The organism is Streptomyces sp. STR69 (genome assembly GCF_024519455.1).
GTDB lineage: Bacteria > Actinomycetota > Actinomycetes > Streptomycetales > Streptomycetaceae > Streptomyces.
Genome location: NZ_JALJRY010000011.1, coordinates 56,116 through 168,798, shown reverse-complemented (window position 1 = coordinate 168,798; position 112,683 = coordinate 56,116). Strand labels below are relative to the sequence as shown.

113 protein-coding genes and 1 pseudogene (1 of these 114 only partly in view) are annotated in these 112,683 nt (G+C 69.7%); 71 read left to right on the top strand and 43 right to left on the bottom strand.

Annotated elements, in window-relative coordinates; all coding sequences use genetic code 11:
• The 32 genes from OC490_RS21965 to OC490_RS21810 form a co-directional block, all read left to right on the top strand.
• Window positions 1-217, top strand: partial view of a hypothetical protein gene (locus tag OC490_RS21965; protein WP_262059683.1) — the final stretch only. The gene continues 533 nt to the left of window position 1, outside the view; the window shows 217 of its 750 coding nt (coding positions 534-750); its start codon lies beyond the left edge, outside the window; its stop codon occupies window positions 215-217.
• Between the two features lie 8 nt (window positions 218-225).
• On the top strand, window positions 226-1,248 hold the full coding sequence (locus tag OC490_RS21960) for a pentapeptide repeat-containing protein (protein ID WP_262059682.1): 1,023 nt from the start codon (window positions 226-228) through the stop codon (window positions 1,246-1,248).
• A gap of 362 nt (window positions 1,249-1,610) precedes the next feature.
• A complete protein-coding gene (locus tag OC490_RS21955) occupies window positions 1,611-1,907 on the top strand; it encodes a hypothetical protein (RefSeq protein WP_262059681.1) in 297 nt (98 codons plus the stop codon).
• Window positions 1,891-2,217: an HNH endonuclease gene (locus OC490_RS21950; protein ID WP_262059680.1), complete on the top strand. Its 327-nt coding sequence runs from the start codon at window positions 1,891-1,893 to the stop codon at window positions 2,215-2,217. The genes OC490_RS21955 and OC490_RS21950 overlap by 17 nt, the downstream gene beginning before the upstream one ends.
• 109 nt (window positions 2,218-2,326) lie before the next feature.
• Window positions 2,327-2,719, top strand: coding sequence for a hypothetical protein (locus OC490_RS21945; RefSeq protein ID WP_262059679.1), 393 nt, complete (start codon window positions 2,327-2,329; stop codon window positions 2,717-2,719).
• Window positions 2,670-4,187: a hypothetical protein gene (locus OC490_RS21940; RefSeq protein ID WP_262059678.1), complete on the top strand. Its 1,518-nt coding sequence runs from the start codon at window positions 2,670-2,672 to the stop codon at window positions 4,185-4,187. Before OC490_RS21945 ends, OC490_RS21940 begins: the two co-directional genes overlap by 50 nt.
• Before the next feature lie 53 nt (window positions 4,188-4,240).
• Window positions 4,241-4,480, top strand: a complete 240-nt coding sequence (locus tag OC490_RS21935; protein ID WP_262059677.1) for a hypothetical protein — start codon at window positions 4,241-4,243, stop codon at window positions 4,478-4,480.
• A gap of 8 nt (window positions 4,481-4,488) precedes the next feature.
• Complete coding sequence (locus OC490_RS21930) at window positions 4,489-5,901, top strand: phage portal protein (RefSeq protein WP_262059676.1); 1,413 nt, start codon at window positions 4,489-4,491, stop codon at window positions 5,899-5,901.
• Window positions 5,894-6,607 (top strand): HK97 family phage prohead protease, encoded by a 714-nt coding sequence (locus tag OC490_RS21925; protein ID WP_262059675.1) that lies wholly within the window; start codon window positions 5,894-5,896, stop codon window positions 6,605-6,607. Before OC490_RS21930 ends, OC490_RS21925 begins: the two co-directional genes overlap by 8 nt.
• A gap of 280 nt (window positions 6,608-6,887) precedes the next feature.
• Window positions 6,888-8,162, top strand: coding sequence for a phage major capsid protein (locus OC490_RS21920; protein WP_262059674.1), 1,275 nt, complete (start codon window positions 6,888-6,890; stop codon window positions 8,160-8,162).
• A 61-nt stretch (window positions 8,163-8,223) separates the two neighbouring features.
• Window positions 8,224-8,721 carry a hypothetical protein gene (locus tag OC490_RS21915; RefSeq protein ID WP_262059673.1) on the top strand — a complete coding sequence of 166 codons (498 nt, stop codon included), beginning with the start codon at window positions 8,224-8,226 and terminating at the stop codon, window positions 8,719-8,721.
• Window positions 8,718-9,146: a hypothetical protein gene (locus OC490_RS21910; RefSeq protein WP_262059672.1), complete on the top strand. Its 429-nt coding sequence runs from the start codon at window positions 8,718-8,720 to the stop codon at window positions 9,144-9,146. Before OC490_RS21915 ends, OC490_RS21910 begins: the two co-directional genes overlap by 4 nt.
• Window positions 9,147-9,254: 108 nt before the next feature.
• Window positions 9,255-9,650: a hypothetical protein gene (locus OC490_RS21905; RefSeq protein ID WP_262059671.1), complete on the top strand. Its 396-nt coding sequence runs from the start codon at window positions 9,255-9,257 to the stop codon at window positions 9,648-9,650.
• 36 nt (window positions 9,651-9,686) lie between these two features.
• The gene (locus tag OC490_RS21900) at window positions 9,687-10,703 is read left to right on the top strand and encodes a hypothetical protein (protein WP_262059670.1); all 1,017 of its coding nucleotides are present in this window, start codon (window positions 9,687-9,689) and stop codon (window positions 10,701-10,703) included.
• Window positions 10,700-11,506: a hypothetical protein gene (locus OC490_RS21895; RefSeq protein ID WP_262059669.1), complete on the top strand. Its 807-nt coding sequence runs from the start codon at window positions 10,700-10,702 to the stop codon at window positions 11,504-11,506. The genes OC490_RS21900 and OC490_RS21895 overlap by 4 nt, the downstream gene beginning before the upstream one ends.
• Window positions 11,503-11,964 (top strand): hypothetical protein, encoded by a 462-nt coding sequence (locus OC490_RS21890; RefSeq protein WP_262059668.1) that lies wholly within the window; start codon window positions 11,503-11,505, stop codon window positions 11,962-11,964. Before OC490_RS21895 ends, OC490_RS21890 begins: the two co-directional genes overlap by 4 nt.
• A gap of 57 nt (window positions 11,965-12,021) precedes the next feature.
• Window positions 12,022-12,360 carry a hypothetical protein gene (locus tag OC490_RS21885; protein WP_262059667.1) on the top strand — a complete coding sequence of 113 codons (339 nt, stop codon included), beginning with the start codon at window positions 12,022-12,024 and terminating at the stop codon, window positions 12,358-12,360.
• Window positions 12,357-12,695 (top strand): hypothetical protein, encoded by a 339-nt coding sequence (locus OC490_RS21880; RefSeq protein ID WP_262059666.1) that lies wholly within the window; start codon window positions 12,357-12,359, stop codon window positions 12,693-12,695. Before OC490_RS21885 ends, OC490_RS21880 begins: the two co-directional genes overlap by 4 nt.
• A gap of 1 nt (window position 12,696) precedes the next feature.
• A complete protein-coding gene (locus tag OC490_RS21875; protein WP_262059665.1) occupies window positions 12,697-13,176 on the top strand; it encodes a hypothetical protein in 480 nt (159 codons plus the stop codon).
• A 216-nt stretch (window positions 13,177-13,392) separates the two neighbouring features.
• Window positions 13,393-13,866: a hypothetical protein gene (locus OC490_RS21870; protein WP_262059664.1), complete on the top strand. Its 474-nt coding sequence runs from the start codon at window positions 13,393-13,395 to the stop codon at window positions 13,864-13,866.
• A 7-nt stretch (window positions 13,867-13,873) separates the two neighbouring features.
• Window positions 13,874-14,344 carry a phage tail assembly chaperone gene (locus OC490_RS21865; RefSeq protein ID WP_262059663.1) on the top strand — a complete coding sequence of 157 codons (471 nt, stop codon included), beginning with the start codon at window positions 13,874-13,876 and terminating at the stop codon, window positions 14,342-14,344.
• 115 nt (window positions 14,345-14,459) lie between these two features.
• Complete coding sequence (locus OC490_RS21860) at window positions 14,460-19,034, top strand: phage tail tape measure protein (protein ID WP_262059662.1); 4,575 nt, start codon at window positions 14,460-14,462, stop codon at window positions 19,032-19,034.
• Complete coding sequence (locus OC490_RS21855) at window positions 19,031-20,494, top strand: hypothetical protein (protein WP_262059661.1); 1,464 nt, start codon at window positions 19,031-19,033, stop codon at window positions 20,492-20,494. Before OC490_RS21860 ends, OC490_RS21855 begins: the two co-directional genes overlap by 4 nt.
• Before the next feature lie 10 nt (window positions 20,495-20,504).
• Window positions 20,505-21,584: a DUF5047 domain-containing protein gene (locus tag OC490_RS21850; RefSeq protein ID WP_262059660.1), complete on the top strand. Its 1,080-nt coding sequence runs from the start codon at window positions 20,505-20,507 to the stop codon at window positions 21,582-21,584.
• A gap of 9 nt (window positions 21,585-21,593) precedes the next feature.
• Entirely contained in the window at window positions 21,594-22,406 is an 813-nt protein-coding gene (locus OC490_RS21845; RefSeq protein WP_262059659.1) for a hypothetical protein, read from the top strand.
• A complete protein-coding gene (locus tag OC490_RS21840; protein ID WP_262059658.1) occupies window positions 22,403-23,164 on the top strand; it encodes a glycine-rich domain-containing protein in 762 nt (253 codons plus the stop codon). Before OC490_RS21845 ends, OC490_RS21840 begins: the two co-directional genes overlap by 4 nt.
• 8 nt (window positions 23,165-23,172) lie before the next feature.
• Window positions 23,173-23,418: a hypothetical protein gene (locus OC490_RS21835; RefSeq protein WP_262059657.1), complete on the top strand. Its 246-nt coding sequence runs from the start codon at window positions 23,173-23,175 to the stop codon at window positions 23,416-23,418.
• A gap of 15 nt (window positions 23,419-23,433) precedes the next feature.
• Entirely contained in the window at window positions 23,434-24,105 is a 672-nt protein-coding gene (locus tag OC490_RS21830) for a hypothetical protein (RefSeq protein ID WP_262059656.1), read from the top strand.
• Window positions 24,106-24,115: 10 nt separating this feature from the next.
• The gene (locus OC490_RS21825) at window positions 24,116-25,060 is read left to right on the top strand and encodes a glycoside hydrolase family 25 protein (protein ID WP_262059655.1); all 945 of its coding nucleotides are present in this window, start codon (window positions 24,116-24,118) and stop codon (window positions 25,058-25,060) included.
• A gap of 3 nt (window positions 25,061-25,063) precedes the next feature.
• Complete coding sequence (locus tag OC490_RS21820) at window positions 25,064-25,273, top strand: hypothetical protein (protein ID WP_262059654.1); 210 nt, start codon at window positions 25,064-25,066, stop codon at window positions 25,271-25,273.
• A gap of 12 nt (window positions 25,274-25,285) precedes the next feature.
• Window positions 25,286-25,636 carry a hypothetical protein gene (locus OC490_RS21815; RefSeq protein ID WP_262059653.1) on the top strand — a complete coding sequence of 117 codons (351 nt, stop codon included), beginning with the start codon at window positions 25,286-25,288 and terminating at the stop codon, window positions 25,634-25,636.
• Window positions 25,633-26,274, top strand: coding sequence for a collagen-like protein (locus OC490_RS21810; protein WP_262059652.1), 642 nt, complete (start codon window positions 25,633-25,635; stop codon window positions 26,272-26,274). The genes OC490_RS21815 and OC490_RS21810 overlap by 4 nt, the downstream gene beginning before the upstream one ends.
• A gap of 54 nt (window positions 26,275-26,328) precedes the next feature.
• Here the strand turns inward: OC490_RS21810 and OC490_RS21805 are convergent, their stop codons facing one another.
• Genes OC490_RS21805 through OC490_RS21795 form a run of 3 tightly spaced genes read right to left on the bottom strand, consistent with a single transcriptional unit; the run spans window position 26,329 to window position 28,188 of the window.
• A complete protein-coding gene (locus OC490_RS21805) occupies window positions 26,329-26,523 on the bottom strand; it encodes a hypothetical protein (protein ID WP_262059651.1) in 195 nt (64 codons plus the stop codon).
• Between the two features lie 42 nt (window positions 26,524-26,565).
• The gene (locus OC490_RS21800; RefSeq protein ID WP_262059650.1) at window positions 26,566-27,417 is read right to left on the bottom strand and encodes a helix-turn-helix domain-containing protein; all 852 of its coding nucleotides are present in this window, start codon (window positions 27,415-27,417) and stop codon (window positions 26,566-26,568) included.
• Window positions 27,418-27,432: 15 nt separating this feature from the next.
• On the bottom strand, window positions 27,433-28,188 hold the full coding sequence (locus tag OC490_RS21795) for a DUF6879 family protein (protein WP_262059822.1): 756 nt from the start codon (window positions 28,186-28,188) through the stop codon (window positions 27,433-27,435).
• Between the two features lie 174 nt (window positions 28,189-28,362).
• Here OC490_RS21795 and OC490_RS21790 point away from each other — a divergent pair, with 174 nt between their 5' ends.
• The 3 genes from OC490_RS21790 to OC490_RS21780 all read left to right on the top strand — a co-directional run bounded on the left by OC490_RS21790 (window position 28,363) and on the right by OC490_RS21780 (window position 29,621).
• Window positions 28,363-28,569: a hypothetical protein gene (locus OC490_RS21790; RefSeq protein WP_262059649.1), complete on the top strand. Its 207-nt coding sequence runs from the start codon at window positions 28,363-28,365 to the stop codon at window positions 28,567-28,569.
• A gap of 73 nt (window positions 28,570-28,642) precedes the next feature.
• Window positions 28,643-29,140, top strand: coding sequence for a DUF6415 family natural product biosynthesis protein (locus OC490_RS21785; RefSeq protein ID WP_262059648.1), 498 nt, complete (start codon window positions 28,643-28,645; stop codon window positions 29,138-29,140).
• A gap of 169 nt (window positions 29,141-29,309) precedes the next feature.
• Window positions 29,310-29,621 (top strand): hypothetical protein, encoded by a 312-nt coding sequence (locus OC490_RS21780; protein WP_262059647.1) that lies wholly within the window; start codon window positions 29,310-29,312, stop codon window positions 29,619-29,621.
• 7 nt (window positions 29,622-29,628) lie between these two features.
• On the opposite strand, the gene OC490_RS21775 is transcribed toward OC490_RS21780, so the two are convergent.
• Window positions 29,629-29,886: a GntR family transcriptional regulator gene (locus OC490_RS21775; protein ID WP_262059646.1), complete on the bottom strand. Its 258-nt coding sequence runs from the start codon at window positions 29,884-29,886 to the stop codon at window positions 29,629-29,631.
• A gap of 544 nt (window positions 29,887-30,430) precedes the next feature.
• Between OC490_RS21775 and OC490_RS21770 the strand changes: the two genes are divergently transcribed.
• The 8 genes from OC490_RS21770 to OC490_RS21735 all read left to right on the top strand — a co-directional run bounded on the left by OC490_RS21770 (window position 30,431) and on the right by OC490_RS21735 (window position 37,385).
• The gene (locus OC490_RS21770; protein WP_262059645.1) at window positions 30,431-30,718 is read left to right on the top strand and encodes a type II toxin-antitoxin system Phd/YefM family antitoxin; all 288 of its coding nucleotides are present in this window, start codon (window positions 30,431-30,433) and stop codon (window positions 30,716-30,718) included.
• Window positions 30,719-31,015: 297 nt separating this feature from the next.
• Entirely contained in the window at window positions 31,016-31,318 is a 303-nt protein-coding gene (locus OC490_RS21765) for an urease subunit gamma (protein WP_262059644.1), read from the top strand.
• A gap of 9 nt (window positions 31,319-31,327) precedes the next feature.
• On the top strand, window positions 31,328-31,639 hold the full coding sequence (locus OC490_RS21760; protein ID WP_262059643.1) for an urease subunit beta: 312 nt from the start codon (window positions 31,328-31,330) through the stop codon (window positions 31,637-31,639).
• Window positions 31,632-33,353, top strand: coding sequence for an urease subunit alpha (locus OC490_RS21755; RefSeq protein ID WP_262059642.1), 1,722 nt, complete (start codon window positions 31,632-31,634; stop codon window positions 33,351-33,353). Before OC490_RS21760 ends, OC490_RS21755 begins: the two co-directional genes overlap by 8 nt.
• A 13-nt stretch (window positions 33,354-33,366) precedes the next feature.
• A complete protein-coding gene (locus tag OC490_RS21750; RefSeq protein WP_262059641.1) occupies window positions 33,367-34,041 on the top strand; it encodes an urease accessory protein UreF in 675 nt (224 codons plus the stop codon).
• A 169-nt stretch (window positions 34,042-34,210) separates the two neighbouring features.
• Complete coding sequence (ureG, locus tag OC490_RS21745) at window positions 34,211-34,888, top strand: urease accessory protein UreG (protein WP_262059640.1); 678 nt, start codon at window positions 34,211-34,213, stop codon at window positions 34,886-34,888.
• A complete protein-coding gene (locus tag OC490_RS21740) occupies window positions 34,876-35,643 on the top strand; it encodes an urease accessory protein UreD (RefSeq protein WP_262059639.1) in 768 nt (255 codons plus the stop codon). Before ureG ends, OC490_RS21740 begins: the two co-directional genes overlap by 13 nt.
• Window positions 35,644-35,777: 134 nt before the next feature.
• Complete coding sequence (locus tag OC490_RS21735; protein WP_262059638.1) at window positions 35,778-37,385, top strand: alpha/beta hydrolase; 1,608 nt, start codon at window positions 35,778-35,780, stop codon at window positions 37,383-37,385.
• Between the two features lie 78 nt (window positions 37,386-37,463).
• Here the strand turns inward: OC490_RS21735 and OC490_RS21730 are convergent, their stop codons facing one another.
• The 4 genes from OC490_RS21730 to OC490_RS21715 all read right to left on the bottom strand — a co-directional run bounded on the left by OC490_RS21730 (window position 37,464) and on the right by OC490_RS21715 (window position 42,921).
• Entirely contained in the window at window positions 37,464-38,183 is a 720-nt protein-coding gene (locus tag OC490_RS21730; protein WP_262059637.1) for a lysophospholipid acyltransferase family protein, read from the bottom strand.
• A gap of 204 nt (window positions 38,184-38,387) precedes the next feature.
• Complete coding sequence (locus OC490_RS21725; RefSeq protein ID WP_262059636.1) at window positions 38,388-40,265, bottom strand: phospholipase C; 1,878 nt, start codon at window positions 40,263-40,265, stop codon at window positions 38,388-38,390.
• 173 nt (window positions 40,266-40,438) lie between these two features.
• Complete coding sequence (gene efeB / locus OC490_RS21720; protein ID WP_262059635.1) at window positions 40,439-41,659, bottom strand: iron uptake transporter deferrochelatase/peroxidase subunit; 1,221 nt, start codon at window positions 41,657-41,659, stop codon at window positions 40,439-40,441.
• Window positions 41,656-42,921, bottom strand: a complete 1,266-nt coding sequence (locus OC490_RS21715; RefSeq protein ID WP_262059634.1) for an EfeM/EfeO family lipoprotein — start codon at window positions 42,919-42,921, stop codon at window positions 41,656-41,658. The genes efeB and OC490_RS21715 overlap by 4 nt, the downstream gene beginning before the upstream one ends.
• Before the next feature lie 272 nt (window positions 42,922-43,193).
• On the opposite strand from OC490_RS21715, the gene OC490_RS21710 reads away from it, so the two are divergent.
• Window positions 43,194-43,451: a hypothetical protein gene (locus OC490_RS21710; protein ID WP_262059821.1), complete on the top strand. Its 258-nt coding sequence runs from the start codon at window positions 43,194-43,196 to the stop codon at window positions 43,449-43,451.
• A 57-nt stretch (window positions 43,452-43,508) separates the two neighbouring features.
• Here OC490_RS21710 and rocD read toward each other — a convergent pair whose 3' ends face one another.
• The 3 genes from rocD to OC490_RS21695 all read right to left on the bottom strand — a co-directional run bounded on the left by rocD (window position 43,509) and on the right by OC490_RS21695 (window position 46,172).
• The gene (gene rocD / locus OC490_RS21705) at window positions 43,509-44,735 is read right to left on the bottom strand and encodes an ornithine--oxo-acid transaminase (protein WP_262059633.1); all 1,227 of its coding nucleotides are present in this window, start codon (window positions 44,733-44,735) and stop codon (window positions 43,509-43,511) included.
• Entirely contained in the window at window positions 44,732-45,544 is an 813-nt protein-coding gene (gene ddaH, locus OC490_RS21700) for a dimethylargininase (RefSeq protein ID WP_262059632.1), read from the bottom strand. The genes rocD and ddaH overlap by 4 nt, the downstream gene beginning before the upstream one ends.
• Window positions 45,545-45,668: 124 nt before the next feature.
• Window positions 45,669-46,172, bottom strand: coding sequence for an Lrp/AsnC family transcriptional regulator (locus OC490_RS21695; protein ID WP_262059631.1), 504 nt, complete (start codon window positions 46,170-46,172; stop codon window positions 45,669-45,671).
• A 77-nt stretch (window positions 46,173-46,249) separates the two neighbouring features.
• Between OC490_RS21695 and OC490_RS21690 the strand changes: the two genes are divergently transcribed.
• From OC490_RS21690 to OC490_RS21675, 4 genes are read left to right on the top strand one after another with little or no spacing between them, the layout of a single operon-like run.
• Window positions 46,250-46,999, top strand: a complete 750-nt coding sequence (locus OC490_RS21690) for a LytR/AlgR family response regulator transcription factor (protein WP_262059630.1) — start codon at window positions 46,250-46,252, stop codon at window positions 46,997-46,999.
• Between the two features lie 2 nt (window positions 47,000-47,001).
• On the top strand, window positions 47,002-47,361 hold the full coding sequence (locus OC490_RS21685; RefSeq protein WP_262059629.1) for a hypothetical protein: 360 nt from the start codon (window positions 47,002-47,004) through the stop codon (window positions 47,359-47,361).
• A gap of 10 nt (window positions 47,362-47,371) precedes the next feature.
• A complete protein-coding gene (locus OC490_RS21680) occupies window positions 47,372-49,084 on the top strand; it encodes a cation acetate symporter (RefSeq protein WP_262059628.1) in 1,713 nt (570 codons plus the stop codon).
• Between the two features lie 28 nt (window positions 49,085-49,112).
• The gene (locus OC490_RS21675; RefSeq protein WP_262059627.1) at window positions 49,113-50,330 is read left to right on the top strand and encodes a sensor histidine kinase; all 1,218 of its coding nucleotides are present in this window, start codon (window positions 49,113-49,115) and stop codon (window positions 50,328-50,330) included.
• 30 nt (window positions 50,331-50,360) lie between these two features.
• Here OC490_RS21675 and OC490_RS21670 read toward each other — a convergent pair whose 3' ends face one another.
• The 7 genes from OC490_RS21670 to OC490_RS21640 all read right to left on the bottom strand — a co-directional run bounded on the left by OC490_RS21670 (window position 50,361) and on the right by OC490_RS21640 (window position 58,169).
• On the bottom strand, window positions 50,361-50,519 hold the full coding sequence (locus OC490_RS21670) for a hypothetical protein (RefSeq protein WP_019070924.1): 159 nt from the start codon (window positions 50,517-50,519) through the stop codon (window positions 50,361-50,363).
• A gap of 13 nt (window positions 50,520-50,532) precedes the next feature.
• Complete coding sequence (locus tag OC490_RS21665; protein ID WP_262059626.1) at window positions 50,533-52,389, bottom strand: serine/threonine-protein kinase; 1,857 nt, start codon at window positions 52,387-52,389, stop codon at window positions 50,533-50,535.
• Window positions 52,390-52,414: 25 nt separating this feature from the next.
• A complete protein-coding gene (locus OC490_RS21660; protein WP_262059625.1) occupies window positions 52,415-53,734 on the bottom strand; it encodes a PASTA domain-containing protein in 1,320 nt (439 codons plus the stop codon).
• A 118-nt stretch (window positions 53,735-53,852) separates the two neighbouring features.
• Entirely contained in the window at window positions 53,853-54,803 is a 951-nt protein-coding gene (locus OC490_RS21655) for a cytochrome c oxidase assembly protein (protein WP_262059624.1), read from the bottom strand.
• Window positions 54,804-54,965: 162 nt separating this feature from the next.
• Complete coding sequence (locus tag OC490_RS21650; RefSeq protein WP_262059623.1) at window positions 54,966-55,991, bottom strand: 6-phosphofructokinase; 1,026 nt, start codon at window positions 55,989-55,991, stop codon at window positions 54,966-54,968.
• Window positions 55,992-56,180: 189 nt separating this feature from the next.
• Window positions 56,181-56,909 (bottom strand): type 1 glutamine amidotransferase, encoded by a 729-nt coding sequence (locus tag OC490_RS21645; RefSeq protein WP_019070919.1) that lies wholly within the window; start codon window positions 56,907-56,909, stop codon window positions 56,181-56,183.
• A gap of 21 nt (window positions 56,910-56,930) precedes the next feature.
• On the bottom strand, window positions 56,931-58,169 hold the full coding sequence (locus OC490_RS21640; RefSeq protein WP_262059622.1) for a Mur ligase family protein: 1,239 nt from the start codon (window positions 58,167-58,169) through the stop codon (window positions 56,931-56,933).
• 154 nt (window positions 58,170-58,323) lie between these two features.
• Between OC490_RS21640 and def the strand changes: the two genes are divergently transcribed.
• Window positions 58,324-58,863 (top strand): peptide deformylase, encoded by a 540-nt coding sequence (gene def, locus OC490_RS21635; RefSeq protein ID WP_262059621.1) that lies wholly within the window; start codon window positions 58,324-58,326, stop codon window positions 58,861-58,863.
• Between the two features lie 70 nt (window positions 58,864-58,933).
• Here def and OC490_RS21630 read toward each other — a convergent pair whose 3' ends face one another.
• Window positions 58,934-59,578 (bottom strand): TetR/AcrR family transcriptional regulator, encoded by a 645-nt coding sequence (locus tag OC490_RS21630; RefSeq protein ID WP_262059620.1) that lies wholly within the window; start codon window positions 59,576-59,578, stop codon window positions 58,934-58,936.
• Between the two features lie 171 nt (window positions 59,579-59,749).
• Here OC490_RS21630 and OC490_RS21625 point away from each other — a divergent pair, with 171 nt between their 5' ends.
• A complete protein-coding gene (locus OC490_RS21625) occupies window positions 59,750-60,979 on the top strand; it encodes an acyl-CoA dehydrogenase family protein (protein ID WP_262059619.1) in 1,230 nt (409 codons plus the stop codon).
• A 130-nt stretch (window positions 60,980-61,109) separates the two neighbouring features.
• On the opposite strand, the gene OC490_RS21620 is transcribed toward OC490_RS21625, so the two are convergent.
• From OC490_RS21620 to OC490_RS21610, 3 genes are read right to left on the bottom strand one after another with little or no spacing between them, the layout of a single operon-like run.
• Entirely contained in the window at window positions 61,110-61,631 is a 522-nt protein-coding gene (locus OC490_RS21620) for a cupin domain-containing protein (protein ID WP_019070914.1), read from the bottom strand.
• Window positions 61,632-61,638: 7 nt separating this feature from the next.
• Window positions 61,639-62,853, bottom strand: coding sequence for a cytochrome P450 (locus tag OC490_RS21615; protein WP_262059618.1), 1,215 nt, complete (start codon window positions 62,851-62,853; stop codon window positions 61,639-61,641).
• A 7-nt stretch (window positions 62,854-62,860) separates the two neighbouring features.
• Window positions 62,861-63,925 carry a type III polyketide synthase gene (locus OC490_RS21610; protein ID WP_262059617.1) on the bottom strand — a complete coding sequence of 355 codons (1,065 nt, stop codon included), beginning with the start codon at window positions 63,923-63,925 and terminating at the stop codon, window positions 62,861-62,863.
• A 182-nt stretch (window positions 63,926-64,107) separates the two neighbouring features.
• On the opposite strand from OC490_RS21610, the gene OC490_RS21605 reads away from it, so the two are divergent.
• Window positions 64,108-64,701 carry a transcriptional regulator gene (locus OC490_RS21605; protein ID WP_262059616.1) on the top strand — a complete coding sequence of 198 codons (594 nt, stop codon included), beginning with the start codon at window positions 64,108-64,110 and terminating at the stop codon, window positions 64,699-64,701.
• A 49-nt stretch (window positions 64,702-64,750) separates the two neighbouring features.
• Here OC490_RS21605 and OC490_RS21600 read toward each other — a convergent pair whose 3' ends face one another.
• The 5 genes from OC490_RS21600 to OC490_RS21580 form a co-directional block, all read right to left on the bottom strand.
• Window positions 64,751-64,987: a DUF6213 family protein gene (locus tag OC490_RS21600; RefSeq protein WP_059198358.1), complete on the bottom strand. Its 237-nt coding sequence runs from the start codon at window positions 64,985-64,987 to the stop codon at window positions 64,751-64,753.
• A gap of 25 nt (window positions 64,988-65,012) precedes the next feature.
• Window positions 65,013-66,398, bottom strand: a complete 1,386-nt coding sequence (locus tag OC490_RS21595) for an NADP-dependent succinic semialdehyde dehydrogenase (RefSeq protein WP_262059615.1) — start codon at window positions 66,396-66,398, stop codon at window positions 65,013-65,015.
• A gap of 74 nt (window positions 66,399-66,472) precedes the next feature.
• Window positions 66,473-66,943, bottom strand: coding sequence for an NUDIX domain-containing protein (locus tag OC490_RS21590; protein WP_262059614.1), 471 nt, complete (start codon window positions 66,941-66,943; stop codon window positions 66,473-66,475).
• Window positions 66,940-68,478, bottom strand: coding sequence for an ATP-dependent DNA ligase (locus OC490_RS21585; RefSeq protein ID WP_262059613.1), 1,539 nt, complete (start codon window positions 68,476-68,478; stop codon window positions 66,940-66,942). Before OC490_RS21585 ends, OC490_RS21590 begins: the two co-directional genes overlap by 4 nt.
• Before the next feature lie 60 nt (window positions 68,479-68,538).
• On the bottom strand, window positions 68,539-69,486 hold the full coding sequence (locus OC490_RS21580; protein WP_262059612.1) for an NAD(P)/FAD-dependent oxidoreductase: 948 nt from the start codon (window positions 69,484-69,486) through the stop codon (window positions 68,539-68,541).
• A gap of 79 nt (window positions 69,487-69,565) precedes the next feature.
• Here OC490_RS21580 and OC490_RS21575 point away from each other — a divergent pair, with 79 nt between their 5' ends.
• The 6 genes from OC490_RS21575 (at window position 69,566) to OC490_RS21550 (ending at window position 74,865) form a co-directional block, all read left to right on the top strand.
• Window positions 69,566-70,144 (top strand): helix-turn-helix domain-containing protein, encoded by a 579-nt coding sequence (locus OC490_RS21575; protein ID WP_200714071.1) that lies wholly within the window; start codon window positions 69,566-69,568, stop codon window positions 70,142-70,144.
• Window positions 70,145-70,249: 105 nt separating this feature from the next.
• A complete protein-coding gene (locus OC490_RS21570; RefSeq protein WP_262059611.1) occupies window positions 70,250-71,227 on the top strand; it encodes an NADPH:quinone oxidoreductase family protein in 978 nt (325 codons plus the stop codon).
• Window positions 71,224-72,417: an acyl-CoA dehydrogenase family protein gene (locus OC490_RS21565; RefSeq protein ID WP_262059610.1), complete on the top strand. Its 1,194-nt coding sequence runs from the start codon at window positions 71,224-71,226 to the stop codon at window positions 72,415-72,417. Before OC490_RS21570 ends, OC490_RS21565 begins: the two co-directional genes overlap by 4 nt.
• Window positions 72,414-73,487, top strand: coding sequence for an acyl-CoA dehydrogenase family protein (locus OC490_RS21560; RefSeq protein WP_262059609.1), 1,074 nt, complete (start codon window positions 72,414-72,416; stop codon window positions 73,485-73,487). Before OC490_RS21565 ends, OC490_RS21560 begins: the two co-directional genes overlap by 4 nt.
• A 179-nt stretch (window positions 73,488-73,666) precedes the next feature.
• The gene (locus tag OC490_RS21555; protein WP_262059608.1) at window positions 73,667-74,530 is read left to right on the top strand and encodes a phosphatidylinositol-specific phospholipase C/glycerophosphodiester phosphodiesterase family protein; all 864 of its coding nucleotides are present in this window, start codon (window positions 73,667-73,669) and stop codon (window positions 74,528-74,530) included.
• A 140-nt stretch (window positions 74,531-74,670) separates the two neighbouring features.
• The gene (locus OC490_RS21550) at window positions 74,671-74,865 is read left to right on the top strand and encodes a hypothetical protein (protein ID WP_026150825.1); all 195 of its coding nucleotides are present in this window, start codon (window positions 74,671-74,673) and stop codon (window positions 74,863-74,865) included.
• Between the two features lie 2 nt (window positions 74,866-74,867).
• Here the strand turns inward: OC490_RS21550 and OC490_RS21545 are convergent, their stop codons facing one another.
• The 4 genes from OC490_RS21545 to OC490_RS21530 form a co-directional block, all read right to left on the bottom strand.
• Window positions 74,868-76,019 carry a phosphodiester glycosidase family protein gene (locus OC490_RS21545; RefSeq protein WP_262059820.1) on the bottom strand — a complete coding sequence of 384 codons (1,152 nt, stop codon included), beginning with the start codon at window positions 76,017-76,019 and terminating at the stop codon, window positions 74,868-74,870.
• Window positions 76,020-76,226: 207 nt separating this feature from the next.
• Window positions 76,227-76,586 (bottom strand): DUF779 domain-containing protein, encoded by a 360-nt coding sequence (locus OC490_RS21540; RefSeq protein WP_019070898.1) that lies wholly within the window; start codon window positions 76,584-76,586, stop codon window positions 76,227-76,229.
• Between the two features lie 106 nt (window positions 76,587-76,692).
• Entirely contained in the window at window positions 76,693-77,118 is a 426-nt protein-coding gene (locus OC490_RS21535) for a hypothetical protein (protein WP_262059607.1), read from the bottom strand.
• Between the two features lie 73 nt (window positions 77,119-77,191).
• Window positions 77,192-78,082 (bottom strand): aminoglycoside phosphotransferase family protein, encoded by an 891-nt coding sequence (locus tag OC490_RS21530; protein WP_262059606.1) that lies wholly within the window; start codon window positions 78,080-78,082, stop codon window positions 77,192-77,194.
• An 842-nt stretch (window positions 78,083-78,924) separates the two neighbouring features.
• Between OC490_RS21530 and betA the strand changes: the two genes are divergently transcribed.
• Complete coding sequence (gene betA, locus OC490_RS21525) at window positions 78,925-80,592, top strand: choline dehydrogenase (RefSeq protein WP_262059605.1); 1,668 nt, start codon at window positions 78,925-78,927, stop codon at window positions 80,590-80,592.
• A gap of 2 nt (window positions 80,593-80,594) precedes the next feature.
• Window positions 80,595-80,932, top strand: a pseudogene (locus tag OC490_RS21520) (5,10-methylenetetrahydrofolate reductase); the annotation flags it as partial.
• 232 nt (window positions 80,933-81,164) lie between these two features.
• Here OC490_RS21520 and purU read toward each other — a convergent pair.
• Window positions 81,165-82,037, bottom strand: coding sequence for a formyltetrahydrofolate deformylase (gene purU / locus OC490_RS21515; RefSeq protein WP_262059604.1), 873 nt, complete (start codon window positions 82,035-82,037; stop codon window positions 81,165-81,167).
• Window positions 82,038-82,257: 220 nt separating this feature from the next.
• On the opposite strand from purU, the gene OC490_RS21510 reads away from it, so the two are divergent.
• The 9 genes from OC490_RS21510 (at window position 82,258) to OC490_RS21470 (ending at window position 96,872) form a co-directional block, all read left to right on the top strand.
• Window positions 82,258-83,727 carry an aldehyde dehydrogenase family protein gene (locus tag OC490_RS21510; protein ID WP_262059603.1) on the top strand — a complete coding sequence of 490 codons (1,470 nt, stop codon included), beginning with the start codon at window positions 82,258-82,260 and terminating at the stop codon, window positions 83,725-83,727.
• Window positions 83,728-83,747: 20 nt separating this feature from the next.
• Complete coding sequence (locus OC490_RS21505; RefSeq protein ID WP_262059602.1) at window positions 83,748-84,836, top strand: glycine betaine/L-proline ABC transporter ATP-binding protein; 1,089 nt, start codon at window positions 83,748-83,750, stop codon at window positions 84,834-84,836.
• On the top strand, window positions 84,836-86,842 hold the full coding sequence (locus OC490_RS21500; protein WP_262059601.1) for an ABC transporter permease: 2,007 nt from the start codon (window positions 84,836-84,838) through the stop codon (window positions 86,840-86,842). Before OC490_RS21505 ends, OC490_RS21500 begins: the two co-directional genes overlap by 1 nt.
• 14 nt (window positions 86,843-86,856) lie before the next feature.
• Window positions 86,857-87,834 carry an ABC transporter substrate-binding protein gene (locus tag OC490_RS21495; RefSeq protein ID WP_262059600.1) on the top strand — a complete coding sequence of 326 codons (978 nt, stop codon included), beginning with the start codon at window positions 86,857-86,859 and terminating at the stop codon, window positions 87,832-87,834.
• 216 nt (window positions 87,835-88,050) lie between these two features.
• On the top strand, window positions 88,051-90,489 hold the full coding sequence (locus tag OC490_RS21490; protein ID WP_262059599.1) for an FAD-dependent oxidoreductase: 2,439 nt from the start codon (window positions 88,051-88,053) through the stop codon (window positions 90,487-90,489).
• A 21-nt stretch (window positions 90,490-90,510) separates the two neighbouring features.
• Window positions 90,511-91,794 carry a serine hydroxymethyltransferase gene (gene glyA / locus OC490_RS21485; protein WP_262059598.1) on the top strand — a complete coding sequence of 428 codons (1,284 nt, stop codon included), beginning with the start codon at window positions 90,511-90,513 and terminating at the stop codon, window positions 91,792-91,794.
• Complete coding sequence (locus OC490_RS21480; protein ID WP_262059597.1) at window positions 91,791-93,023, top strand: sarcosine oxidase subunit beta family protein; 1,233 nt, start codon at window positions 91,791-91,793, stop codon at window positions 93,021-93,023. The genes glyA and OC490_RS21480 overlap by 4 nt, the downstream gene beginning before the upstream one ends.
• An 11-nt stretch (window positions 93,024-93,034) precedes the next feature.
• Window positions 93,035-96,268, top strand: a complete 3,234-nt coding sequence (locus OC490_RS21475) for a sarcosine oxidase subunit alpha family protein (RefSeq protein ID WP_262059596.1) — start codon at window positions 93,035-93,037, stop codon at window positions 96,266-96,268.
• Window positions 96,261-96,872, top strand: coding sequence for a sarcosine oxidase subunit gamma (locus OC490_RS21470; RefSeq protein WP_262059595.1), 612 nt, complete (start codon window positions 96,261-96,263; stop codon window positions 96,870-96,872). Before OC490_RS21475 ends, OC490_RS21470 begins: the two co-directional genes overlap by 8 nt.
• Before the next feature lie 77 nt (window positions 96,873-96,949).
• On the opposite strand, the gene OC490_RS21465 is transcribed toward OC490_RS21470, so the two are convergent.
• Window positions 96,950-98,410 (bottom strand): MFS transporter, encoded by a 1,461-nt coding sequence (locus OC490_RS21465; protein ID WP_262059594.1) that lies wholly within the window; start codon window positions 98,408-98,410, stop codon window positions 96,950-96,952.
• A gap of 267 nt (window positions 98,411-98,677) precedes the next feature.
• On the opposite strand from OC490_RS21465, the gene OC490_RS21460 reads away from it, so the two are divergent.
• Both OC490_RS21460 and OC490_RS21455 read left to right on the top strand, forming a co-directional pair.
• On the top strand, window positions 98,678-100,453 hold the full coding sequence (locus OC490_RS21460; RefSeq protein ID WP_262059593.1) for a tannase/feruloyl esterase family alpha/beta hydrolase: 1,776 nt from the start codon (window positions 98,678-98,680) through the stop codon (window positions 100,451-100,453).
• Window positions 100,454-100,590: 137 nt separating this feature from the next.
• Entirely contained in the window at window positions 100,591-100,923 is a 333-nt protein-coding gene (locus OC490_RS21455) for a DUF2218 domain-containing protein (protein ID WP_200711347.1), read from the top strand.
• 19 nt (window positions 100,924-100,942) lie between these two features.
• Here the strand turns inward: OC490_RS21455 and OC490_RS21450 are convergent, their stop codons facing one another.
• The 6 genes from OC490_RS21450 to OC490_RS21425 form a co-directional block, all read right to left on the bottom strand.
• Window positions 100,943-101,479 (bottom strand): NUDIX hydrolase family protein, encoded by a 537-nt coding sequence (locus OC490_RS21450; RefSeq protein ID WP_200711346.1) that lies wholly within the window; start codon window positions 101,477-101,479, stop codon window positions 100,943-100,945.
• A gap of 15 nt (window positions 101,480-101,494) precedes the next feature.
• Window positions 101,495-102,634, bottom strand: coding sequence for an amidohydrolase family protein (locus OC490_RS21445; protein WP_262059592.1), 1,140 nt, complete (start codon window positions 102,632-102,634; stop codon window positions 101,495-101,497).
• Window positions 102,635-102,636: 2 nt separating this feature from the next.
• Window positions 102,637-104,040 (bottom strand): glutamine synthetase family protein, encoded by a 1,404-nt coding sequence (locus tag OC490_RS21440; protein WP_262059591.1) that lies wholly within the window; start codon window positions 104,038-104,040, stop codon window positions 102,637-102,639.
• 40 nt (window positions 104,041-104,080) lie between these two features.
• A complete protein-coding gene (locus OC490_RS21435; protein ID WP_262059590.1) occupies window positions 104,081-104,893 on the bottom strand; it encodes an SAM-dependent methyltransferase in 813 nt (270 codons plus the stop codon).
• 112 nt (window positions 104,894-105,005) lie between these two features.
• Complete coding sequence (locus OC490_RS21430) at window positions 105,006-105,860, bottom strand: hypothetical protein (RefSeq protein ID WP_262059589.1); 855 nt, start codon at window positions 105,858-105,860, stop codon at window positions 105,006-105,008.
• Window positions 105,861-105,957: 97 nt separating this feature from the next.
• Window positions 105,958-106,305: a hypothetical protein gene (locus OC490_RS21425; protein ID WP_262059588.1), complete on the bottom strand. Its 348-nt coding sequence runs from the start codon at window positions 106,303-106,305 to the stop codon at window positions 105,958-105,960.
• 165 nt (window positions 106,306-106,470) lie between these two features.
• Here OC490_RS21425 and OC490_RS21420 point away from each other — a divergent pair, with 165 nt between their 5' ends.
• Entirely contained in the window at window positions 106,471-106,938 is a 468-nt protein-coding gene (locus OC490_RS21420) for a potassium channel family protein (protein ID WP_262059587.1), read from the top strand.
• Between the two features lie 19 nt (window positions 106,939-106,957).
• Here OC490_RS21420 and OC490_RS21415 read toward each other — a convergent pair whose 3' ends face one another.
• From OC490_RS21415 to OC490_RS21400, 4 genes are all read right to left on the bottom strand, one after another.
• Window positions 106,958-108,511, bottom strand: a complete 1,554-nt coding sequence (locus tag OC490_RS21415; RefSeq protein WP_262059586.1) for a carboxylesterase/lipase family protein — start codon at window positions 108,509-108,511, stop codon at window positions 106,958-106,960.
• A 114-nt stretch (window positions 108,512-108,625) separates the two neighbouring features.
• The gene (locus OC490_RS21410) at window positions 108,626-110,107 is read right to left on the bottom strand and encodes an MFS transporter (protein ID WP_262059585.1); all 1,482 of its coding nucleotides are present in this window, start codon (window positions 110,105-110,107) and stop codon (window positions 108,626-108,628) included.
• A gap of 86 nt (window positions 110,108-110,193) precedes the next feature.
• A complete protein-coding gene (locus OC490_RS21405; protein ID WP_262059584.1) occupies window positions 110,194-111,405 on the bottom strand; it encodes a sensor histidine kinase in 1,212 nt (403 codons plus the stop codon).
• An 84-nt stretch (window positions 111,406-111,489) separates the two neighbouring features.
• Window positions 111,490-112,527: a zinc-dependent alcohol dehydrogenase gene (locus OC490_RS21400; protein WP_262059583.1), complete on the bottom strand. Its 1,038-nt coding sequence runs from the start codon at window positions 112,525-112,527 to the stop codon at window positions 111,490-111,492.
• Window positions 112,528-112,683: the final 156 nt, after the last annotated feature.

Here is a 112,683-nt window from a genome sequence, read left to right as displayed (position 1 = left end):
GAAGGTCACCAACAGCACCAAGGGCACCGTCGCCGGCGGCGTCACCCAGCAGGTCGTCCTGTACGACGCGAAAGGGAACGTAGTGGGCGGCGACACCGGGTCCTCCGACAACGTCCCCGACAACCTCCCGACCGGCATGAGCTACCGCGAGGAGTGGACCGGGATTCCCGCCGTGGCCAAGGCCGTTCGCGCCGTCTACACCGTCTGGCAAGGCTGAGCGCTGCCATGAAGCCGAAGATGAAGCGAACACTGAAGTGGAGCGCGGGTATCGCCGGGGGCACCTTGTTCCTCGCCGCACTGATCTGGGGGCCGTGGCTGTTCGAAGGCGATCACGTGCGCGACAACAAGCTTGCGCCGTCGGCCGGGATCATTATCACCGGTTTCCGAACCATGCTGATTGCTGTCGTGGCTGGAATCATCGGCGGTACTGGGCTTTGGTATACACACAAGAACCACAAGCAGACCGAAGCATTGTTCGAGCACACTCGCGAGAAAGACCGTGAACAGGCCCAACTTACCCGTGAAGGTCAGGTAACCGAAAGATTCGTTGAAGCGATCAAGCTGTTGTCCTCGGAAAACCCCACCCAACAACTGGGGGCTATCTACTCACTCGAACGCATCATGTGGGACTCCGAAAGGGATCACAACACCATCCTGGAAGTCCTTGCAGCCTTCGTGCGGCAGGAGGCTAAGAAGAAAAGCGAGCAAGAAAGTGAGGCTGCGGAGCGTGACTTCGTAGCGAAGACGTCAGTACAGGCAGCAGTCTCCGTCATCGGACGAAGGGCCAGGCATCCAGAACGGAACCAAGTGAATCTGGCAGGTGTGCAACTTCGTGTTGCAGAACTTGCTGGACTTAACCTGTCCTTCGCATGTCTGGACTTTGTAGATCTATCCGCCGCCAACCTGCAGAAAACCAGTCTTGCGAGCGCGAGTATGCATAGGGCGGTACTGAGCGGTGTGGACATGCGGGATGCACATCTCGATGGTGCAAGCCTAGTAAGTGCACGTCTGGACAAAACACGGATGGACCGGGTCACTCTTGGGGGTGCCGACCTGAGGGGTGCAAATCTTCGCGATGCCAGAGGATTGGACATCGGTCAGTTGTTCATGGCCCGATTGAACTCGGAAACCGTACTTCCTGATGATCTCAAAGATAATGTCCAAATCAGGGCTCACGTCAAGCACTGTGCGACGTGGGTGGAACGGGCGGCACAATCAACCTGTGAATATTGCACGCACCGGACGTGACGGTCGGCCCCTCGTCACCACCGAGATGGCCGCCTACTCCCTCGGTAAGACGCCCAGGCAGTTCCGTGACTGGGCGCGCCGCCGCGGCATAGCCCCGGCCGGCTCCCGGCCTAACCCTGTACGTGGCCAAGCGCTCGCACTTTGGGACCTGGCCGACATTGCCCAAGTCCTCCGCCCTTCACAGTCGCAGTCTGCCATCTGTCAAGAGGCCTGACCTGCAAGTGCTTGACATGAGAAGATCGCGCGCTCATTCTGTGAGACGTTGGCATCGCTGTCCCGCAGGTCTCACCGCCCAACCTGCACAGTGCGCCCTATCCGAGCCCGGCCATAGCGCCGGGCTCCGGCATGTGGGGGTGGTGGCGATGCCTATCAAGGTCGCGGTGAGCACCGAACTGGCCGACGCATTCGAGGCCCACGCCCACCTCCTGGACCCCGCCACCATCGTGGGCAAGGACACCAGTAGCAACCCCCTCTGGTGCACGTACTACCTGCACCACCCCACTGCACCGCCTGGTGCAGCCAGGGTCTGCCCTGTCTGGCAGTGCAGTTGGCAAGACGGAGAGAGCACCGTCTCCCTGCTCTACCTGGAGTGGTACGACGAGGCGGGGCACCCTCTGCCTGCACCTGCTACTGCTCCTGCTCATGGCACAGCTCACTGAGCAGGACATCGAGCGCAGGACCAAGCAGGCGCGAAGCGGCCGGCCATGGCGACGACTTCAGAGCAAGGTCTTCGCCGAGGAGACCCACTGCTGGTGGTGCCACGCATGGGTCGACCAGTCCCTGCCCGGCACCACGCACCCCATGGGACGCACCGTCGACCACGTCCTCCCGCTCTGGCTCGGAGGAGCTCCCCTCGACCGGACGAACTGCAGGCTGGCCCACCGGAGATGCAACACCATCCGAAACAACCAGGTCAGGGCCGCGCAGCGGCCACGCCCGACGTTCACGATCGACGCCGCAAGCCTCTGACCTGCGGAAACGTGGAAGTTGATCATGAACCGGTTTTTTTGATCATGTGGTGACTGACCCCGCCCCCACCTGACCCTCCCTCTCCCCCCGCTGTTTTTCACAGGGGTCGATGATCATGGAGGGGCTCACATTGGGAGCGGAAGTTCCGGACGGTCTGGGCGGGCGCGGTGCGCGGCTCTGGCGGGAGACCGTCGAGGTCTGGCAACTCACTCCGGCGCACCTGGTGCTGCTGGAGGAGGCCTGCCGGATCAGTGACCGGCTCGATGTCCTCAACTCGATGATCCTGCGTGGATCTCCGCAGGTCAAGGGTGACGGAGAAGAACTCCCAGATATTTCGGGGGTATTGGCGGAGGCGCGACAGCAACAGGGCGCTCTTCGTACGGTGATCGCGGAGATTCGACAGGGTCAGGTCGGTTTCCCGCCCGCTCCGAGCGCCGAGGGGGAGGGATCGGGTGTCTCCGACCTCACTGCCCGTATCGCGCGCAAGCAAGCCGAGAGTTGAGCTGCACCCGCCGTACGCGTACACGTTCGGGCCGGAAGCGCGCGACCTCGCCGCCCGGGCTGGCCTGAATCTGGATCCGTGGCAGTGCGACGCAATCGATTTGCTGCTGGCGTGCAAGGCCGACAGGAAGTGGGCGTGCTTCGAGTACGCCGAGCTGGTGGCGCGCCAGAACGGCAAGGGCGCGATCCTCGAAGCCCGGGTGCTCGCCGGGTTCCTGCTCCTCGGCGAGCAGCTGATCCTGTGGTCGGCGCACGAGTACAAGACCGCGATGGAGGCGTTCCGGCGCTTCCGTACTCTGCTGCGGCGGCTCGGCAAGCAGGTCGGCAACAACGAGAACTTGATCGAGTACGACGGTATTCGGATCAAGATCAGCAACACCAACGGGGAAGAGTCCTTCGAGCGGCTCGACACCGGCGCCCGGGTCAAGTTCGTGGCCAGGTCGAAAGGATCGGGCCGTGGGTTCTCCGGCGACCTGGTCATCATCGACGAGGCGTTCGCGTACACCCTGCTGCAGCAGGAAGCGCTCATGCCGACGATGCGGGCCCGCCCCAACCCGCAGATCATCTACACGAGTTCGCCTCCGCTCGACGGCGACAGCGGCGAGCCGATGTTCATGCTCCGCAAGCGAGCCGATACCGGAGGGGACGACTCGCTCGGATACCGGGACTGGGGCGCCGAAGGCGACCTTGACCACCTGGACGACATCGATCTGGACGACCGTGTGCTGTGGGCGGCGACCAACCCCGCGTACGGCATCCGCGTCACCGAGCAGGCCACACTCCGCGACCGCCGCGGCATGTCGGACCGCGGCTTCGCGCGCGAGATCCTCGGCGTCTGGCCGCGGCAGACACAGGGCAACGTCGTCATCGACCCCGCACTGTGGGCTGTCCTCGCGGACCCGAACTCGCGGCGCAAGGGCGGCATCGCCCTCGGCATCGACCTCTCGCCCCTGCGGGACTACGGCGCGATCGTCGTCTACGGCCTCCGGGAGGACGGCCTCGGCCACGCCCAGCTCGCCGACTACCGGCCCGGCTCGAAGTGGGTCATCCCGCGCCTGGTCGAACTCCGCGAAGCACTGGAACCCGTCGCCGTCGGAATGGGCCGCGGCACCTTCGCGTACCTGGAGACCGAACTCGACAAGGCCGGGTTCGCGAAGCCGGAAGATCCGGAGGCCCCGCAGCGGGGCGACCTGGCCGTCACGAACGCGATCGACATGGCGGCGGCTGCCGGGCAGATCCTCGACGGCGTACGCGAGGCCGCCTTCCGGGTCGTGCCCGCGCGGCACCTCGACGTCGCGGTCGCCGGCGCGAGGACCAAGACGTCCGGCGACACCATCGCGTGGACGGCCAACGGCGCCGACTGCGACATCAGCCCGCTCGTCGCCCTGTCCGTCGCCCGGTGGTCGTTCGAGACTCGCTCCCACCTCCTGTCAGAAGCCGAATACGACCTCCTCGGCTCCGTCTTCTGACAGCCACAGACCCCCACAGACGGCCCCACTGACACCTGAGAGGGGGCACGCGCGTGGACGACCAGCAGCTCACGGCGAAGAAGCTCGGCGCCTATGTACCGGTCAGCGCGGAGCAGTTGCTCGACGCCGGTCTCCCGCTGCCGCCCGGCATGGAACCGCCGCCGCCGTACACGCCGACACCGCTGCCGTGGCGCACCCGCTGGCGCATCGCCCGCGCCGAGCGCATCGACAGGATGCGCCGCCGGATCGGCTTCTGGATCGCCAACTACGAACCCGACGACGAGGATTGGTAGGCGATCGCGTGAAGCTGCGGCCCCGGCGCAAGCCGTCCCGGTCCTCGGACGACGGCGGCCCCGTCCTCGTCGGCGACACCTGGATGGACGCGCGCGGCCACGCGCCGCGGACCTGGCGCGCGACAGCGCGCGCCACCTGGGGGCGCCGTCTCGGCCTCGCAGTGCGCGGCTTCCGCGATGCCGGCGCATGGCTCGTCGGTGTCGAGTCGCGGTCCGCGATCGAGAAGCGCGCCATCACCTCGGTGCCCTGGAACCAGGGCGGCCCCTCCGGCTCGTCGTCCGTCAGCATCGAGCGCGTTCTGCGCCTGGCGCCCGTGTACGCGGCCGGCCGGCTGCTGGCGAGCAACCTGGCGGCGGCGCCGCTGCGCCAGTTCCGGGAAACCGGCGACACGGTCCAGCGCTTGCCGCTCAGTTCCCTGTTCGCGAGCCCGTCGACGCAGGGCAACCTCAACGACTGGATCTGGCGGGCCGTCCTGTCGATGGTCTACCGGGGCAATGCCGTCGGCTACGTGACCGCCCGGGACTACTACGAGTACCCGACGCAGGTCGAGTGGCTGCCGATGGACTGGGTCCAGGTCGTCGACTCGATGCCGTACGGCGAGGGCAGCTTCGTCAACCCGATCTGGTACGTCCTGGGCAACAGGGTCGACCCCGACGACATCGTGCACATCCCCTGGTTCACGCTCCCCGGAAAGATCCTCGGCCTGTCGCCCATCGGCGCGTTCGCCTCGATGGCGAACACCAACCTGGCCGCCCAGGAGTACATGGAGGCCTGGCACGCCACCGGTGGCGTGCCGCCAGGGACCTTCAAGAACAACAGCAAGACGGTCGACCAGAAGGACGCTGCCGTCATCAAGGCGCGACTGGTCGATGCGATCCGGTCCCGGCAGCCGATCGTGCACGGCGCTGACTGGGACTACACGGCCATCACCGTGCCCGCGTACGAGGCGCAGTTCATCGCCACGCTGAAGCTCGGCGCGACCCAGCTCGGCGCGATCTACGGCGTCCCGCCGGAGCTGATCGGCGGCGAGACCGGCGGTTCGATGTCCTACAGCAGCCCGGAGCAGCGCGAGATCGAGCTGATCCAGCTGACCCTGCTGCCGTGGATGAGCAAGGTCGAATCGCATCTGTCGATGCTCACCCCGCGCGGCCAGTGCGTGCGCTTCGACGCCGACGCACTGATCCGCCTGGACCCGCTGACCCGGTGGGGGATCTACGAGAAGGCGCGTCTCATCGGCGGCATGAACGTCGACGAGATCCGCAACAGGGAGAACCTGGCGCCGCTGCCCGACGGCCAGGGCCAGGACTACACGCCGCTGCCGATCGCGGCTGGCGTCAAGATCGCCCCGCCGACGATCCGCAGCGACGACCAAGATCCCCGGCTGCGGCTCGTCCCGGGGAGAGGACAGCAGCATGGCTGACCAGGACACATCCACCCCGCTGGAGGGCACTGTGGAGATCGAACGCCGGTACACCTCCGGCGATACCGGAAAGGCCGAACTGCGCGCCGACAACGGCGAGAAGCGCATCGGCGGCTACGCGGCCAGCTTCAACCGGCAGTCCAAGAACCTCGGCGGCTTCATCGAGGTCGTCGACCCGATCGCGTTCAACCAGAGCCGCGGCGACGGCTGGCCGGACGTCATCGCCCGCTACAACCACGACGACAACCAGCTGCTCGGCACCACCGCGGCCGGCACCCTGCGCATGTCCCTCGACCAGTACGGGCTGGCGTACGACGTGCTTCCGCCCAAGGCGATGGGCTACGTCGTCGAGCTCGTCGAGCGCGGCGACGTCCGCAAGAGCTCGTTCGCGTTCCGCACCGTCAGCGACGACTGGACGACCACCGACCAGGGCTACCCGCTGCGGCGCCTCACCGGCGTCCAGCTCGTCGACGTCGCCCCGGTCAACACCCCCGCCTACAACGACACCTCAGCCGGACTGCGGTCGCTGGCCTCCCGGTTCGAGGTCGAGTTCGAAGAGGTCCGCTCGATGGCGCAGGCCGACGAGCTGCGTAAGTTCTTCGTCCGCACGGACGACCGAGGCAAGCCGAAGCCCGTGAAGAAGGGCATGTTCGGCCCGGCCGCCGCAGCACAGCTGCTGGCGCGCAAGGAAGACCCGTACGCCTGACCCGTCCGGTCCGCGTACGCACCTGCACCACCAAGACCCCCGCCAAGGGGGCGGCACGACCGTCCTGGACCGCGTAACCGCGCCGCCACGGCACCGACTTGGGCAATCCCGGTCGGCGTCCGCGCTGGGTGCGGCCAAGCACACAACGGACCGCGTGTGACACGGAGAGGGATCAGCGGACCGCCGGTTGCGCACAGGCGCCGGCCGCCGGCACCCCACAGGGGTGCGGGACCGCGAGGGCTCCCGGTCGAGATCGATTCGATCGGACGGGAGTCCATCCATGTCGGACATGATCCAGCGGCTGCGCGAGCGCCGCGGCAACGTGTGGGAGCAGGCCAAGGGCCTCGCGGACAAGGCGGCCGAGGAGAACCGCGCCTTCTCCGCCGAAGAGCAGGGCACGTGGGATGCCCTGAACGAGGAGCTCGACAAGCTCGACGCGCGCATCAAGAGCGCGATCGACACCGCGCAGCGGTCCAAGGACGCGGACGCAGCCTTCGACCGGCTGTCCGGGGGCCAGGGCGGAAGTTCCGGTGCGGGCGGCCAGGGCGGCGGTCAGCGTCAGGGCGGCGGCCAGGCCGGGCAGGCGCCGCAGGACCAGGGCGAGCTGCGCGCGTGGATGCGCGGCGAGTCCGGCGGCCGGTTCTTCGACGTCAAGCCGGCGGGGCCGATCGACTTCCGTAGCCTCACCAAGGGTTCGGCCACGGCAGGCGGAAACACGGTCCCGACGTCGTTCTACGACCGGCTGATCGCGCACCTGATCCAGACCAGCGCGATCCTCCAGTCCGGGGCGACCGTCCTGAACACCGACTCTGGCGAGACCATCCAGGTCCCGAAGACCACCGCGCACAGCTCGGGCGCGATCGTCACCGAGGGCGGCACGATCGGCACCTCGGAGCCGACCTTCGGCCAGATCTCCCTCGGCGCCTACAAGTACGGCGCACTCATCCAGGTCTCCCGCGAGCTCCTGGACGACACGGGGGTCGACCTGGAGGGCTACCTCGCCATGCAGGCCGGCCGCGCGCTGGGCAACGCGTTCGGCGCGCACGCCATCACCGGCACCGGCACCGGCCAGCCCCGCGGTGTCGTCACCGACGCGACCACGGGCGTGACCGGCGGTACGGGCGTGACCGGCGCGTTCACGTCGGACAACGTCATCGACCTGTTCTTCAGCGTGATCGCCCCGTACCGGCGCTCCACGGCCGCGGTGTGGATGATGGCGGACTCCTCCATCGCCGCCCTGCGGAAGCTGAAGGACTCGACAGGCCAGTACCTGTGGCAGCCGGGCCTCCAGGCGGGCGCCCCGGACATGATCCTCGGCAAGCCCGTGCTGATGGATCCCAACGTCGCGGCGGTCGCGCTCAGCGCCAAGGCCCTGATCTTCGGCGACATGTCGCAGTACTTCGTCCGCCTGGCGGGCGGCGGCATCCGCTTCGAGCGCTCCGACGAGTTCGCGTTCAACAGCGACATGGTCACCTTCCGGGCGCTGATGCGCGCGGACGGTGCCCTCGTCGACCTCACCGGCGCCGTGAAGACGTTCGTCGGCGGCGCGAGCTGACGACCGCGGACAGGGGCCGCGCCGTCCGCACGGTGCGGCCCCTCATCCGAAGGAGACCAAGATGCCTCAGCCGAAGCAGCTCAACCAGGCGACCGGCCAGTGGGTGCACGGTGCGGCCGTCACCGACCCGTCCGGGGGTGCCACGGCCGACACGCAGGCCCGGGCCGCGGCCGTCTCACTCCTCGCCGCGCTCCGCGCCGCAGGCGTCCTGGGCGGCGGGACGGGCCTGAACGTCGGCCACTCGTTCAACGCGGCCACCGCGCAGATCACTCTGCAGCCGGCCATCGCCGACCCCACGGGCGGAGTCACGATCGACGACGTTGCCCGGCCGACGATCATCTCCATCCTCGGCGTGCTGCGCCGGGTGGGCATCATCGCCGGCGGCACGGCTGGCCCGCAGTTCACGCTCAACGGGCCCACCAACCAGCTCTGCCAGGGCCCCGCCATCGCCGACCCGTCCGGCGGATCCACCATCGACACCCAGGTCCGTACGGCGCTCACCAGCGCGCTCGCCGCAATGCGGGACGCCGCGCTGATCACAGGAGGGACAGGACAGTGAAGGTCCGAATCACGGGAGACATCTCCGGCTCCCGCAACGGCGTTCCGTGGCCCAAGCGCGGCGAGACCATCGAGCTGCCCGACGACGAAGGGGCCCAGCTCTGCGCGTCAGGGCTCGCCTCGCCGGTCAAGGACTCCGAGAAGGACGTCGAGAAGGCCGTGCCCGACGACTCGGGCATCGAGTCACGGAGTGGGCTGACCAAAGAGACGGCTGGCGCCGTGGCACCCGGGGCGGAATCGGAAGGTCCCACTGGCGACGCCACGCCCGAGCCCGAGGCGGCCGGAGGTGACGAGCCGTCTGCGGACGGCGAGGCGACGGAGGGCGACGAGTCGGCCGAGGTGTCGGAGACGAAGGCGCCAGCTCCGGCGGCCAAGAGGACTGCCGCCAAGCGAGCGTCCGCGAAGCCGCAGGGCGAGAGCAAGTAGCCGTGGAAGAGCAGGTGTTCGTGTTCACGCTGGAGGCCTCCGGTGAGGTCACCCCGGCAGCCGAGCAGCCGGAGAGTGACGCCTCCGACGACGAGGCGGAGGTGACCGATGGCTGAGGGCCTGAGCGCGACGCTGGTCTCCAACCTGCTGAACACGCTCCGCTCGGCTGGCGCCGCCTTCGGGCCGGTTGCCACATTCGTGCAGCTGCACACGGCGAGCCCGGGTGCTGCCGGGACGACCGCGGTGGCCGCCGGGTCGTCGACCCGTATCGCGGCCACCCTCAGCGCCTCGTCGGGCGGTTCAGCGCTCGCGCTCAGCGCCGACGTCGGTCCGTGGACGAACGGCGGCACCTCCGAGACGCTCACTCACATCTCGGTGTGGACCGCGTCCAGCGGCGGCACCTTCGAGCTCTCCATCGCCCTGTCCCTGTCGAAGCCGTGGGCGTCCGGTGACACCTTCACGCTGAAGACCCTGGGCGTCGGCCTGACGCCACAGGCCGCGTAACGCGCATCGGCCCCGTCGGCAAGGGCGGGAGGTGACGTGACGACCTTCACCGACAACTTCAACCGCGGCGACGGTGCCCCCGGCGCCAACTGGGTTGATTCGTCCGGTCTCTGGACGATCGTCTCCCAGCAGCTCTCATCAGGCACTGCGGGCGGCACGATCATCATCCGTGCCGCCACCGCGATGGCCACCAACGACAACAGCGCCCAGGTGGCCATCGCGGCCACCGGGGCCGTCTCCCACGGCGTGTTCTGCCGCGCCAACACTGGTTCCGGCTTCACCAGCGGTTATCTGTGGCGCAACGACGGCACCTCGTGGGTGCTCTTCTCGAACGTCGGTAGCTCGTTCACCTCCCTGGGCTCCTTTGCCGGGGCAGCCGTGGCGGGAGACGTCGCCAAGATCACGGCTGTCGGCAGCACCATCACGGGCTACGTCAACGGCGTCGCACGCGTCACCGTCACCAACACGGCCGTCACCACCGGAACCGGCGTAGGCCTTCGCGCCGAGTCGTCGAACGTGCTCAGGTTCGACGACTTTGCTGCGGCGGACGTCACGTCCGGCACCACGGGCGACGCGTCACTGACCGCCACCGCCACACTGTCCGCATCCGGCCTGCGCTCCACTTCAGGTGATGCCGCACTCACCGCGACCGCAGTGCTGACCGCGTCAGGACTGCGGGCCACAACCGGCGACGCGTCACTGACCGCCACGGCCTCACTGGCCGCGAGCGGAGTACGAGGCACCGCGGGCGATACGGCACTCACCGCAACTGCGGCCCTGACCGCGGCAGGTGCGGTCGGCCGCCGCCTCGACACGGCACTGGCCGCGACGGCCGCCCTTACCGCATCCGGAGCGACCGGGACCGCATCCGGCGGCCAAATCATCATCACCGTCGGACTGCACGCATCCGGCCAGGTCGACGGCGCAGTGGTGCGCGGCACGGCACATGCGGCAGCAGGAGCCACCCCCCGGGCACAGCGCGGAGACCCGCGCGGCCCCCAGGCACACCGCGGAGAGCCCACCGCGCCGACAGCGAGGGGAGGAGCCCAGTGATCGACCTCGGAGCCGTCTACCAGGTAGCCGTCGATGTCGCCGACGCCTCGGGCGCCCCCGCAAACCCGGACGGCGCGACGCTCACGATCATCCTGCCGGACGGTTCGACGGTCAGCCCCAGCGTGCCGACGCCGACGACCACCGGGCAGGTCCGCGTCGATTACGTGACCGTCCAGGCCGGCCGGCACGTGTGGCGGCTCGTCACCACCGGGCCGACGACCGCGTATGCGGACGTCTTCGACGTCCAGGCCGCAACCGCCGAAGGCATCGTGTCCCTCGCCGACGCCCGCAAGCAGGTGAACATGGGCCCGACGGAGACCGGTGACGACGACGAGCTGCGCATCTTCATCGCGGCTGCGACCCGGGCCGTCGAGCGAGCGCTCGGCCGTACGGTGGTCCGCCGCACGTACACCGACCGGTTCTACCTGTCCGGAGCGGTCGACCAGCTGCTGATGAGGCACGTTCCCCTGCTGGACCTGGTCTCGGTCGTCTCGGCCGACGGCCTCACGACCTGGAACACAGCAGCCCTGGAAGCGGACACGGACACCGGCTACGTCACGGTCGTCTCGGGCCCGGCCCTCACTGACGTCGTCGACGTGACCTACGAGGCAGGGCTCACGATCATCCCGGAGGACTACCGGCTGGCCGGGCTCATCATCCTCCAGCACCTGTGGGAGACACAGCGCGGCACCATGGGCGTCCGGCTCGGCGGCGATGGCGAGGTTCTCGCGCCGGGCCGCGGCTATGCCATCCCGCACCGTGCCCTGGAGCTGCTCGACACCCAGCTCCCGGGGATCGCATGACGGCCCCGGTCTGGCAGTCGAAGGTCCCGGCTGCGCTCGACGCCCTGGTCGCCACGTTCACGACGGCCGACGGCCTCCAGGACGTGACGGTCCGCGACGGGCCGTCCGTCTCCCAGGCGCGCGTCCTGGAAGTCGTGTCCGTCGGTTACACCGGCACCGACGGCGAAGCCGACGTCGATGCGGTCACCGCCACCGAAGGCCTCGGCCCGGACCGCGAGCAGTTCTCCATCCGTTGCGTGGTTGCCGTCACCCGCGGCAGTACCGACATGCCCGCCGCGAGGGCACGGGCGTACGAGCTGTTCGGCGCGGCGGCAGTCGCGATCGCAGCGAACCGGACCCTGAACGGATCCGTGATGCGGGCCCTGGTCGGCTCGCACTCGCTGACGCAGTACCAGACCGACCAGGGCGCCCAGGCCGCCGTCACGTTCACCGTCGACTGCGACTCCTACACCCGCTAAGCGCGGACGGCCCCCTCTTCTCCGCCCGTTGGGTCAATCCAGAACAGGAGTATGCGGATGACCGCGCTCGCAGCCAACGTCGTGCCCAACGTGGGGCTCGACATCGGAGCCCTCCCGGTGGCCGCCACGAATGGCGACACCGCTCCATGCGGTTCCGGGACCTTCCTCTACGTCAAGAACACCAACGCCGCAGCGTGCGTGGTCACCCTGGCGACGCCCGGGCAGATCGACGGCCGCCTCGCCATCGCCGACAGCACGTTCAGTGTCGGCGCCAATACCGGCATCGGCCTCATCCCGCTGATCGCCTCCCTGTACGCGGACCCGACCACCGGCCTGGCCACGGCCACCTACTCCGTCACCTCCGGCGTGACGGTCGCGGTGGTGAGGGTCCCGTGAGCGAAACCGTCGCCATGCGGCACCCGACGCTGCCGGCCGACCAGGAGATCGAGGTCCCCAAGGACTCCGTTCCGCACTACACGGGCGCGGGCTGGCAGATGGTGCCCGCCGAGGAACTGGAGCACCGGGCCGAGCTGAAGGCGCAGGCCGAAGCCGCCGCAGCCGAGGAAGCCGCCCGGCAGGAGGCCGGAACCGCGGCCGAGCCGGAAGACGCCACCGCTGCCGAGGCAGCCGAGCAGCAGGCCGCGACCGAGCCGGAGCAGTCGGAGCCGGCGGATATGCCCACCAAGCCGTCGCGCACCCGCGCGAAGCCCAAGTCGACGGAGGAGAACTGACATGGTGGCCACGCCGATCACCCCGACCTCGCGGTACATCCCGCCCGGCACCACGCGCTACTACTGGGTGCCGTCCATCGCGAACAAGGCCGCGCCGACCCGCTCCGAGCTGAACGCCGGCTCCGACCTGACGGCGGAGATCTCGGCCGTGTCCGGCTTCGCGACGAGCTCCGACCAGCAGGACACCCCGGACCTCGGCTCGCGCTTCGTGTCCAAGATCCCGGGCCGCATCACCGCGGACGACAGCTCCCTGACGCTGTACATGTCGTCGACATCGGCCGACGTGCGCACGCTGCTTCCGCGCGACACCGCAGGCTTCATCACAATCTTCCCCGAGGGCGACACCGCGGGTCTGAAGTACGACGTTTTCCCCGTCAAAGTCACGGGCCAGCCGAAGAGCCGGGACGTCGAGAACCCGGCCACGATCATGATCCAGTTCTCGGTCACGAGCATCCCGGTCGAGAACATCACCGTCCCGTGAGCGTGCCCGACGTTCCCGAGTCGATCCCGCGTCCAGTCGCCTGGGCCATATGCCATTCCCTTGGCCTGGAGCCGAGTTCCGTGCGGGGACTGGAGTTCGGGACCTACGGCCTGTACGTCACATTCCTCGCGACGGACAGCGACGGACAGCGACTGTCCGACGGCCGCGGCCCTGCGACGCACCGGATCTTCGTCCGATTCGGCGAGGAGGCAGGGGATGTCGATCCAACTGCGCCACGGTGACGACTTGCGGCGCATCAGCCGCGAGCTGCGCCGCATGGACAGCCCGGAGATCAAGAAGCGGTTCCGCAAGGAACTGCGATCCGCAGCCCGTCCGCTCGTGCCGAAGGTCCGGACGGCGATCCGCGCCATCCCGTCCGGCCGCAGCTACAGCGCCGACGGCCTGCGCGGCCAGCTGTCCAAGGCGACCCGCCTGGAGATCAAGACAGCGGGCAAGGAAGCCGGAGTCGCGCTCCGCGTCGACGGCCGCAAGATGCCCGCCCACATGAAGTCGCTGCCCGCGATGGTCGAGGGCACCAAGCGCTGGCGCCACCCCGTCTACGGCAACCGCGAGAACTGGGTCAACCAGGGCCGGGAGCCCTACTTCTACAAGACCGTCCGCGTTGCCGGCCCACTGTCCCGTCAGGCCGTGAGCCGCGTCCTGACCGGCATCACCAGAGACATCAGCTAGGAGCACCATGACCCTGTCCCGGGACGGCATCCTCGCCGTCGACGACGTCCAGCTGGAGAAGGTCCCTGTTCCCGAGTGGGGCGACGAGGTCATCATCCGCGGCCTCACGGGCGAGGAGCTCGACGCTTACCAGGCGAGCCGCCGCCAGTTCCGCCACGCCGGAACGCCCCAGCAGGAGCTGATCTTCGTCCAGGACAACGCGCGCGCCAGCCTGCTGGTGAAGTGCCTCGTCGACGAGCACGGCGCGCGCCTGTTCACCGACCAGGACGCCGGCGATCTCGGCAGGAAGAACGGCAAGGTCCTCGACCGGCTGTACGACGTTGCCGCGCGCCTGTCCGGCCTCAGCAACGAGGAGCAGGAGGCGATGGAGGGAAACTCCGAGACGCCGGCAGCGGACGGCGATTCCAGTTCATCCTCGCCCGAGCCCTCGGCTGCACCCGAGCCGAGCTCCTCCGACGGATCAGCGCCCACGAGCTGACCGAGTGGGAGATCTTCTACCGCATCGAGGCTGAAGACCGCGAGGCAGCAGACAGGGAAGCCGCCGAGTCCGGACGCAACTGACGTGACCCACCCAGCAGTTGAGGGGAGGCGTCATGGGGATGTCGTCCACGGGCATCATCTACACCCTCATTGCCCGCGATGCGGCCTCCCGCACCTTCAACACAGTTGGCCGGGCCGCCGGCGGTACGGACAAGATCCTCGGCAAGCTCGCCAAGACCGCCGCCATCGCGGGCGGCGCGATGGCGGCCGGGCTCGCCGTTTCGATCAAGGACGCGAGCCGCTTCCAGTCGGAGATGACCCGCATCTCGACCCAGGCGGGCGGCACCCAGAAGGACGTCAAGGACCTCTCTGACCAGGTCCTGAAGCTGGGCACGACGACGCAGCAGGGCCCGGACCAGCTCGCCGCGTCCTTGTACCACCTCAAGTCGGTGGGCATGGACAACGTCCAGGCGATGAAGGCGGAGAAGGAGGCCGCCGACCTCGCAGCGGTCGGTCATGCGAATCTCGAAGAGACGACCAACGCCTTGGCCGGTGCCTGGCGCACCGGGATCAAGGGCGCCACCTCGTTCCACGAGGCCGTGAGCACGGTGAACGCCATCATCGGCGCCGGCAACATGTCGATGGATCAGTTCAACGCGGCCATCGGCACCGGGATCCTCCCCAGCGCGAAGACCTTCGGCCTGACGATGAAGCAGGTCGGTGCCGCGCTGGCGCTGATGACCGATGAGGGCATCGACAGCGCCAGCGCCGCGACCCGCCTGCGGATGTCGTTCAGCCTCCTCGGCGCCCCGTCCAAGGCCGCCGAGAAGCAGCTCGGAAAGATCGGGCTGACCGGCCTCCAGCTCGCGGACGCGATGCGCGGCAAGGACGGCCTCATCGGCGCACTGACGCTGCTGAAGGACCACCTCGACAAGAGCGGCATGTCCGCCTCTCAGCAGTCGCAGATCCTCTCCCGGGCGTTCGGCGGCGGCCGGTCCAGCTCCGGTATCCTCCTGATGCTCAACAACCTCGACGTCCTGGAGAAAAAGCAAGAGCAGATCAACAAGTCGACGGGCCGCTTCGACGACGCGGTCAAGCTGCAGCGGAAGACCGCCGAGGCCCAATGGCACCTGCTCACCTCGAACCTGGAGGTCATGGGCGTCCGGGTGGGCACCAAGGTGCTCCCGTACGTCACGGACTTCGTGCATTTCCTGGCCGCCGACGCCATGCCCGCGGCGCAGCACTTCGGCCAGGTCATGGGGGACATCGTCCCCGTCGACAAGATCAGTTCGGGGCTCTCGACCGTCAAGGGGATGGTCAGCGACTTCTTCACGGGCCTGGACGGAGGTTCGAAGAAGGCACAGAAGACGGCGGTGCTGCCCGCTCCGGTACTGAAGCCACTGCCGGCATCGGCGAGCCTGCTGCCCGCGAGGGGCGGCACAGTGCTGCCGTCGCCGATGCTGAAGGCGCCGGCGGTGCCGAAGGGCCTGCTGCCCGGTGCGCCGAAGAAGTCGGAGGCTGCGCAGCTGGGAAGCCAGATCCACTCGGCCATCCAGGGCGGCATCGACGGCATCAAGTGGGACAAGCTCGGGGACCGCCTGGGGAAGGGCCTCGCAGACGCCATCGGGTGGGTCGGGAAGCACACGGCGGACTTCACCAAGAAGATCGCCAAGATCTTCGCGGACCTCGACTTCGTCGAGATCGGAAAGAGCTTCGGCGCCTCCGCGATCCCCCTCGCGATCGGCTTCATCACCAGCCTGTTCGACCCCTTGTTCAGCCTCGACTTCTGGAAGAAGCACTGGCTGGACACGATCATCGCGGTCGTCTCGATCATCCCGATCGGACGGCTCGCGGGCGGCCTCGCGAAGGTCTTCGAGCACATCCCCTTCCTGAAGGTCTTCGAGCCGCTGCTCAAGGGCCTGGGGAAGGCCGGCGGCTGGATCGAGAAGGGCCTCGGGAAGGTCTTCGGGCCGATCGGGCGCGGCATCGCCAAGGGCTTCCGGGAGGCGCTGCCGGCCGCCGAGGGCATCGCCCGCGATCTCGTGGAGCGCTTCATCATGGGCCCGGCGCGTCGGCTGCGTACGACCGCCGGACTCATCCCGCGGGCCGTCGGATCCGGCATCGAATCGGCTTCGGCGTGGCTGACGAAGAAGGTCATCGATCTCACGAAGATCATCGTTCGGCCCTTCGCGAAGGCCGGCGGCTGGCTCCTCGACAAGGGTGCCGACCTGGCGAAAGGATTCGGCAGCGGTGTCGCCCGTGGCGGTCGGGCCGTCGGGTCCTTCGGCAAGAAATGGGTCATCGATCCGGTCGTCAACGCCTTCTCGAAGGCCGGGTCGTGGCTGCTGTCCAAGGGCAGCGCCCTCGTGGGCGGCTTCAAGAGCGGGGTGAGCAGCGGAGCCAAGGCGATCGGCGGCTGGATCTTCAACCGCATCCTGGTACCCGTCGCCAGCGGCATGTTCAAAGCCAACACGTGGCTGCTGTCCAAGGGCAGTGCGCTGGTGTCGGGCTTCAAGTCGGGTGTCGTGGGCGCCGCCAGGGGCATCGCGACGTGGATGGGCTCGCACGTCGTCGGCCCGGTCAGGTCCGGGTTCTCGAAGGCCGGGTCGTGGCTGCTGTCCAAGGGCTCCGCGCTGATCTCCGGCTTCAAGTCCGGGATCGTCGGCACGATGAAGGGCATCGGCTCCTGGATCAAGAACACGATCATCGATCCGGTCGTCAACGCCGTGAAGCACTTCTTCGGCATCCGGTCGCCCAGCCGGGTTTTCATGAGCATCGGCGGCCACCTCGTCGCCGGCCTCATCAAGGGCATGGCCAAGACCAGCGGGTCGGCCATCGCGAAGAAGGTCTTCGGCTCCCTGCCGAAGGCGCTCGGGTCGATCGTCAAGAAGGGCCTCGTCAGCGTCGCCGCGCTGCCCGGGAAGGCCCTCAAGGCGCTCGGAGGCCTGGGCGGCGATGTCCTCGGCCTGCTCGGTCTGGGCGGCAGCGGAGGCGGGTCCTCGGCGAACCAGAAGATCGGCGCGACCCTGGCGGCGGCACGGGGCTGGACCGGCGCCCAGTGGGCCGCGCTGAAGAGCCTGTGGAACGGTGAGAGCGGCTGGAACGAGCGCGCCCTCAACAAGTCCAGTGGCGCGTACGGCATCCCTCAGTCGCTGCCGGCCAGCAAGATGGGGTCGGCCGGCTCGGACTGGAAGACGAACGCTGCCACCCAGATCAAGTGGGGCCTCTCGTACATCAAGTCGGTGTACGGCAACCCGCTGAACGCCTACTCCAAGTGGCTGTCGCGGTCTCCGCACTGGTACGCGGAGGGCACGCGCGGCGCGGCCAAGGGCCTCGCCTGGGTGGGCGAAAAGGGCGCGGAGCTGGTGAACTTCGGCGGCGGCGAGGACGTGCTGTCGCACAAGGACTCGCTGGCGTTCGCGAAGACGCACGGCATCAAGATCCCCGGCTACGCGTCCGGCACCATCAGCAACGCGGCCGACCGCGCACGCCGCGCCAAGGAGAAGGTCGAGGACGACAAGGACGCGGTGGCGCGTGCCAAGCGCCGTCACAAGGGCGTCGCGGCGGCCGAGAAGCGGCTCAAGGCCGCGGAGGCGGAGCTCAAGGCGGCGAACATCTCGCTCGCCAACGCCCGGCGTTCCGCGAAGACTTCGATCTCGAACACGATCGCCACCGGCCTGCTGAAGACCCTAGAGACGGGTACCTCGGCGGCGATCGCGTCGGCCGTGAAGAGCCTCGCGACGAAGCTCCTGAACGCCGGCTACGACAAGACGGCCGCCTCCATCCAGAAGAAGGGCAGCACGCTCCAGTCGCTGGCCGACAAGCGCGCTGCCGTCCAGGCACAGATCTCCGCGGCCAACTCGTACGCCGCCGACCAGGCCTCCAACATCACGGACTTCCTGTCGATCAGCGGCACCGGTGCGACCGACATCGGTTCGCTCCTTTCCCAGATGGGCAGCCAGCAGAAGACCGCGTCGGGCTTCGTGGCCCTGACGAAATCCCTCAAGGCGCGCGGCGCGTCGAAGGCCCTTCTCCAGCAGCTCAGCGATGCCGGTCCGGGCAGTCAGCTTGCTGCCGTCCTCGGGGCGAAGAACGTCACGACCGGCGACATCTCCAAGCTGAACAGCCTGGTGGCGTCCGGCGGGAAGCTGGCGACGAGTTTCGGCAAGGACATGGCCGATCTCATGTTCGATACCGGCAAGCACGCCGGAGAGGGCTTCCTCGCAGGTCTGAAGGCCACGGAGAAGGATCTCCAGAAGCAGATCGACAAGCTGGCCACCGACCTGGTCAAGTCGATCAAGAAGGCTCTGAAGATCAAGTCGCCGTCCGTGGTGTTCCGTGACGAGGTCGGCAAGCAGGTCGTCCTCGGCATGGTCCACGGCATGGACATGCACGGCCACCTCGTCGGCGCCTCCGCGCAACGCCTGGCCGACACCGCGACCGGCATCTCCGTACGCCGCCGCTACGTGCCGACCGCAGCGACCAGCAGCAGTGCTGCCCGCCAGCAGGACGCCCTGTGGGAACGGTTCGCGACCGCGCTGGAGAACCAGCAGGGCACCGAGGTCCACGTCCACTTCAACGACGACCGGCTGAAGGACCTCGTAGACGTCCAGGTCAAGCCGAAGATCAAGGCCTCCGAGAACAACCAGGCCTTCCGGGCGAGGGTGGGGAGGCGTAGCGGCACATGACGATCTCCTTCGGCTCGACCGGCGCGCAGTCGACCCACACCGACACGATCACTCCGGCGGTGGCCGGGTCGGCCGGGCAACTGGCCGTCCTGCAGGTAGTGTCCGGGCATCCCAGCGACTCGGTTCCGTCCACCCCGTCCGGGTGGACTCTGGTGGGCAGCGCTTCGGGCGGCGGCGGCACCTTCGGGGCGTCCGCCGGCCCCCGGCGGCTGACGTTCTTCGCGCGCGTCCTGCTGGGTGGCGACGCCAACCCCACCACGGCGATCCCGTCAGGGTCGTCCGGATCGCTCATCATCGGCCGCGTCGTCAGCGTGGCCCGTACAGCAGGCACCGGCTGGCGGTGGGCCGCGAGCTTCGGCGACGACCAGACGAGCGGCACGGCTTTCTCCGTGACCGGCACCACGGCGCTCACCTGGAAGAGCGGCGACTTCGCGCTGATCGGGTACGGCGTCGCCTCCAACGCGGACAGCTACACCGCCGAGGCGATCGCCGTCAGCGGTGTCACGTTCGGCGCGGTCACCGAGCGCGCCGACAACGCGGTCACCACCGGGAACGGTGCGACCGTCGCGACAGCCTCCGGTGTGGTGTCCTCCGGCACCGCCACACTGGCGCCCACCATCACGGCCACTCTGGCGAGCGCATCCACCGGCATCGCCGGTGTGATGCGTATCCGCGAGGCCAGCAGCGACGTCAACGCCACGGCGCAATCCGTGTTCCCGCCCCGCAACCTGGTCTCCGCGACCGGGCTGACGGGGGACGACATCACGACCATCACCCTGTACCGGCAGGTCGGCAGCGATCTGGCCGCGGTGAGGGCGGCCAGCGGCGTCGACGTCACCGGCCAGTCGTCCTTCCTGCGTGTGGATGCGGAGCAGCCGTTCGGGATCGCCCTGAACTACGCGGCGGTCCTGACCGATGTCCAGGGTGCCCAGTGGACGGTCTTCTCCGGCCCCATCACGTCGACCGTGGACAGCGACGTCGTCTCCGATGCGATCCGCGGCGTCGGCGCCGCAGTGAAGATCGAATCGCCACTGGAGTGGAAGCGTGATCGCGACGCCACGACCTTCAACATCAACGGCCGGATCGTGGTGCAGGGAAAGCCACGCTCGGCCAGGTCCGGGACGCTCACCGTCCGCACGGAGACCGACGACGACGGCGACTCCCTGAACGATCTGCTCGACAATGCGACCGAGGGCACCATCCTCGTGCGCAAGCAGGTCAGCCTCTCGCGCCTCGACGGCACGTACGCGTTCACCGACGACACCGAATCACCCAACTGGTACGACGAACTCCGGTGGTTCGCGCTCTCCATCGTCAAGTCCGACGACTGGCCCGACGTCATGGAAGCCGCCGGGTTCACGCTGCAGGACATCGCCAACAACTTCTCGACCCTGTCGGACATCGCGGCGTTCTTCCCCACGAACCTGCTGGCCATCGCTCAGTACGACTTCGGGCCCTGACGTGCTGGACATGTCCGCCACCGCGCTCGCCGTCGTCCAGGGCAGCTACACCATGGACATCCGGGCCGAGTCCTGGCTCGGCGGTGTCCTGCTCGCCGACAACATCCCCATCGGCGACGGCAGCGAGTCCCGCGACCGCTCCCTGGCCGTTCCCGAACAGGTCAGCCTCACCATCTCCCGCCGCGACCAGGGATTCGACTGGGACCCCGGCACCGACCCGGCCCACCCGCTCGCGGCGTACGGGCAGATGCTGCGTATCGACTACGGCGTCGATATCGGCGGCGGCCAGATGGAGTGGATCAACCGCGGCTGGTTCCTCATCACGTCCAGCGAAACCGACGGAGACACCGTCACGGTGAACTGCGCCGGGATGCTCACCCTCATCGATGAGGCAAGCCTCGTCGCACCCTTCCAGCCCAGCAGCACGGACACCCTCGCCTCCGTCGTGCGCGCCCTGGTCGAACCCGCACTCACCGTCAGCTTCGCCGGCACCCTCGTGGACCGGGCGGTCCCGCTCGGCATGCAGTGGGACACCGACCGGCTCGGTGCCGTCACCGAGGTCCTCGACGCATGGGGAGCGGCTGAACGCGTCACCGAGGACGGCTACTTGCTGATCGAGCCCGTCAGCGATGCGGGCTCGCCGGTCCTGTCCATCAGTGACGACCGGGAGAACGGGACGGTCGTGCGCTGGCAGGGATCCACCACCCGCGACGGCGCGTACAACTGCGTGGTCGCCCAGGGCGAGGACGCGTCCGGCAACCAGATCCAGGGCGTCGCCTACGACAGTTCCGGGACTTCTCCGTTCCAGTACGGCGGCCCCTTCAACCCGCTCCCCGTGCCGTTCCCCTACCAGTCGTCGCTTCTGACGACGGTGGCCCAGTGCCGTACGGCTGCCGCTGCCCAGCTCACGCTGCTGAGGCGGCAGGCCTTCAGGAAGCTGGCCGTCACGATGGTGCCCCACCCCGGGCTCGTCACCGGCGACATCCTGTCCGTCACCGGCGCCGGCCTCACCGCTGCCCGATGCGCCGTCGAGTCCCTGTCGCTGCCCTACTCGCCCGGCGAGCAGAGCCTCACCGTGCGCGTGCTGTAGGGGGGCGAGATGGCCGACTTCGCAGACTCACGCGTCTCGACTGCCGGTATGGGCGCCGTGCGCGGCACGGCTCAGACCGCTGCGGCCTCCGGCGCCTGCCTGGTGAAGGTCGGCGGCATCGTCGTGACCGCCCGCGTGGCAACCGGTCTGACGGTCGCCATCGGCAACATCCTGCTTCTCGCGAGGCTGGGCAGCACCTACTACGTCACCAACGTGATCCCCGCGGCGCCGACGTCGACTCCCGCAACGCCGCCGCCCGCCGACACAACTCCGCCCGACACCGGAGATGCACCACCGGCCCCGAAGCCCGTCGTCACGACCGGCACCCTGACGTGCGTTCCGACGTCCACCGCCTGCTACCGCGACGGCAGCTGGCGCTCCGACGGAGACCCCACCAACTCGTTCGATCTCTACCAGGGCCGGTACGGGGGCTCGTCGTACGGCCGCAACACGGGCGCGGCCTTCTACGGCTCCAAACCACACACGCTGAACGGCGCCACCTGCACCAAGGCCACCGTGAAGATCAAGCGGCTGAGCGCAGGCGACTTCTCCGCCCGCTCCGCCACCCTGCGCCTCATCTCGCAGACGAGCCGTCCGGGCGGCGCGCCCTCCCTCAACGAGTCCACCTCCGGCCCCAGCCTCACGATCGGCTCGTCGACGACGTTCACGCTGCCCACCTCGTGGGGGCAGGCCTTGATCGACGGCACCCGTGGAGGCATCGGCATCAGCGTCAGCAGCGACGACCCGTACATCCACCTCGCAGGCCGCGGCAGTTGGTCCGCGGCCTTCACCGTCTCGCTCTCCTGGAGGCGCACGTCATGACCGCCAACACCTCCAAGGGCATCACTTATCCGCAGTCCACAGACCACACCAGACTCTGGGAGCACTACCAGGCCCTGGCCACGACCGCCGACGCCATCATCATCGGCAACAAGGACGTGCAGGTCTTCACGGCCAGCGGGACCTGGACCCGGCCCGCGAACGCGATCCTCGTCGACGTCCAGGTGCAGGGTGCGGGTGGGGGCAGCGGCGGCATCGCGTCCACCGGCGCCGGGCAGGCCGCTTGCGCGCCCGGCGGCGGGGGTGGGGAGTACGCACGCGGCCTGTTCCTGCCGGCGACAACGGGCTCCAGCGTGGCCGTGACCGTCGGCACCGGTGGCGCCGGCGGCACCGCGGGCGCCAACGCGGGCGCCAACGGCGGCACTTCATCCTTCGGTGCGCTGATCACCGCGCTTGGCGGCACCGGCGCCAACGGTGCCGCCGCCACCTCGACGAACGTGTCCAACGGCGGCGCGAACGGCGGTACCGGCGGTACCGGCGGCGACACCCGGATACCCGGCGGAGACGGCGGCAACGGCCAGGTCATCTCTGCGATCGCGCTGAAGTTCAACAACGGCGGCTCGGCGGCCCTCGCGAACATGCGCCGGGCTTCCGGTGTCGCCGCTACCACCACCACCGGCTTCGACGGCAACGCGTACGGCGGCGGCGCCTCCGGGCCCGCCAACGGAGCCTCGCAGTCCGCTGTCGCCGGATCGAACGGTGCGGCCGGCGTCGTCATCGTCACCACCTACACGGCATAGGAGCAGGCATGCCCCTCGACACCCCGCAGACCAGCCAGTCCGACGTCACCTGGACAGCATCCGGCCGGTACAGCGCGCAGAGCGCGACCACCTTCCAGCTGCACATCACGACAGAGGGGACAGCGGAGACCGAAGCGGAGGGCGACGCGCTCCTCCAGGCCCTCGTCGACCTCCTGTCCGCCCGCTTCCCCGGCGTCACCGGCACCAAGGGCTACACGGCCTACACGACGCGCGCCATGACCCTGTCCTCCTGACCCGGAGCGTGCGGAATGACCTATCCCGAAGCGCGCACGTTCTGGCTGGAGCCCACCGACCGCATCGCAACCGGGCTGCGCCGCTACGCCGATCGTCACACCGGCTCAGGCTGCGCAGAGTTCACCTGCGCGGCCGGCTACCACTCGGCCCTCGTCTTCACCGGCGAGGACGACGCCGTCTTCGACGAGCGGGACGGCTATCGCGTACTCGCCGCACGGCCGCTCGTCAGACCGGACGACCCGCAGTGGCCTGCCCACTGCGCCTGCGGATACGCCTTCACCGATGACGACCACCGGCAGGAGTGGCAGGAGCTCATCTACCAGCGGCCCGACACCGGCGAGCGCTACACGCTCCGGAAACGGCAGGCCAGCGACGTCGGCGCACCGTCTGCGGCGCCCCCCGGCGCCATGTGGGACGCATGGTGGATGCCCCCGTCATGGGCAGGCCTCGACGGCATCCATCTGATGGTGCGTCTCCCCAACGGCCGTGACTGGCAGGTCGACTCCCAGGCCTCCAACTGCACCCGGCCCGGGCAACCGCATCAGTGCTGGGTGCGCCACGGCAATCCCCGCGAATGCCGGATCACCGTCGACAAGAACGGCGACACCTGCTCTGCCGGAGCCGGATCCATCCAGGCGGCCGACTACCACGGCTTCCTGCGCGACGGCGTGCTCACCGCAGGCTGAAAGGACCGACGTGACGATCAAGGGCATCGATGTCTCGAACTACCAGAGCGCGACATACGACCTGACCGGACACGACTTCGTGATCGTGAAGGCCACGCAGGCCACGAACTACGTCAACCCCCGCCACACCGCACAGGTACAGCGAGGCCGGGACAACGGACGGGTCGTCGGCCACTACCACTTCCTCGTCTCAGGCAGCATCCAGGCTCAGGCGGAGTACTTCGTTGCCCACGCGGCACCGAAGGCCGGCGACCTGCTGGCCTGCGACTGGGAGACCAATCCGGCCGACGGCACTCTGCCGAGCACCGCGGAGAAGGACTCCTTCATCCGCGCGGTGAAGAGGCTCCGGCCGTCCAACAGGGTGCTCCTGTACACGGGCCAGAACCTGTGGCTCTCGAAGGACACCAGCGGCTACGCGGGCGACGGGCTGTGGATCGCCCAGTACAACGGCAAGCCCGGGCAGCCCGACATCAAAGCCGCATGGCTGATCCACCAGTACACCTCCACCCCCCTGGACACGAACGTGGCCGCATTCGCGAGCCGCGCCGAGATGGCCGCCTGGGCGGCAGAAGAGGACACCGACGTGGCACTGACCACTGACGACATCAGCAAGGTCGCCGACGCCGTAGTAGCCAAACTGCTTGCGGGCGGTGGGGCTCTGGAGGGCACCGATCTGGCCCGGATCTGGGCAGCAGACGTTATCCCCGCCGCCCGGCCGCCCTACAACAACCCGGACTATTACGGGCCGGACGGCAAGACCGTCGCCAACGCGACATGGTCGGCCGGGTACACCCAGCAGACCCAGGTCGAGGGCATCCGCGAGACCCTCGCCCGCGTCAAGGACCTCCAGGCCGCGCTTGCCGCGCTGGACCCGGCTGCCCTTGAAGCCGTGCTCGTGGCCAAGCTGGACGGCCTCAAAGTCGAGGTCACCGTCACCAACCCCACGGAGGGCTGAGCGATGAAGGTGTCCCGGTACTGGAAGGCGGTCGTCGCCGCAGTGGTCGCGGGAGCAGCGTCCGCGGGCACCGCTCTGCAGGACGGCAAGGTCACCGGCCCCGAGGCGGTCGCCATGGTGCTCGCGGTCCTGGGAGGACTCGGCTTCACGTGGGCCGTCCCGAACCGGCCGGCAACAACGTCGGCTGCTGCTCAGCCGCCGCAGGTTCTCTGACCGGGCGCAGCCGTGGCTGAGGAGCCGTCGAACGGCGAGCTGGGCAGGCAGATCGGCGCCCTCCAAGCCACGCTCTCCAGCCGCTTCTCCGAGCTGAACCAGCGGCTCGACAGGATGGTGTCGCTGGACGTCTACACGGTCCAGACGACCTACGTGGATCAGCGCCTGGCGCAGCTCCAGGCCGACATTCAGCGGTGCGCGAGTGAGAACGCGAAGCTGGAAGACGACTTCGAGCAGTACCAGCGCGAAGAGGCGAAACGCCGTGAGGCCGAGCGGCAGGCCCGCCTCTACCAGCTGATCGTGCCCGTCGCGATGTGCATCATCTCCAGTGTCATCGCGATCTGGGCGGTGGTGGCCAAGTGAGCGACGCCAAGCACAGCACGAAGCCGACACGGCACCTCAGCCTGCCGCGGGCGGAAGTCGTCATCGCCGGAATGGTCGTCGTCCTGTTCGCGGGCCTGGCGCTCCTCGTCGTCCAATTCGTCGGCCTGCACCAGGAACTGGAGACCGCCAACGCTGCCCGCGACGCGCTCGCGGCACAGGTCGAGCGCCTCGGCGCGTCCCCCGTCGCCGGACCGCCCGGCAGTCGCGGCGAGTCCGGCAAGTCGATCGTCGGACCCCGGGGTCCCGCCGGGCCGTCCGGACCCCCCGGGACATCAGGCTCCCCTGGCCGGGACGGGAGAAACGGGTCCACCGTCACGGGAAGCCCCGGAGCGACGGGCCCCGTCGGCGCGAGCGGGGCGGCCGGAGTTGTCGGTCCCAGCGGGCCGCCCGGACCGTCGGGTCCTGCCGGGCCAGCCGGACCTGCTGGGCAAGACGGAAAGGACGGCCAGGACGGGACGGACGGCCAGACCTGCCCCGACGGCTACTCCTTCCAGAGCCCCGACTACGACCCCGACGCCCTGGTCTGCCGCAAGGACGGAGCACCTCAGCCCGGCGGCGGCGACAGCCCGTCCCCGTCCTCGCTCGCCCTCGACCCCCACCGCCGCCAGTACATCTGACGCACAGAGCCCCCGCCGCCTTCGGGCGACGGGGGCTCATTCGCATGCCCGTAGCTACACCGTCTCGACAATCTCGCCGCGCCGGTGCTCGATCGCGACCGCCTCGGTCCACTCCGTGACGAGCAGCACGTACCGCTGCCGGGACTCGCCGTACAGCCAGCCGCCCGCCGCCTTGACCAGAGCCCTGATCTCCTCATTCACGACGGCAGCAGGCCGCACGGGGCCCAAGGCCTGAGGGGTGGGGGACATGGGGACAGCCTAGGATCCGGCGCCGACATCCCCGGCGGCAGGTCAGTGGGGGAGTAGGGCCTGCCGGGCGCGGCTGATCATGCCGTGGGCGTCGGCGCCGTACACCGCCGACTCGCGCAGAGTCGTCCAGGTCCGCATGTAGGTGTCCACGCTCGCCTCGTCGTCGATCCACAGCTCGGCGTGCCAGTTCTCGACGATCACCTGCCGATCGTCGTAGACCCAGAAGGCCGTGGCTGGAGGGATCTTCAGGGATGCGGACAGGGGGATGATGCCCAGCTCCACTGTGTCGAGCCCGATGGTTCCGGCCAGGCGATCCAGTTGAGCCGCCAGCACCGAGGGCGGACAGATCAGGGCGTGAAGAGCGGCTTCCCAGAGGATCAGGTGGAACCGCTTCGAGGAGTCGTACAGCGCCTCCTGGCGCCTCATGCGCGAGCGGACTGCTTCCTCGGTGTCGCGCGGCGAGCGCTGGAGCTCCGCGTACCTCCTGAAGATGGACCGGGCGTAGTCCGCAGTCTGGAGGATTCCGAAGATCATGGCGGGCTCCCAGCCCCGGAACACATGGGCGTCAACGTGTGCACCCAGGTGGGTGTCCTGCACCGCCTTGTGCCCCGAGGCCAGCTGGCGCCGCCACGAGCGGATGTGGGACTCGAAGCCGCGGAGTCTGGCGAGCAGCTCGTCGTAGACCTCCGGCTGGCCTGTTGCCTCAGCCCAGCCGCGCAGATCTTCAGGCGTGGGGGTCTGGCGGCCGTTTTCCAGTCGGCTGACCTTGGACTTGTTCCACCCGAACGTGTCGGCAAGCTGCGTACCGGTGAGCCGGCCACCGGGGGCCGAGAACCGAAGTTCGCGAAGCCGCCCTCCGAGCGCTTCCCGCGCCTGCTGGTAGTCCGTGCTCACCGGTGTGCACCTGCCCTACTCCTGTGCGGCCAGTTGTGCCGCGAACTCTTCGTACGGGACGGCATCATGCATCGCCGCATCGCGGGCCATCGCGTACCGCTGCACGGCTGCGGGCTCGGTGATCAGCTCCACGCTGACCAGGTTGTCGGAGTCATCGAAGTTGAGGAGCGCCACGAGCCGGGAGTCGAAGAGCCAGAAATCCTCGGCGGGCAGCTCGTGCCGATCGGCGTCTGCACGCCACAGGTTGCGGATCGTTTCGCCGACGGAGCTGTTGCGGCGTGCGTTGTCGAGGAGGTAGAGCTGCCCGGGCGTGGGCGGGTTGTCGACGATGCGGACTCGCTCGAACCGCTTGCCCAAGGCGGTCTGCTGGCGGCGCTCGGCGCACCACTCGGCGTCGATCCCCTCCCAGGTGACAGGCTCTCCGCCAATGAACTGGGCGTAGGTCGAGGTGTCTTCGTCCGAGGCGTACCGTCGCCGCGTCTCCAGACGCCACGCCGTGTGCTTGAACTGGGTGAACAGCCGGTCGAACTCGTCCGGGCCGATGATGTCCGGCACGCGGGTGACCTCCTTGGGGCCGAAGTCGACGAGCAGTTCACGCGGCACGACGATGGGGATCTCGCCGTCGTTCAGGTGCCGCAGCTGGGCGAGGTCGCCGGGTTCCGTGAGAGCCGGGCCGTGCACGATCACCTCGCCGGTGTCCAGGTCTTCGTGCACGGCCGGGCAGCCGTTTACTCCGCTGCCTGTGCCGTTGAAGCGCAGTCGACGCGTCATCATCCATTCCTTTCGCCGAAGGACCGAATCACCTCAGCGTCTCCGAGGTCAAAGCCCTCCGTACTCGATTCCCTGACGCTCAATTGGCAACTTGCCGCAACTTCGCGGAACGGTCAAGCAACTTTGTGCAACTGTCGTGGCGGCGCACAACTCCCTTCTCCTACCGTCCTGTTCATGGTCAAAGCACCCGAGTCGCAAGACGTAGATCCCCACACGGCGATGGAATCACTGAGGGAAGCCCTGGGCGAGAACGGGATCGTGTTCCCGTCACTTCGAGTCGACCCTGCCTCGCCGGGCCTCCGGCTCGTCGAGCTGGGGCGTGTACGCGCGGACGTGGCGCTGCGACTGGCGTACGCACTCCGAGGGGACCCAGCAGCATGAGCAAACAGCAGGCAGGAATCCAGCAGTGTGGCCATACCGCCCCTGACGCGGCAGGACACAGGGCGGGAGCGGCATGGTGAACGCGGCCGGCGTAGAAGGGAAGACCGCATCCGTTGACACCGAGAAGCTGCGCGCCAGCGCGAAGAGCTTCCTCAACTCGCATCAGACGCTGCCGCGCTACGAGACGGTGCAGCACGCTGCGCACGTGTTCTACGGCGACCTGTGCCGGCTGATTCCGGAGGTCGAGAAGCTCGCGGAGCGCTGCGACAAGGACGACGTGCGTGGGCAGGTGGCGCTGGTCGCCGCCGAGGAGGCTCGTCGACGGAGCACCGAGATAGAACGGTCGGGCCTGACGCGCGAGTTCGAGCGTGTCCAGCGGCTGGCCCGGTTGGTCGTGGCCCTGTGCGACCACTACGAGACCCTCGCGGGGACCGCGATGTGTCTGGTCTGCGACAGGCCTCTGGGAGCTGACGAGGACACGATGCCGTACGACCGGGTCAGTCCCTCCGGGAACTCGACCAGGTCCGGCCGGATCCATTCCCTCTGCGCCGAGGCCGTCCGCCGCGACTGATCGCGGCCCGCTGCCCCTGGAATGGGGCCCCATGGCGACCGCAGGGTAAGGGTCGCGCCCACGAACTCCCATCGCGTCGAGGAATCGGAAGCCTCGGCGTGATGGGTCGGCCCGCCCCGCCGAGGAACTCGGAAGTCTCCGGCAGGGGCGGGCTCATCGAGAGGGACTGATGGACGACTTCACTGACGACAAGGTGCTCCCGCCTCCGGCACCGTTCATGTTCGGGTGCGAGGAGTGCGTGCAGCTGCTCCGTGCCTTCAGCGAGAAGGTCGCCGCGGACGCCGACTGCTTCGGTGAGCAAATGGCCGTTGCCCGGCACATCGTCGAGGGCCACGCCGACCAGGTGCCACGCCCACACGCGCGCAACTGTGACATCTGCCCCCACTACGCTGCCCGCGACGACGGCGACCCCGGCGGCCTGTGGGCCGAGCACCGAGCCCGCGAGCTGTTTCTGCCGTCGGAGGTGGCGAGGCTCCTGTAGGCGCAGCTCAATCCCCGGGAGCGGAGTCCTCGCGCTGCGCCTGAGCCACGAAACTCCCAAGACCGGGCTCGGTGTAGATCAGACCGTCCTCCCGAAGCTGCCGGTGGACCTTCTGTCCGGTGTTCCCGGCGATTCCGAACTCCTGCTGCAACTGGAGGACGGAGGGGACGCGCGTGCGGGGCGCGTAGGTGCCGTCGGCGATGCGCTGACGGATCACCTCGTATACCTGGCGCCATCGCGGTTGGTCGGGGACGAAGTCGATCACCGGGACAAGCTAGGGGTGTCATGGCACGTCAGGCGAGATACAGCATGCCTAGTACGCCATAGCACGCTACATGTAATGTGAACGTTGGCCAGCTCCCGACGGCATTCGGCCACCCCGGGAACCGGCCCTCTCTATGCCAGGAGAGCGAGGCGCCCACCAGACGCCCGCCCCGCCGGAGGTCTCGGAAGGACTACGGCGGGGCGGGTTCACTCGCCCCGTCCGTCCACCGCCCGCTGGTGGACGGACGGGGTTTTTCACACCCCGTGCGATGCGGACACACGCGCATATGCCTCGTGCACGGTGCCGATCAAGGCGGCAAAGTAGAAGCCTTATGCACGTACCAACGAGCCCCGCCACGCGGAGGAAGTCGGAAGCTTCCTGCGTGGCGGGGCTTGGTGTGCGATTGGGGCCGGTGCGCGCTCCGGAATCTCTCACGCACATCTCACAGACCCTGTGTGAGGCGACGGTCGCAACGCCTCTGACCTTGGCTTTCCTGGATTTGCTGTATCTCACGGACACTGAGAACGCACCGTAAGCTAGGGGTATGGCCTACGAGATTCCGGTGACGCAAGCCAGGGCTGAGCTCGCCGACCTGATCAACCGGGTGGTGTACGGCGGGGAGCGCGTCGTCGTGACACGGCACGGCAAGCCCCTGGTCGCGCTGGTCTCCGCCGCCGACCTGGAGCGACTCGATGAACTCGACAAGCTGGACGCGAACGCCGACGAGCAGGTGATCAGTGCCGTCTCGCACGTCCGCGAGGTCGCGTCCGCTCCCCGCGAACACCATCGGTTCGGCATCGCCGCCGAGCACCGGGGGCCGAACCCCTCTTAGCCGCGTGGTCGAGAGGGCGGCTCTACGGGCGTAGATGTGATTGTCCTGATCACAGCTCGGTTAACTTGCTTGAAACTCGGTCCAACTAGCCTGCCGATCCACGCCACCAGGGATTTTTCCCTGGGGGCTGAGCGGGTCCGGCGAAGTCCGCTGCGGTTCGGCAGCGCCCCGAAGGGGCGCGGGGAACTGCGCGACCAGCCACGACGGGCCTTCGGATGACGTCCCGCACTCCGAGCGGAGCGTTTAAGCGGCAGCCGGACCCCGCACGGTCCGGAGCGAGGACTGTGAGGTGGGAGCGTGCAACTGACCCCGCACGAGCAAGAGAGGCTGCTGATCCATGTGGCGGCCGACGTGGCCGAGAAGCGCCGGGCCCGTGGACTGAAGCTCAACCACCCCGAGACGGTCGCCCTCATCACGTCGCACATCCTCGAAGGCGCCCGTGACGGCCGGACCGTCGCCGAGCTGATGGCCTCCGGACGCAAGCTGCTCACCAGGGACGACGTCATGGAGGGCATCCCCGAGATGATCCACGACGTACAGGTCGAGGCGACCTTCCCGGACGGCACCAAACTCGTCACCGTCCACGACCCGATCGTGTAGGAGGCCTCGATGATTCCCGGCGAGATCCTGTTCGCGGACGACCCGATCGTCTACAACGCGGGCCGCGAGGTCACACGGATGACCGTCCTCAACGCCGCCGACCGGCCCGTCCAGGTCGGCTCCCACTACCACTTCGCCGAAGCCAACCCCGGGCTCGCGTTCGACCGCGCTGCCGCACGCGGCAAGCGGCTCAACGTCGCCGCCGGTACGGCCGTGCGCTTCGAGCCGGGGATCCCCGTCGACGTCGAACTCGTCCCGCTGGCCGGCGCCCGTGTCGTGCCCGGACTGCGCGGGGAGACCGGAGGTGCCCTCGATGCCTGAGATCTCCCGCGCCGCGTACGCGGACCTGTTCGGACCGACCACCGGCGACCGCATCCGGCTCGCCGACACCGACCTCCTGATCGAGATCGAGGAGGACCGCTCCGGCGGTCCCGGACTCGCCGGTGACGAGGCCGTGTTCGGTGGTGGCAAGGTCATCCGCGAGTCGATGGGCCAGGCGCGTGCCACGCGCGCAGAAGGCACCCCCGACACCGTCATCACCGGCGCCGTCATCATCGACCACTGGGGCATCGTCAAGGCCGACGTCGGCATCCGCGACGGCCGGATCACCGGCATCGGCAAGGCCGGCAACCCCGACACCATGGACGGCATCCACCCCGACCTGGTGATCGGCCCCGAGACCGAGGTCATCGCCGGCAACGGCCGCATCCTCACGGCCGGTGCCGTCGACGCGCACGTCCACTTCATCTGCCCGCAGATCGCCGACGAGGCGCTCTCCGCCGGAGTCACCACACTGGTCGGCGGCGGCACCGGACCGGCCGAGGGCTCCAAGGCGACCACGGTCACCCCCGGGCCCTGGCATCTCGCCCGCATGATGGCCGCGATGGAGCAGTACCCGCTCAACATCGGCTTCCTCGGCAAGGGCAACACCGTCTCGCACGACGCGATGATGTCCCAGATCCGCGGGGGCGCGCTCGGACTGAAGCTGCACGAGGACTGGGGCTCGACCCCCGCCGTCATCGACGCCTCGCTGACCGTCGCCGACCGCACGGGTGTCCAAGTCGCCATCCACACCGATACGTTGAACGAGGCCGGGTTCGTCGGCGACACCCTCGCCGCCATCGCCGGACGCGGCATCCACGCGTACCACACCGAAGGTGCGGGCGGCGGGCACGCGCCGGACATCATGACGGTGGTCTCCGAGCCGCACGTGCTGCCCAGCTCCACCAACCCGACCCGGCCCTACACCGTCAACACGGCCGAGGAACACCTCGACATGCTGATGGTCTGCCACCACCTCAACCCGGCCGTCCCCGAGGACCTGGCCTTCGCCGAGTCCCGCATCCGCCCCTCGACGATCGGCGCGGAGGACATCCTCCACGACCTCGGCGCCATCTCGATCATCTCCTCCGACGCACAGGCGATGGGACGCGTGGGCGAGGTGATCCTGCGGACCTGGCAGACGGCCCATGTGATGAAGCGGCGGCGGGGAGCGCTGCCCGGTGACGGCCGTGCCGACAACCATCGCGTACGGCGCTATGTCGCCAAGTACACGATCAACCCCGCCCTCGCACAGGGCCTCGCCCGCGAGATCGGCTCCGTCGAGAGCGGCAAACTCGCCGACCTCGTGCTGTGGGAACCGGCGTTCTTCGGCGTCAAGCCGCACCTCGTCATCAAGGGCGGCCAGATCGCGTACGCGCAGATGGGCGACGCCAACGCGTCCATCCCGACCCCGCAACCGATCCTGCCGCGCCCGATGTTCGGGGCGATCGGACGGGCCCCGGCCGCCAACTCCTTCAACTTCGTGGCGCAGTTGGCTATCGAGGACGGGCTGCCCGAACGGCTCGACCTCGGCAAGAAGTTCGTCGCCATCGAGTCCACCCGTGGGGTGACCAAGGCCGACATGCGGGAGAACGACGCCCGGCCGCGCGTCCAGGTCGACCCCGACAGCTTCGCCGTGCACATCGACGGGGAACTCGTCGAGGCGACTCCGGCGGCCGAACTGCCCATGGCCCAGCGGTACTTCCTCTTCTGATGGCAGGGCCGCGATGAGCAGGGGAGCACTGCTGGTCCTCGCCGACGGGCGCTTTCCCGCCGGTGGGCACGCGCACTCCGGCGGGGCGGAAGCGGCCGTCAAGGCCGGGCGGGTCACCGGGGCGGCGAGCCTCGGGGAGTTCTGCCGGGGGCGGCTGCATACGGCCGGGGTCGTGTCCGCCTCGCTGGCCGCGGCGGCCGTACTCGGCGTCGATCCGGGGGAGTTGGACGCGGCGGCCGATGCGCGGACGCCGTCACCCGCGTTGCGGACCGCTGCGCGGAAGCTCGGGCGGCAGCTGATGCGGGCCGCTCGCGCGACCTGGCCGTCCGCCGAACTCGACGCGCTGGCGCGGGAGTTCCCAAAGGGTGCCCATCAGCCGGTCGTGCTGGGGCTGGTCGCTCGGGCGGCCGGTCTCGGGGCCGAGGACGCGGCGTACTGCGCGGCCTACGAGAGTGTGAGCGGGCCCGCGTCCGCGACGGTGCGGTTGCTGAGTCTCGATCCCTTCGACGCTACGGCCGTACTGGCGCGGTTGGCGCCGGAGTTGGACCTTGTCGCGGATCGGGCGGTGGAGGCGGCCGGGCGTGTGGTGGACCACGGTGTCGATGAACTGCCTTGTGCGTCCGCGCCGTTGCTGGAGATCGGGGCGGAGGCGCATGCGGCCTGGGCTGTGCGGTTGTTCGCGTCGTAGGGGTTTTCCCGCCCCCGCCGCCCCTACCCGTCCCGTCCTCCAGGGGCTCTGCCCCTTCGACCCCGCCAGGGGGCTCCGCCCCCTGGACCCCCGATCGGCCTGAACGGCCTCGTCCTCAAACGCCGGACGGGCTGGTTGTTGCCGGCCCAGCACAAAAAGGAGCCGCCTTATGCACCTCGACCACGACCACCACGGCCCCGCCGCCGTCAGTGCCGACGCCCGTCGGCCGGACGGCACCCGTCGTGCCCTCCGTATCGGCCTCGGCGGTCCCGTCGGCTCCGGGAAGACCGCCACCGTCGCCGCGCTCTGCCGGGCCTTGCGCGACGAACTCTCGCTCGCCGTCGTCACCAACGACATCTACACCCGTGAGGACGCCGAATTCCTGCTGCGGGAGGCCGTGTTGCCGCCCGAGCGGATCACCGCCGTGGAGACGGGAGCCTGTCCGCACACGGCGATCCGGGACGACATCTCCGCCAACCTCGAAGCGGTCGAGGACCTGGAGGACGAGGTGGGGCCGCTGGATCTGATCCTCGTGGAGTCCGGTGGGGACAATCTCACCGCGACCTTCTCGAAGGGGCTCGTCGACGCGCAGATCTTCGTGATCGATGTCGCCGGCGGGGACGACATCCCGCGCAAGGGCGGGCCCGGGGTCACGACCGCCGATCTGCTCGTCGTCAACAAGACCGACCTCGCGCCGTACGTGGGATCCGATCTCGGGCGGATGGCCGCCGATGCGAAGGCTCAGCGGGCCGAACTGCCCGTTGTCTTCCAGTCGTTGAGGACTGAGGCAGGGGTCGGCGATGTCGCCCACTGGGTGCGGAAGCAACTCGCCGAGTGGGCGGCGTGATCGCTACCGGCGTTCGGGCCACCGCGCGGATCGTGGCCCGGGACGACGGGCGTGGTGGTACCGCGCTGCCCGTGCTGGAGGGGGACGGGCCGCTCGCGCTGCGGCGGATCCGGGGGAGTGGCGCGGAGGCCCGGGTCATGCTCGTCGGGGCGATGAGCGGGCCGCTGGGAGGGGATCACTTCGCCGTCGTGGCCGATGTGGAGACCGGGGCGCGGTTGCGGGTCGGGTCGGCCGCGGCGACCATCGCGCTGCCGGGGCAGGCGAAGGGCGAGTCGCGGTACGACGTGCGGATCGGTGTGGCCGAGGGCGGTGAACTGGAGTGGCTGCCCGAGCAGTTGATCTCCGTGTGCGGCAGCGACCTTCGTGTCACCACGCGCGTCGACCTCGCCGGCTCCGCGCGGCTCGTGCTGCGCGAGGAGCAGGTGCTCGGGCGGGTCGGTGAGGAAGCCGGGCGGCTCACCAGCCGTCTCACGCTGCGGATCGCCGGACGGACCGTGCTGGACCAGGAGTTGGCCTGCGGTCCCGGAGCACCGGGCGGCTGGGACGGGCCCGCCGTCCTCGCGGGACATCGCGCGGTGGGTCAACTCGTCGTCGTACGGCCGGAGTTCACCCAGGAGCCGCCTGTGGCGCGGATGCTGGGGGAGTGCGCGGCGCTGGCGCCGCTGGCCGGGCCCGCCGTGGTGGTGACGGCTGTCGCGGCCGACGGGCTGCGGTTGCGGCGGGTGCTGGACGAGGCGTTGGCGTCGCTCGCATGAGTATCCGCTGAGCGGTACGTGAGTTTCCGCTTATCGGATTGGTAAAGAAGGTCAACAGCCCCTGTCCTCAGACACCTCACAGCCGGGAGGATCCCCCGAGACCATTTCGCAACTATGTACGGGGAGGGGCCCACTTGAGGTTCATCAGACCGAGGAGCCGCGTCACGGCGTTCGGCTCGGCCGGGTTCGCCGCGGCGGCTCTGTTAGCCGGTGCCGTGGCGGCGCCCACGGCCAACGCGCAGCCCAACCAGGCGGCAAGCCACGGACAGGACAGTGCGGCCAAGGGTGCCGCGCTCACCGCCGCCCGCGCCGCGAAGGCCGGGATCGACTGGCAGGACTGTCCCACCGCCTGGGGCTTCGCGAAGCCGGTCCAGTGCGGCTGGGTGACCGTGCCGATCGACTACACCAAGCCCAACGGCAAGAAGATCAAGCTCGCCGTCGACCGCGCGGTCAGCACCGGCACCGCGGCGGAGCGCCAGGGCGCGCTCGTCTACAACCCCGGCGGTCCTGGCGCCTCCGGGATGCGCTTCCCGCTCCGGGTCACCACCAAGAACCCGCTGTGGGTCAACACGTCCAAGGCGTACGACTTCGTGGGCTTTGACCCGCGCGGCGTCGGCCACTCGGCGCCCATCTCCTGCATCGACCCGCAGGAGTTCGTGAAGGCGCCCAAGGCGGACCCGGTACCGGACTCCACGGCCGACAAGAACGCGCAGCGCAAGCTGGCCCGCGAGTACGCGGACGGCTGCGCCGAGCGCACCGGCACCGCCATGCTCGCGCAGATGACCACGCCGAACACCGCGCGCGACCTGGACGTCATCCGCGCCGCCCTCGGCGAGAAGAAGCTCAACTACCTGGGCGTCTCCTACGGCACCTACCTCGGCGCCGTCTACGGCACCCTGTTCCCGAGCCACGTCCGCCGGATGATCGTCGACAGCGTCGTCAACCCGGCGCGCGACAACATCTGGTACGAGGCCAACCTGGGCCAGGACGTCGCGTTCGAGGGCCGTTGGAAGGACTGGGAGGACTGGGTCGCGAAGAACGACGCGGCCTTCCACCTCGGCACCACGCGCGACGCCGTCCAGGCCAAGTGGCTGCAGCTGCGCGCCACCGCCAAGAAGAGCCCGCTCGGCGGGGTCGTCGGTCCGGCCGAGCTGCTCGGCTTCTTCCAGGGCGCCCCGTACTACGACTCCTCGTGGGTGCCGGTCGCCACCGCGTTCAGCAAGTACTTCGCCGGTGACCCCCAGCCGCTGATCGACGCGGCCTCGCCCGACATGGCGGACACCGCGGGCAACATCACCTCGGAGAACGGCAACGCCGTCTACACGGCCGTCGAGTGCACCGACGCCAAGTGGCCCACCAGCTGGGCGAAGTGGGACAAGGACAACACGGCGCTGAACAAGAAGTACCCGTTCCTGACCTGGGCCAACGCCTGGATGAACCTGCCGTGCGCCACCTGGCCCGTCAAGCAGCAGTCCCCGGTCGAGGTCAAGACCGGCAAGGGTCTGCCGCCGGTTCTCATCGTGCAGTCGCAGCGTGACGCCGCGACGCCGTACGAGGGTGCCGTCGTACTGCACCAGCGCTTCAAGGGCTCCCGTCTGATCACCGAGAAGGACGCGGGCTCCCACGGTGTGACCGGTCTGGTCAACCCGTGCATCAACAGCCGGGTGGACGCCTACTTCCTCACCGGCAAGGTGGACGCCTCCGACGTGACGTGCACCCCGCACGCGACGCCGGTGCCGTAACGAGCAGCAGTCGTACGTGACTTGGGGCGGCCGGTTCCGAACCGGCCGCCCCTCGGCATGTCTTCTGCGTGCGCAGCCTCAACTCAGCGGCAGGCGCGGGAACTTGCGTTCCTTCGCCTCGGCGGCCTCGGCGGCCTTGGCGACGGCCGCGTACTGGTCGACGTACTCCTGCTCGGAGAGCATCAGGATCGCGTACATGATCTCGTCGGTGATGGCACGCAGGATCGCCTTCTCGTTCTCCATGCCGGCGTAGCGGGAGAAGTCGAGGGGCTTGCCGAAGCGGATGGTCACCGGGTGGATGTTCGGGATGACCTTGCCGGGCGGCTGGGCCTCGAAGGTGCCGATCATCGCGCAGGGGATGACGGGCACCTGGGCCTTCAGGGCCATGACCGCGACGCCGACCTTGCCCTTGTAGAGGCGGCCGTCGTGGGAGCGGGTGCCCTCCGGGTAGATGCCGAGCAGCTCGCCCTTGCTCAGGACGCCGAGGCCCTCGCGGATCGCGGCCTGGCCCGCCTCCTTGCCGGAGCGGTCGACCGGGATCTGGCCCGCGCTGCGGAAGAAGGTCGCCGTGAGGCGGCCCCGGATGCCGGGCCCGGTGAAGTACTCGGCCTTGGCGAGGAAGGTGATCCGGCGCTTCAGCACCGCGGGCATCAGGAAGTGGTCCGAGAACGAGAGATGGTTGCCGGCGACGATCGCTGGGCCCGACTCCGGTATGTGGTCGAGGCCCTCGATACGGGGCCGGAAGACGAGTCTGAGCAAGGGACCCAGAATGACGTATTTAAGGAGGTAGTAGAACAAAGGGGGGTCGCTCCTCACTCCGGCGGGTCGGCTCGACCGATCTGTTCTCGCAGGTCACCCGGTATCTCGTGGCTGCCAGTGTAGAGGCAGGTGCCGTCGCGCGGAACCGGTCGCGATCAGCCCGCCGCCGACACGGCCGAGGGCGGCGAGCAGGATCTCCTCGCCGCCCTCGGGACGGAACAACTACCCCAGGTCCGCCGGGAGTTACACGGACGCGGTGCGCGCCCTGCGGCGGTACAGCGCGAACGCGGTGGTCGCGCCCGCGGCGGTGACGAGCCCCGCGCCTATCGCGATCGCCGGCGTGTCGGAGGCGGTGCCGCTGGCGGCGACGTTCTGCGCCTTCAGGTCCTGGACGTACGCCGGGTACGGCGCCGTGGTGGCCGTCGACGACGTCTGGGAGTATTGCGGGATCCGCTTGACCGACTGCACCGAGCCGTTCGTGTTCAGCAGCACCTGCTTGTCGTTCGGGTGCTTGAAGTCGAACATGCCGCCCAGGGTGCCCGCCCGCTGGTCGAAGGACGCGTCACCGATCCGGCCGGTGTGCCAGTTGTCCTCGATGAACTGCGTGATCGACGCCTGCTCGGTGGGCGTGTGGTCGATCTTGTTGACCTTGCTGTAGGGCGAAATGACGAGCAGCGGCTGCCGGGTGCCGGGACCGCAGCGGTCGGCGTAGCCGCCCTTCGCGGCCGGACCGGACTGGCAGGCCGGGCTGTCGGTGGCCTTGCCGTTGGAGCCGACCGTGGAGTCCTTGGAGCCGTTGAGCACCTTGGAGGTCACGTGGTCGTACCAGCCGTCGGAGTCGTCGTAGGCGATGACGACCGCCGTCGACTTCCATTCGGGCGACTTCTGGATCGCGTTGATCTCCTTGATCAGGAAGTTCTGCTCGTCCGTCGGGTCGGAGTAACCGGCGTGCCCGTCCTGGTACTCGGCCGCCTTCAGGAAGCTCACCGCGGGAAGGTGGTTGGCCTTCAGCGCCGCGTCGAAGTCCGTCAGGTCGTAGTTGTGGTTCGCCCGGCCGTTGTGGCCGATCTCGGCGACGGACTTCGGCGCCAGGTGGTGCGGGTTGGACGTCGACTTGTAGTACTCGAACGGCGAGTGGTGGGGGCTGTAGTCCTCGGAAGCGGCGCCGCCGACGTTGGTGTGGGTGGTGCCGGCGCACTTCGCGTAGTCGCCGCTCTTGCCGTCCCACGCGGTGCTGGGCCGGAAGCCGCCCTGGAACCAGCCCCAGCTCACGCCCTTGTTGTTGAGCAGGTCACCGATGTTCTTGCCCTGCATCGCCGCGAGCGCGCTGGTCGAGGAGTGGTCCTTGTCCGAGCAGTCGTCGAAGGCCGGGTCGGGGTCGTTGATGACCGTGCCGACGCCCTTGGCGTTCGGGGAGACCACGGTGTAGGAGTCCGGGGTCGTGGTCTGCTTGGGGTTCTCGGTGCCGGAGGCCGGGTCGACCGAGATCACGCCGTGCGTCTGGCCGGAGATCAGGTTCAGGGCGCCGGGCGTGGAAGGACCGAAGGTCGAGCTGAACGACTTGTCGTTGAGGGCGTACTGCTGGGCGTAGTTCCACAGGCCCGTGACGGTATTGCCGTCGTAGTAGTCCATCACCAGACCGGGCTCACCGAAGAGGCCACTGCACTTGTTGACCTCGGTGTTCTCGACGTACTTGTCGGCCTTGCCGCCGTCGGCCGCGTACTGCTCGGGGCCGTAGGAGTGGTTCTGGTCGCAGGTCATGGCCTGCGAACTGCTCAGCCGGGTGGGCGTGTAGAGGTTCGGGTTCTTCTTCAGCAGCCCGGCGCTGAGCAGGTTGTCGGCCTTCGGCGTGTGGGCCGCGGCCTTGAACTTCGTGCCGTCCGTGTTGGCGGCCTGCGGGTAGGTGGCGAAGTAGTGGTCGAACGAGATGTTCTCGTCGTAGAGCACCACCACATGCTTGATCGGGGTGGCCGTGTGCGTGCTGCCGGAGGGCTGGTGGCCGCCGGAGTTCGCCGCCGCCGGGACGACCCCGCCCGCCGTGGCCAGCGCCGCCGCGCCGAGCAGGGCACCCACGCGGGTCAACCCGCGCCGCGCGCCTGGGATTCTTCCTGTGCCGATCATGCTGTCTCGCCTTCCGGGAGCACTGTTCTCACTGCCGCGCCACCCATGACCGTGACGCCTACGGCCGTAGCCTGGGCAATGGTGACGGCGGGGCGGGGGAGCGGCAATGACGTGGGAGCGAACGCCCGGTCAGGAATTCCTCATGGTCTGTTGGCCCGTTCTTGACCCTGCTCTCAGGTCAGCAGGGTCCGGCCCAGCCAGTCGGCGCTGTCGCGGACCCCGGGCAGCGCGAAGAAGTAGCCGCCGCCGTACGGCGAGACGTAGTCGACCAGCGGTTCACCGGCCAGCCGTTTCTGCACGGTCTCGAACTGCCGGGCCAGGTCCTGCTGGTAGCAGCAGAACAGCAGCCCCATGTCGAGGTTGCCGTTGCTGTCCATGCCCCGGTCGTAGTTGTAGCCCCGGCGCAGGATCCGCTGGTCGGCGCTCTGCGTGGTGCGCGGGTTGGCGAGCCGGATGTGGCTGTCGAGCGGGATGACATCGCCCTGCGGGTCCTGGGCGAAGTTCGGGGTGTCCTTCTCGTGCCGTCCGTCCAGCGGGGCGCCGGTGTCCCGGGCTCGGCCGAACATCCGCTCCTGCTCGGTGAGGGAGACCCGGTCCCAGAACTCCACCAACATCCGGATCAGCCGTACGACTTGATAGCTGCCACCGGTCGTCCAGGCTGGTTCGCCGCTGTCGGCTCCCACCCACACGAGGTCGTTCATCGCGCGGGCGTCGGTCACTGCCGGGTTGGCGATGCCGTCCTTGAAGCCCAGGTGGTTGCGCGGGGTGCCCGAGGGGCGCGGCGGGCTGATGAACCCGTCCGTCCGCCAGCGCACCTGCATGCCGCCACGGGTGTGCCGGGTGACATCGCGCAGGGCGTGCAGCACGGTGTCGGAGGTGTCGGCGCAGAACTGCACGCTCAGATCGCCGTGGCACCAGGCGGAGTCGAGATCGTCGTCGGGGAAGGCGGGCATCGCGGTCAGCCGGCGGGGCACGCGCTTCGCGAGCCCGTAGCGGTCGTCGAAGAGCGAGGCCCCGGCACCGACCGTGACGCTCAGCCGGTCGGCGGGAAGGTCCGGACCCAGGGTGCCGGAGTCGGCGGGCGGGGCGGTGATGCCCAGGTCCTCCGGGCTTCCGCCGGAGGTCAGGAAACGCACCCGGTCGGTCAACGTCCGCAGCAGCTCGGTCAGTTCGGCCCGGTTCTCGGCGGTCGTGTCGAAGGAGACGAACGCCGTGGCGCGCTGCGCCGGGGTGATGATCCCGGCCTGGTGGAGACCGTGGAAGGGCACGCGAGCACTGGTTTCGGCCGCGGCGGCCGAGGCCGTACCCCGGTCGGCGGCCACCAGACCGGCACCGGCCACGGCCGCCGCGCTCGCCAGGAAACCCCGGCGGCCCACTTCGTGTCCGCGCTTCACGCGGTCCTCCGTACGTCCGTGAGGGCGGCCACGTCGGCCAGCCGCTCGACCAGTCCGCCGAGGTCGGAGTCGACCTTCTCCCTTTGCGGACGGGTGAGTTGAGCCAAGGGGGTCCACTTCCCGGAGTGGTCGAGGCCGTCCAGGGTGTGCTGGGCCCGGTCCATCCAGTCGCCGAGCTCGGCGTAGTCCGAGTCCCGGGTCTTCAGCAGCGGGCCCAGGTATCCGAGCAGTACCCGGGTGCCGTCGAGGTTGGCGAGGGCGGTGGCCAGGTTGGTGCCGCTGCCGTAGTCGGTGCGGCCGGTCAGCTCGAACTGCACGGTGTTCTCCAGGATCTCGTGCGCGCGCAGCCCGGTGTCGGCCGGATCCATCCGCTGGGTGGGCCAGCTGCTCTCCAACGCGTGGACGTCCTTGGCGAGTTGGTCCGCCGGACCACGCAGCCCGCTCGCCGACTCGCCGTGCCACAGCCCGTACTCGACCCGGTGGAACCCGGTGAACCCGGCGTCGCGCACTCCGCCGGAGAGCCCGGCAGTCGTGCCGTTGATCGCCCCGTCGGAGTCACCGAACGTGCCGTAGGCGGCGCCCATCCGCTCGTAGACGAGATGAGCGGGCAGCCACGCCTTGCGGGCCGCGGCGAGATCACCGCGATCGACGGCGGCCTTCAACACGTCGGTCTTCTGCGCCAGTTCGACGGTCCGGGCCTGAATCCACTTCTGGTAGGCCAACGTCGGCGGGATCAGCTCCTGCTGGGTGATCGGCACGGCCGCCGGTCCGCTCTGCACCTTCGAGCCGGTGATGCGGACGGTGGGCCCGGTCACGGCGTCGGCGTCGTCGGGCAGGCACTTGAAGGCGTACGACCCGTTCCCGAGCGTCACGCCCAACGGCCGGACCGTGCCCGGTGCGAGCCCCTCGACCTCGCCGTAGACCGCGCCGGTCGTCGCGTCGGTCAGGTACACCTCGGCGGCCGTGCTGGACGTGTTGTGCAGCTCGAAGACCTGGTGCCCCGCCTGCGGATGCGTCCAGCCGCTGCCGCAGCCGGAGGTCGCGACCTCGACGGAGGTGTGCGGCAGCCCGTCGGCGGCGGCAGCGGCCTTGCCGCCCGAGCCGGACCCCCGGGCGGCCAGCACACCGGCTGTCACGGCCGCCACGGCGACCAGGGCACCGGCCGCGAGCAGGGCGCTGCGGCGGCGGGTGGTGGGGGCCGACGAGGGTGACGGCGGACCGGGCTCGGTCTCGGGTTCGGAGCCGCGCGCGGTTTCGGGCACGCCGGGCCTCCAGGGGGAGTCGTACGAAAGGTGGCGGTACCAGCGATCTTATGAGGACGCCACGGCCCCCACCGCGTCCCTTGACCCGGTCCTGACCGGAGGGCGGGCGAGAATTCGCCCGGGGTTCACCCGGGGGTTCGGGAGCACCACGGTCCGCCGCAGGACCGCATACGCTGCGCTACGGCCGCCTCACCCGGGTCGGGAACAACCCAGCCCCGTCCGGCGCTGCTCCTGATACCTCGCCGGGTATTCAGAGAAGGGTCGTGGACGAGATGATTCGGTCAGGGCAGGAGCCGCTCCCGCCGTCGGGTGAAGCGCCGTTGGTGACCACCTGCGGTCGGCAGGTCGCGGTGAAGCGGCTGCTGCTGGCGCTCCCGGAACGGCCGATCACCCGGGTCACCCTGGACGTGGGCCCGGTCGTGCGCGGCGAGCCCGGGCTCTGGGCTTCGCTGACCGTGGACGAGGCCCGTGACCTGGCGCGTCGACTGCTTGCGCAGGCGGCCCTGGCCGACACCCCCACGGACACGTAGTGGTCGGGGGACGGTGGTCGGACCGACGTCCCCGCGCCGGTCCAACCACCCGTCACCTCACGCCCCTTGCGTCAGCACCCTCTCCAACGCGCCCACGGCAGCGCGGAGTTCGTCCGCCGTGATGGTCAGCGGCGGGGCCAGCCGGATCGTGGAGCCGTGGGTGTCCTTGGCCAACACGCCCTCCCGCATGAGGCGTTCGCTGATCTCGCGGCCGGTGCCGATGGCCGGGTCGACATCGACGCCCGCCCAGAGGCCGCGTGAGCGGAAACCGACCACGCCCTTGCCGACCAGCTCGGTCAGACCGTCCCGCAGCACCACACCCAACTCCGTGGCCCTGCGCTGGAATTCGCCGGTCTCCAGCAGCTCGACGACCGCCGTGCCGACCGCCGCGGCGAGCGGGTTTCCGCCGAACGTCGACCCGTGCTCGCCCGGGTGCAGCACCCCCAGCACCTCGCGCCTCGCGACCACCGCCGACACGGGCACGATGCCGCCGCCGAGCGCCTTGCCGAGCAGCAGTACGTCCGGGACGACACCCTCGTGCTCGACGGCGAGCGTGCGGCCGGTGCGGCCGAGCCCCGACTGGATCTCGTCCGCGATGAACAAGCAGCCCTTGCGGCTGGTGAGTTCACGTACACCGGCCAGATAGCCGGCGTCCGGGATGATCACGCCGGCCTCGCCCTGGATGGGTTCGAGCAGTACCGCCGCCGTCGTCTCGTCGACCGCCGCCTCCAGCGCCGCGAGGTCGTTGTACGGCACGATCCGGAAGCCCGGTGTGAAGGGACCGAAGCCCGCCCGCGCCGTCTCGTCGGTGGAGAAGCTGACGATCGTCGTCGTGCGGCCGTGGAAGTTCTCCGCCGCGACGACGATGGTCGCCCGGTCGGCGGGGACGCCCTTCACGTCGTAGGCCCATTTGCGGGCCACCTTGATGCCGCTCTCGACCGCCTCCGCGCCCGTGTTCATCGGGAGCACCATGTCGAGCCCGGTCAACTCCGCGAGCCGTTCGGCGAATTCGGCCAGCTTGTCGTTGTGGAAGGCGCGGGAGGTGAGCGTCAGCTGGTCGAGCTGGCGGTGGGCCGCCTCGATCAACGCCGGGTGGCGGTGGCCGAAGTTGAGAGCCGAGTAGCCCGCGAGCATGTCGAGGTAGCGGCGGCCCTCGACATCTTCCACCCAGGTGCCCTCGGCACGGGCCACGACCACGGGCAGCGGGTGGTAGTTGTGCGCGAGGACCGGCTCCTCGGCGCGGATGAGGTCGGCGGATGTACGAGCACTGGCGGGTGCGGTCATGAGCGGATCTCCTGGGTGCAGCACTTGATGCCGCCGCCGGCCTTGTGGAACTCCGACAGGTCGACGGGGACAGGGATGTAGCCGCGTTCGGCGAGGCGCGCGGCCAGCGCCTCGGCCTGGGGCGCGATGAAGACGTGCAGGCCGTCCGAGACGGAGTTGAGGCCGAACGTCATCGCGTCCTCGCGGGTCGCGAGCACCGCGTCCGGGAACAGCCGGGCGAGCACCTCACGACTGCCCGGCGAGAACGCCTCCGGGTAGTAGCAGATATTGTCCTCGTCGAGGACGAACAGCGCCGTGTCCAGGTGGTAGAAGTACGGGTCCACCAGCGTCAGGCTGATCACCGGGACGCCGAAGAACTCCTGCACCTCGCGATGGGCCTCGCGGGTCGTACGGAACCCGGTGCCGGCCAGGACGTAACGGCCGGTCGGGATCAGGTCGCCCTCGCCCTCGCTCACCGACTCGGGGCGATGGACGTCGTAGCCCGCGGCCTTGAACCACATGTCGTAGTGGTCGGACTCGGGACGCCGCTCGGGTGCGTGGAAGAGGGAGCCGAAGACGCGGCCGTCGACGACGACCGCCGAGTTCGCGGCGAAGACCATGTCCGGGAGGCCGGGGGCCGGGGGCACGGTGTCGACTTCGTGGCCGTGCTCGCGGTAGGTGTCGATCAGCGTCCGCCACTGCTCCTGGGCGAGATCGACGTCCACCTGGGTGTCGGGATGCATCCAGGGGTTGATCGCGTACTGCACGGCGAAGTGTCTGGGTTCGCAGACGAGAAAGCGCCGCCGGCGCCGCACACGGGTCTCGGGCACAGAGGGGTTCCTCCGCTTCCTGTGATGTCGACTGGGGGTTGACACCAAGGTAGGAAGAGACCAATACGCGCGACAAGCGATGAAGGCTGCGTGTCTGCGCAGGAATGCTGCGTCTTTGGCGGTGTCAGCGCAGGTCTGATGCGTCGCCTGGCGCGGGGTGGGTGGCGCCCGCTTCCGGGCTTTCCGGGAGGAGATGGGACAGCACCATCACGCTGATCGTCTTCCGGATGAACGGCTCCTGCCGGATCCGCTCCAGCACCTCCTCGAAATGATCCACATCGGTGGCCCGCACGTGCAGCAGCGCGTCCGCGCCGCCGGTCACCGTCATCGCCGCGGTGATCTCCGGATGGTTGCGCACGACCTCGGCGAGCCGCCTGGGGGGCGCGGCGCCCTCGCAGTACACCTCCACGTACGCCTCCGTGCGCCAGCCCAGCGCGGACGGCTGCACGGTCGCCGTGAACCCGGTGATCACACCCGTCTCCCGCAGTCGGTCCACCCGCCGCTTCACGGCCGTCGCGGACAGCCCGATCGCCGTGCCGATCTCGGCGAAGCTGGTCCTGGCGTTCGCCATCAGCGCGTTGATGATCTTCCGGTCGAGCTCGTCGAACGGCGTGGTCCTGCTGCTCATGTCCGCACTGTATCCAGCGGCAACGTCCACGCCCGGCACATGTCCAGGCGTACGAATTCCTCCTACACTCCACCTTCATGCTGCGCGCCCTCGCCGTCGACGACGAACGCCCCTCGCTGGAGGAGTTGCTCTATCTGCTGAACGCCGATCCACGCATCGGCAGCGCGGAGGGCGCGGGCGACGCGACCGAGGCGCTGCGCCGGATCAACCGTGCCCTGGAGTCCGGCCCGGCCGGACCGGAAGCGATCGACGTCGTGTTCCTCGACATCCAGATGCCCGGCCTGGACGGGCTCGACCTGGCACGGCTGTTGACGGGATTCGCGCAGCCGCCGCTCGTCGTGTTCGTCACCGCGCACGAGGACTTCGCCGTACAGGCCTTCGATCTCAAGGCAGTTGACTACGTGCTGAAGCCCGTCCGCAAGGAACGGCTCGCGGAGGCCGTGCGCCGGGCCGCCGAACTCGGCGGCGCCGCACCGCGGATACCCGTGCACGAACCCGACCCCGACCACATCGCCGTCGAACTCGGCGGTGTCACCCGCTTCGTGGCCGTCGACGACATCACCCACGTCGAGGCCCAGGGCGACTACGCCCGCCTCCACACCGACCGAGGCAGCCACCTCGTCCGCATCCCGGTCTCCACCCTGGAGGACCGCTGGCGCTCCCGCGGCTTCGTCCGCATCCACCGCCGCCATCTCGTCGCCCTGCGCCACATCGGCGAACTCCGCCTGGACGCAGGGACGGTGAGCGTCCTGGTCGGCGGCGAGGAACTCCAGGTCAGCCGCCGCCACACCCGCGAACTGCGGGACCTGCTGATGCGGAGGTCCTGACGGTGCCTCAAGAACCCACCGAACGCCGGGTCGTTGTCACCGGCCCGGCGCGCCGCACCCGGCGCGCCTCCGGCTACTCCCGCCCCCGCACCGAGATCGACGAACAGACCACCCTCGGCCACACCTACGTCCGCTCCCTCATGCGCACCCAACTCCGCGCCGCCCTCACGGTGTTCGCAGTCCTCGTCCTCCTGGTCGGCCCCCTGCCCCTGGTGTTCGCGGCGACCCCGGACTCCCGCCGCCTCGAATGGCTGGTCCTCGGCTTCTGCCTCTACGCCCCGCTCGTCCTGCTCGCGCTCTGGTACGTGCGCCGCGCCGAACGCAACGAACGCGACTTCGTCCGTCTCGTCGAGGACCGATGAACGAGGTCCGATGAACTCCGGTTACGCCGTACCGGCGGTCGCCCTCGTCGTCGTGGCGACCGTCCTCGTGGGCGCGTTCGGCCTGCGCATCTCCCGCACCACCTCCGACTTCTACGTCGCCTCCCGCACCGTCGGCCCCCGCCTCAACGCCGCCGCCATCAGCGGCGAATACCTCTCCGCCGCCTCCTTCCTGGGCATCGCCGGACTGGTCCTCGTACAGGGCCCCGACATGCTCTGGTACCCGGTCGGCTACACCGCCGGATACCTGGTCCTGCTCCTGTTCGTCGCCGCCCCGCTCCGCCGCTCCGGCGCCTACACGCTCCCCGACTTCGCCGAGGCCCGGCTCGCCTCGCACGCCGTACGACGCCTCGCGGGGGCCTTCGTCGTCGGGGTGGGCTGGCTGTATCTGCTGCCCCAACTCCAGGGCGCGGGACTGACGTTGACGGTCCTCACCGGCGCGCCCGACTCGCTCGGCGGGCTGATCGTCGCCGTCGTGGTCGTCGCGACCGTCGCCGCGGGTGGCATGCGCAGCATCACCTTCGTACAGGCCTTCCAGTACTGGCTGAAACTCACCGCGCTGCTCGTCCCCGTCCTCTTCCTGGTCCTCGCCTGGCAGAGCGACGGAGCACCGCGGCACGCCTTCGAGGAACCGGCCACCTTCCGCGAACAGCGCGTCGTCCGCGTCGACGACACCCTCGACCTGAAACTCGCTCACCCCCTGACCGCCACGGTGAACGGCACCGTCGACGGCCGGCGCTACAGCGCGGTGAGGCTCCAACTCCCCAGCGGCACCCACCACATCGCGGGCGGCACCCGTCTCACCTTCGCCAAGGGCGCCGCCGTCCCGGTCGCCGACCGCGGCACCAACGGCGGTATGTCGACGTCCCTGGCCGCGAGCCGCGAGGAACGCCCGCTGTACGCCACGTACGGCCTCATCCTCGCCACCTTCCTCGGCACCATGGGCCTGCCGCACGTCGTCGTCCGCTTCTACACCAGCCCGCACGGCGTCGCCGCCCGCCGCACCACGGTCGCCGTCCTCGGCCTGATCGGCGCCTTCTACCTCCTGCCGCCCGTCTACGGCGCCCTCGGCCGCCTCTACACCCCCGAACTCACCATCACCGGCGACGCCGACGCGGCCGTACTCCTGCTGCCCGACCGCATGATCGGCGGCGTCGGCGGAGATCTGCTCGGCGCGCTGGTCGCGGGCGGGGCCTTCGCCGCGTTCCTGTCCACCGCGTCCGGGCTGACCATGGCGGTCGCGGGCGTCCTCACCCAGGACGTCCTCCCGTCGCGCGGGGTACGGCACTTCAGGCTCGGTACGGTCCTCGCCATGGTCGTCCCCTTAGGGGCGAGCGTCCTGGTCGGCGGGCTGCCCGTCGCCGACGCCGTGGGACTCGCGTTCGCCGTATCGGCCTCCTCCTTCTGCCCGTTGCTGGTCCTCGGGATCTGGTGGACCCGGCTCACCCCGCCCGGTGCGGCGGCCGGGATGCTGGTCGGCGGCGGCTCGGCGTTCGTCGCGGTGGCAGCGACCATGGCGGGCTTCCCCGGCACCGGCCCGCTGCACGCCCTGCTCGCCTGGCCCGCGCTCTGGTCGGTACCGCTGGGCTTCCTCACCATGGTGCTGGTGTCCCTGTCCACCCCGGGCCGGGTGCCGACGGGGACGGCGGCGATCCTGGCGCGCTTCCATCTGCCGGAGGAGCTGCGGGCGGAGGTGAAGGCGTGAACACCCTTTATGGGGCGGAGGCGGGCGCATGAGCGGATTCCTGGCCGGCCTCTGTGTCGCCGTACTCCCGCTGCTGGCCGCCGGTTTCTGGCTCGGGCGCCGCACCGCACGCCCCGAGAGCCTCGGCGGACTCGGCACCCCCGTCGAGCACGCCACCTTCCAGACCCTGCACACCGCCTCCCTCGCCGCACCCCCGCTGCGGGCCGGCCTCACCGGGGAGACGGCCCGCCGTTCGGCCCGCAGACTGCGCACGCTGCTCGGCACCGACGCGCTCTGTCTGACCGACCAGAAGCAGGTACTCGCGTGGGACGGCGTCGGTGACCATCACCGGGCCGAGATCATGGAGCGCCTCGCGGGCCCGCTGGAGACCGGCCGCGGCGAGGCGTTCCGGCTCGACTGCGATGCTCCCGACTGTCCGTTGCGCTGGGCGGTGGTCGCCCCGCTCACCGTGGACGACCGCGTCCACGGCGCGCTGGTCGCCTGCGCGCCGCGCGAGTCCGCCGTCCTCGTCCGGGCCGCCGGAGAGGTCGCCCGCTGGGTCTCCGTCCAACTGGAGTTGGCGGACCTGGACCAGTCCCGCACCCGGCTGATCGAGGCCGAGATCAAGGCACTTCGGGCCCAGATCTCCCCGCACTTCATCTTCAACTCGCTCGCGGTGATCGCTTCGTTCGTCCGCACCGACCCCGAGCGCGCCCGCGAACTGCTTCTCGAATTCGCCGACTTCACCCGCTACTCGTTCCGCAGGCACGGCGACTTCACCACCCTCGCCGACGAACTCCACGCCATCGACCACTACTTGGCCCTCGTCCGGGCCCGCTTCGGCGAACGGCTCTCCGTCACCCTGCAGATCGCTCCCGAGGTACTTCCGGTCGCGCTCCCGTTCCTGTGCCTGCAACCCCTCGTCGAGAACGCCGTCAAACACGGTCTCGAAGGCAAGGCCGCGTCTGCCACGGGGAAGAGCCGTATCAGCATCACCGCGCAGGACGCTGGCGCCGAGGCGCTCGTCGTCATCGAGGACGACGGCACCGGCATGGACCCCGACCTGCTGCGCCGCATCCTGGCGGGCGAGGTCAGCCCCTCCGGCGGCATCGGCCTGTCCAACGTCGACGACCGGCTCCGCCAGGTCTACGGCGACGACTACGGCCTCGTCATCGAGACCGCCGTAGGAGCGGGCATGAAGATCACCGCCCGGCTGCCGAAGTACCAGCCGGGCGTGCACTCGGCGAGCCGCCGCAGTGAGCAGTAGCGGCACGCGCACAGTGAGCAGCGACGCGCGTCAGGTGCTGCGCGTGGCCACCATCCCCAGGGTGATCAGCCCCAGCACGACCCAGCCGAACCACAGCCAGCCGTTGCTGCCGAGCGCCACCGTGTAGGCCGTCACCACCACCAGACCGCCGACGGTGATCACCCCCATGGTCTTCGTGGAACCGGGCATCGCGACACCCTCCTCATGGTTCGTCCCCCTCCATGGTGCCCCCGTTCTGCTTCCGCACGGCGCACACGACGAAATGAGTGCCCGACTTCCACGGACCCTCACTGGTCCAGGAGGCGGCCTCGTAGACCGACGGATCGAATCCGTAGTCGGCCGGCGGCACGTCCCGCGCGCACGCCGCGTCCGACCGCGTGCGGGCCTGGGCCAGCGTGACGTCCGCGCCCAACCGGGTGAACCCGACCACTTCCTGATCGTGCTCACCCGCGCAGGAGACCAGACTCGCCGCCCGGTTCGAGGGCACGTCCAGACAGTCCCGCTTCTGCATGGTCGACGTGTCCGCGAACGCCGAACCGAGGGCACGACGGCTGCCGAGCGGCCCGTAGACCGGCCCGTGCGCGCCCAGCACCAGACAGGCGGTGCGGTGTCCGACCGCGTCGAAGCCGGCGTCGGTCGGTACGACGGCGTAGCCCCGCACGTCCGCGAGCTTCTCCCGGATCTCCTGAGTCCGCTGCGCACACCGGTCCGCACCGGTCTTCCGCGCCTCGTCGGCGGACGCGGTGGACACGAACGCCATCACCTGCCCGTCCGGCACCGTGTTCCGGCAACCGGCGTCGACGGCGAGCCGTGGCGTCCCCTGGAAGAGGCGCCCGCCCGGCCAGTCGGCGGTGACACAGTCACCGTCCTTGAGCGGCGCGGACAGCCCGACGGCCGTGCCGTACGGCGGACTCTTCTTGCCGGTGTCCTTGGCGGGCGGCTGGTGGGCCATCGCGTACCAGACACCGCCCAGGGCGAGCGCGAGCCCGAGAAGGCCCGCCAGGACGGACTGGAGGACCCGGGGGCGAGGCCGCCGACGCCGACCGGCGGGGGAGGGCTGGGACGCCGGGACCCCGTATCCGTACGGCGGCGAGGTCTGCGTCGGCACCGCCATCGGCCCGGCCAGGCCCTCCCAGGGCGACTGCGAACCGAGGTCCGTCTGCGTCCGGGCGTATGCCTCCGCCTCCGTCTGCGGCGTCACGATCCGTGACAGCGCCGCCTCCGCCTCCGCCGCCGGAATCCGCCGTAGCGGATCCTTCTCCAGCATCGCGTGGAGCACCGGTGCCAGGGCGCCCGCGCGGGCCGGTGGCAGTGGGTCCTCCATGACTACGGCGGTGACCTCCGCGAGCGGCGATTCGCGGGTGAAGGGACCGTGGCCCTCGACGGCGTGGTAGAGCGTGCAGCCCAGTGAGAACAGGTCGGCGGCGGCCGTCGGCGGGCCGCCCGTGGCGCGCTCCGGCGCCAGATAGCCCGCCGTGCCGACGAGCACGGACGTCAGCGTGTACCGCGTCTCCCCGGCGTCCGGCTGCACCGAGATGCCGTAGTCGGTGAGCAGGACCCGGGCGTACGGCGAACCCGTGCGGTCCGGTGCGAGCAGGATGTTCGCCGGTTTCACGTCCCGGTGCATCACGCCCCGTTCGTGTCCGGCGGTCAGCGCGTCGAGCACGGCGAGTCCGACGCGGGCGCACTCCGCCGGGGCGAGCGGGCCCTGCCGGCCGACCAGGTCGCGCAGGTCGACGGCGTCCGCCACGTACTCCATGACGATCCACGGCAGTCCGTCGTGCTCCAACACGTCGTGGACGGTCACCACATGGGGGTGGCCACGCAGCCCCGCCGCGTGCCGGGCCTCGGCCTGGGCGCGGGCGACCCGGGCTTCGCGCTCGGCGTCGGCGAAGGCCGGGTTGCTGAACACGATCTCCTTGAGCGCGACTTCACAGGCCAGCCGCTGGTCATGTGCGAGCCACACATGTCCCATACCGCCACTGCCCAGCCGGTTCAGCAGGAGATAACGGCCGGCGATGACCCGGCCCACGCCCGAAGTCGGCGATCCCTGTGGCATCCGGACTCCCCCTCCCGGGTCCGCGTCATGTCTCGGTCGTGGTGGGGGTGCCGGTCACGGGGTCTCTGCTGACCGGTTCGGTGGTGACCGGCGCACTGCTCGTCGCGGGCGCCGCGCTGGTGGTGACCGGTGGGCTTGTCACGGGCGCCGCGCTGCTGGTGACCGGTGCGCTTGTCACGGGCGAACTGCTCACCACCGAGGGCGAACCGGTCGTGAGGGAACTGCTGGACGGTGAACTGCTCGACGGCGGCGGCTCGCTCGTGGGCGAGGACGGAGGCGGCGACGAGGGCGGTGAGGCGGGCGGCGAGGAGGACGTGGGCGGTGCCTTCGTGGACGTGGAGGGCAGTGCCGTGGATGTCGGCGGGCCGACGGTCGGTTCTGAAGTCGTCGGAGCCGGGGGAGTGGACGTCGCCTCTCCGCTCGTCCCGCCGGACAAGGTCAGCGTCACGTACTGCCCGAACCGCAGCTCGGTCCCCGCCGGCGGATCGGACGCGGTGACCCGCGCGTCGTCGGACGGCGCCGCGCTCCCTCCGTACCCGACGGCCAGCCCGCTGCTCACCAGTTCCCGCCGCGCCTCACCGAACGTCGACCCCGTGAGGTTCGGCACCGCGTGCTGCTGCCGGGTGTCGAAGGTGGTGTCGCGCCGGCCCGTCGTACCGATCGGACGCGTGATGCCGACATTGGGATCGTCGACGTCCACGAGAGCGAGCCCTTCCATCTTCCCGGGCGCCGGACGCACGGCCATCACCGAGGACGGCTCATATCCGTGCCACTTCCTGTTGCCGTCCGCGAACTTGACGGAAATCCTCCCCGCGTCGCCCTTGAACGGGCGCAGTGGATTTCCGCACGAGCACTTCGCGGCGGGTTCCCCCTGCTCGTCGACGAGAATCGCGATTCCCGCCTGGAGAAGGGAGTTGTAGGGCGTGGCCTTTCCCTTTTTGTAGTCGTGGTTCTGTACGAGAGTGTCGTGACGCAGGAGTACGGGTGTGAGCCGGTCGAGGTAGCCCGGGATCTCGTCCGTGGTGATACCGAGCACGGACGACCACGCCACCGCCTTCTGGTGGTTCGCGGGATCGGTCAGGAACCTCTTGAGCTTTGCCACGTCACAGATGGTCGGCTGCCTGGTGCCCCCGTACAGGCCGGGTGTGTCGCCCTGCTGCAAGGTGCCCCGCACCGGCAGCGAACGGACCTGGGCGTCGTGACCCAGCCCCTGTTTCTCGTCGAAGAAAGGCGCGAGCGACGGAACTCCGACGGCGACCGCCTGCACGGCGAACAAATGTGCGCCCCCGCTGCATCCACTCACCGCCAGCACACAGACGAGCAGCACGGCGATCCTGCGGATCACCGAAATTCCGGTCCTTTGCACAATCGCGCGAAATGTCATTACCGCACCCCCCGGTCGCGGTTCCCCCATCGCGCTTTATGCTACTGAACGAAATTTCCGTTCAGTGAGCCGCGTGCGTTCAATTGCCTCGTGTGTTCAATGAGGCCAAATAGGCGTTGTACGCCTCAAGTTCCTTGTCGCCGTCCCGGTCGGCGGCCCGGTCCTGCCGCTTGGCCTGCCGCTGCTCCGAGCCGTACCACTGGAACAGCAGGGCGATCAGCACCAGCACGGACGGGATCTCGCTGAACGCCCAGGCGATACCGCCGGCCGCGTTCTGGTCGGAGAGCGCGTCGATGCCGAGCGAGGCGGGCGGGTGCTTGAACGTCTCGACCATCGGCTCCGACGCCATCATCAACGCGATGCCGAAGAACGCGTGGAACGGCATCCCGGCGAACAACTCCAGCATCCGCATCAGATAACCGGGCCGACTGGGCCCCGGGTCCACGCCCATGATCGGCCAGAAGAACACCACGCCCACGGCGAGGAAGTGCACCATCATCGCGATGTGCCCGGTCTTCGAGCCCATCAGGAAGTCGAAGATCGGCGTGAAGTACAGGGCGTACAGGCTCGCGATGAACAGCGGGATCGTGAACGCGGGATGCGTGATGACCTTCATGTAGCGGCTGTGCAGGAACATCAGCAGCAGCTCGCGCGGCCCCTTGCGACCCCTGGCCGCCGGCGGCAGCGCCCGCAGCGCGAGCGTGACCGGGGCGCCGAGCAGCAGCAGGATCGGCGACAGCATGCTGATGATCATGTGCTGCACCATGTGCACGCTGAACATGACCATGCCGTAGTCGTTCAGCTTGGTGCACATCACGAGCCCGACGGTCAGCACACCGATGACGTACGAGATCGTCCGCCCCACGGGCCACGAGTCCCCGCGCCGCCGCAGCCGCACGACCCCCCAGCCGTACAGCCCGAGCCCCACCAGACAGGCCGTGAGGAAGAACGGGTCGGCCGACCACTCAAGCCCCCGCCCCAACGTGAACGGCGGCAGATCCATGGTCATGCCGTGCCCGCCGTGATCCATCGGACGGCTCCTGATTCGTGGGGGTTGTGCAAGTCTGTCCGCACCAGACTAGGACTGTCCCCACCCGAGCTTGTGACCGGGTCCAGCGCGGCCACCCAGGGGCGCGGGGAACTGCGCGACCAGCCACAGCGCACCCGCACCCGACGAACTACCTCACGACGCTCAGAGCACGCACTCGGCCTCTTCATACCGATCAGCAGGCACCGTCTTCAACGTCTCCACCGCATCGGCCAACGGCACCATCAAGATGTCCGTCCCCTGGAGCGCGGTCATCTTCCCGAACTCCCCCCGATGCGCGGCCTCCACCGCATGCCACCCGAACCGGGTCGCAAGAACACGGTCGTAGGCGGTCGGCGTACCACCGCGCTGCACATGCCCGAGGATCACCGGCCGTGCTTCCTTGCCGAGCCGTTCCTCCAGCTCGATCGACAGCTGCCGCGCGATCCCCGCGAAGCGCTCATGGCCGTAGACGTCCTTCTTGCCCTCGTCGAACTCCATGGAGCCCGCGCGCGGCTTCGCGCCCTCGGCCGCGACGACGATCGCGAAGCGCTTGCCCGCCTCGAATCGTTGGCCGACGCGTGCGGCCAACTCCTCGATGTCGAAGGGGCGTTCAGGTACGACGATGGCGTGCGCGCCGGCCGCCATGCCGGAGTGCAGCGCGATCCAGCCGGTGTGGCGGCCCATGACCTCGACGACGAGCACGCGCTGGTGGGACTCGGCGGTCGTCTTGAGCCGGTCGAGCGCCTCGGTCGCGACACCGACGGCCGTGTCGAAGCCGAAGGTGACGTCCGTGACGGCGATGTCGTTGTCGATGGTCTTGGGGACGCCGACGATCGGCAGCCCGGCGTCGTACATCAGCTTGGCGGCCTTGAGGGTGCCCTCGCCGCCTATCGGGATGATCGCGTCAAGGCCGAGCTCCTCGACATGGCCCCGGGCCCGCTCCACGCCGTCCCGCAGATGGGAGGGCTGGACACGGGAGGAGCCGAGGATGGTGCCGCCGCGAGCAAGGATGCCGCTCACCGCGTCGAGGTCGAGCTTGAGGTAGTCGCACTCCAGGAGGCCCTTCCAGCCGTCCCGGAAGCCGATGACCTCGTCGCCGTGGTCCACGACGGCGCGGTGCACGACGGACCGGATGACGGCGTTCAGGCCGGGGCAGTCGCCGCCGGACGTGAGCACACCAATGCGCATAGCCCGAAAGAACCTTCTCAACGTGGGCGGGACCGGACCACTTTGTCCGGCACGATCCCCGCCACCCTAACGGCAGGAGGGGGCGGGGTCGTAGCGTGCGTCCGCCTGCTGGACGACCCCGCTCACCTGCGCGGACCAGCCGTCAGACGGGCTGGTTGCCCGCACCCGAAGACCAGGTGTACGCGCCGCTTACGCGGGCTGTTGAGCTGCGGCGATGCGCTCGTTGCGGAGCGCCTCGTACCAGCGGTCGTCGATCGGCGGCAGCGCGTTGACGTCGAGGGCCAGCTTCAGCAGCAGGTCCGCGATCAGCGGGTTGCGGGCGAGCACGGGCCCGTGCATGTACGTGCCGAACACCGTGTCGTTGTACGCGCCCTCGGTGCCGTCGCCCGTGCCGTTGCCCTTGCCGAGCCGCACCTGCGCGAACGGGCGCGCGGAGGGGCCGAGATGGGTGACGCCCTGGTGGTTCTCGAAACCGGTCAGCGGGGGCAGGCCCAGGCGCGGGTCGATGTCGCCGAGGACGTCTCCGACGCAGCGCTCGCCCTCGCCGCGCACCGACACCACGTCGAGCAGACCGAGGCCGGGCTCGCGCTGGCCGAGGTCGTTGATGAACTCGTGGCCGAGGATCTGGTAACCGGCACATACCGAGAAGACGATCGCGCCGTTGCCGATCGCCCGGTGCAGGCCGCCGTCCCGGCGCAGCCGCTCGGCCGCGAGCCGCTGCGGGCGGTCCTCGCCGCCGCCGATGAGATAGATGTCGCCCGAGGTCGGGATCGGCTGGTCGCTGCGCACGTCCAGCCGGGCCACGTCGAGGCCGCGCTGCCGCGCCCGTCGTTCCACGACAAGGGCGTTGCCCTGGTCGCCGTAGGTGCTCAGCAGGTCCGGGTAGATCCACACCAGACGCAGCTGGTTGTCGCTCATGGTCAATTCGTCCTCTGAGTCTCAGTTGCCGACGCGGCGGCGCAGGTCCTGGAACGCGGTGTAGTTCGCGATGACCTCGATCCGGCCGGGCGGGGCCTGCTGCACGGCCTGGTCGAGGTTGTCGCAGACCTGGAAGTGCTGGTTGGCCACTTCCAGTCGGACCGCGAGGTCCAGCTTGCGGTCGCCCACGACGAAGATGGGGTGGCCGGTCAGTCGGGTGTAGTCGACGTCCCAGAGCCACGAGGTGTCGGTGCCGTCGGCGCCGCGCGCGTTCACCGAGAGGATCACCGGGGTCGGCGGCGGATCGATCAGGCTGAACGTTTCGAGCCAGCCCGCCGGGTTCTTCGCCAGCAGCAGTCGCAGGTCGCGCTGCATGAACTGGACGACGTCATAGCGCCCGGCGACGGCCTGCACCTTGTACATGCGCTCCAGCGCGACCTGCGGCGGCACCCCGAAGACGGCGGCGACGGCGGCGGAGGACGCGGCGTTGGCCTTGTTGGCGCGGCCCGGCAGCTGGAGGTGGATCGGCCAGGCGGACCCGTGCGGATCAAGCACGTGGTCCCCGGACAGCGACCAGCTCGGCGTCGGCCGACGGAACCCGCACTCACCGCAGAACCAGTCGTCACCGGGACGCTGCATCACGCCACCGCACGAGGGGCAGGACCAGGCGTCGTCCTTCCACATCTGCCCGGCGGCGACCCAGATCACGTTGGGGGAGGAGGACGCGGCCCACACGACCAGCGGGTCGTCCGCGTTGGCGACGACGACGGCCTTCGAACCGGCAAGCCCCTCACGCCAGGCCTCCGCGAGCATGCGGGTCTCGGCCGCGCGGTCCAGTTGGTCGCGGGAGAGGTTGAGCAGCGCGATGCACTTGGGGTCGGTGTCCCGGGCGACACCGGCGAGGTACTTCTCGTCGACCTCGATGACACCGAACTTGGCGTCCGAGCCGCCGGCCAGCGCCGAGGTGATACCGGCAGGCATGTTGGCACCGAGCGCGTTCGAGACGACGGGCCCGGCGGCCCCCAGCGCCTCGGCGATGAGCCGCGTCGTGGTCGTCTTGCCATTGGTCGCCGAGACCAGGGTCACATCAAGGCTCTGCGCGAGCCGGGCGAGGAGGTCGGGGTCGAGTTTGAGTGCTACTCGGCCGCCGATCACCGATCCGCTGCCCCGCCCCGCGGCACGCGATGCCGCCGCGACCGCCTTGCCCGCCGTCACGGCGAGCTTGGCCCGCGGCGTGAGCGGGTCCGAGTTGCCTGCCATCAGTTCTCGATCCTCCTTGCGTACGCGCCGCGCCTCTGCCTCCGGCAACGTGGTGTGGACCTCAGCCTATCGAGATCCTTATCAGTGCCCGAACCGCGGCACCGCGAACGCCTCGCGGCGGGCGTGCGCCGTAGAGAACCGTACCCTTGCGCCCATGCGATACGGCTCCATCCCGGGCGCCCGCGGGCGAGTCCGTCCCCTCACTCTGCTCGGCGACCCATTGCTTCACACATCCTGCGCGGAAGTAACAGACTTCGGCCCGGAACTCGCCCGCCTCGTCGAGGACTTGTTCGCGACGATGTACGCGGCGGGGGGCGTGGGCCTCGCCGCGAACCAAGTAGGCGAGTCCTTGCGGGTGTTCGTCTACGACTGCCCCGACGACGAGGAGACCCGCCACCTCGGCCATGTGGTGAACCCACGTCTCGTCGAGGCGGACGGGCTGGTGCTTCGTGGCCCGGAGGGCTGTCTGTCATTGCCGGGCCTTGAGGCGGGGACGGAGCGCTACGACCACGCGGTCGTCGAGGGCTTCACGGCAACCGGTGAGCCGATCACCGTGGAGGGCACGGGTTTCTTCGCGAGGTGCTTGCAGCACGAGCACGACCACGTGGAGGGACGGGTGTACGCGGACCATCTGACGGGCTGGCGCCACAGACGACTGATGAGACAAGTAGGCCGAACTTCATGGCACCGGTGAGGTGAGTTACCTAGGGGCGCGGGGAACTGCGCGACCAGCCCCCACCGGCCCGCAGCCAAAACTCAACCCCCTAAAACCCAGGCCCACCAACCCTGTCCCCGGCGGCAGCCAACCGCCCCCACAACAGATCAGCCAAACTCCGCACCAACTCCGCCCGAGAACAAGGCCGTTCCCCCAACCACCAGTCCCCGGCCGCATGCATCATCCCGACAATCCCATGCCCCCACACCCGAGCCAACTGCTGACTGTTGGGCCCGAGATCCACCCGCTCCTCGATGACCTGAGCGAGTTCCTCCCCCATCCGCCGAAGCAGCGGAACCGAGTGATTCCCCGTGTCGAACCCGTGGTCCGCGGTCTGCCCACCCTCAACGGGATGCATCAGGAACCGGTACACCTGAGGCAGTGCCTCGATCGCGGCGAGGTACGTGTCAAGCGTGGCCTCAACCCGCTCCCGACGCTCGGCGGGAGCGTCGAGCGCGGCCCGCAGCGAGGACAGCAGTGCGTCCGTGTGCCGCTTGGCGAGCGCCGCGTACAGTCCGCCCTTGTCACCGAAGTGCCGGTACAGGATCGGCTTGGTGATGCCCGCCTCCGCCGCGATCGCGTTCATCGAGGCCTGCGGGCCGTCACGCAGCACCACTCTGTCCGCGGCCTCCAACAGCTCGCGCCGTCGGCGGTCGGCGGACCGCTGTTGATCGGTCCGCTGCGTGGTGTCCATGGTCTCTCCCCACCCGTGCTGAATCGGTAACGCCTGCGCAAACTAACACTCAACGTGCCACACACCTCGAACGGGCTGCCGAGAGGTCATTGGGAGTTGACTTTTCCTACCCGTCGGTAACAGACTCTGTCGTTACCGCAAGTAACATGCTAGTGCGCTGTTGGAGGAGTCATGGCCGAGTTCACCATGGAACTCAACGACGAACAGAAGGAGGTGCGGGACTGGCTGCACGGCTTCGCCGCCGATGTCATCCGCCCCGCCGCCGCCGAATGGGACGAGCGTGAGGAGACTCCCTGGCCGGTCATCCAGGAAGCCGCGAAGGTCGGCATCTATTCCCTGGACTTCTACGCCCAGCAGTACTTCGACCCCACCGGCCTCGGTATCCCCATGGCCATGGAGGAGCTGTTCTGGGGCGACGCGGGCATAGCCCTCTCCATAGTCGGCACCGGCCTGGCCGCCGTCGGCGTCCTCGCCAACGGCACCGAGGAGCAGATCGGCACCTGGATCCCCCAGATGTACGGCGATGCCAACGACGTCAAGGTCGCCGCCTTCTGCTCCTCCGAGCCCGACGCCGGTTCCGACGTGGCCTCCATGCGTACGCGTGCCGTCTACGACGAGGCCAAGGACGAGTGGATCCTCAACGGCACCAAGACCTGGGCGACCAACGGCGGTATCGCCAACGTCCATGTCGTCGTCGCGGTCGTCGACTCGGACCTCGGCTCCAAGGGCCACGCCTCCTTCATCGTCCCGTCCGGCACGCCGGGCCTGTCCCAGGGGCAGAAGTTCAAGAAGCACGGCATCCGGGCCTCGCACACCGCCGAGGTGGTCCTGGAGAACGCGCGCGTCCCCGGCTCCTGCCTCCTCGGCGGCAAGGAGAAGCTGGACGAGCGCCTCGCCCGCGCCCGTGAGCGCGCCAAGGCGGGCGGCGGCGAGCGCGTGAAGAACGCCGCGATGGCCACGTTCGAGGCGAGCCGCCCCGCGGTGGGCGCCATGGCGGTCGGTACCGCGCGGGCCGCCTACGAGGTCGCCCTCGACTACGCGAAGACGCGTGAGCAGTTCGGCCGCCCGATCATCGACAACCAGGGCGTCGCCTTCCAGATCGCCGACATGCGTACGTCCATCGACGCGGCCCGGCTGCTGGTCTGGCGCGCGTCCTGGATGGCCGTCAACGGCAAGCAGTTCACCGCGGCCGAGGGCTCGATGTCGAAGCTGTTCGCCAGCGAGACGGCGAAGAAGGTCACGGGCCAGGCCATTCAGATCCTGGGCGGCAACGGCTACACCCGTGAGTATCCGGTCGAGCGCATGCACCGTGACGCGGCGATCTACACGATCTTCGAGGGTACGAGTGAGATCCAACGTCTGGTGATTGCGCGGACGTTGTCGGGGATGCCGATTCGTTGAGTCTCGGGTGCGGCCCGGTGGGGGCTGGTCGCGCAGTTCCCCGCGCCCCTGAAAACCGGCCTGCGTTTCAGGGGCGCGGGGAACTGCGCGCTCAGCCCCCACCGGGCCGCAGACAAAGAACCGACGAAACTCACCGGTGTTTGAGCGGCGTCAACTGCTCGATGTCATAACGCGCCCGCAACTCCTCGATCGCCGCATGATCCGGTGGCCCCCCACCCCCGAGGATCTCCAACAGCTCCTCGAAATACCGCTCGTGATCGGGCGGCGGAGACGCCTGGAAGAACATCTTCGCGGGCGTCTCCGTAGGGTTGGCGAACGCGTGCGGACAACCGGGCGGTACGACGATCACCGTGCCCGGTGTCGCCCGTACCACCCGGGTGCCCGAACTCGACTCCCAGCGCTGCCAGTTGTCCGGGGTCCGGATGCGCGGCTCGAAGGCGAGCACGTCCAGCTCGCCTTCGAGGACGTAGAACAACTCCTCGCTGCGCGTGTGCACATGCGCTCCGACGTCGAATCCCGGCGGTACGACCACCTCGAAGGTGGACGCCGTCCGCGAGTGCGAGCCGGTCACCTTGAACGTCACGTGCTGCGCGGGTGTCTGTACGATCCGGCCGTGCCCCGGCGGCACGAGCAGCCCCTCCGTCGCCGTCATCGGCGCCTCACCACGTCACGGGCAGTGCCTCGGGACCGCGGATCAACGCGCCCTTCTTGAACGGCACTTGATCGGCCGGAACCGCGAGCCGCAGCCCCGGCAACCGGTCGAGCAGCGCGTCCACCAGCAGCTCGGACTCCATCCTCGCCAGCATGTTGCCGGGACAGAAGTGCGGGCCGAAACCGAAGGACACATGCGGGTTCGGGCTGCGCGAGAAGTCGATCTTCTCGGGGTCGGGGAAGACGTCCGGGTCGCGGTTGGCGGCCAGGTACGACACGTACACCGGGTCGCCCGCCCGCATCCGGACCCCACGGATCTCCACGTCCTCCATGGTGATCCGGGACAGCCCGACCGCGTTGCGGTGCGGGATGTAGCGCAGCAGCTCGTCGATGGCCTGGGGCCTCAACTCCGGCTCGGCACGCAGCCGTTCGACGAGATCGGGGCGGGTCAGCAGGAGGTAGAACATCTGCCCGCTGTTGTTGGTGACCGCCTCGCCGCCGATCTGCAGCAGCACCGCGAGCCCGACGGCCTCCTCCAGGGTGATCTCCTTCCGGCCCACGGCGGCACCGAGCAGCGAGGCGGCGTCCTCGCCGTCGCTGCCCTCCCGAAGGCCGATGAGATCGGCGAAGTAGGCGCCCATCTCCTGCTTGGCCTGCTCGCTGACCTTGGCGCCGTGCGAGGAGGACAGGATGAGCTGGGTCCAGGTGTGCATGCCGTGCCGGTCGACCGCCGGCACGCCCATCAGCTCGCAGATCACCGCGATCGGGAACGGACTCAGCACGGTCTCGGTGAGATCGGCCGGCGGTCCGTCCTGGAGCAGCTCGTCGATCAACTCGTCGAGCAGCAGCCGGGATTGCTCCCGGATCCGCTCCACCCCGCGCGCCGTGAACGCCGGCGCGACCGAGCGCCGTAGCCGGGTGTGGTCCGGCGGGTCGAGGAACCCGACCGCGCCACGGGCCGGGATGAAGTGCGGGGCGAGCCGGGTCACCGGCTGGTCCATCACCGCCTCGCGGCTGAACCGGGGGTCGTTGGTGACCATCCGCACGTCGTCGTGCCGGGTGACCAGCCACGCCCAGCCCTCGCCGTTGGGCAGTTTGATCCGGTTGACCGGACCCTCCCGCATCAGCTTGGTGAGGACCGGGTCGAAGTCCACCCCGGTCAGGTCGAGGGCCGGCCAGGGCCGGACCGGGGGCAGGGTCTCGGTGAGCGTCTCTTCAGTCATGCCGTACTCAAGCCGTCTCTCGGTCGTCGCGGTGCCAGCGGCCCAGGGCCATCTCGGCGGTGATACCGGGTCCGAACCCGGCGAGCAGTCCACGCGCCCGGTGCTCGGCGCCGCCCTCGTCGAAGAGCCGGCGCAGCGCGTCCAGGACGACGGCGCTGGCGATGTTGCCGTACTCGGTGAGGGTGGCCCGGCTGAACCGGAACGCGTGCGGGTCGACCTGCAGGAACTTGCTCAGGTCGTCGAGTATTCGGGGCCCGCCCGCGTGGACTATGTAGAAGTCCAGGTCGGCCGCGTCCCAGCCGTGCAGTCCCGCGAGGTCCTGGAGCGCCGGTGCGAGGGGCTCCATGGTGGCCGGCACCCGCTTGTCCAGCAGGAAGTGGAAGCCGGTGGCCCGGACGTCGTACATGATCCACTCTTCGGTCTTGGGGATCAGGTACGACCCGTTGCGTTCGAGCTGGATGCCCGTGCCGCCCCGCCCGCGCACCACGGCCGCGGCGATGCCGTCGCCGAACAGCCCGTTGGAGAGCAGGGAGCCGATGCCGAGGTCGGTCGGCTGGTAGCACAGCGAGCAGAACTCGCAGGCCACGATGAGCGCGTTGGCGTCCGGGTACGCCGTGCAGAAGTCGTGCGCCCGGTTGATCGCCGCCCCGCCGGCCGCGCAGCCCAGCTGGGCGATCGGGATCTGGCGGGTGGTGGACTCGAAGGCCATCTCGTTGATCAGCCAGGCCGTGAGCGAGGGCATCATGAAGCCCGTGCACGAGACGTAGATGATCACGTCGATGTCGGTGGTGAGCAGCTCCGCCTCGTCGAGCGCGCGCTGCACGACCGCCGGGACCCGGGCCTTCGCCTCGGCCGTGTAGATCTTGTTGCGGTCCTCGAACCCGGGGTGCTTGAGGGTCTCCTCGATGGGCTGCACGATGTGCCGGGTGCGCACACCGGTGTTCTCGATCAGCCGGAGGGCCAGCGGCAGGTTGGGGTGGTCCGCGTGGCGGGAGCGCGCCAGCTCGAGCGTCTCCTCCATCGTGATCACGTGCTCCGGAACCGACACCGAGGGTTTGCACAAAGTCGCCATGAACCGTCCCTGCTTTCGCCTTCCGGAAGGCCTTCGCCCGCCGGTCAGAAGGTGGTTCACCTCAGAGGGTGGTGCACCCACGATCACCCTTGAGGGCGACGATCTCTCGGTGGACTACTCCAATTCAGGGACCCTGTGTAAAGGTCGGATCAGTATCCGGACCCCCACCGACGGAGCACGCGATGACCACGAACCCCCTCGTAGCCCGCATCGCGACCGGCACCGCTCCCTTGGAAACCCTCGCCACCCTGGCCCTGGAACAACACCGGGTGATCCCGGCAGACCGCCGCGCCTTCCTGCATCTGGCGCAACGCACGGACGCCACCCCGGAGGCGTCGGAGTTCTTCGAGTTCCTGGCGGAGGGCGAGACAATGGCGGGGGAGCGGCTGACCGCCTTCGCGGAGGCATGCGGTGTGGACGAGGTTCGGCTGCGAACCTATCAGCCGTTGCCGGGCTGCCAGGCCTATCCGGCATACGTCGCCTGGCTGGCCCTCAACGCGGAACCGACGGACGTGGTAGCGGCGTTGACGTCCAACTTCGCGGAATGGGGCGGCTATTGCGCCACGATCGCCGCTGCGCTGCGCGAGCGCTACGGCTTCACGGAGGAGGCCTGCGGCTTCTTCGACTTCTTCGCGGAGCCGTCTCCGGAACTGGAGCCGGGGGCGACGGCAGCGATGCAGGCGAGCAAGGTGAATGAGGGTTCGGTGAACACATACAGCACCTTGCTCAGGACATACGAGGCGAGCTTCTGGTCAACGCTCAGTGACCTCACCTAGGGGCGCGGGGAACTGCGCGACCAGCCACGACGGACCCGCACCCGCGAAACTACGAAGCGCCCCCACTGCTGTGCGCAATACACGCAACGTCAATCCGATCAGCCAGCTTCGCGAGCTCGATCGTCAGGGCAGCCACCGTGTCCTCATCAAGCCCCTCCTCCCCGGCCTCGACAAGATGCAGCCACCGCCCACCCACGGTACGCAAAAGCTTGCTGACATCCGCCGCAGCCACCTGCAAGGTCCCGCGGTCGTCGACGATCAGAGGCAGAGTCACTTCGCGGTTCACACAGGGGATCGTAGCCGCGGAACGCTCACGCTCCGTGCCATACCGTGGTGATGTTGCAGAACTCCCGGATTCCGTGCCCCGACAACTCCCGCCCGTACCCGGACCGTTTCACCCCGCCGAACGGGAACGCCGGATGGGACGCGGTCATGCCGTTGAAGAACACCCCGCCGGCCTCCAGATCCCGTACGAACCGGTCGACCTCGCCCTCGTCCCGCGTCCATACGTTGGAACTCAGCCCGAACGGCGTGTTGTTGGCGACGAGGACCGCCTCTTCGAGGTCGGCCACCCGGTACAGCGTGGCGACGGGCCCGAACGTCTCCTCGCGGTGGATGCGCATCTTGCGGGTGATGTCGCCGAGGACGGTCGGCGGGTAGTACCAGCCGGGCCCGTCGGGCCGCCGCCCGCCGCACAGCACGGTCGCGCCGCTCCGCACGGCGTCGTCGACGAGTTCTTCCAGGTCGTTCCGCCCCTGTTCGCTCGCGAGCGGTCCCACCTCGGTGTCCTCCGCCAGTGGATCACCGACAGTGAGCGCCTTCATGCCGGCCACGAACCGTTCGGCGAACGCGTCGAAGACGTCCGTGTGCACGATGAACCGCTTGGCGGCGATGCACGACTGCCCGTTGTTCTGCACCCGGGCCGTCACCGCGATCTTCGCGGCCCGGTCGATGTCGGCGGACGGCATGACGACGTACGGGTCGCTGCCGCCCAGCTCCAGCACCGTCTTCTTGACCATGTCCCCGGCGACGGACGCGACGGCCCGCCCGGCGGGTTCGCTGCCGGTGAGGGTGGCCGCCTTCACCCGCTCGTCGCGCAGGATCTCCCCGACCGCGCCGGAGCCGATGAGAAGCGTCTGGAAGGCGCCCTCGGGGAAGCCCGCGCGGTGGAACAGGTCCTCCAGGTAGAGCGCGGTCTGCGGGACGTTCGAGGCGTGTTTGAGCAGTCCGACGTTGCCCGCCATCAGCGCGGGTGCCGCGAAGCGGATGACCTGCCACAGCGGGAAGTTCCACGGCATCACCGCGAGCACCGGGCCGAGCGGCCGGTAGCGGACCAGCGCTCGCGAGGCACCGGAGTCCTTCACGTCGGCGGCGGCGGGTTCCTCGTCGGCGAGCAACTCCTGTGCGTGGTCGGCGTACCAGCGCATCGACCTGGCGCACTTGGCGGCCTCCGCGCGGGCCTGCTTGACCGGCTTGCCCATCTCGGTGGTCATGATCCGGCCGATGTCCCGCTGGTCCTCGTCGAGCAGATCGGCGGCCCGGTGCATGAGCCGGGCGCGCTCGGCGAAGGCGGACGTCCGGTAGGTGCGGAAGGTGGCCGCCGCGAGCCGGAGCCGGCGCTCGATCTCCTCGTCACCCATGGCCTCGTACGTCTTGAGCGTCTCACCGTTGGCCGGGTTGACCGTCGCGATGGGCATGGCTGACCTCCTGGAGCGGACTGTGCTTCGACCTTCCCGCGTGGTGGGGACGGCCGCAACGCGTACGGGCCTGCTCAGTCCGAGTGCTCCGCCAGCCGGTCGAGAAACGTGGCCTGTGCCTGGACGATGACGGCCCGCGCCCGTTCGAGGCCCATCCACTCGACCCGGTCCAGCTCGGGGAACTCCTGCAGCTGCCCGGACTTCGGCGGCCACTCCATCCGGAAGGTGCCGGGCACCATGGTCGCCGGGTCGAGGTCGGCCTCGATCGCCCACGCGGTGACGACCTTCCCGTTGGTCTGCCGCACCTCGCCGAGCCCGATCGCCGTACCCTCGGGCGGTGCGAGCCCCAGCTCCTCCTGGAACTCGCGCCGGGCCGCGTCCCATGCGGTCTCGTCGGGCTCGTACTCACCCTTGGGCACACTCCACGCCCCCGCGTCCCGGCGCGCGAAGAACGGGCCGCCCATATGCCCGAGCAGCACCTCCAGACCGTGATCGGTGTGCCGGAACAACAGCAGCCCGGCGCTCCTCTTCCCCTTGCCACTCACGGCTTCACCTCCGGATGCGCGGCCAGCAACGTCTCCACCGTGTCAGCCTCCTCCGGCCGCTTGTCCTCGCGATAGCGCACGACCCGCGCGAAGCGGAGCGTGACACCGGCCGGGTACCGCGTGGACTTCTGCAGCCCGTCGTACGCGATTTCTACGACGAGTTCGGGCCGTACGGTCACCACGTGACCGTCGCTCTCCACAGCCAGCCCCTGGAGGCGCTCGGTCTGCCAGGTCAGCACGGCGTCGGTCATGCCCTTGAAGGTCTTGCCGAGCATCGCGAAGGAGCCGTCGGGGTTGCGGGCGCCCAGGTGGAGATTCGAGAGCTTGCCGGTACGGCGGCCGTGGCCCCACTCGGCGGCCAGCACGACCAGGTCGAGGGTGTGGACGGGCTTCACCTTCAGCCAGGAGGCGCCCCGGCGGCCCGCGCTGTAGGGGGCGTCGAGGCCTTTGACGACGACTCCCTCGTGGCCGCGTTTCAGGGTCTCGGTGAGGAAGGCCTCGGCGGCGGGGATGTCCTCGGGACCGGAGACGAGCGTGCGGCGGACGCGCATCGGTTCCGGCACCAACTGGGCCAGTTCCGCGTGCCGTTCGGCGAACGGCAGGTCCAGCAGGTCGCGGCCGTCGACGGACAGCGCGTCGAAGAACACCGGGGACACGGGCACGGTCTCGGCGGCCGTGCCCACGTCCACCCGGGAGCCGACCCGGCCCGCCGTCTCCTGGAAGGAACGGGGTCGCCCGTCCTCGTCGAAGGAGATGACCTCGCCGTCCAGGATGAACCGCTCGCCTCTCAACTCCAGGGCAGCGGCGGTGAGTTCGGGGAGGCGGTTGGTGATGTCGTCGAGGGTGCGGGTGTAGAGCCGTACGGTCCCGCCGTCGCGGTGGACCTGGACTCGGATGCCGTCGAGCTTCTCCTCGACCGCGCACTCGCCCAGTTTCTCGACCGCTTCGGCGACCGAGGAGGCGGTGTGCGCGAGCATCGGCAGGACCGGGCGGCCGACGGTGAGTCGGAAGCGGTCTAGGGAAGCGGGGCCCTCGGCGAGCAGGGCCTCGGCCACCGTCTGGAGCGAACCGGCCAGCATGACCGCCCGCCGTACGTCCGCCGGAGGTGTGCCGGTCGCCTCCGCCAGGCCCTCCACGGCGACCGCGTCCAGTGCGCCCTGCCGGACCTCGCCGGTGATCAGACCGAACAGGAAGCGCTGCTCGTCGGCGGTGGCCGCGCCCATCAACTCGCCGACCAGGCGCGCCCGTTCGGCCTGGGAGCCGGCGCCCGACACCTTGCCGAGAGCGGTGAGGCGGGCGTCCACCTCGCGCACGGTCAGGGTGGGTTCGGGGGCCGGGGCGACCTCCTGGCTCAGCACTTTCCAGCCGATGCCGAGCCGGCCCTGCGGCAGGCGGCCCGCCAGATACGGGATGACGATCGGGACGTCGTCCGCCTCCGCGTCCCGGAAGAGCTCCGCGAGCAGGGCGATCTTCCGGGACCGCGCCGAGGTGGCGGCGACTTCCTGGGACACATGCGCGAGCCGGGTCAGCAGCATGCAGCCATCGTGCAACGGAGGCGCGCGGTCTACACCCGGACGACCGCACCCGGATGTCGGCTACACCCGGACGCCGGCGTCGAGGTCGGCCATGAGGAGTTCCCCGTTGATGGTGGCGCCAGCGCGGTAGCCGGCGGAGGCCGCGTTCACGACCTGCTCGCCGAAGCCCATCGCGTTGCCGACCGCCCACACCCCGGGCACGGTCGTCAGGCCCGTCGGGTCGACCACGGGGTACGTGCCCAACGGTGTCTCCTGGAGTTCCGCGCCCAGCTGCTCCAGCAGGCCGGTCCGCGGGATCGGGCGGGGTGCGACGAACAGGGCCTCGCGGGGGTGTGTGGTGCCGTTCTTGAGGCGGACGCCGGTGAGCCGGTCGTCGGCGACGACGAGTTCCGCGACCTCGCCCGGCACCACGGCGACCCCGGCCGCCGCGAGCCTGCGCAGGTCGTCGTCCGTCAGCTCGGACTCGGCGACCGTGTGCAGGAACAGGGTCACGTCCTTGGACCACTGCGAGACCATCAGCGCCTGGTGCACACTCATCGGCGTCGTCGCGAGCACGCCGAATGCCTGGTCGCGGACCTCCCAGCCGTGGCAGTACGGGCAGTGGATCACGTCACGGCCGAAGCGCTCGGCGACTCCGGGGACGGTGGGCAGCTCGTCCTTGAGACCGGTCGCGATCACGATCCGCCGTGCCCGGACGGTCCTCCCGCCGGCCAGCGTGACCGCGAAGCCACTGGCGATGTCGACCACCCGGTCCCGGACCAGCTCGACGCCGTAGCGCGCGATCTCCTCGCGGCCCCGGGCCAGGAACTCGGCGGGGGACATGCCGTCCCGGGTCAGATAGCCCTGCATGTGCGCGGCGGGCGCGTTGCGCGGCTCGCCCGCGTCGACGACCAGCGTGCGGCGCCGGGACCGGCCCAGGACCAGTGCGGCGGACAGACCGGCCGCGCCGCCGCCGACGACGACCACTTCGTAGGTCCCGGTAGGTGTCCCGGTGTGTGTCTCGGTCATGGTGACCACCTCCACCCCCGAAGGTCGCCCCATCCCTGCCGTATTGACAAACGTGTTTGCCGAAACTGCAATATCGGTCATGAGCGACGACACGGACGAGGTCCTGGCGGAGGTCGGCCCGCGGCTGCGGCGGATCCGGAAGGAGCGGGGGGCGACCCTCGCGGGGCTGTCGGAGACGACCGGTATCTCGGTGAGCACGCTGTCCCGGCTGGAGTCCGGGCTGCGCAAGCCCAGCCTGGAGCTGTTGCTGCCGATCGCGCGGGCCCACCAGGTGCCGTTGGACGAACTGGTGGGGACACCGCCGGTCAGCGATCCCCGGGTGCGATCCGAGCCGATCCAGCGGCACGGGCGCACGTACTGGCCCCTCACCCGTCAGCCGGGCGGGCTCCAGGCCTTCAAGGTGCTGGTGCCGCAGCGCCAGGAGGAACCCGATCTGCGGACGCACGAGGGCTACGAGTGGCTGTACGTGATGTCCGGTCGGCTGCGGCTCGTGCTCGCCGAGCACGACGTGGTGCTCGCGACGGGCGAGGCCGTCGAGTTCGACACGCGGGTGCCGCACTGGTTCGGGTCCACGGGGGAGGGGCCCGCGGAGTTCCTCAGTCTGTTCGGGCCGCAGGGGGAGCGGATGCATGTGCGGGCGAAGCCCCGGCGGGCGTGAGGTGTCGCTACGGTTCGTGACGCACGCGACTGTTCCCTGATCGGCAAGCGACCGCTTAGTATGCGATCGAGCCGGATAGACGAAGCAGTCCCGTGGAGGCCCCGCATGCAGGCATGGCAAGTGCACCAGAACGGTGAGCCGAGTGAGGCGATGCGCCTGGAGGAGGTGCAGCAGCCGACACCCGGTGACGGCCAGGTCCTGCTGAAGGTGCGTGCCGCGAACATCAACTTCCCGGACGTGCTGATGTGTCGCGGCCACTACCAGGTCAGGCCGCCGCTGCCGTTCACGCCGGGCGTGGAGATCTGCGGCGAGACCGAGGACGGTCGCCGCGTGATCGCCAACCCCGCGCTGCCGTACGGCGGTTTCGCCGAGTACGCCGTCGCGGACGCCGCCGGACTGCTGCCCGCGCCCGAGTCGCTGGACGACGCGGAGACCGCCGCGCTCCACATCGGCTACCAGACGGGCTGGTTCGGCCTCCACCGGCGCGCCCACCTGGAGGCCGGCGAGACCCTGCTCGTGCACGCCGCCGCCGGCGGGGTCGGCAGCGCGGCCGTACAGCTCGGCAAGGCCGCCGGTGCCACCGTCATCGGTGTCGTCGGCGGCGCCGACAAGGCCGCCGTGGCACGGGAGTTGGGCTGCGACGTCGTGATCGACCGGCGCACCGAGGACGTGGTCGCGGCTGTCAAGGAGGCCACCGGCGGGCGCGGCGCCGACGTGATCTACGACCCGGTCGGCGGCGACGCCTACACACAGTCCACGAAGGTGGTCGCCTTCGAGGGCCGGATCGTGGTCGTCGGCTTCGCGAGCGGCACCATCCCGAGCCCGTCGCTCAACCACGCCCTGGTGAAGAACTACTCGATCCTGGGCCTGCATTGGGGCCTGTACGCCACCAAGAACCCGAAGCTGATCCTCCACTGCCACGAGCAGCTCACCGACCTGGCCGCCCGGGGTGTCATCAAGCCCCTGGTGAGCGAGCGCGTACCGCTGAGCGGCGCCGCAGCCGCCGTGCAGCGGGTCGCCGACGGTGTCACGACCGGCCGGGTCACCATCCTGCCGTCGTTGGAGAACGGAGCCGCCGCATGAGTGAAAAGACCCTGGACGCAGCCGAACTCAGGCGTCTCACGGCCGAGTTGCTGACCGCGCACCCACCCCTGGAGACCGACCGCCTCGACTTCCTCAAGGCCCGCTTCGACGCGGGACTCGCCTGGGTCCACTACCCCGAGGGCCTCGGCGGCCTCGGTGCCCCACGCGCTCTCCAGGCCGTCGTGGACGCCGAGTTGGCGGTCGCGGGCGCCCCCGACAACGACCCGCGCCGGATCGGCATCGGCCTCGGCATGGCCGCCCCGACGATCCTGAAGTACGGCACGGAGGAGCAGAAGCAACAGCTCCTGCGGCCCCTCTGGGTCGGCGAGGAGGTCTGGTGCCAGCTCTTCAGTGAGCCGGGCGCCGGGTCCGACCTGGCCGCGCTCGGCACGCGCGCCGTCCGTGAGGGCGACGGTTGGATCGTCAACGGCCAGAAGGTGTGGACGTCCAGCGCCCACCTCGCCCGCTGGGCCATCCTCATCGCGCGCACCGACCCGGACGTGCCCAAGCACGCGGGCATCACCTACTTCGTCTGCGACATGACCGACCCCGGAGTCGACGTCCGGCCGCTGCGCCAGATCACCGGCGAGGCCGAGTTCAACGAGGTCTTCCTCACCGACGTCCGCATCCCCGACGCCCACCGCCTCGGCGAGGTCGGCGACGGCTGGCGGGTCGCGCAGACCACGCTGATGAACGAGCGCGTCTCCATCGGCGGCATGCGCATCCCCCGCGAGGGCGGCATGATCGGCCCGATCAGCCAAACCTGGCGCGCACGACCGGAGTTGCGTACCCACGACCTCCACCAGCGCCTCCTCAAGCTCTGGGTCGAGGCCGAGGTCGCCCGGCTCTCCGGCGAGCGGCTGCGCCAGCAGCTCGTGGCGGGCCAGCCCGGTCACGAGGGCGCCGGCATGAAGCTCTCCTTCGCCCGCCTCAACCAGGAGATCAGCGGCCTGGAGGTCGAACTCCGGGGCGAGGAAGGCCTGTTGTACGACGACTGGACCATGCGCCGCCCGGAACTCGTGGACTTCACCGGCCGCGACGCCGGATACCGCTACCTCCGCTCCAAGGGCAACAGCATCGAGGGCGGGACCAGTGAGGTCCTGCTGAACATCGTCGCCGAACGCGTCCTGGGCCTGCCGGCCGAGCCGCGCACCGACAAGGACGTCGCCTGGAAGGACCTGGCCCGATGACAGATCTTCTCTACTCGGAGGAGGAAGAGGCGCTGCGCGCCGTCGTCCGGGACCTGCTCACCGACCACTGCGACGCGGCGAGCGTCATCGCCCGCACCGAGTCGGACGCCCCGCACGACCTGTCCCTGTGGAAGTCCCTCGCCGACGGCATCGGCCTCGCCGGCCTCCTGGTGCCCGAGGCACAGGGTGGCCAGGGCGCCACCCATCGTGAAGTCGCCGTCGTGCTGGAGGAGTTGGGTCGCGCGGTCGCCCCCGTCCCGTACCTCACGAGCGCGGTCGTGGCCACCGAGGCACTGCTGGAGTGCGGGGCCGATGACCTCCTCGCGGAGCTGGCGTCCGGCCGCAGCATCGGCGTCCTCGCCGTCTCCCTGAGCGTCGCTCCGGGCGCCGCCCACAAGGCCGTACGGCTCGAAAACGGCTCCCTGCACGGGGAGTTGACCGGGATCGCCGACGCGGGCGCCGCCGACGTGCTGCTGGTGCCGGGTGAGGACGGCGGGCTGTACGCCGTCGACGCGGGCGCCGTGACCGTCGTACCGCAGGTGTCCCTGGACCTGACCCGGCCGTTGGCGCGCGTGGTGTTCGACGGGGCCGCGGGGCGCCGGATCGGGGAGGCGGCGCCTGCCGTACGGCGTGCGCTGCGGGCCGGGGCCGGGCTGCTCGCGTCCGAGCAACTGGGCGTCGCCGACTGGACGTTGACGGAGACGGTTCGTTACCTCAAGGAGCGCAAGCAGTTCAACCGGCCGGTCGGCGGGTTCCAGGCGCTCAAGCACCGGCTCGCGCAGCTGTGGCTGGAGGTCGTCAGCCTGCGGGCCGCCGCACGGAACGCCGCCGACGCCCTCACGACCGGCGAGGACACCGAGGTGGCGGTCGCCGTCGCGCAGGCCTACGCGGCGTCCGTCGCCGTCCACGCCGCTGAGGAGGCCGTCCAGTTGCACGGCGGCATCGGCATGACGTGGGAGCACCCCGCCCACCTCTACCTGAAGCGGGCCAAGGCCGACTCCCTCGCCTACGGCACGGCGGGTGCCCATCGCGAGGCGCTGGCGGAACTGGTCGATCTGCGCGCCCCCTGACCGCCGGCCGACCGTCCGGTGAAGCCCGTCCCACCTGGGGCGGGCTTTTCCGTGCGCTCCCGCCGAAGGAGTGAACAAGCAAGGACGGTCCGGCCAACTCCTGGCATGTACAGGTTCATTGGGGGCCGTACAGCCCCATACTCCCTGTGGTTCGAACCCGCCCCACAGGGAGGAACACCATGGCCCTCATCACCCGTCGCAGAGCCCTCACCGCGTTCGGCGCCACCCTCGCGGTCGTCCTGGCTCCGCCCGCAGGCAGCGCGTTCGCCGCCGAACACGGGCACCGCCGACGCCCGTTGTGGCGCGCCCACGCCCACAACGACTACGAGCACCCGCGACCCCTCTTCGACGCCCTCGACCATCGTTTCGGCAGCGTCGAGGCCGACATCTTCCTCGTCGGCGACCAACTCCTCATCGGACACGACGCATCCGAACTCGACCCGAGCCGCACCCTCGAATCCCTCTACCTCGACCCGCTCTCCGCCCTCGTGAAGGCCAACCACGGCTCCGTGTACCGGGGTTGGCGCAAGCCGCTCCAACTCCTGATCGACATCAAGACCGAGGGCTCCTCTACGTACCTCGAACTCGACCGTCATCTCCAGCGCTACAAGCACCTGTTCACCACCTACGCCCACGGACGCGTCCACCAGGGCGCGGTCACCAACGTCATCTCGGGCGACCGTGCGGCCCGCGTCCCCATGGAGGCGCAGACCGTGCGCCGCGCGTTCTACGACGGCCGGCTCACCGACCTCGGCAGCTCGGCGCCCGCCTCCTTCATCTCGCTCATCAGCGACAACTGGCAGACCAACTTCACCTGGCTCGGCGACGGCGTCTTCCCCGACGGCGAGCGGCAGAAGCTGCGCGACATCGTGCGGCAGGCGCACACGGCCGGGCAGACCGTGCGGTTCTGGAACACCCCGGACCTGGCGGGCCCCGCCCGTGACGCGCTGTGGGAGGAGCTGTTCGCCGCCGGTGTGGACTTCCTCAACACCGACGACCTCGCCGGCCTGGAAGCCTTCCTGGACGCCCACCGCACCACGTGACACCCCACGTGGTTACACCCCATGGGGTGACACCACACGTTCGGGGGACACGTCGGCAGCCCGGATGAACCCTCCGCTACGCCACACTTGCGGCCGAACGCCGCGAACCAGACACGGCGGCGTGGCGGAGGAGGGTGACGATGGCCATTTCCATCTCTGTGGTGCTGCTGCTCCTGATCCTTGCGGTGATCTTCATGCGCAGCGGCGGGCTGAAGCTCTCCCATGCGCTGGTCTGCGCACTGCTCGGGTTCTTCATGGCGAGTACCAGCATGGCGCCCACGATCCACAGTGGCCTCACGGCCACCGCGGATCTGGTGAGCGGACTGCATCCATGAGGTCAGCGGGTTGAGAAGATCCCGACGCCGTTCGGTACGGGCCGTTCGGCGCCGCCGCTGGGGTGGTTCCGTACCGTGACGGCGCTCGCGCCGGGTGCGCGGGCGACCAGGGTCGTCGAGCCGCCGCCGTCCAGGCTGAAGGCGTCGGCCGAGCCCAACTTCCGCATCGCGGCGGCGACTTCGGCGATCGTCAGCCCGCTGCGGTAGGCGACCGCGCCGTCCGTCGCGAACAGCAGCAGGCGATGGCCGTGGTTCGCGATCCCGACGGCCGTGCGCACGGCCGAGGTCGTGTTGTCGAGGCCGGCCAGCGGCCGGCCGCCCCGCAGGACCGGGTAGCCGCCCAGGGCGAAGCGGTACGGAACCCCGGACCTCGACGCCACCAGCCGGTGCAGCACCTGCGCCCGCTCGCCGACGGACAGCTTCCGCAGCTGCTGCGCACCCGCCTCACGGCCGACGAGGACGGTGGTGCCCGCGGCGATGGCACCACTGCCGGGAGTGGTGGACACCGACACGACCCGTGCGTGGCGAATGGTGACTTCGTAGGTGTCCGTGCTGCACGCGGCGGCCCGGTTGGTGTCCGTGCCACATGTGGCACGCACCCGGGAGACGCTGCCCCATCGTGTGGTGAACGCACCGATGGAGTTCACCGGCAGCGCGTACTGATTGAACCCGCCGAGCGGCATCCGGCCCTGCGGGGTACCGACCGTCCCCTTGAGGGTGAGGCTGTCCAGCCGGGCCACGCGGTCGACACCCACGCCGAGCACGTTCCGCGTGTTGGTGCCGGGCGGCAGGGCGGGTCCGAAGCGCTGGCCGTCCGGCACCGCCCCCTTGAGCGCGACACCGCTTGCGACGGCCGGTCCGTCGGTGGAACCCGTGGCCGCGACGCCCGGGTGCTGGGTCTCGGTGATGTTGAAGAAGTCGCCGTTGACGCCCGCGACGGCGCCCGCCGAGTCGGCCAGCTCGGAGACGGGCTCCCGGGCCGCCACCGCGCCCGGGTACAGCAGGTTGACGCGCGCATGGGTGTTGCGCAGGTCCACCACGACCACATGGGCGTGGGTCACGCCCCGGGCCGCCGTGATGTCGAACTGCTGGTAGGTGACACCCGGTGCGAGCCGTGTGGTGCCCGGCACGGCGCCGGCCGGTGCCGCGCCCACCAGGGCCGCACCGGCCAGCGCACCGAATGCCGCGAGAAACGCGACTACCGATCTGCCTGTTCTCAAACGTTCGGCTCTGGAACGCTCAGCTCTGAAACGTGCTGCTCTGGAACGCTTTTGACAGTGCGTCACAGTGCTCCCTGATGTCTCGTCAACTCTCCCAGGACTCAGGGGAAGTGCATCAGAAGACGGTGACCGGCGGGGCTCCTAGGCGCCGACTACACGGGAACGGGTGAGAAAACGCACCCCCTCGGGTGCTTCCAGCGAGAAACCGCTGCCGCGACCCGCTACGACGTCCACGATCAGCCGCGTGTGGCTCCAGACCTCGTACTGGCTGCGCGAGATCCAGAACGTCACGGGCTCCGGCACGCCCTCGACCGCCAGTTCGGCGAGCAGCACGTCCGAGCCGCCGGTCCGGAACTCGCCCTCCGGGTAGCACATGGGCGCACTGCCGTCGCAGCAGCCGCCGGACTGATGGAACATCAGCGGGCCGTGCTGGGCGTGCAGTTGGCGCAGCAGGTCCTCCGCGGCGGGGGTGAGTTCGACGCGCGGGGTGTTGTCGTCCATGTCTGCCGTCCCCAGTAGCCGGATGCGATGGCCCATCGCAGCACACGCAAGGTTGCGAGAGGGTTGCGTGTCCGTTCGGTTCGTCCACTCGTACGACCCGGGCGGGTCATCGGTCGGTCGACAGGGCCAGGAGGTCGGCGAACAGGCCTCCTCCGGCGGCCAGTTGGTCGTAGCTTCCCTGTTCCGCGATCCGGCCGTGGTCCATGACGAGGATCCGGTCGGGCACCGGGCCGGTGCCGAAGACCGCCCGCATCGCGTGCGCGGTGGCCGTCAGCTGGACCGCGGCACCGGCGCCCACGGCCGACTGGCAGCCGACCAGCAGCAGTACGGCCTGCCGGTCGATGGCCCAGGCCATCCGCGCGGTCCGCGACAGCACGGCCGGCAGCCGCCGCACCATCGCCGCGAACGCGGCCTCCTCCAGCGGGTTCTTGCTGTACTTGCCGCCGCAGCGCAGTTCGGCGGGTGGTGGAGGCGCAACTCGCCCCGCCCCCACCACCCTTGGGGGCGCAGGAGACCGGGGAGCGGGGCTCACGAGATCCCTCCCCGTACGTCGCCCGGTCAGCGAACGGACGGTCCGCCGGACAGGACGGTGTTCACGCGGGACCTCACACGCCCACCTCGCTCTTGAGCCGGTCCAGTACCGTCCGGGCGCTGTCCACCGCCACCTGGTCCGCGCGGACCAGGCCCTCGGCCAGCGACCGCACCGCGTGCAGGCCCGTCAGACAGCGCAGGGCCTGCCGCTCCTCGGCGCCCAGCGTGCGGCCGTAGCCGTCGAAGAACGCGGTGCGCACGCGCGGCCGTTCGGCCCACAGCCCGTAGGCGAGGTGGACGAAGTCGACGACGACCGGGGCGAAACGCGCCCGGTCGAAGTCCTGGAGGGCCGGCCGCGCGGTGCCGGACCAGCGGAGGCCGGCTTCGATGCCGCCTCCGTGGATGAAGCCCAGGGGCAGCCGGTCCAGGACACACAGGTGGTCGGCGAGCACCATGACGAACTTGTGGTCCTCCGCCGACAGCCGGTCACCGGCCGTCTCGGCATGGCGTGGCGCCGCGTCGGCGAGACGGGACACGAGCGCGGCTGCCTCGCGGCGCGCGGTGGTGGTGGGCCGTCCGGCCTGGTGCAGCTCGGCGACGAGCATCCCGGCCCGCCAGTGGACCGTCCGCAGCGCGGCCTCCGTCAGCCGCACCTGCGTCAGGGGTGCGCCGGGCAGCGCGGTCAGGATCATGGCCAGGTGCCGGGCCGAAGTGGCCACCAGGCGCGGCGCGTTGCCGGGACCGAGGGCGGGCACGGCGTGCCGGTAGGCGAACGTCTCCCGGGTGAAGGCCCCAGGCGACGGCGCGGTCTTGAGGTGGAAGCGGGCATTGTCGGACCCGCGGACCACATGCCACACGGTCGCGGGTGACGAACCGGACGGGAGACGGCGTGCGGCGGTGAGCGCGCCCAGGGTGTTCTCGGCCCACGAACGGAGCGGAGCCGGAAGGAGGTTCGGGTCGGTCATGCCCCCCACCTCGGTGTCGGACGTGACGTATCCGCGACGGGCGATACGGCGGCACTGGCGCCGAACGTCGTACGGGGACCGGCAGCCGCCCGAGTCGCCTCGGGCCGTCCGGGGACGGGATGGGCGCAGACGACGGGGTTGGGGTTCATGGTTCCTCCAGAGGTCGACCAGGTGGGCAAGCGGGCATGGGCCGGTGGCGGTGTGTTCGGCGGCCACCGGAACGCATCACCAACAGGGCTGCGTACAGGCCGGGTTGGGGACGACTGATGATGACCGGGACAACGAGCCCGCCGCTGGTTTCGAACAGGCGTGTTTGAGTCGCTTCCCTGCCCCGTGGTTGCGGGGTGCTCCGCTCACGCACCCCCGAATTGCGGGGCCCACGGGGGTACCCGTCGTGGCCGAATCGCCGCCCCGCCCCGCCCCGCCTCTCCATCGACTCGAAGACTCGATGAACTCGCAACGGCTCGGGTGATCGTCCGGTCGCCCTCGGTGCGCAGCCGCCACCAGGGGTGCTACCTGCACATGCGCAAACTTCTGCGCCTCGGGGTGGTCCGCCGGACCGGCGCAACGGCACCGTCCCCCTGCCCCTGCCCCTGCCCCGGCTCCTCGACCAGGCCATGGGCGCGGTCCACCCGCTCGCTCCGTAGTCCTGCCCCGCCTGCTGCGCACCCCGGTATCGGGGGTGCCCGAGCGCTGCCCACCTCCGTCCCCGACACGCTCGACCATTGGTAACAACCCCGAAACCCGGACCTTGCAAGTTGCGTTGCTCGCAACCTGGTGCGTATGGCGATACCCGTATTAGCATGCCTCGCGTATCTACGGCGCGAGCGAGACGAGAGATCATGGCTCCCCTGCAATACGACTTCGTCATCGTCGGCGGTGGATCCGCCGGCAGCGCACTGGCGAACCGGCTCTCCGCGGACCCGGGCAATCAGGTGCTCGTCCTGGAGGCCGGCCGGCCCGACTATCCGTGGGACGTCTTCATCCACATGCCCGCCGCGCTGACCTATCCGATCGGCAGCCGGTTCTACGACTGGAAGTACGAGTCGGAACCCGAGCCGCACATGGGCGACCGGCGCGTCTACCATGCGCGCGGCAAGGTGCTGGGCGGTTCCAGCAGCATCAACGGCATGATCTTCCAGCGCGGCAACCCCATGGACTACGAGCGCTGGGCCGCCGACGCCGGCATGGAGAGCTGGGACTACGCGCACTGTCTGCCGTACTTCCGGCGGATGGAGAACTGCCTCGCGGCCGAGCCCGACGACGAGTTCCGCGGCCACGACGGTCCGCTCGTCCTCGAACGCGGCCCCGCCAGCAATCCGTTGTTCGGCGCCTTCCTCAACGCCGTGCAGGAAGCGGGCTATCCGCGCACCGACGACGTCAACGGCTACCAGCAGGAGGGCTTCGCACCCTTCGACCGCAACGTCAGCAGGGGCCGACGGCTCTCCGCCTCCAAGGCGTACCTGAAGCCCGTACGGAAGCGGCCCAACCTCACCGTCACCACCCGCGCGATGGTCAACCGCGTCCTCTTCGAGGGCAAGAAGGCCGTCGGCGTCGAATACCGGCACCGCGGCAAGGTCCACCAGGTGCGCGCCCGCGAGGTCATCCTCTGCGGCGGCGCGATCAACTCCCCGCAGCTGCTCCAGCTTTCGGGCATCGGCAACGCCGAGGAGCTGAGCGCGCTCGGCATCGACGTCGTCCACGACCTGCCGGGCGTCGGCGAGAACATGCAGGACCACCTGGAGGTGTACATCCAGTACGCCTGCAAGCAACCCGTCTCCATGCAGCCGTACATGGCGAAGTGGCGCGCTCCCTTCATCGGCCTGCAGTGGCTCTTCCGCAAGGGCCCCGCCGCCACGAACCACTTCGAGGCCGGCGGCTTCGCCCGCAGCAACGAGGACGTCGACTACCCCAACCTGATGTTCCACTTCCTGCCCATCGCGGTCCGCTACGACGGCTCCTCGCCGGCCGGCGGTCACGGCTACCAGGTGCACGTCGGGCCCATGTACTCCGACGCCATCGGCTCGGTGAAGATCAAGAGCAAGGACCCGCTGGAGCACCCGGCGCTGCGCTTCAACTACCTGTCCACGGAACAGGATCGACGCGAGTGGGTCGAGTCGGTCCGGGTCGCCCGCAAGCTCCTCAACCAGCCCGCGCTGGCTCCGTACAACGACGGCGAGATCTCGCCCGGCCCGTCCGTCGAGAGCGACGAGGAGATCCTTGCCTGGGTGGCCAAGGAGGGCGAGACCGCCCTGCATCCCTCCTGCACCTGCAAGATGGGCACCGACGAGATGGCTGTCGTCGACCCGACCAGCATGCGGGTGCACGGAGTTGAGGGGCTGCGGGTCGTCGACGCGTCGGTCATGCCGTACGTCACCAACGGCAACATCTACGCGCCCGTCATGATGATCGCCGAGAAGGCGGCCGACCTGATCCTGGGGAAGGAGCCGCTGGCTCCCTCCAAGGCCGTGTACTACCGCCACCGCGACGCCCAGAAGCAGGCCGGGTAGGGCGGGTCCTCGCCCATGTACCGCGCGATGTCGTCGTCACGGTGACGGCGTCGCCGGTCCAGGGCCTGGAGCCGACCCTCGGCCTCGTCGGACGGCTCGCGGGGCGGCGTAACCGCGTGGTCCCGCATGTGCCCGCGCGGCTGCTCCGGGACGACGCACACCTCAAGGATGTCGTCGACCTGCTCCAACAGGCCGGTGTCGACGACGTGTTCGTCCCGGCCGCCGACGCCGATCCGTCGGCCGGGGCCTGGAAGGGGCACTGTCTGTGCTGCGCCGGCTCAGTGAACTGGGCAGTCCCTTCACCCGTGTCGGCATCACCGGGTATCCCGAGAGCCCCCCGTCGCAGTGGGCCTTGTCGGGGGCTGTCGCCCCCAGACCCCCGCTTCGGCCCTGAAGGGGCCTCGTCCTCGATCGCCGGACGGGCTTGTTTCGCCGGCCTGCGTTCCAGGTCCCCGCGGATGGGCCGGATGGTGTCGACCTCGCCTCGCCTCGCGTCGCCGCGGACAGGCCGGGCAGTGCCGGCGTGCGCCTCAGGTACCGCCGCTGGAAAGCCGTATACAGCGCTCACCCCCTCACCGGAACACCACCGTCCGATTCCCGTCCACCATCACCCTGCTCTCGCTGTGCCATTTCACGGCGTGCGCCAGCACCTGCGCCTCCACGTCCCGCCCCACCGTGACCAGCTCCTCGGGGTCGAGCGAGTGGTCCACCCGGACCACGTCCTGGTCGATGATCTGGCCCTCGTCCAGCTCCGGCGTCACATAGTGCGCGGTCGCGCCCACGAGCTTCACCCCTCGGTCGTACGCCTGCTGATAGGGGCGGGCGCCCTTGAAGCTGGGGAGGAAGGAGTGGTGGATGTTGATGGCGTGGCCTTCGAGCTGCTTGCAGAGGTCGTCGGAGAGGATCTGCATGTAGCGGGCCAGCACCACCAGGTCGATGTCCAGCTCGCGCACCAGCTCCAGGAGGCGTGCCTCGGCCTCGGCCTTCGTGTCCCTGGTGACCGGGACGTGGTGGAAGGGGATGCCATAGGTGTCCGCGAGGCTCTCGAAGTCCCGGTGGTTGGAGACGATCGCCGGGATCTCGATGTTGAGGGCGCCGGTGCGCTTGCGGAAGAGCAGATCGTTCAGGCAGTGGCCGAATTTGGACACCATGATCAGGGTCCTGGTCGGCGTGGAGGCGTCCCGGAGGGTCCAGGAGATCCGGTAGGCCTCGGCGACCGGACCGAATCGGTAACGCAGTGTTTTCAGGTCGGCGTTTGGATCGGAAACGTCGAAGTGGACCCTCATGAAGAAGCGGCCCTTGAGTCGATCATCGAATTGCCGGCTCTCCAGGATGTTGCCGGAGTTCCGGACGAGGAAGCCGCTCACGGCGTGGACCAGTCCGGTGGTGTCCGGGCACGAGAGGGTGAGGACGAATTCGCGGCCAGGGTGCGGTCGAGGGGACATGGGCGGCCTCCGTCGGTGCGTGTTGCGCAACATGGTGAGCGATACGCAACATGGTTGGGCCGTGCGCCGCTCGCGGTCAAGAGGCGGCCGGGCAATGGGCCGCATGGCGAAATCGTCATCTGCCAACCCCTTGACGTATGTCTGCACATTCGCCAGGGTGTTCCACCACAAGCAATACGGTGCACAATGCGCAACGGAATTCGCTCGAAGGGCTCCACACGTGGCAGACCTGTATGTGGACGGAGAATGGCGCGACGCGGTGGCCGGCGGTCACCGTGAGATCCGCTGTCCCGCCGACGGCACGCTCACCGCGACCGTGTCCGAGGGAACGCGTCCCGACACCGAGGCCGCGATCGCCGCCGCCCGCCGCGCCTTCGACGAAGGACCCTGGCCGCGCACCCCCGAGCGGGAGCGCGCCGCCCTGCTGCTGCGCACCGCCGACATCCTTGAGCGCGACGCCAAGGAGTTCGCCCGCGCCGAGTCACTGGACTCCGGCAAACGGCTGGTGGAGAGCGAGTACGACATCGCCGACGTCGTCTCCTGCTTCCGCTACTACGGCGGGATCGGCGGCACCGACGCCGGACGGGTCATCGACACCGGACGCGACGACGCGGTGAGCCGGGTCGTCTACGAGCCCGTCGGGGTGTGCGGGCTGATCACGCCCTGGAACTACCCACTGCTGCAAGCCAGTTGGAAGGTCGCCCCGGCGCTCCTCGCGGGCAACACGATCGTCCTCAAGCCAAGTGAGCTGACGCCCTCCACCTCCATCCTGCTGATGAAGGCGCTGGAGGAGGCGGGGCTGCCGGCCGGGGCCGCCAACCTCGTCCTCGGGACGGGACCCGAGGTGGGCGCGCCGCTCTCCGAGGACCCCGCCGTTGACATGGTCTCCTTCACCGGGGGCCTGGAGACCGGCAAACGCATCATGGCCACCGCCGCCGCGACCGTGAAGAAGGTGGCGCTGGAGCTGGGTGGCAAGAACCCCAACGTCATCTTCGCCGACGCCGACTTCGAGACGGCCGTGGACTTCGCGCTCACGGCCGTCTTCCTGCATTCGGGCCAAGTCTGTTCGGCGGGCGCCCGGTTGATCGTCGAGGACTCGCTGCACGACCGGTTCGTGGATGAAGTCGTGCGTCGTGCGCGGCAGATCAGGCTCGGCGGACCCTTCGATCCCGAGGCCGAGACCGGCGCGCTCATCTCCGCACAGCACCGCGAGAAGGTCGAGGCGTATGTCGCGGCCGGGATCGCGGAGGGTGCCGTCCTGCGATGCGGTGGGGAGCGGCCGACCGAACTGGCCCTCGCCGACGGGCACTTCTACCCGCCGACCGTCCTCGACGGCTGCACGCAGGACATGCGGGTGGTGCACGAGGAGTCCTTCGGACCCGTGCTGACCGTCGAGCGCTTCACCGACGAGGACGACGCCGTACGCATCGCCAACGACACCGAGTACGGACTCGCCGGCGCCGTCTGGACCCAGGACGCGGGGAAGGCCCAGCGGGTCGCCCGGCGGCTGCGGCACGGCACCGTGTGGATCAACGACTACCACCCCTATGTGCCGCAAGCGGAATGGGGTGGCTTCGGACACTCGGGCGTGGGCCGGGAGTTGGGACCGACCGGCCTGAACGAGTACCGAGAGCCCAAGCACATCTGGCAGAACATCCAACCCCGGCCGCAGCACTGGTTCCGCGGCTGAACGCCGAAAAGAGGTCGATCGTGACCCCAGCACAGACCGAGGTGCCGCAGCGGCGCGGCACGCCCCAGGACTCGGGCCCCACCCCGGTCATCTCCGTGCGCAAGCTGTGGAAGGTGTTCGGGCCGAAGGCGGACCAGGTACCCGACTCAGAGGAACTGTGCGGGCTGACGCGCCGTGAGCTGATGGACCGCACCGGCTGCACTGCCGCCGTACGCGATGTGAACTTCGAGGTCTCGCCCGGCGAGGTCTTCGTCGTCATGGGGCTGTCCGGCTCCGGGAAGTCGACCCTGGTGCGATGTCTGACCCGGCTGATCGAACCCACCGCGGGTGAGATCGTCTTCGAGGGCGAGGACATCCGGGACGCGGACGCCAAGCGGCTGCGCGAGCTGCGGCGCCGTAAGTTCTCCATGGTCTTCCAGCACTTCGGGCTGCTGCCGCACCGTCGGGTCGTCGACAACGTGTCCTTCGGCCTGGAGATACGCGGCATGAGCAAGGCCGAGCGGACCAAACGGGCCCTGGAAGTCGTCGAGTTGGTGGGTCTGTCGGGATACGAGAACTCCTACCCCGACCAGCTCTCCGGCGGTATGCAGCAACGCGTCGGTCTGGCAAGGGCGTTGGCCGGTGACCCGGACGTCCTCCTCTTCGACGAACCGTTCTCCGCGCTCGACCCGCTGATCCGCCGTGACATGCAGAACGAGGTCATCCGTCTGCACCACGAGGTCGGCAAGACCATGGTGTTCATCACCCACGACCTGTCCGAGGCCCTCAAGCTGGGCGACCGCATCCTCATCATGCGCGACGGCAAGATGGTCCAGTGCGGTACGGGTGACGAGCTGGTCGGCGCGCCCGCCGACGACTACGTGCGCGAGTTCGTGAAGGACGTGCCGCGCGGGGACGTCCTCACCCTGCGCTGGATCATGCGTCCCGCCGTGGACGAAGACGCCCTGGACGGACCCGAGTTGGGCCCGGACGTCGTCGTACGCGAGGCCACGCGCGCGGTGCTCGCGGCCGACAGGCCGGTCAAGGTCGTCGAGAACGGCAAGCTGCTCGGCATCGTCGGCGACGAGGAGATCCTCGCGGTCGTCGCCGGGCGGGAAGGCGACGCGTGATGACCGTCGCCGTGGAGAAACCGGAGCCCGCGCAGCAAGTCGCGGACGCCGTACCGGACGTGAAGGGCCCGCGCCGCAAGATCACCCGGCCCATGATGGTGGGCGCCATCCTCGTCGTGTGGCTGGTGCTGTTCGCCGTGCTGCGCGGGAAGCAGACGCTGACGCTCGCGGCGGCCGATCTCACCGGTCTGCACCGGTGGTTCAACGACCTCAACGACTCGGTCGGTGCCAACCGCAACTCCAACCCGCTCTTCCTCTACTTCTTCAACGAGATCCGTCTCGTCATCGACAACCTGGTGACCTTCGTCCAGGACCTGATCTCGCAGCCGAGCGGCGACCGGCCGGTGCCGCAGATCGGCTGGCTCGGGGTCGTCGGCATCACCGGCCTCGTGTCCTGGGCCGTCGGCAACTGGCGGGTCGCGCTCCTCGCCATGGCCGGCTTCGCCTTCTTCGGGCTCCAGGGCCTGTGGCAGGAGAGCATGGACACCCTGGCGCTCACCCTCTCCGCGGTCCTCGTGGCGCTGGTGTTCGCGATCCCGCTGGGGGTGTGGGCGGGGCTGTCCGACCGGTTCAACCGGATCATCACGCCCTTCCTGGACTTCATGCAGACGATGCCGACCTTCGTCTACCTGGCCCCGCTCACCCTGATCTTCCTCATCGGCCCGGCCTCCGCCGTGATCGCCACGGTGATCTACGCTGCCCCGCCCGCGATCCGCATCACCGCACACGGCATCCGCAACGTCCCGGAGACGACCGTCGAGGCGGCCGACTCGATGGGCTCGACCCGCTGGCAGTCGCTGCTGAAGGTGCTGCTGCCGATGGCCAAGCGGACCGTGGTGATGGGCGTCAACCAGACCATCATGGCCGCCCTCGCGATGGTCACCATCGCGGCCCTGATCGACGCGCCCGGCCTCGGCAAGACCGTCATGCAGGCACTGCAGTCGCTCGACGTCGGTACGGCCTTCAACGCGGGCCTGGCCATCGTCATCATGGCCATCGTCCTCGACCGGGTCACCACCGCGTCCAGCACCCGGGCGGAACAGGCCCGCAATTCGTCCGGCCGCTTCCTCAAGTGGCGCCGCCCGCTGCTCGGTTCGGGCGCGGTGGTCGCCGTAGTGCTGATCTATCTGTCGCACACGTATCTGTGGGCGGCGCAGTTCCCGGGCGAAGGCACCACCGGCAGCCACATCGCCAACGCGGCGGACAGCGTGACGACTTGGGCGCAGGACAACCTCTCCGGCGTCACCAACGCCTTCCGGGACGCGATCACCAACGGTCTGCTCAACCCGTTCCAGTCGTTGCTGACCGACTCCCCGTGGTGGCTCGTCGGCGCGGCTCTGGTCGGCATCGGCGTGGTCGTCGGCGGCTGGCGGTCCGGGGTCACAACTGCCGTATGCGTAGGGCTGCTTGTCGGAACGGGCGTGTGGTCGGACGCCATGACCACGCTGGCCTCGACGATCGTCGCGACCGTGATCGTGATGCTGTTCGGCATCGCCTTCGGCGTGTGGATGGGACGGAGCACGATGGTGGACCGGCTGCTGCGGCCCACGCTGGACGCGGCGCAGGTCATGCCGCCGTTCGTCTATCTGGTGCCGTTCCTGGCGCTGTTCGGCGCGACCCGCTTCACCGCGATCGTCGCCGCCGTCGTCTACGCCGTACCGGTCGCCATCAAGATCACCGCCGACGGGGTACGGGCCGTGCCCGAGACCACCGTGGAGGCGGCCACCGCCGCCGGGTGCAACACCTGGCAGATCATCACCAAGGTTCAACTGCCGATGGCACGCAGCGCCCTGACCCTCGCGACCAACCAGGGCCTGATCTATGTGCTGTCGATGGTTGTTGTGGGCGGCCTGGTGGGAGCCGGCGCCCTCGGCTACGACGTCGTGGCCGGCTTCTCGCAGAGCGAGCTGTACGGCAAGGGCCTGGCGGCTGGGCTCGCCATCGTCCTGCTGGGAGTCATGTTCGACCGGATCACTCAGGCGGCCGCGCGCCGAACCAGCGCTTAAAGGAGCACGACACCATGGCAAGACACTGGCGTACCGGCGCGGCCGGCCTGGCCGTTCTCGGCCTCACCCTCACCGCCTGCGGCGGGGCGAAGGTCGGCGACACGTCCTCGGGCTCCGGCTCGGGCAGCAGCTCGGGCAGCTCGGCCAAGTGCGGGACCTTCAACCTCGCGGTCAACCCGTGGGTGGGCTACGAGGCGGACGCGGCGGTCGTCGCGTACGTCGCGCAGCAAAAACTCGGCTGTACGGTCAACAAGAAGGACCTGAAAGAGGAGATCGCCTGGCAGGGCTTCGGGACCGGCGAGGTCGACGCGGTCCTGGAGAACTGGGGCCACGACGACCTCAAGAAGAAGTACATCACCGGCCAGAAGACCGCCGTCGAGGCCGGCCAGACCGGCAACAAAGGCATCATCGGCTGGTACGTGCCGCCGTGGCTCGCCAAGGCGCACCCCGACATCCTGAACTACAAGAACCTCAACAAGTACGCGTCGAAGTTCAAGACCTCCGAGTCGGGCGGCAAGGGCCAACTCCTCGACGGCGACCCGTCGTACGTCACCAACGACGCCGCGCTGGTGAAGAACCTGAAGCTGGACTTCAAGGTGGTGTACGCGGGCAGCGAGACCGCGCTCATCCAGGCCTTCCGCACCGCCGAGAAGAACAAGCAGTGGGTCATCGGCTACTTCTACGAGCCGCAGTGGTTCCTGTCCGAGGTGGCGCTGAAGAAGGTCGCCCTGCCCGCGTACACGACGGGTTGTGACGCGGTCGCCTCGAAGATCGCCTGCGACTACCCGGTCTACGACCTGGACAAGATCGTCAGCGCGAAGTTCGCCAAGTCGGGCAGCCCCGCCTACAACCTGGTGAAGAACTTCAACTGGACGAACGAGGACCAGAACACCGTCGCCAAGTACATAGCGCAGGACAAGCTGTCCGACGACGCGGCGGCGAAGAAGTGGGTCGACGCCAACCAGGCCAAGGTGGACGCCTGGCTCAAGTAGCCGCAGCGGGAACCCGGTTGACCATGCCCGGTGGGCGGTGCGCGCGGACGCGTACCGCCCACCGGGCATCGCTGTGTTCGGGCCGGTGATCAGGGGCGTCGCCCGGCGTCCCGGACCCCTTGACACCCGCTCCTCGCGCCGGGCACATTGAGTTGCGCAACCTGAAGCATGTTGCGCAGACAGCAACCCGATTGCTCTCTAGCCGGAGGTGCGGCGATGGCGGGACCCCGAGTGGTCATCATCGGAGCGGGCGTCGTGGGGGCGGCGCTGGCGGACGAGATCTCCGCGCGAGGCTGGACCGAAGTGACCGTGGTCGACCAGGGCCCGCTGCCCGCCACCGGGGGCTCCTCGTCGCACGCCCCAGGACTGGTCTTCCAGACCAACTCCTCGAAGACCATGACCGAGTTGGCCCGCTACACGGTCGAGAAGTTCTGCTCGCTCGACGTCGACGGCAAGCCCTGCTTCCTCCAGGTCGGCGGCCTCGAAGTCGCCACCACCCCCGAGCGCGTCGCCGAACTCCACCGCCGTCACGGCTGGATCACCGCCTGGGGCATCGAGGCCCGCCTCCTCACCCCCGAGGAGTGCGTCGAGCACCACCCGCTCGTGAACCCGGACAGGGTCCTCGGCGGCCTGCTGGTCCCCACCGACGGCCTTGCGAAAGCCGTCCTCGCGGTGGAGGCCCAGATCCGCAGGGCCACGGACCGTGGCGTGACGTTCCTCGCCCGCCACGAGGTCCTGGACGTCCAGCGGGCCGACGGCCGCGTCACCGGCGTGCTCACCGACCAGGGCGAGATCCCCGCCGACATCGTCGTGTGCTGCGCCGGCATCTGGGGCCCGAAGATCGCCCGCATGGTCGGCATGAACCTCCCGCTGACCCCGCTCGGCCACCAGCTCGCCTGGACCGGCCCGGTACCCGCCCTCGCCGGCCAGACCGAGGAGGCCGTCCGCCCGATCCTGCGCCACCAGGACGCCGACCTCTACTACCGCGACCGCTTCGACGCCATCGGCATCGGCTACTACGGCCACCGCCCGATGCCCATCTCGGCCGACGACATCCTCTCCGTCGACGAGGCGGCCGACATGCCGTCCGTCCTCAAGTTCACCGAGGACGACTTCGCGGACGCCTGGACGGAAACCCAGTCGCTCCTGCCCGCGACGAAGGACGCGAAGGTCGAGGAGGGCATCAACGGCCTCTTCTCCTTCACCACCGACAACTTCCCCCTCCTCGGCGAGTCCCCGGACGTCAAGGGCTTCTGGGTCGCCGAGGCGGTCTGGGTCACGCACTCGGCGGGCGTCGGCCGCGCGATGGCCGAGTGGCTGGTCGACGGTTTCTGCTCGTCCTTCGACCTCCACGAGTGCGACGTGAACCGCTTCGAGCAGCACCAACTCGCCCCGGAATACGTCCTGGCCCGCGACTGCCAGAACTTCGTCGAGGTCTACGACATCCTCCACCCCCTCCAGCCGTCCGGTAAGCCGCGCCCGATCCGCACCAGCCCCTTCCACACCCGCCAGCAGGAACACGGCGCGTTCTTCCTGGAGGCCAACGGCTGGGAGCGCCCGCAGTGGTACGAGGCCAACTCGGCCCTGGTGGAAGGCCGTTCGATCCCGACCCCCAACGACTGGGCGGCCCAGTACTGGTCGCCCATCGTCGGCGCCGAGGCACAGGCCACCCGCGAGACCGTCGCGATGTACGACATGACGGCCCTCAAACGCCTCGAAGTGACCGGCCCCGGCGCCGCCGACTTCCTGGAGGGCCTGGTCACCGGCAAGGTCGCCAAGTCGGTCGGCTCGGTGACGTACACACTGCTGCTGGACGAGGACGGCGGCATCCGCAGCGACATCACCGTCGCCCGCCTGGCCCGCGACCGCTTCCAGGTCGGCGCCAACGGCAACCTCGACCTCGACTGGTTCACCCGTCACCTCCCGGCCGACGGCACGGTCCAGGTCCGCGACATCACCCCCGGCACCTGTTGCATCGGCCTGTGGGGCCCGCTGGCCCGCAAGGTCCTCCAGCCCCTGACGGACGAGGACTTCAGCAACGACGGCCTCAAGTACTTCCGCGCCAAGAACGCCTACATCGGCACCGTCCCCGTCACCGCCATGCGCCTCTCCTACGTCGGCGAACTCGGCTGGGAGCTCTACACCACCGCCGACCAGGGCCAGAAACTCTGGGACACCCTGTGGCAGGCGGCCCAGCCCCTCGGCGGCGTCATCGCAGGCCGAGGCGCCTTCAACAGCCTCCGGCTGGAGAAGGGTTACCGCTCCTTCGGCACCGACATGACCTATGAGCACGACCCCTACGAGGCCGGCGTCGGCTTCGCCGTCAAACTCGACAAGGGCGACTTCCTCGGCAAGGCCGCACTGGAACGCCGAAAGGCCGACGTACAAAGGCAGTTGACCTGCCTCACCATCGACGACCCCCGCTCGGTCGTCATGGGCAAGGAGCCGGTCTACGACGGCGAGCGCGCCGTCGGCTACGTCACCAGCGCCGCCTACGGCTACACGATCGGCAAGGGCATCGCCTACGCCTGGCTGCCCACCGAACTCGCCACCCCCGGAACGACGTTGCAGATCGGCTACTTCGACGAGCGCGTCGAGGCGGTCGTCGCGGCGGAGCCGCTGTTCGACCCGACGATGTCCCGCCTCCGAGGCTAGCCGGAAGGACGAGAACTCCGAATGAACGCGCTGAACACCCCCTTGGCCGAACTGGACCCCGAGGTCCACGCCGCGCTCCGCGCCGAACTGCACCGCCAGCAGTCCACGTTGGAGATGATCGCCTCCGAGAACTTCGCGCCCTCCGCCGTACTGGAGGCGCAGGGCTCCGTCCTCACCAACAAGTACGCGGAGGGCTACCCCGGCCGCCGCTACTACGGCGGCTGCGAACACGTCGACGTCACCGAGCGGTTGGCCATCGAGCGGGTCAAGTCCCTCTTCGGCGCGGGCTTCGCCAACGTTCAGCCGCACTCGGGCGCACAGGCCAACACGGCAGTCTTCTTCGCCCTGTTGAAGCCCGGCGACACGATCCTCGGCCTCGACCTCGCACACGGCGGCCACCTCACCCACGGCATGCGCCTCAACTACAGCGGCAAGATGCTGAACGTGGTGCCGTACCACGTCTCCGAGACCGACAACCTGGTCGACATGGACGAGGTGGAGCGCCTCGCCAAGGAACACGCCCCGAAGATGATCATCGCGGGCTGGTCGGCGTATCCACGGCAGTTGGACTTCGCGGAGTTCCGGCGGATCGCCGACGAGGTGGGCGCGCTGCTGATGGTCGACATGGCGCACTTCGCGGGCCTGGTGGCCGCAGGCCTGCACCCGAACCCGGTCCCGCACGCACACGTGACCACGACGACCACGCACAAAACCCTCGGCGGCCCGCGCGGCGGAGTCATCCTCACCAACGAGGCCGACCTGGCCAAGAAGATCAACTCGGCGGTGTTCCCCGGCATGCAGGGCGGCCCCCTGGAACACGTCATCGCCGCGAAGGCGGTCTCGTTCAAGGTCGCGGCCTCACCCGAGTTCGCCGAACGCCAGGCCCGCACGCTCGCCGGCTCCCGCATCCTCGCCGAACGCCTCACCCGAGCCGACGTGGCCGCCACCGGCGTGAAGGTCCTCACCGGCGGCACGGACGTCCATCTCGTCCTGGTCGACCTGCGCGACTCCGAGCTGGACGGCAGGCAGGCGGAAGACCTGCTCCACGAGATCGGCATCACCGTCAACCGCAACGCCGTGCCCTTCGACCCGCGTCCGCCCATGGTCACGTCGGGCCTGCGCATCGGCACCCCGGCACTGGCCACGCGAGGCTTCACGGAGGAGGACTTCGCGGAGGTGTCCGACGTGATCGCGCTGGCCCTCCAACCGAACCCGGACATAGGCGAGTTGCGCACCCGCACCGAGGCCCTCGCCGCGAAACACCCGCTCTACCCGCACCTGTCCGAGGAGGGCGACGCCCGATGACCCCCCGCACTCCGGGTGCCGACCTCCCCGAACACCCCGACTGGCTCTGGCGCACACCCGAGCCGAAACGCTCGTACGACGTGATCGTGGTCGGTGGCGGAGGCCACGGCCTGGCCACCGCCCACTACCTGGCGAAGAACCACGGCATCACGAACGTCGCGGTGCTGGAGAAGGGCTGGCTGGCGGGCGGCAACATGGCCCGCAACACCACGATCATCCGCTCCAACTACCTCTGGGACGAGAGCGCGGGCATCTACGAGCACGCGCTGAAGTTGTGGGAGGGCCTGGAGGAGGAGCTGGACTACCCGATCCTCTTCTCCCAGCGCGGAGTCCTCAACCTCGCCCACAGCCTCCAGGACGTCCGCGACAGCGTGCGCCGAGTGGAGGCGAACCGCCTGAACGGCGTGGACGCGGAATGGCTCGACGAACGGCAGGTCAAAGAGGTCTGCCCGATCGTCAACATCTCACCGGACGTGCGCTATCCGGTGATGGGGGCCACTTATCAACCACGCGCGGGCATCGCCAAGCACGACCATGTCGCCTGGGGCCTGGCCCGCTCGGCGGACGCCGCGGGCATCGACATCATCCAGAACTGCGAAGTCACGGGGCTGGACATCGTCGACGGAAGGGTGACCGGCGTACAGACGACACTCGGCCCGATAGCGGCAGGCAAGGTAGCTCTCTGCTCGGCAGGCCACACGTCCGTCCTCGCGGCCATGGCCGGCATCCAACTCCCGCTCCAGAGCCACCCGTTGCAGGCCCTGGTGTCGGAGCTGCTGGAGCCGGTCCACCCCACGGTCGTCATGTCCAACGCGGTCCATGTGTACGTAAGTCAGGCGCACAAGGGCGAGTTGGTGATGGGCGCGGGCATCGACTCGTACAACTCCTACACCCAGCGCGGCGCGTTCCACATCATCGAGGAACAGATGGCGGCGGCGCTGGAACTGTTCCCGGTCTTCGCCCGCGCGCACGTGCTGCGCACCTGGGGCGGCATCGTGGACGTCACCCCCGACGCCTCACCCATCGTCGGCCTCACCCCGGTCGACAACCTCTACCTGAACTGCGGTTGGGGAACGGGAGGCTTCAAGGCCACTCCGGGTGTCGGCTGGGTCTACGCGCACACGATCGCCCACGACACGCCTCACCACCTCAACGCCCCCTTCTCGCTCGACCGTTTCACCACCGGCGCGCTCGTCGACGAGCACGGCGCCGCCGCGGTGGCCCACTAGGGAGCCCAACCATGCTGCTGATCCCCTGCCCCTGGTGCGGGCCCCGCGACGAGGCCGAGTTCCACTACGGCGGCCAGGCCCACGTGGCCTACCCGGAGAGCCCGGCCGACCTGACCGACGAGGAATGGGCCCGCTACCTGTTCTTCCGCGCCAACCCCAAGGGCCCGTTCGCAGAACGGTGGAGCCACGCGGCGGGCTGCCGCCGCTGGTTCAATGCGGTACGGGACACGTCGACGAACGAGATCCTGACGGTGTACCGGGCGGGGGAGCCGCAACCGACCGCGGCATCAGCCCGTCCGGCGTTTGAGGACGAGGCCCCTTCAGGGCCGACGGGGGTCCAGGGGGCGGAGCCCCCTGGGAACGGGGTCGAAGGGGCAGAGCCCCTGGAGGACGGGACGGGTAGGGGCGGCGGGGGCGAGACAAATCCGTTCCGCCACCCCACCCGAGGCCGAATCCACCGAGACACCCCCCTCACCTTCACCTTCGACGGCACCGAATACACGGGCTGCAAAGGCGACACCCTCGCCTCCGCCCTCCTCGCCAACGGCGTCATCCAAACCGGCACCAGCATCAAACTCGGCCGCCCCCGAGGCATCTTCACCGCCGGAGTGGAAGAACCCAACGCGGTCATCCAGATCGAGGCCCCCTTCCCGGAGCCGATGCTCCCCGCGACCACCATCGAGCTCTACGACGGCCTGGTAGCGACCGGCCTCCCCGGTCAGGGCCGCCTGGCCACCGCCCCGGACCCGGCCCGCTACGACGCCGTCCACACCCACTGCGACCTGCTTGTGGTCGGCGCAGGCCCCGCCGGCCTCGCGGCAGCATCCGCCGCCGCCCGCAGCGGAGCCCGGGTCATCATCGCCGACGACCACCCCGAACTGGGCGGCAGCCTCCTGGACACGGCCCAACTCCTCGACTGGGCAGCGGAGTTGAGCGAGGAACTCACCACCACCCCCGACGTACGCGTACTGACCCGCACCACCGTCTTCGGCCACTACGACGACAACCACCTCCTCGCCGTGGAACGCCGCACGAACCACCTGGGCGCAGCGGCCCCCGCCCACGTCTCCCGTGAACGCGTCTGGCGCATCCGCGCCCGCCGAGTCGTCCTCGCAACGGGCGCGCACGAACGCTCACTTGCCTTCGCGGACAACGACCGCCCCGGAGTGATGCTCGCCGCCTCGGCCCGCGCGTACGTCAACCGCCACGGCGTCCTGCCCGGCCGCCAGGCCGTCGTCTTCACCACCAACGACAGTGCGTACGCAGCCGCGTTGGACCTGGCGGCGGCCGGCGTGCAGGTCGCCGCGATCGTGGACACCCGCCCGTCGGAACCGGGCGAGTGGGCACGCCGAGCCCGTGAGGCCGGCATCGAGGTACTGACCGGTCACGCCGTCGTCGCCACCGAGGGAGCCCCGCGACTGACCGCCGTGACGGTCGCCCCGTACGGCGAAACCACAGGCACGACACGGCACTTCGCGACCGACCTCCTCCTGGTCTCCGGCGGCTGGAACCCCGTCGCCCACCTCTTCAGTCAGGCCGGCGGCAAACTCCGTTACGACGACACCCTCGGCTCCTTCGTCCCCGACACCTGCCGACAGGCCGTCGAGGTCGCGGGCAGCGCGAACGGGGCGTCGGACCTGGCCGAAGTCCTCGCCCAGGGCGCAGCCGCAGGCGCCCGCGCGATCGAGGCCGAGGGTTACACCGCCGAGGCACCGAACCTGCCCCCGGTGCCCACCGAACCCGGCACCACCCCCGCCATGCAGGTGTTCCTCGTCCCCTCCGCCACCGCAGCCCCCCGCTTCGTGGACCTCCAACGCGACGTGACCGTGGGCGACTTGACCCGTGCCACCGGCGCCGGCCTCAACTCCGTCGAGCACACCAAGCGCTACACGACGGCCGGCACGGCCAACGACCAGGGCAAGACCTCCGGCGTCCTGGCAAGCGGGGTGGTCGCGGAACTCCTCGGCGTCGACATCTCGGACCTCGGCACAACAACATTCCGTCCGCCCTACACACCCGTCTCCTTCGCCACCCTCGCGGGCCGCGACCGGGGCGCACTGCACGACCCGATCCGTACAACTGCCCTGCACGACTGGCACGTCATGCAGGGCGCCCTGTTCGAGAACGTCGGCCAGTGGAAGCGCCCTTGGTACTACCCGCGGGACGGCGAGGACATGGAGACCGCCGTGCTGCGCGAGTGCGCGGCGGCCCGCGAGGGTGTCGCCTTCATGGACGGCTCCACCCTCGGCAAGATCGACGTACAGGGTCCCGACGCACCCGTCTTCCTCGACCGGCTCTACACCAACATGATGAGCAACCTGAAGGTCGGCATGATCCGTTACGGCGTCATGTGCCGCCCGGACGGCATGGTCTTCGACGACGGTACGGCCATCCGACTCGCACCGGACCGCTACCTGGTCACCACGACCACGGGCAACGCCGCCGCCGTACTCGACTGGATGGAGGAGTGGCACCAGACCGAGTGGCCCGAACTCCGCGTCCACTGCGCCTCGGTGACCGAACAGTGGGCCACCGTCGCCCTGGTCGGCCCCCGCTCCCGCGAGGTGCTCGGCTCGCTCGCGCCCCAACTGGCGGTCGGCAACGACGACTTCCCGTTCATGGCCTGGCGGGACACGGCAGTCGCGGGCATCGAGGCCAGGGTGTGCCGGATCAGCTTCTCCGGCGAACTCGCCTACGAGATCAATGTGTCACCGTGGGAGGCGCTCGCCCTGTGGGAGGCCCTGTACGAGGCCGGCGCCCCCTTCGGCATCACCCCGTACGGCACCGAGACCATGCACGTCCTGCGTGCCGAGAAGGGCTACCCGATCATCGGCCAGGACACCGACGGCACCGTAACTCCCCAGGATCTCGGTATGAGTTGGGCGGTCTCGAAGAAGAAGCCGGACTTCATCGGCAAGCGCTCCTACGCCCGCGCCGACGCCGTCCGCCCCGACCGCAAACACCTGGTCGGCCTGCTCCCCGACGACCCCGCCGCCTTCCTCCCCGAGGGCACCCAACTGATCGCCGACAGCGTGCTTCCGGCCCCGCCCGTCCCGATGCTCGGCCATGTCACCTCCAGCTACCGCAGCGCCGCCCTCGGCCGCACCTTCGCCCTCGCCCTGATCAAGGGCGGCCGGGACCGCATCGGCGAACGCCTCTACGCCCCCGTGGGCGACCGGCTGATCCCGGTCACCGTCGCAAGCCCCGTCCTCTACGACCCCGAAGGAGCCCGCCGCGATGGCTGACACCGTCCTCTCCGTGCCGCGCCGCAGCCCGCTCGCGGGTGCAGCGGGCCGGCTGGCCGCCGCGACGCGCTCCTCCGGCGGCGCGGTCCGGCTGGCCGAGCTGCCCTTCCTGGCCCAGGTGAACGTCCGGCTCGACGCGAAGGGCGCGGCGGCGGACGCCGTAGGACTCGCTCTCGGCCTGTCCCTGCCTCTGGAGCCCAACACCGTTGTGCGGGCGGGGGAGTTGACCGCACTGTGGCTCGGTCCCGACGAGTGGCTGGTGGTGGGGCCGCCGGACACACAGCGGGAGGTGGAGAGCCGGATCCGGGCGGCGAGCGGTGACGAGCACGTGGCCGTCACCGATGTGTCCGCCCAGCGCACCACGCTGCTCGTCTCGGGTGCCCGGGCCCGCGATCTGCTCGCCCACGGCTGCCCGCTGGACCTGCACCCGCGTGCCTTCGGCGCCGGGCGCTGCGCTCAGACCAGCGTGGCCCGCACCCAGGTCGTGCTGGTCGCCCGGGACGAACCCGGGGCCGGATTCTGGGTGTTGGTGCGTTCGTCCTTCGCCGGGTATCTGACGGACTGGCTGCTCGACGCGGCGGCCGAATACGTGCGGAACGACTGAACCCGCCCTGTGCCGAAGGCCGTTCGCCCGTCGCCGGGAGAACGGCCTTCGGCTTGTTCGGGGCTGTCCGCGTGGCGTCAGACCGCCTGGCCGACCACCACCTCGTCGAGGTGCTTGGTCTTGGGGATCAGGAGAATGAGTGCCGCGCCCACGGTGACGCATGCGACGACCAGCCAGAGCCCGTTCGTGAAGCCGGCGTCGAGGTAGAACTGGGTGCCCTTGAGGACGGCCCCGTGCTGCGCCATCACGACGAAGGCCACCTGGGAGACGATGATCTGCGCGACGCCCATACCGAGGGTCTGGACGCCGTTGGCCAGCGCCTGCTCCTCGGGGGTCACCGCCTCGATGATCATGATGGGCACACTGGCCATGACGATGCCCGTGCCCAGCCCGGCGAACACGCCCATCCCGATGATCTGCGGGGCGCTGTGGTGCAGGTGGGTGCCGAGACCGTAACCGAAGATCGCGAGCAGAGCACCGACGCCCAGCAGGATCCGCGAGTCCATCCGGCGGGCGAGCGCGCCGGTACCGACGGCCCCCACGATGATCATGGCGCTGATCGGGCTGGTGACGATGGCGTTGTGGGTCCCGGACCAGCCCAGGCCGTCGGAGATGGTGGGGATCTTGGGCATCAGTATCAGGAGCTGGATCACCACGCCGACGGCGCTGAGTGCGCCGGCCGCGACGGATGTGGCCAGAAGCACGGTCCACACCGGACGACGCCGGGTCATGGACGACGGGAACAGCGGTTCGGCGACCCGGCGCTCGACGAGCACGAAGACGATCAACGCGACAGCCGACGCGACGACCCAGGTGATGAACTTGCCGCTGCTCCAGCCCCAGTGCGACCCCTCACCGACGGCGTAGACGAGCGCGGTGATCCCGCCGCCGAGAAGGATTCCGCCGGCCCAGTCCATTCGGCCGGCCGCCGCACGGATCGGGCTCTCCGGCACGAAGGCGGCCACCAGGACGAAGCTCAGTGCGGTGCTGATGGCCATGAACCACAGCACGCCGCGGAAGCCGTAGTCGTCCAGGAGCCAGCCCGACAGGAAAGGCCCGCCGAAGGCGACGAGACCGATGCCGCCGGCGAGGATTCCGCTGGCGAGGCCCACCCAGCGGCGGGGGAACACATCGCGGGTGATCGCGTAGGCGAGCGGGGCGGTGGCTGCGTAGATGCCGGCGATGCCGCGCCCGATCAGCAGGGTGCGGTAGTCAGTGGCGACGGCGGCGACCAGGTCGCCGGCGAAGCCGAGCCCGGTGGCGGCGAGCAGGACGCGCTTCTTGCCGAAGATCGCCGCGGCCTTGACGGCGAAAGGCAGGAAGAAGGTCCCGGTCAGCAGGGTCATCAGGGTGAACCAGGCGATATTCGTGGTCCGGAAGTGGATCGCGACATCGGCCTGCGCGATGCCGGACAACGCGGCGACCAGTGCGACCAGTTGGACGGTCCATACGAGAGCGACGATGACGAGGACATTGCGGGTCGTCGAGAGAGATCTCTCGTCTTCCCGTGGGGTGGTGAGCTGGGTCTGGGAGGACATCGGCGGCCTTCCGTAAGTGAGCGGAGCGAAGGTCCAGAGAGCCGATAAATTAGACCTAACGGTCGGTACAATCAATAAGTTGCGCAGAAAGAAAGCTAACGTTGTGGCGAGCGTCGGCTCCGGCCCTGGTCAGCGGTATCGGGCCAAGTCTTCGACGAAATCGTCAACAATAGAGTCGACGCTATTGCCTACGGATTAAGGGAGAGCTACGTTCCTCGCCGTGCCGCCGCACGACCCCTCATCCGGCGAGCGAACGGAGTACCCAGCATGCCCAAGCTGTTCCGATGGTGTCGGTGGAATTCGGCGACCTTCCTGGCCGCCCTCGCGGCGGCCGTCGCCCTGGTGATCGGGGCGAGCCTGGTGCTGGCCAACAGTGCCATCGGCGGTGCGCAGGCCGCCGACTCGGCCTCGGCGAAGGCCGTTTCGGCGAGTACCTCGACCTCGGGCATCGCACCTGCCATGTCCTGCTCCGGCGTCGCCCAACTCGACCTGGCCGCCGCCGTCCCCGGTGTGCCCTTCGAGATCAGCTCGGCCACCGAACTCGCCGCGAGCGCCAACACCCTTGGCAACTGGGCGGCTTGTGACGTCAAGGGCGTCATCGCCCCGCAACTCCACTTCGAGATCAAACTCCCCGAGACCGGCTGGCAGGCCAACTACCTCCAGGTCGGCTGCGGTGGCCTGTGCGGCAACACCAACGTCACCAGCGCTCCCGCCTCGACCGGCTGCGTCCCGCTGACCACCGGCGCCTTCGCCGTCGCCTCCAGCGACGAGGGCCACTACCAGGGCGGCGGCCTCTTCTCCACCGACCCCACCCTGAGCGCCGACTTCGGCTACAAGTCCGACCACGAACTGGTCCGGGCGGCCAAGGCGATCATCGAGCAGTACTACGGCCGGGCCGCCACCCACTCCTACTTCGACGGCTGCTCCCAGGGCGGCCACCAGGCCCTCACCGAGGCCCAGCGCTACCCGACCGACTTCGACGGCATCATCGCCGGCGCCCCGGCCAACAACTTCACCGCGCTGAACACCTTCTCGCACGCCTGGACCGCCCAGTCCGTGTACCTGAACGGCGGCCCGGCGACGATCACCAACGCCGACCTCGCCGACCTCCACACGGCCGTCCTCAAGGGCTGCGGCGCCCCCGCCGACGGCATCATCGCCGACCCGCTCAGCTGCACCTGGGACCCCGGCACCATCCAGTGCAAGACCGGCCAGACCTCGACGTCCGACGCGTACTGCCTGACCGACGACCAGGTCACCACCCTGCGCCGCATCTACGCGGGCCCGACCGAGGACCACGGCCAACTCCTCTACCCGGGCTACCAGTTGCGCGGCTCCGAGCTGAACTGGGCCGGCATCATCACCCCGGCCACCGCGACCGGCGCCAGCGGCGACATCAGCTTCGTCCGGGAGACCCTGCGCTACCAGATCTTCGACAGCCCCCAACCGGCCCTGACCTACAAGGACATCAAGTTCACGGCCGCCTACTACGCCAAGGTGATGCGGCCCAACGAGGGCATGTACGACGCCACCGACCCCGACCTCACCGCGTTCAAGAAGGCCGGCGGCAAGATCGTCCTCTGGCACGGTCTCGGCGACCAGCACATCCCGGCCGTGGGAACGATGGCCTACTACAAGGCGGTTGAGAAGGCCGTCGGCGGCGAGGCGGCCACCAAGTCCTTCGCCCGGCTGTTCCTGCTCCCGGGCGTCGCGCACTGCGGCGGCGGCCAGGGCCCGAACACCTTCGACGCGCTGACCGCGATCACCGACTGGGTCACCCAGGGCGACGCCCCGGCGAGTCTGACGACCAGGTCGGTGGACAGCAGCGGCAACACCACCGCCTCGCGCCCGGTCTACCCGTTCCCGTACTACGCGAAGAACACCACGGGCGGTCCGGACACCGACGCGAGCAGCTACACCCCCGTCAAGTCGACCGCCGAGGCCGGCCTCAAGCTCAACTGGCTCGGCTCCTTCCGCTCCGGCTACGAGACGGTCGGCAACTGGGTGGGCCGCAAGTGGGTGGTCACCAAGGGCAAGAGCTGACGTACGGCGAAAGCCGGGGAAGGCGACCGGGACGGCATCCATACGTTTCGGAGCGTGCCGGGTGTCGTGTCAGTGCGGTCGGCCCGACTCTCCGGCACCATCGAGTCGTTGTGCACCTCCGTCACCCTGGAGCCGTCATGTCCCGATCGGAAGCCCGCGTCGTCACCGACCGACCGCAGCGCTACGCCAAACAACTCGCCTCCCACCTGGGCCGCCGCAGCGAGACCAGTTGGGACGAGGAGACCGGGGAGGGGCGTCTCGTCTTCCAGGACGGCACAGGATCGCTGACCGCCACCGAGGGGGCGTTGCTGCTCGCGGTGGAGGCGGAGCCCGAGTTCCTCGATCGGCTGGAAGACGTGGTGGGGCGGCATCTGGTCCGTTTCGGCACCAAGGACGAGTTGGTCGTCGAGTGGCGGCGCGACAACGGCGAACCCGGCAGCAGTCAGCGCAGCCCGGGCGACACTGCCTGAGCCGCGGTGGCCGTCCCGGTCAGGACACGCAGCCCACATGGGCCAGCGCCTGCTTGAGCAACACCCCGTGCCCGCCCGGCATCTCGCTGCGCAGCGCCTCCGAGGCGGCCTCCTCCGGGCTGAACCACACGAGGTCGAGGGCGTCCTGGCGGGGGCGGCAGTCGCCGGTGACCGGCACGACGTAGGCGAGGGACACCGCGTGCTGCCGGGGGTCGTGGTACGGGGTGACGCCGTGCGTCGGGAAGTACTCGGCGACCGTGAACGGCTGCAGCGAGGCCGGGATGCGGGGCAGCGCGACCGGGCCGAGGTCCTTCTCCAGGTGGCGCAGCAGGGCGTCGCGGACCCGCTCGTGGTGCAGCACGCGGCCGGAGACCAGGGTGCGGTTCACCGTGCCGTCAGGGCCGATGCGCAGCAGCAGGCCGATGCTGGTCACCTCGCCGCTGTCGTCGACGCGGACGGGCACCGCCTCGACGTACAGGATCGGCATGCGGGCGCGTGCCTGTTCGAGGTCGTCGGCGGACAGCCAACCGGGCGTGGTATCGGTCATGTCAGACATTGCTTGATCATACTTTCAGTGTCCGTCGGATAGCCGGTAGACCCGGCGGGCGTTGTCCGCTCCCGCCCAGCGCGCCAGTCGCAGCGCGTCGGGCAGGCCCAGTTCGCCGTCGTCCACCCGGTCCTGGAGCAGATCCCCCAGACCCCGGCGGAACGCCAGCGCGCCGAGCCCGTAGAACTCGGCCAGACCATAGGCGTCGGAGCTGTACAGCAGTTTGCGGAAGGGTGTGATCTCCAGCGCCTCAGCCAGTACCGTCCGAGCCCGGACCGGACCTACATGATGCAGGGTGAGTCCGACATCCAGGTACACCCGCTCGAAGACGGCCGCCAGGTAGCCGGCCTGGCGCTGGTACGGCCAGCAGTGCAGGAGCAGCACCGGGATCGTGCCGGCGGTCAGGTGCAGCCAGTCCGTGAGGAGGGCGGGGTCCGCGCGGTGCAGCCGGATGTCGTTGTCGCCGAAGCCCGTGTGGAGCTGGAGGGGGAGTCCCAGGTCGACCGCGGTCCACAGCAACTCCCGCATGAGCACCGGGTCTTCGAGGCGACCACCGCGGACCAGCCAGCCGCGGGCCGCCCGGGTCACCTCCGCATCCGAGGGCCTGGCCGGGTCGAGATCGAACCCGGTCCGGTACGCGGCCACCGACTTCACCCCCACCACCCCCGGCCGCCGCACCGCGTCAAGGGCGGCGGCCCGAAAGGCGTCGGCATACCCGTCCGGCTCGACACCCCGCGCGGCCACCCCCTCCGCGACGGTTTCGAGCCGTACGACCTCGTGGGCCACCGCGCCCGCCGCCCCGGCGAGTTCGGCGGGCGTGGTGACGGAGTGCGGGGCGAATCCCGTGTCGACGCAGAACACCCCGGTCCCGGCAGCGGCGAGGAAACGCCGGTTGACCTCGCCCGGGCCCAACTCGGCGCGCCGGGCGAGGTATTCGTCGGCGGGCGCGTGCCGCTCCAGGTCCAACAGGGGTGCGCAGTAACGGCGTACGGCGATCCCGACCGGGCTGTCGAACGGTGAGATCCCGCTGCCGGGCCAGACGTCCCCCTCGGTGAGCAGCGACTCGAAGGCCGTCCGGTCCAGGTCCTCGGTGACGACTCCGTGGCAGTGGTGGTCCACCAACTCCAGCGCGGCGAGCGCCTCGTGGACCGGTCCGGTGCCCATCCTCAGTACTTCCAGCGGTAGGCCGCCGCGATCCGCTCGTCGTCCAGCTCGGCCACGGCCGCGATCTCGCCCTGTCGTACGGCGATCACCGCATCCGCCAGCACCGGGTCCAGCGCGGCCCGCAGCAGCTCGTCCTTGCGGAACTCCGCGACCGACTCGACCAGCGAGGTCGGAAGTCGTCGTACACCACGGGCCGTTGCCTCCGGCGTGCCGAGGTGTGCGGGGTCGCCGGTGGTCTCCTCGGGCAGGAGGGAGGACGAGGTGAGGCCGTCGAGTCCTGCGGTGATCAGGCAGCCGAGGGCGAGATAGGGGTTGGCGGCCAGGTCGACCGGCTTGACCTCCAGGTTCGCCCCCTGGGCGCGCAGGCCGGCCGTGCCGGTGACGACGCGCACCGCGGCCTCGCGGGTCTCCCGGCCCCAGGCGGTGAACACCCCGGCGCACTGGGAGGGTTGGAGGCGGAAGTAGCTGGCCGGGCTCGGCGCGGTCACGGCGGTGAGGGCCGGGAGGCGGGCGAGGACACCGGCCGCGAACGACTCGGCCTCGGCCGTCATGCCGTAGCGCCGGTCGCCCCCGGTGTGCAGGTTCGCGCCGTCGCGCCAGGCCGAGAGGTGGATGTGCCCGCCGTTGCCGACGCCCCGGGCCAGGACGGCCGGCGTGAACGAGGCGCGCAGGCCGTGCCGTTGGGAGACCGCGCGCACGGTCTGTCGTACCAGGACACTGCGGTCGGCCGCCGCGACCGGGTCGAGCGCGCCGACCGACAGCTCGAACTGCCCGGCCGCGTACTCGGGATGGAACTGGTCCACGTCCACGCCCTGCGTCGCCAGCGCCGACAGCAACTCGGCGCCGTAGTCGCTCAGTTCGACCTGCCGGGTCGCGCTGTACGCCGGACCCGTCGTGGCGGGCACGAACTCGCCGGCGGGTGCCGTGTCCAGGCCGAGGGCCCACTCGATCTCGATGCCCGCCCGGAAGGTGATCCCGTGCCGCCGCTCTGCGTCCGTGACGACGCGGCGCAGGAACGTGCGGCTGCAGCCCGGGTGTTGCTCGCCCTCCTGGGTGATCCGGTCGACCGGCGCCCAGGCCCAGCCGGGCTGCCCGGACAGGACGGCCAGCTGGTCGAGGTCGGGGTACAGGCGCAGGTCGCCGTCCGGTGATCCGAGGACGTCGGTGGTGACGATGGAGTCGTTCGCCAGGAAGGTGTCGAACACCGGGGACATGCCGACGCCCCAGGCCGCGGCCGAGGCGAGCTTCGCGGTCGGGACCGTCTTCACCCGGCCCACGCCCGCGGTGTCGACGTAGGCCAGGACGATCCCGTGCACCCCCCGCCCGGTCAGCTCCGTGGCCAGCGCGGTGGCGCGTTCGACCTCGCCGGGGCGTCCGCCGGGCAGTGGGTCGGCAAGGGTGGTCATACGTCCTCCACGGTCGCGTCCTGCGCGGTCTGCTGCGCCGTCAGGGTTTCACGGCCACCGCTCCGAACTGCGGTACCACGGCCGGGGAGTCGGAGTCCGGGCGCCACTGCGAGCACGGCACCAGGCCGGGGTCGAGGAGGTCGAGGCCGTCGAAGAAGGCGGCGATGTCGGCGCGGCTGCGGGCGGTGATCGGGGGAGTGGCGTTCTCGTTCCAGAACTCCATCGCCGGGACGTTGCCCTCGCCGCCGAGATCCGCGTCGAAGGTGGGGTGGGTGACGACCAGGAAGCTGCCCGAGGGGACCGCGGTCATGACGTTGCGCACGACCTCCCGGGCCTCCTCGGTGTCGAGGACGAAGTTCAGGATGCCCAGCATCATCACGGCGACGGGACGCTCGAAGTCGAGGGTGCCCGTGGCGCGTTGGACGATCGACGCCGGGTCGCGCACATCCGCTTCGATGTAGTCGGTGACGCCCTCGGGGGTGCTCGTCAGCAGCTTGCGGGCGTGGACCAGCACCAGCGGGTCGTTGTCGACGTACACGATCCGCGCGTCCGGTGCGATCCGCTGGGCGATCTCGTGCGTGTTGTCGACGCTCGGCAGTCCGGTGCCGAGGTCGAGGAACTGCCCTACCCCGCGCTCGCCGGCCAGGAACCGCACCGCCCGGCCGAGGAAGTCCCGGTCGGCGCGGGCCACTTCACGGATCACCGGGAACATGCCGGCGACGTGCTCGCCGACCCGTTGGTCGATCTCGTAGTTGTCCTCGCCGCCGATCCAGTAGTTCCATACGCGCGCGTTGTGCGCCACAGCGGTGTCGAGCCGGGTCGGTCCCTCTGCCGGAGTGTCGCTGTCGCTCACGTCTTGACTCCTTGTCGCCCGCGGTGCCGTCCCCGCCATTGTGCCGCCGGTCGATCACCCGGCCCAAGGGTTCGCGACGATGGGGCACATGTTCTTCGGGGACGGCGAACTGTCAGTCCAGGTTGCCGGGTTGGGCGGGCGGCGTCCGGCCCGCCAGGACGTCCTTCAGGTGCGAGGTGCCCTGCCGCACGGCGGCCTCGGTCGTGTCGGACTCCGTGCCCCCAAGGCCGCCCGACATGACGGTGATCGCGTCGGTGCCGACCCGGACGACGGCCAACTCCAGGGTGAGCATGGTGGGTTGGGCGGCGCCCGTGCTCGTGACGGTCACCTGGAGACCCTGCCGGGCGTCGCCCACGGCGGGCACCTCGTTCTCGATGACCTGGACCGTGCGCCGGCCGCCCTTGGAGTCGGTCGCGGTGAACTGGTCGCACTTCACCGGCAGCGTCTTCAGCCAGTTCAGGGAAGTGCCGAGCCGGGCGCGGTCGTAGGCGGCGACCTGGTAAAGCAGCCGGGACTCGCTCTGCTCGAACCCGGTCAGCGCGGACGCGCCGGACGGCTTGCCGAGGAGATCGTCGCCGTAGAGCGCGTCGAGCAGTTTCTGGCAGTCGGCGGCGTTCGTCTTCGCGGTGAGGAGGGCGCCGACGTCGACCTTGCCGATCACGAGCTTGTCGGCCCAGGTGGCGGCGTCCTTGACCCGGGTCCAGTTGTCCTCCAGGTCGGCCTCGGTGATCAGCGCGGCCTTGGCTCCCGCCTCGGTGAGGGCGGGTGCGGCGGACTTCCCGGTACGGGGCGAGGCGAGCGGGGACTCGGCGGCGAGCGGGGAGGCGGCGACGTCCGATGCGCTGTCACCGCCGGCACCGCCGGCACCGCCGCTGCCGCCGGAGCAGGCCGCGCAGGTCAGCAGCGTGCCCGCCGCCAGGGCTGCGCCGAGGACACGGACGGGGCGGGAGGACGGGCGACGGTGCATGGCGGGGCCTCCAGGAGGAGTGGCAGTCCCCCTCAGGGCACCATCGGGCCGCCCGGCCCTCCAACGCAGGGGGCCGTTCGGGTGGGAGGTGTGGTTGTCAGGGTGCGCCGTCCGGCGGCGGCTCGGACGGGCCGGAATGCCGGTGCGGCAGATGCAGACGGCGCTCGTGGTGCTGTCGGGGTTCGTGTTCCGCGCGGCGCGCCCGTTCGGCGAGCCCGGCCTCCAGCACATGCACCGTGCGCCCGCCGCACTTCGGGCAGACCGCGTCGGCGAGCGGTGACCTCATGGCCCTGCCCTCCTCGTCGACGTACTCCTGCGTGGTCAGGCCGGAGGCGTCGGTCGGGTCGGTGAAGAACATGACCTGGAAGGTGGCCTCCCAGGAATGGCCGCAGTCACCGCAGGTGAACGCGAAGGTCTCGGGAACGGCTCGGGGTTCCGCCGTCATGGCACGGTCCTCCGTCTCGTGGGCGGACGGGTCGGGCCGCCCGGCCCTCCAGCGCACAACGCCGCAGGTCGTACGGCAACTCGAACGCCCCGTCCGGCATGCCCGCACCCCCGCCCGCCCCGACACTGGCCCCAGGCCCCGGCACCGTGACGCGAAGGAGTGACCATGCTGCCCGGATTCCTCACCAGGGCGGTCGAGTTGCTGCTCGGCCGCGAGGGCCGCTCGCTTCATCTCAAGGCGGCGGGCGCGGCGACGGCGGTCCTCGGCGTGGTGATGCTCGTCGGCTCGTGGGCCGTGGTCGCCGCCGAACACGGAGCCCGCGGCGCCAACCTGACGACATACTCGAGGGCCCTGTGGTGGTCGATCGAGACGGCGACGACGGTCGGGTACGGCGACTTCTACCCGGTCACACTGTGGGGCCGCGTCGTCGGCTCGGTGGTGATGGTCGTCGGCATCACCACCTACGGCCTGGTCACCGCGGCGCTGGCCACCTGGTTCGTCGGCCGCGAACAGCTCCGCCGTCACCATCTGGCCCACGGCGCACAGGAGTTGGGCGAGGAGGCCGTCCGCGCCCTGCACGAACGCTTCGACCGGCTGGAGCGGTTGCTCGCCGGGAAGGGGGAGAACCCGTGACGGTACGCCTCCCTCTCGGTTACGCGGTCAGCGGCAGCGCACGGAAGGCGTAGCCCTCCCACAGTCGCCGTGAGGTCTCCTCGGGGTAGGCGGTGACCACGGAGTGGGTGTCGAGGATCTGTACCGACCGGTGCTCGGTGTCGTAGGCGGGCCAGCCCGGATCGCCCGTTCGCGCGAACTCCGCCCAGGACGAGCGGAATCGGGACGACAGTGCCAGGGCCTCGGGGGAGGGCTCGACGTCGGCGAACAGCAGATTGCCCAGGTCGGCGGTGAAGGTGCCGAACAGCAGCGGGACGTCGAGGCCGTGGCAGGCGCCCAGCACACCGCCCAACCCCGGGGCCGGCCAGGTGAGTTCGTAGACGTACGCGCGACCGCCCGCGTCGGCCTGCGCCTCGGCCAGATGCAGACAGGGCATGCGGAACACCCGGTCGCAGCGGACGAGTTCGTCCAACTCGCCCGGCGAGGCGTCGGGGAAGGCGGCGCGATAGGCCTGTTCGGCGTCGGGCCCCGGCCCGAACCGGCGCAGGCTCGCCACCGCGTCCTCCTCGGTGATCTTCCCGAGCTGTCCGCCCAGCGCGGTGAACAGGCGTGTCTCGTCCCGGTTGTGACCGACGATCAGCTCCACGTCCCGGGCCGCACCGGCCGCGAGGCCCTCCCAGGGGGTGGTGGGCAGCACCTCGCCGTCGACGACGGGCGCGAAGGGAGTCAGCGTGTGCGCGACCGGCCCCCACCGGTCCTCGTACTGGTGCATCTTGTCGGTCAACGTCTCGCCCGCGGCGGTCAGTTGACGCGGGTCCACGGTCGCGAGGTCGGCGGCCGTGGGGCGCAGCCCCGCCTCCGCGGCGATCGCGGACGCGATGTCCCCGGCCAGCGCGTCGGAGAAGAAGGTGTCCGGCACGCTCTGTGCGATGGCCCGCCGGAAGAGTCCGGACGCGCTCGGCATGATCAGCAGTGAGGCCACCGACCCGGCACCGGCCGACTCGCCGAAGACCGTGACCTGTTCCGGATCACCGCCGAACGCCGTGATGTTCTCCCGTACCCACTCCAGTGCGGCGACTTGGTCGAGCAGTCCCCGGTTGGCGGGCGCCCCTTCGATGCGCGCGAACCCCTCGATGCCGACACGGTAGTTGAGGCTCACGACCACGACATCGCCGTCGCGTGCGATGTGCTGGGCGTCGTAGCCGGGGCTGCCCGCGTGCCCCAGTTTGTAGGCACCGCCGTAGATCCACACCATGACCGGGCGGCGGGCCGCCGGATCGGGTGCGGGGGTCCAGACGTTGACGGTCAGCCAGTCGTCGCCCATCGGTCCCGTCAGTACGCCCCGGCGGCCCTGGATGCCGGACTCCTGCGGGGGCGGCGGCCCGAAGGCGAGGGCGTCGCGCACGCCGTCCCAGCCGCGTACCGGGCGCGGTGCCTGGAAGCGGGCGTCCCCGACCGGCGGTTCGGCGAACGGGATGCCGCGGAAGACCGCGAGCCCGTCCTCCAGCCGTCCGCGCACCGCACCGACGGCGAGACGCACCACCGGTGCGGCGGCCGAACCGGCCGCAGTGTCACGGGAGTTGGGTGTCGTCATGAGGGACTCCTCGCTCTGCGCCGGGCAATGACGGGGTGTGGGAAAAGCCGTGGGCGGTCACCGTCCCGCGAAATGCGGGGCGATGACCGCCGTGGTCCCGATGGCCAGGATGCCCTACGCCTTGGCCTCGGAGACCTCTTCGGCGAGGGCCGGTGCGGCGGCCGGCGCGTCCGCGGCCGGTGTACGCCGGGCCGGGATCAGGGTGGCGAGGAAGAAGGCCAGCAGCGCGGCGCCCGCACCGATCGCCATGACCACCTTGAAGCCGTTCTCCGACGGAAGGGCGGAGCCGCCGAAGTCGGTGGTCATCTGGGCCAGGATCACACCGGCGATGGCGCTGGCGAAGCTGGTGCCCAGGGACCGCATCAGGGTGTTGAGGCTGTTGGCGGCACCGGTCTGCGACGGGTCGACCGCGCCCATGATCAGGGCGGGCAGGGCGCCGTAGGTGAAGCCGACACCCGCGCCGATGATGCAGGACACCAGGACGAGGTGCCAGACCTCGGACATCAGCAGGATGTTCAGGGAGTACCCGGAGGCCACGATCAGCGCGCCGATCATCAGGGTGACCTTGGGGCCCTTGGCCTTGGTGACGCGGGCGGACACGGCCGACATGGCCATCATGACGAGGCCCTGCGGGGCGAGCACCAGGCCGACCGCCAGCATCGACTTGCCCAGGCCGTAACCGGTCTGCGTGGGCAGCTGAAGCAGCTGGGGGAGGACCAGGGACATCGCGAACATCGAGAAGCCGAGGGCGATCGAGGCCAGGTTGGTGAACAGCACCTGCGGCTTGGCGGTCGTTCGCAGGTCGACCAGCGGCTGCGAGCTGCGCAGCTCGTACCAGCCCCAGGAGAGCAGGATCGTGACGGCCGCGATGCCGAGGATCAGGGTGGTCGCGCTGGTCCAGCCCCAGTCGGAGCCCTTGGAGATGGCGAGCAGCAGCGAGATCAGTCCGGCGGACAGGCCGAGCGAGCCGACCAGGTCGAAGCGGCCCCCGGTGCGGACCTTGGACTCGGGCACCAGCAGCAGGACCAGCAGGAAGGACACGGCGCCGAGGACGGCGGAGGTCCAGAAGAGGATGTGCCAGTTGTAGTGGTCGGCGATGAAGGCGGCCGAGGGCAGACCCAGGGCGCCGCCGACGCCGAGCGAGGCGCTCATCAGGGCGGTGGAGCCGGCCAGCCGGTCGCTGGGCAGCACGTCACGCATGATGCTGATGCCGAGCGGGACGACCGCGGCGGCCAGCCCCTGCAGCGCGCGGCCGATGACCATCGGGACCAGCGAGTCGGCCAGGGCGCACACGATCGAGCCGGACACCAGCAGGACGATGCTGGTGAGCAGCATCCGGCGCTTGCCGAACATGTCGCCGAGGCGGCCCACGACCGGGGTGGCCACGGCGGCGGCCAGCAGGGTGGCGGTGACCGCCCACGCGGTGTTCGACGCGGAGGCGTTCAGGTACTTCGGCAGCTCCGGGATGATCGGGATGACCAGCGTCTGCATCAGCGAGACGACGATTCCCGCGAAGGCCAGTACCGCGACGACGGCGTTCGACCTCGGCGGAGCGGAAGAACCCGCTTCGGCGGGTCGGGCAAGGGCGTCGGACATGGCAGAGCCTCCATCGGGAACGAGCTGTGACGATCAGGAACGAGCAGACTTGCTTGACTCACTCAACCATAATGAGATTGATTGAGTTACGCAAGTACATTCTGGGTGTGAACTGGTGAAGGGGAGGGCAACGGCAGTTCGGTGACGACTTCGAACCCGCCTTCCGGGCGGTGACCTGCCCGGAGCCGGCCACCTGCGGAGAGCGCGCGCTCCCGCATTCCGATGACGCCGTACCCGTCACCGGTGGCGGGGGACGAGGGCGGTGCCGTACCCCCGTGATCGGTGACGGTGATGTCCAGCCGGTCGTGCGAGTAGCTGAGCCGTACCTCGGCCGAGCCGGTGCCCGCGTGCTTGGTCACGTTGGTGAGCGCCTCCTGCACGATGCGGTACGCCGTGAGGTCCGTACCGGCGGACAGCGGCTGCGGCCTGCCCTCCGTGCTGACGGTGACGACGAGCCCGGCGGGCTCGAACGAGGCGGCCAGATCGGCGAGTTGATCCAGTCCCGGCGCGGGCCCCGGGGGAGTCTCCGAGTCGTCCGCGTGGCGCAACAGGCCCACGGTGGCCTTGAGTTCGCGGACGGCCGACAGGGTGGTGCCCGCGAGTTCACCGGCGATCCGCTCGGCCTCCTCGGGGCGGCTGCGCATCAGCCGTACGACGGTGCCGGCCTGGAGGTTGGCCAGTACGAGATGGTGGGCCACGACGTCGTGCAGATCGCGGGCGATCCGCATGCGTTCCTCGGTGACACGGTGCCGGGCCTCCTGCTCGCGGGTCCGTTCCGCGTGCTCGGCGCGGGCCTGCACCGCCTCCAGATAGGCCGCGCGGAGCCGGGTCGTGGTGCCCAGCGAGGTGGGCAGCAGCAGCCAGAAGGCAGGGCCGAGCAGTTTCAGGACCAGCGGTTCGCTGTTGGGGCCCACGATCAGGGCCGTGCCCACCAGCAGGGTGATGCCGGAGGCGGTGAAGAGGTTCGCGGTGGTCCGCTCGGAGCGCAGGGCCAGCGTGTACAACGCGACCATGAGCGGCCCGATCACCAGGACCGTGACGATGTAGCCGAGCCCGGCCACCGCCATGGCACAGCAGAGGGTGACCACCACGGTGGTGCGCGGCAGCGTGCGTCGCCACAGCAGGGCGAGCGAAGCGAGACCCGAGACCAACACGCCGGGCCACCAAGGGACTTCGAGTTCGCGGCCCGGGATCGTCAGCATGCTGCCGGGGAAGGCGCAGGCGAGGAGTACGGCGGCGAGGACCAGGTCGACGGTACGGGGATGGCAGCGCAGCACCCGCTGCAGGCGGTGGATCATGGTGTGGGGGTCCTGTCCGAGGCGGCCGGGCATGCGCCGGTTCCCGCTTCGGGCGGGAGAGCCGGCGCGCCGTCCGCTGCTCGTCTACTCGTCGAAGGTGACGACGATCTTCTCGGCCGCGCCCGGCGTCAGCGCGAGCTCGAAGGCTTCCTCGACCTCGGCGAAGGGCACCCGGTGACTGATCAGCTTGGCGAACCGCTCGTGGTGCTCCACGATCTCCTGCGTGACCTCGAAGATCTCGGTGGGGTAGCCCTGCGAGGCGATCAGCGTCAGCTCGCTGCGCAGCATCCCGCCGAGGTCGATGTCGGCGCCCTTCTTCTGTACGGCGACCATGACCAGCTTGGCGCCCCACTTCGCGGAGTCGACCGTGGTGTTGACGACGGCCGCGACACCGGCGGCGTCGATGTAGATGTCGGTGCCGGGACGGGGCTGGCCGAGCGCGTTGGCGGCCTGTCCGTGCAGCTCGGTCAGGCGTGAAGTCACGTCCTCCTCGGCGGAGTTGATGACCGCGTCCGCGCCGACCGCGAGCGCGGTCTCCAGGCGGGAGGCGATCACGTCGGCGACGACGACATGCTCGACCCCGCGCAGCTTCAGCCAGATCGCCGCGCCCAGGCCGATCGGTCCGGCACCGAAGATGACGACCTTGTCGCCGGGCTTGGCCTCGGAACGGTTGACGGCGTGCCGGGCCACTGCCATCGGCTCGTTGAGCGCGGCGACGTCGAAGGGCACGGTGTCGGGGAAGACGGTGACGCTCTTGCCGACCTCGCAGTCCTCCAGGAGGAGGTAGTCGCTCATGGCGCCGTGCTTTCCGCCGCAGCCGATGATCCCGGAGGGGGAGTCCTGCGGGTTGACGACCACCCGGTCACCGGTCTTCAGGCCCTCGACCTCGGAACCGACCTCGACGATCTCTCCGGCCGGCTCGTGCCCGAGGGGGACCGGCACCATGGTGCCGCCCGCGCCGAACGGGCCGCCGCCGATGTGCAGGAAGAAGGTGTCGGTACCGCAGATCCCGCAGGCACGGATCTTCATGAGGGCGTCCTTCGGCCCGGGCGCCGGACGCTCGACGTCCACCACGTCGATCTTGTCTACGGCGCCGGTCTGGACGGACTTCATCGTGGCCATGAGGGGACTCGCTTTCCATGTGCGTGAGGGGTGTCACCGGCCCCGGCGGCGGACGGGGGGAGTACTCCGACCGCCGGGACCGGTGACGGCGCCATACTCCGTCCCCACGGCGTACGGCGCGACGGGGACACCTCCGCTTCGGTGACCCCAGCTCTG

What these genes read in the sequence shown, in the direction of transcription:
- OC490_RS21960 (WP_262059682.1), top strand. Translation starts at nt 226, where the DNA reads ATGAAGCCGAAGATGAAGCGAACACTGAAGTGGAGCGCGGGTATCGCC.
- OC490_RS21955 (WP_262059681.1), top strand. Translation starts at nt 1,611, where the DNA reads ATGCCTATCAAGGTCGCGGTGAGCACCGAACTGGCCGACGCATTCGAG.
- OC490_RS21950 (WP_262059680.1), top strand. Translation starts at nt 1,891, where the DNA reads ATGGCACAGCTCACTGAGCAGGACATCGAGCGCAGGACCAAGCAGGCG.
- OC490_RS21945 (WP_262059679.1), top strand. Translation starts at nt 2,327, where the DNA reads ATGATCATGGAGGGGCTCACATTGGGAGCGGAAGTTCCGGACGGTCTG.
- OC490_RS21925 (WP_262059675.1), top strand. Translation starts at nt 5,894, where the DNA reads ATGGCTGACCAGGACACATCCACCCCGCTGGAGGGCACTGTGGAGATC.
- OC490_RS21920 (WP_262059674.1), top strand. Translation starts at nt 6,888, where the DNA reads ATGTCGGACATGATCCAGCGGCTGCGCGAGCGCCGCGGCAACGTGTGG.
- OC490_RS21915 (WP_262059673.1), top strand. Translation starts at nt 8,224, where the DNA reads ATGCCTCAGCCGAAGCAGCTCAACCAGGCGACCGGCCAGTGGGTGCAC.
- OC490_RS21905 (WP_262059671.1), top strand. Translation starts at nt 9,255, where the DNA reads ATGGCTGAGGGCCTGAGCGCGACGCTGGTCTCCAACCTGCTGAACACG.
- OC490_RS21890 (WP_262059668.1), top strand. Translation starts at nt 11,503, where the DNA reads ATGACGGCCCCGGTCTGGCAGTCGAAGGTCCCGGCTGCGCTCGACGCC.
- OC490_RS21885 (WP_262059667.1), top strand. Translation starts at nt 12,022, where the DNA reads ATGACCGCGCTCGCAGCCAACGTCGTGCCCAACGTGGGGCTCGACATC.
- OC490_RS21875 (WP_262059665.1), top strand. Translation starts at nt 12,697, where the DNA reads ATGGTGGCCACGCCGATCACCCCGACCTCGCGGTACATCCCGCCCGGC.
- OC490_RS21870 (WP_262059664.1), top strand. Translation starts at nt 13,393, where the DNA reads ATGTCGATCCAACTGCGCCACGGTGACGACTTGCGGCGCATCAGCCGC.
- OC490_RS21865 (WP_262059663.1), top strand. Translation starts at nt 13,874, where the DNA reads ATGACCCTGTCCCGGGACGGCATCCTCGCCGTCGACGACGTCCAGCTG.
- OC490_RS21860 (WP_262059662.1), top strand. Translation starts at nt 14,460, where the DNA reads ATGGGGATGTCGTCCACGGGCATCATCTACACCCTCATTGCCCGCGAT.
- OC490_RS21855 (WP_262059661.1), top strand. Translation starts at nt 19,031, where the DNA reads ATGACGATCTCCTTCGGCTCGACCGGCGCGCAGTCGACCCACACCGAC.
- OC490_RS21850 (WP_262059660.1), top strand. Translation starts at nt 20,505, where the DNA reads ATGTCCGCCACCGCGCTCGCCGTCGTCCAGGGCAGCTACACCATGGAC.
- OC490_RS21845 (WP_262059659.1), top strand. Translation starts at nt 21,594, where the DNA reads ATGGCCGACTTCGCAGACTCACGCGTCTCGACTGCCGGTATGGGCGCC.
- OC490_RS21840 (WP_262059658.1), top strand. Translation starts at nt 22,403, where the DNA reads ATGACCGCCAACACCTCCAAGGGCATCACTTATCCGCAGTCCACAGAC.
- OC490_RS21835 (WP_262059657.1), top strand. Translation starts at nt 23,173, where the DNA reads ATGCCCCTCGACACCCCGCAGACCAGCCAGTCCGACGTCACCTGGACA.
- OC490_RS21830 (WP_262059656.1), top strand. Translation starts at nt 23,434, where the DNA reads ATGACCTATCCCGAAGCGCGCACGTTCTGGCTGGAGCCCACCGACCGC.
- OC490_RS21820 (WP_262059654.1), top strand. Translation starts at nt 25,064, where the DNA reads ATGAAGGTGTCCCGGTACTGGAAGGCGGTCGTCGCCGCAGTGGTCGCG.
- OC490_RS21805 (WP_262059651.1), bottom strand. Translation starts at nt 26,523, where the DNA reads ATGTCCCCCACCCCTCAGGCCTTGGGCCCCGTGCGGCCTGCTGCCGTC.
- OC490_RS21795 (WP_262059822.1), bottom strand. Translation starts at nt 28,188, where the DNA reads ATGACGCGTCGACTGCGCTTCAACGGCACAGGCAGCGGAGTAAACGGC.
- OC490_RS21790 (WP_262059649.1), top strand. Translation starts at nt 28,363, where the DNA reads ATGGTCAAAGCACCCGAGTCGCAAGACGTAGATCCCCACACGGCGATG.
- OC490_RS21785 (WP_262059648.1), top strand. Translation starts at nt 28,643, where the DNA reads ATGGTGAACGCGGCCGGCGTAGAAGGGAAGACCGCATCCGTTGACACC.
- OC490_RS21780 (WP_262059647.1), top strand. Translation starts at nt 29,310, where the DNA reads ATGGACGACTTCACTGACGACAAGGTGCTCCCGCCTCCGGCACCGTTC.
- OC490_RS21770 (WP_262059645.1), top strand. Translation starts at nt 30,431, where the DNA reads ATGGCCTACGAGATTCCGGTGACGCAAGCCAGGGCTGAGCTCGCCGAC.
- OC490_RS21760 (WP_262059643.1), top strand. Translation starts at nt 31,328, where the DNA reads ATGATTCCCGGCGAGATCCTGTTCGCGGACGACCCGATCGTCTACAAC.
- OC490_RS21755 (WP_262059642.1), top strand. Translation starts at nt 31,632, where the DNA reads ATGCCTGAGATCTCCCGCGCCGCGTACGCGGACCTGTTCGGACCGACC.
- OC490_RS21750 (WP_262059641.1), top strand. Translation starts at nt 33,367, where the DNA reads ATGAGCAGGGGAGCACTGCTGGTCCTCGCCGACGGGCGCTTTCCCGCC.
- ureG (WP_262059640.1), top strand. Translation starts at nt 34,211, where the DNA reads ATGCACCTCGACCACGACCACCACGGCCCCGCCGCCGTCAGTGCCGAC.
- OC490_RS21725 (WP_262059636.1), bottom strand. Translation starts at nt 40,265, where the DNA reads ATGATCGGCACAGGAAGAATCCCAGGCGCGCGGCGCGGGTTGACCCGC.
- OC490_RS21710 (WP_262059821.1), top strand. Translation starts at nt 43,194, where the DNA reads ATGATTCGGTCAGGGCAGGAGCCGCTCCCGCCGTCGGGTGAAGCGCCG.
- rocD (WP_262059633.1), bottom strand. Translation starts at nt 44,735, where the DNA reads ATGACCGCACCCGCCAGTGCTCGTACATCCGCCGACCTCATCCGCGCC.
- OC490_RS21695 (WP_262059631.1), bottom strand. Translation starts at nt 46,172, where the DNA reads ATGAGCAGCAGGACCACGCCGTTCGACGAGCTCGACCGGAAGATCATC.
- OC490_RS21690 (WP_262059630.1), top strand. Translation starts at nt 46,250, where the DNA reads ATGCTGCGCGCCCTCGCCGTCGACGACGAACGCCCCTCGCTGGAGGAG.
- OC490_RS21680 (WP_262059628.1), top strand. Translation starts at nt 47,372, where the DNA reads ATGAACTCCGGTTACGCCGTACCGGCGGTCGCCCTCGTCGTCGTGGCG.
- OC490_RS21675 (WP_262059627.1), top strand. Translation starts at nt 49,113, where the DNA reads ATGAGCGGATTCCTGGCCGGCCTCTGTGTCGCCGTACTCCCGCTGCTG.
- OC490_RS21670 (WP_019070924.1), bottom strand. Translation starts at nt 50,519, where the DNA reads ATGCCCGGTTCCACGAAGACCATGGGGGTGATCACCGTCGGCGGTCTG.
- OC490_RS21665 (WP_262059626.1), bottom strand. Translation starts at nt 52,389, where the DNA reads ATGCCACAGGGATCGCCGACTTCGGGCGTGGGCCGGGTCATCGCCGGC.
- OC490_RS21655 (WP_262059624.1), bottom strand. Translation starts at nt 54,803, where the DNA reads ATGGATCACGGCGGGCACGGCATGACCATGGATCTGCCGCCGTTCACG.
- OC490_RS21650 (WP_262059623.1), bottom strand. Translation starts at nt 55,991, where the DNA reads ATGCGCATTGGTGTGCTCACGTCCGGCGGCGACTGCCCCGGCCTGAAC.
- OC490_RS21645 (WP_019070919.1), bottom strand. Translation starts at nt 56,909, where the DNA reads ATGAGCGACAACCAGCTGCGTCTGGTGTGGATCTACCCGGACCTGCTG.
- OC490_RS21640 (WP_262059622.1), bottom strand. Translation starts at nt 58,169, where the DNA reads ATGGCAGGCAACTCGGACCCGCTCACGCCGCGGGCCAAGCTCGCCGTG.
- def (WP_262059621.1), top strand. Translation starts at nt 58,324, where the DNA reads ATGCGATACGGCTCCATCCCGGGCGCCCGCGGGCGAGTCCGTCCCCTC.
- OC490_RS21630 (WP_262059620.1), bottom strand. Translation starts at nt 59,578, where the DNA reads ATGGACACCACGCAGCGGACCGATCAACAGCGGTCCGCCGACCGCCGA.
- OC490_RS21625 (WP_262059619.1), top strand. Translation starts at nt 59,750, where the DNA reads ATGGCCGAGTTCACCATGGAACTCAACGACGAACAGAAGGAGGTGCGG.
- OC490_RS21620 (WP_019070914.1), bottom strand. Translation starts at nt 61,631, where the DNA reads ATGACGGCGACGGAGGGGCTGCTCGTGCCGCCGGGGCACGGCCGGATC.
- OC490_RS21615 (WP_262059618.1), bottom strand. Translation starts at nt 62,853, where the DNA reads ATGACTGAAGAGACGCTCACCGAGACCCTGCCCCCGGTCCGGCCCTGG.
- OC490_RS21610 (WP_262059617.1), bottom strand. Translation starts at nt 63,925, where the DNA reads ATGGCGACTTTGTGCAAACCCTCGGTGTCGGTTCCGGAGCACGTGATC.
- OC490_RS21605 (WP_262059616.1), top strand. Translation starts at nt 64,108, where the DNA reads ATGACCACGAACCCCCTCGTAGCCCGCATCGCGACCGGCACCGCTCCC.
- OC490_RS21595 (WP_262059615.1), bottom strand. Translation starts at nt 66,398, where the DNA reads ATGCCCATCGCGACGGTCAACCCGGCCAACGGTGAGACGCTCAAGACG.
- OC490_RS21585 (WP_262059613.1), bottom strand. Translation starts at nt 68,478, where the DNA reads ATGCTGCTGACCCGGCTCGCGCATGTGTCCCAGGAAGTCGCCGCCACC.
- OC490_RS21580 (WP_262059612.1), bottom strand. Translation starts at nt 69,486, where the DNA reads ATGACCGAGACACACACCGGGACACCTACCGGGACCTACGAAGTGGTC.
- OC490_RS21575 (WP_200714071.1), top strand. Translation starts at nt 69,566, where the DNA reads ATGAGCGACGACACGGACGAGGTCCTGGCGGAGGTCGGCCCGCGGCTG.
- OC490_RS21570 (WP_262059611.1), top strand. Translation starts at nt 70,250, where the DNA reads ATGCAGGCATGGCAAGTGCACCAGAACGGTGAGCCGAGTGAGGCGATG.
- OC490_RS21565 (WP_262059610.1), top strand. Translation starts at nt 71,224, where the DNA reads ATGAGTGAAAAGACCCTGGACGCAGCCGAACTCAGGCGTCTCACGGCC.
- OC490_RS21560 (WP_262059609.1), top strand. Translation starts at nt 72,414, where the DNA reads ATGACAGATCTTCTCTACTCGGAGGAGGAAGAGGCGCTGCGCGCCGTC.
- OC490_RS21555 (WP_262059608.1), top strand. Translation starts at nt 73,667, where the DNA reads ATGGCCCTCATCACCCGTCGCAGAGCCCTCACCGCGTTCGGCGCCACC.
- OC490_RS21550 (WP_026150825.1), top strand. Translation starts at nt 74,671, where the DNA reads ATGGCCATTTCCATCTCTGTGGTGCTGCTGCTCCTGATCCTTGCGGTG.
- OC490_RS21540 (WP_019070898.1), bottom strand. Translation starts at nt 76,586, where the DNA reads ATGGACGACAACACCCCGCGCGTCGAACTCACCCCCGCCGCGGAGGAC.
- OC490_RS21530 (WP_262059606.1), bottom strand. Translation starts at nt 78,082, where the DNA reads ATGACCGACCCGAACCTCCTTCCGGCTCCGCTCCGTTCGTGGGCCGAG.
- betA (WP_262059605.1), top strand. Translation starts at nt 78,925, where the DNA reads ATGGCTCCCCTGCAATACGACTTCGTCATCGTCGGCGGTGGATCCGCC.
- purU (WP_262059604.1), bottom strand. Translation starts at nt 82,037, where the DNA reads ATGTCCCCTCGACCGCACCCTGGCCGCGAATTCGTCCTCACCCTCTCG.
- OC490_RS21500 (WP_262059601.1), top strand. Translation starts at nt 84,836, where the DNA reads ATGACCGTCGCCGTGGAGAAACCGGAGCCCGCGCAGCAAGTCGCGGAC.
- OC490_RS21495 (WP_262059600.1), top strand. Translation starts at nt 86,857, where the DNA reads ATGGCAAGACACTGGCGTACCGGCGCGGCCGGCCTGGCCGTTCTCGGC.
- OC490_RS21490 (WP_262059599.1), top strand. Translation starts at nt 88,051, where the DNA reads ATGGCGGGACCCCGAGTGGTCATCATCGGAGCGGGCGTCGTGGGGGCG.
- glyA (WP_262059598.1), top strand. Translation starts at nt 90,511, where the DNA reads ATGAACGCGCTGAACACCCCCTTGGCCGAACTGGACCCCGAGGTCCAC.
- OC490_RS21480 (WP_262059597.1), top strand. Translation starts at nt 91,791, where the DNA reads ATGACCCCCCGCACTCCGGGTGCCGACCTCCCCGAACACCCCGACTGG.
- OC490_RS21475 (WP_262059596.1), top strand. Translation starts at nt 93,035, where the DNA reads ATGCTGCTGATCCCCTGCCCCTGGTGCGGGCCCCGCGACGAGGCCGAG.
- OC490_RS21470 (WP_262059595.1), top strand. Translation starts at nt 96,261, where the DNA reads ATGGCTGACACCGTCCTCTCCGTGCCGCGCCGCAGCCCGCTCGCGGGT.
- OC490_RS21465 (WP_262059594.1), bottom strand. Translation starts at nt 98,410, where the DNA reads ATGTCCTCCCAGACCCAGCTCACCACCCCACGGGAAGACGAGAGATCT.
- OC490_RS21460 (WP_262059593.1), top strand. Translation starts at nt 98,678, where the DNA reads ATGCCCAAGCTGTTCCGATGGTGTCGGTGGAATTCGGCGACCTTCCTG.
- OC490_RS21455 (WP_200711347.1), top strand. Translation starts at nt 100,591, where the DNA reads ATGTCCCGATCGGAAGCCCGCGTCGTCACCGACCGACCGCAGCGCTAC.
- OC490_RS21450 (WP_200711346.1), bottom strand. Translation starts at nt 101,479, where the DNA reads ATGTCTGACATGACCGATACCACGCCCGGTTGGCTGTCCGCCGACGAC.
- OC490_RS21445 (WP_262059592.1), bottom strand. Translation starts at nt 102,634, where the DNA reads ATGGGCACCGGACCGGTCCACGAGGCGCTCGCCGCGCTGGAGTTGGTG.
- OC490_RS21440 (WP_262059591.1), bottom strand. Translation starts at nt 104,040, where the DNA reads ATGACCACCCTTGCCGACCCACTGCCCGGCGGACGCCCCGGCGAGGTC.
- OC490_RS21430 (WP_262059589.1), bottom strand. Translation starts at nt 105,860, where the DNA reads ATGCACCGTCGCCCGTCCTCCCGCCCCGTCCGTGTCCTCGGCGCAGCC.
- OC490_RS21425 (WP_262059588.1), bottom strand. Translation starts at nt 106,305, where the DNA reads ATGACGGCGGAACCCCGAGCCGTTCCCGAGACCTTCGCGTTCACCTGC.
- OC490_RS21420 (WP_262059587.1), top strand. Translation starts at nt 106,471, where the DNA reads ATGCTGCCCGGATTCCTCACCAGGGCGGTCGAGTTGCTGCTCGGCCGC.
- OC490_RS21415 (WP_262059586.1), bottom strand. Translation starts at nt 108,511, where the DNA reads ATGACGACACCCAACTCCCGTGACACTGCGGCCGGTTCGGCCGCCGCA.
- OC490_RS21410 (WP_262059585.1), bottom strand. Translation starts at nt 110,107, where the DNA reads ATGTCCGACGCCCTTGCCCGACCCGCCGAAGCGGGTTCTTCCGCTCCG.
- OC490_RS21405 (WP_262059584.1), bottom strand. Translation starts at nt 111,405, where the DNA reads ATGATCCACCGCCTGCAGCGGGTGCTGCGCTGCCATCCCCGTACCGTC.
- OC490_RS21400 (WP_262059583.1), bottom strand. Translation starts at nt 112,527, where the DNA reads ATGGCCACGATGAAGTCCGTCCAGACCGGCGCCGTAGACAAGATCGAC.